Below are 115,343 nucleotides of genomic sequence, written 5' to 3' on the forward strand. Positions count from 1 at the left end.
TTATGGAATTTTTCACAAGTTGAATTTATTTTTTCAAAAATGAATTTTTGTGTTAAAAAAGGATTTAACAAACAAAATATTGTAAAGAATCAAGAAATAATTTTAAAAAAAGCGTATAACCCATTAATAGACGCTAATAATGTGGTGAAAAATGATGTAATAATGGATAATAGCGGGAACTCACTAATAATTACCGGACCAAATACCGGAGGGAAAACGGTAATCTTAAAAACGGTAGGTTTATGTATTTACTTATCACATTTAGGTTTTTATATTCCGGCTTTAGAAGAATCAACTGTTGGTTTTTTTGAACATTTATTTGTTGATATTGGAGATGAGCAATCTATAGAAAATAATTTATCAACATTTTCTTCGCATATGACTAATATTATTAGCATACTGGAAAACACAAACAGTAAAACAGTGGTGCTTCTTGATGAATTATGTTCAGGAACAGATCCCAGTGAGGGTGCCGTTTTATCCATTGCATTACTAGATAAATTTAAAACATTAAGAGCAACCTTGTTATGTACGACACACTATCCGGAAATAAAAAATTATTGTTTTGAGTCAGAATATTATAAAAATTCATCTATGGAATTTGATTTTGAAAAACTAAAACCGACATATAGATTTATTATCGGATTACCGGGGAAATCAAACGCTATTAATATTTCTGCTAAGCTGGGTTTAGATACGAAAGTGATAGAGAAAGCGACAACTTTATTGGAAGAAAATACAAAAGAAAATAATTTATTTATTGATAAACTTTCAGAAAGCATAAGAGAATATGATTATAAGTTAGAATATATTAATAAAACTGTCAAAGAAATAGATGAAATAAAGAATATACTTAGTGAAAATTTAGAGAAATATAATGAATATAAGGAAAGTTTATATAATGAATTAAGTATTGAATTAAACAAAGAAATTGATAAGAAAAAAGAAAAGATTCTTGAAATTTATAAACAGTTTAAAGATAATACTGATATAAGGCAACATGAAGTAAATGATGTATTGCATAATATGGACGATTCTAAAAACAATATTAAACTTCAAAAACAATTGGTAGATAAACCGCAGTTTAATAATAGTGAAATTCAGGTAGGAGATGACGTGCTTGTTCTTGGTTATAATCAACGTGCCACTGTTCTTGGAATAAATGGTAATATTTTACAAATTAAAATGGGATCAATGAAACTTAATATTAAGAGAAAAGAAGTCAGAAAAATTGATAGTGAACCGGAGGAAGTAAGACGATATGTCAGTACAAGTAATGTTAGTTCGAAAAAAGTCGGTATAGAGATTAATGTTATTGGGAAAAATACCGAAGAGGCTATACGTGAAATTGAAGATTATATGGATAAAGTTATACTTCAAGGATATGATACTTTTACGATTATCCATGGATTAGGTTCCGGTATTCTTAGAAAAAATATAGCAGAATATTTAAAAAATAATCGATATGTAGAAAGTTTTAGAAGCGGCGGACAAAACGAGGGCGGTTTGGGTGCAACTATCGTAGACATGAAATAAATACAATATTGAAGAAAATAGTGAGATATACAGTAAATCGTATATTTTACTATTTTCTTTAATAAACCATTGACATTGATAATGATTATTGATATTATATATTTAATTAGATTGCAGTATTAGGAAAGGAGGATGTTATGACAAAATTAAATCCATTAACGCTTGTTATTTTAAATTTAATATTTCCGGTTATTATATTTCTAGGAAAGGGTTTACTTTACGAAGGAATCTGTTTAGGACTTGCAGTATTTGTTTTACTTATTTATCGCCGCTATAAACAAGCTTTAAAATTTTTAATTGCTTATATTATATTTTCTGTGTTAGCATATCTTATTGCTATTAGTAATATGGCATTACTTGCTAATTTGTTCGGAACGCTGGTTTATATTTTCCTGCGAATGATTCCGGTAGCAATGATTTCTTATATTTTAGTTAGTGCCGTTAAAAGTAATGAATTATTATCATCGTTTGAACAAATTCGTCTTCCTAAAAAATTAATGTTGAGTGTTACCGTTACGCTTAGATTTTTTCCAACATATAAAACAGAAATAAAGATGATAAGGGAGTCATTGAAAATGAGAAATATTATTCTTACACCTAAAGAACCTCTCAAATATTTAGAATATTGGATAGTTCCGGTTCTCATGAGAATGAATTTAATTGCAGAGGAAATGACGGCAACGGCGATGACTAAAGGGGTCGAGTCACCGTATAAAAGAACATCATTTTATAATGTTAAAATGAGGACATTTGACTATATATTTTTAGTTATTATTCTTTTAATATTTATATTTTTATTAGGAGGAGCGAACAGTGTTAGAATTTAATGATGTTTCATTCACTTATAAGAACTCTAAGGAAAAAGTATTGAAGAATGTAAGTTTTTTTGTAGAACAGGGTGAATGTGTTTTATTAACCGGAGTATCCGGAAGTGGGAAATCGACTGTGGTTCATCTAATAAATGGGCTTATTCCAACTTTATATGAAGGCGAAGTAACCGGTGAAATATTATTTAATAAAGAAAATATAAGTGAAAAAAAATCTTTTGATATAGCAAAAGAAATTGGTTATGTCAGCCAAGATCCTAGAGGACATTTTTTTACAACAAATACAACAAGTGAGTTGGTGTTTGCTATGGAAAATTATGGGATGACTTTGGAAAAAATGCACGAAAGATACGAAGAAATAAAAGAATTATTAGAATTGGATAGTATACTTGATAAAAATATTTTTTATATTTCAAGTGGAGAACGCCAAAAAATTGCGATAGGTTGTAGCCTGTGTTTAGAACCTAAAATGATAATTTTGGACGAACCGTCTTCTAATCTGGATTTCTATACAACTAAGAAACTGACATCTTTAATACAAAAGTTAAAGATAGCAGGATATACGATAATTATAGCTGAACATAGAGTTCATTACTTAAAAGATTTAGTAGATAAAGTTTTACTGGTGAATGAAGGAAAAGTATCTGAAAAAAAAATTTACGATTTAGTAAACAATAAGGAGATACCACTCCGAAGCCTTGATGTGTTTAATTTAGGAATTTATAATAAAAAAGAAGTTACTTCATCTGAGTTGATAGCTAAGATGAAAGATATAAATTATAAAAATATTTTAAATAATATAAACTTGGAAATATTTAAAGGAGATATTATAGGTTTAATCGGAAAAAACGGGGTAGGAAAAACAACATTGCTAAGATTGTTCACGAAGATAATAACTTCAGACAGTGGAGAAATAATAAAAGATTCTAATCCGTTTCTAGTTATGCAGGATATGGATTATCAGTTTTTTACAGAATCTGTTGAAAGTGAGATAAAGTTTGGTAATGACGGAGCTGAAATACAAAGAATTGATACATTATTAAATAGTTTATCTCTTGATAAATTAAAAGAAAAAATTCCATTTGAACTTTCAGGAGGGCAAAAACAAAGATTACTTATTGCAATAGCTGCGTTGTCTAATGTTGATCTTTTAATGTTTGATGAGCCGACTAGCGGTTTGGATTTTGTAAATATGAATAAGGTAAGCGAAATATTAAAAGGAATATCTAAGAACAGTTCTTTAATAATTGCCACTCACGATGTCGAATTCTTGTATAGAACTTGTAATAGAGTAGTATATATTGAAGAGGGGAAAATAAATAAAGATTTTTATTTAACGGAAGAAAATAAAGAAATTGTAAAAGATATATTTTTAAATATGAAAGGATAGGTGAAAATAAAAATGAAATTAAAAACAAAAGATTATATATTTTTGGGAATGACTACAGTTTTATCAATAGTTGTATATGTAATTGCAATGATGATATCTAGTATGTTTGGAGCGTTTGGACATAGTGTATCACCGGGAGTGTGGGGGCTTTTAGCCGGAACAATTTTTGTTTATCTTTGTTATAATTATAACAAATTCGGAATATTTACGGTATTTATTATTATACACATGATTATCTTCTCTTTAATGGGGGGAGCTTATATTCCTTGGCTTATTTCGTCAATATCAGCGGCATTTTTAGCAGATGTTATTTTAAAAGTAATGGGACATGCTAATGTAATTGCCCAATGTTTGGCACTTAGTCTTATAAATATAGGATTTGCTTGTGGTGCATGGATTCCTATTATATTTTTTGCCGATTCATATAAAAGTGATTGGGTAAAACGAGGGCAAACTGCTGAAGCTATGGATGCAAGTATAAAATACGGTTCAGGACACTGGATGATTATAGGAGCAGTTGTTATTATAGCTTTAAGTAGTTTGGGTGTACTAATAGGACGAAAAATTTTGAAAAAATATCAAAAAAATCAAAAATAATACTTGACAATTATTTTTTTAGGGTGTAAAATGATTATCAAATAAAACAAAGCCTTGGAAAAGAATAGTAATTTAGTAAGAAATTTTTAGCGAGTTAACGTTGGTGAAAGGTTAGCAATTACTCTGAATGAACGTACTTTTTTGGTGATTATGAAAATAATTGGTTACTCTGCCTTAAAGAGTTCGAGTGGGTATATTAAATACCAAAAAAAGTGGCAACGCGGAATTTGATTCGTCTTTTTACAATTTACATAAATTGTAAAAAGACTTTTTTATTTAGCTTGCACATAAGTTTATATAATACCATGGATTATATAAACGGGTGATTAATATATCAAAAAGAGTGGCACCGCGTAAATTCGTCTCTTTGTGATTAGATAAAACTAATTGCAAAGAGATTTTTTAATTACTAATTACAACTTTTTCAAAAAATATTTAAGGAGATAAGATGATGAAAAAATTATTATTATTTATAACAGCACTAATGACAATAATCACGTTAACAGCGTGTTCAAAAAGTAATTCAAAAACAAAAGTAACAGAAATAAAAGACAAAGGGAAAATAGTTCTCGGTGTATCACCGGATTATCCGCCTTATGAATTTTTAACAACAGAAAATGGTCAGAAAAAGGTTGTAGGTGCGGACATCTATTTAGCTCAAGAAGTTGCTAAAAAATTAGGAGTTGAAGTAGAAATTCAAGAGATGGCTTTTGATTCGTTAATTGCAGCTCTTAATGCAAATAAAGTGGATATGGTTATTTCGGGTGTTAATCCAACAGATGAAAGAAAAAAAGCGGTTGACTTTTCCGATATTTATTATACAAGTAAAGGAATATTTGTTGTAAATAAAGATAGTGAAGAAATAAAATCTAGTGATGATTTAAAAAATAAAAAAGTTGGAGTTCAAAAAGGGTCAACTTATGAAACTTATGTTAAAGAACAATTAAAACTTGATGATAAAAATATTCAAGCATTAACAGATGTTCCAAGCTTACTACAAGATTTAAAAAATAAAAAAATTGATGTGGTTTTAATACCGGACGATGTAGCAAAAATTGCGATGAATAAATATAGTGATATTAAAATCAGTACATTTGCAGCGGAAAACGATCCGGAAGCAACCGGTATGGCAATAGCTTTTAAAAAAGGAAATGATAACAGTAATAAAGAATTATTAGAACAGGTAAATGCAGTTATAAAAGAAATACAGGCTAAAAAACTATTTGAGCAGGAGCTTGATAAATATGCGAAAATAGCTGCTAAAAGCGAATAGAAAGAGGTAAAAAGATAAATGTTTGATTTTCTCCCAAATTACTACACAACATATTTAGAGGCAACGGTAACAACATTAAAAGTTTCACTTATTGCATTATTAATAGGGTTAATACTAGGAGTTTTAGTTTGCTTAGCTAAAATAAGTACAATAAAGATATTAAATATTTTGGCCGGCATTTATGTAGAGGTTATTAGAAATACGCCGATACTGGTGCAAATTATGATTATTTATTTTGCACTACCGGAAGTTGGGGTGTCATTTACACCGTTTATGTCAGCAATTATTGCCCTATCAATTAATTCGGGAGCGTATGTTAGTGAAATATTCCGTTCAGGGATAGTTGCTATTGATAAAGGACAAATGGAAGCCGGACGTTCTCTGGGGTTAAGTTACTTTCAAACGATGAAACTTATCATTTTGCCGCAAGCATTTAAAAATAGTTTGCCGGCACTTGGGAATGAATTTATTTCTCTTGTTAAAGAATCGTCAATAGTATATTTTGTTGGTGTAGCTGATATAATGTTTACGGCTAACACTGTAAAAAATGCAACTTACCAAACGTTTGGACCGTATTTAGTGGCTGCGGCAATATATTTTATAATTACTTCAGTGCTATCACTATTGGTAAAACGTTTGGAAAAAAAATTAGCAAAGTAGGTGAATAAATTGTTGTTGGAAATAAGAAACTTACATAAAAAATTTGGTAAAGAAGAAGTTTTAAAAGGTGTAAATATTAATGTGGAAAAAGGGGAGAAAATTGTAATATTAGGTTCAAGCGGTAGTGGGAAAAGTACGGCACTTCGTTGTATAAATTTATTAGAGAAACCTTCAGCAGGGGAAATAAAGTTTAACGGTAAAGATATTACAAAACAAAATATTAATGAATATAGAAAAAAAGTGGGAATGGTATTTCAAAATTTTAATTTATTTCCCAATATGAACGTATTAGAAAATATAATACTTGCTCCAAAAACTTTTGGTATAGATAAAAAAGAAAACCTTGAAAAAAAGGCATTGGAATTATTAAACAGGGTAGGTTTAAAAGATAAAAAATCCGCTTATCCAAACAGTTTGTCAGGTGGGCAAAAGCAACGTGTGGCAATAGCACGTGCTTTGGCAAATTCTCCGGAAGTTTTGTTGTTTGACGAACCGACAAGTGCATTAGATCCGGAGATGGTTAAAGAAGTTCTTGATGTTATTAAAGAATTATCTGAAGATGGATTAACAATGGTAATTGTTACTCATGAAATGAATTTTGCAAAAGAGGTAGCCGATAAAATAATTTTCATGGATAATGGGATAGCTCTTGAAGAAGGAACACCATCAGAAATTTTTGATAATCCTAAACAAGACAGAACAAAAGAATTTTTCTCAAAAATATTATAAAATTAAATAGTGTGCAAAGTAGCTGATTTATTGTTAAAAATATTTTAATAATAAATCAGCTTAATTTTATGTATAAATATATTTTAGAAGTTCTTATATAAGTTATATATATGGCTTTTTGTTGCTGATAAAAAATATTTTATCCCTATATGTTATTATTAAATTATGATATAATAAGATAGTCAAATTAATATAGGAGGTTTATATGTTTCAGGCATTATATAGAAAGTACAGACCGCAAAACTTTGATGACATAGTAGGTCAAAATCACATTGTTTCTGTTTTGAAAAATGCAATAGAAAAAAACCAAATTAGTCATGCCTATTTATTTTATGGACCACGTGGAACCGGCAAAACATCCATTGCTAAAATTTTTGCCAACGTTGTTAATAAAAATGATATTTATCAAAAAGAAAATGTTGATATAATTGAAATAGATGCAGCAAGTAATAACGGTGTCGATGAGATTCGTGATATAAAAGAAGCTATAAAATTTTTACCGTCAGAAGGGAAATATAAAATATATATTGTAGACGAGGTTCATATGTTAACAACGGCAGCATTTAATGCTTTGTTAAAAACACTGGAAGAGCCACCCGCACACGTTATATTTATTTTAGCAACAACAGAAATTCATAAGATACCTGCAACAATCCTTTCACGTTGTCAACGTTTCGAGTTTAAAAATTTAACAACAAATCAGTTAAAAGATAGATTAATTCATATTGCTAATCAAGAAAATCTTGATATTGAAGATGAAGCGATAACTAAAATTTCTAACTTAGCTAAAGGTGGTTTGCGAGATGCAATTAGTATTTTAGATCAAGTGTCTAACTATGCTGATAAAATAACATTAAAAAATATATTAGATGTAACCTCGTCACTTAGTGAGGAAACTATTCTCGAATTTTATAAATTACTTCTTAGTGGTGATGTAACTAAATCTTTATTGATGTATAATGATTTTTTAAATCAAGCTAAAGATACCAAATTAATATTAAATGATTTAATAAATATTACGAGAGATGTTATTGTATATAAAAATTTAAAAAATACTGATTACACAGGATATGATGTTAATATAATATCAAAAGAAATTGAAACAGTTCCGTTTGATTATTTTTATAGAATAATTCAAATATTGTCAGAAACTGAACAATTTATTAGATTTTCGACAGAACATGTTAGTTATATGCAAATTTGTATTGTAAAAATTTGTTCAAAAGAAATTTTTTCAACTGATAGTAATTTTAATCCATCTCAAAATGTTTCAACAATTGAGATAACAAATTTAGAAAATAGAGTTAAACAGTTGGAAGACAAACTACTAAATATAACTTTTAATAAAACTGAAAATAACGTGTTAGTAGAAGATAAGGAAATTTTACAAGATAATACTACTTTACAAGACGCCTCGCCAAAAGAAGTAATAATAAAAGATAAGATAAAGATTAAGAAATTATTAGCTGATTCTAATGATAATTTTACCAGTTATGCAGCTAATGTATTTAATAAAATTATGGATGAAAATTTAAGTACAAATAATTTTCAAGTTGTGGAAATGCGAAAAATATTCAAATCAAGCACGCTTATTGCATCTTCTAAAACAGGTGGATTACTTGTGTTTAATGAAGTTGATAGTATGATTAGACTGACCCAAAGTACAAAATATAAAAAATATTTAGAAGAGTTATTTAAACATTACATTGGAGTGGAATATACAATATATGCTCTTCAAGCGAATCAATATCAAAGTTTAAAAAATGAGGATAATATTATAGAACAAAAGTCAGTAGAAGTAAAATTAGAAAATATAGAAAAAACTTCAAAAATAGAGGAATTGTTTTCAGATATTATTATAGAAAAATAAACGTTATAGAAAATAAAATTAAATATTTTTAAAAAACTGAAAAATATTGACAAGTTAGCTGATTTTAAATAAAATTATATTATATTAATATTAGGAGGAAATAATATGCGTGGAATGGGAAATATGCAACAGATGATGCGTAAAATGCAAAAAATGCAAAAAGATATGTTAGCAGCCCAAGAGGGATTAAAGGAGCAAACTGTAGAAGGGACAGTATCAGGTGGAATGATAACAGTCACAGCTAACGGTGACGGTAAAATTTTGGATATAAAAATAAGAGAAGAGGTAGTAGATCCGGAAGATATTGAAATGTTGCAAGATTTAGTGTTAACAGCGGTAAATGATGCATTGGAAAAATCTACACAATTAAAAGAAGAAACGCTAGGCAAATTTACTAACGGCTTAAATATTCCGGGTTTATAGTCTAATGCAATATCCAAAACCAATATTAGACTTAATAGATAGTTATGCAATGCTACCGGGAATTGGTAGAAAAACAGCTGTAAGGCTTGCTTTTCACACATTAAAAATGCATGATGATGATATAGAGAATTTTTCAAAATCTCTTGTAAATCTTAAAAAAAATTTAACAAACTGTGAAATTTGTCATAGGCTTAGTGAAACAAAAGTGTGTGATATTTGTTGTGATAAATCAAGAGATGAATCAATAATTTGTGTAGTAGCTACAGATAACGATTTGGTGGCTATGGAAAATATGCAACAATACAAGGGATTATATCATGTTTTAGATGGTCTTATATCTCCTATGGATGGAATAGGGCCTATGGATATTAATATTAAATCGTTGTTTGAAAGAGCAAAAAATCCGGCGGTAAAAGAAATAATTTTAGCGACAAACTCATCACCTGAAGGGGAAGGGACAGCTAGTTTTATTTCACGTTATTTAAAAAATACAGGTATAAAAGTTACAAGACTAGCTCAAGGAATTTCCTTTGGAAGCGATATTGAGTATGTTGATGAAGTTACTTTATCGAGAGCAATTTCAGGAAGAATAGAATTATAATTTAGGAGGATATTGTATGTCACAACAATCAATCAACGCAATAAAAGTATTAGGGGTTGATGCAATTAATAAAGCTAAATCGGGGCATCCCGGCATTGTAATGGGTGCTGCACCGATGGCGTATTCATTATTTTCTAAACATTTGAAAGTAAATCCCGCTGTGCCGGGATGGATCAACAGAGATAGATTTGTTTTATCGGCAGGACACGGATCAATGTTGTTATACGCATTATTACATCTTTCAGGTTTTGAAGATGTAAGTATAAAAGAGATAAAAAATTTCCGTCAGTGGAATTCAAAAACTCCGGGGCATCCGGAATTTGGTCATACTAAAGGAGTTGACGCTACAACCGGTCCGCTAGGGCAAGGGATTTCTACTGCTGTTGGTATGGCGCTGGCTGAGCGTTACTTGGCAGCTAAATACAATAAAGAGGGTTTTGACATTTTTGACCATTATACTTATGTAATTTGTGGTGATGGTGATATTATGGAAGGTGTCGCATCAGAAGCATCAAGTTTTGCTGCAGTACAAAAATTAAATAAATTAGTGGTTCTTTATGATTCAAATGATATTTGTTTAGATGGAGAAACTAAAGACGCATTTTCTGAAAATGTTCGTGCCAGATATGAATCTTATGGTTGGAATACGCTATTGGTAGAAAATGGTGAAGATATTGTGGCGATAAGTAACGCCATTGAAAAGGCAAAACAATCAGATAAACCGACTTTGATTGAGGTAAAAACCGTAATCGGTGCCGGAGCTCCTAATAAACAAGGAACAAACGGTGTCCACGGTGCACCGTTAGGTGAAGAAGAAACAACATTATTTAGAAAAAAAATTGATTGGAACTATGCTCCTTTTGAAATTCCGGAAGAAGTATATGAAGATTTTAAAGTTAATGTTGCAAATCGTGGAAAAACTGCGAATAACGAATGGGAAAAATTATATAATGAATACAAGGAAAAATTCCCGGAATTAGCAGCCGAATTAGAAGAGGTATTATCAAGAAAAGATATTAAACATCTTTCTAAAGAAAGTTTTAGTTTTAAAAATGTAGGCGAAGCTCAAGCTACTCGTAATTCATCACAAGATGCAATTAATAGTATAGCTGCTGTGCTTCCGACATTTTTCGGAGGATCAGCCGATCTTTCTCACTCTAATATGACATTTATTAAAGAGGAAAAATTGCAAGATAATACTAATAGAACAGCACGTAATATTCAATTTGGTGTACGCGAATTTGCAATGGCTACAGTTCTTAATGGTTTAACATTACATGGCGGAGTGCGTGTTTTTGGCGGTACATTCTTTGTATTTTCAGATTATTTAAAAGCAGCATTACGTTTATCTGCTCTTCAAAATTTACCTGTTACATATGTATTTACTCATGATAGTATAGCAGTTGGCGAAGATGGTCCGACACATGAGCCTATTGAACATCTGTCATCATTAAGAACGATTCCGAATTCTTATGTGTTTAGACCTGCAGATGCTGTTGAAACACAAGCAGCATGGTATTTATCGCAAAAAGCAAATACAAAACCGACATCATTAGTATTAACACGTCAAGGTTTGCCGGTGTTAGAAAATACCTCATTTGAAAAAGTAGAAAAAGGTGCTTATGTTGTTTATGAAACTTCGAATAACTTTGATACTATTATAATCGCAACTGGTTCAGAAGTAGCGCTTGCAATTGAAGTAGCGAAAACACTGGAAAAAGATGGAGTAAAATTACGTGTTATAAGTATGCCGTCAATGGAATTATTTGAAGAACAATCAAAAGAATATAAAGAAAGTTTATTACCATTTAATGTAAGAAGACGAATATCTTTAGAGATGGGTAGTACAGCTTTGTGGTATAAATATGTAGGATTGGATGGGCTTGCTATCGGAATTGATAAATTTGGTGCTTCTGCTCCGGCAAATAAAGTAATTGAAGAATATGGCTTTACAGTGGAAAAAGTGGTAGATAGAATAAAAAATGAGTTATAGAGAAATACAACAAGGAGATATAATAAAAGTAAAGGTTACAGCAGTGAAACCTTATGGCGCTTTTTTTGAAACCAAAAACGGTCAAGCCGGATTAATTCATATCTCAGAAATTACCAACTGTTTTATTTTTGATATTGGAAGTTATTTAAAAGTTGGAGAAGTTTTAGATGTAAAAGTTTTATCAATAAAAGATAATAAGATAAATGCTACTCTAAATTTTAAACAAAAAACTCAGAACAACAATAAAAAAGAAATTAATAGTTTAGATACACTTAATTTTGTTTATGGTTTCAGCACTCTTAAACAAAATATGAAACTTTGGAAAAAAAAGGCTATTATGGAAATTAGAAATTCAAAATAAATGTATATTTGTAAATGATGTGAAACAAAAAAAGTAAAAAATAAATACCAGATATAATAGAATTACATAGAAGCTAGCTTCTATGTAAACCGTATGAAGCCCCCGACGTAAAATACATTATTTTATTAGATTTGCCAGCTTTAATTCCTTAGAGAACATTTCAGATTTCTAAAACTTATTTGTCAAGGATTTGAAAAAGGCGTAGCCCTTGTCCTTGACAAATAAGTTGTGAAATCTATTATCTAACAAGGAATTAAAGCCGGCATATTTTTATAGACTCTTTCCGTAGCTCTTTTCTTTTTTCAACAGGAGAAAGCCAATTTAAAGTCTGCATAGGAAGACGGTTAGAGCGATATAGATACTTTTTCATCTGAGATACAAGATCATCATACGAAAAGAAAGATAAATGCCTGTAAAAACGTTCATTATCATTTCTATGACTACGTTCAACCTTACCGTTATGTCTAGGAGTTCTAGGTCTAATAAGTTGATGTTTAATGCCAAGATTATTACACAATACATCAAAAGGGTGTATTCGTTTAGTATCTTTAAAATGCGTAAATTCAAAACCATTATCAGTTTGAATTATCTTAGGTTTATACCCAAAATAATCAATAGCCATTTTAACAAATTGAACAGTAGAGTATGATGATTGTTCTTTAAAAGGGAAAATAAATCTTTCCCTAGTAGCTTCATCAATGATAGTATATTGATAAAATTTATCAGGAATTTCTCCTACATAACAACGTTTAGGAACATATTTCACATCAAGTTGCCATTTTTTACCAATTTCAGTAGGTGTATTATAGGGTTTAGGTTTATAAGGAATTACTTTTTTCTTAGTATCTTTATAAAAACCTAATTTTCTAAGCACTCTAAATAAAGAACAAGGATGTCTTTTATAACCTTTGTTGAATTTAAGTTTAGCATATAATTCAATCATAGAAATATTAGGATTACGTTTAATAAGATTTTTAATCCAAGACAATTCTTCAACTGTATGGGCGTTAGGGTGAATGGAATGAGGTCTATGAGACTTATCTATAAGAGACTCTTTAGTACCGTCATATTTTTTATTCCAACGCAAAAGAGAGGCTTTTGATATTTTATAGCGCCTACAAACAAAACGAATAGAGTTACCGTTTCTATAAGTTTTAACTGCAGCTATTCTTGTTTGTAAAGTATGAGGTATATATCGTTGTGTTTTTTCTATATTTTCTGTTATAATAGTTTTCATAAGAGTAAATTCCTTTTTTTGATTTGTAGGTAACTTCATTATACAGGATTTACTCTTCTTTTTTTATTATATGTCTCACATCTATTGTAACACTACAATGGAAATTAGAAATTCAAAATAAACCTATTGACAAATATTTGATAACTGTTTATAATGATAGTTAAATACAATGATGAAGTGTAGGAATTAAAAGTAATTCACATTATCCTAAGAGAAAACCTGTCGGTGAAAAAGGTTTATAATGTACTTTTATGCTACCTATTTAACAGCTTCATGGCATTAAAGCCGTTATAAAAACTATGAGGAGTTTTATACTCGAAGTAGGGTGGTAACACGATTATAGTCGTCCCTTGTGTAATTTTACACAAGGGACATTTTTTAGTTGTTATTTTACAATATCGAAAGGAGAACAGCAATGAAACAACTGACATCATCACAAACAAGAAGAATGTTTTTAGATTTTTTCGTAGAAAAAAATCATAAAATAGAACCGAGTGCTTCACTCGTACCGATAGATGACCCGTCTTTATTATGGATTAACTCAGGTGTAGCGACATTGAAAAAATATTTTGATGGACGAGAAATTCCGGAAAATCCAAAAATAGTAAATTCACAAAAATCTATTAGAACTAACGATATTGAAAATGTTGGTAAAACAGCACGACATCATACATTTTTTGAAATGTTGGGAAATTTTTCAATTGGTGATTATTTTAAAAAAGAAGCCATTGAATGGGCGTGGGAGTTTTTAACAGCTGAAAAATGGTTAGCACTCGAAAAAAAAAAATTATCTGTAACTATTCATCCGGAAGATATGGAAGCATATGATATTTGGAAAAACGATATCGGTTTACCGGAAGAACGAATTATTCGTATTGAAGGAAATTTCTGGGATATCGGAGAAGGTCCGTCCGGACCGAATACAGAGATTTTTTATGATCGAGGAGAAGATATTGATACAACATCACCAAAAGAAGAGATGTATCCCGGTGGAGAAAATGAACGTTATCTTGAAGTTTGGAATGTAGTATTTAGCCAATACAATCACAATGCCGATGGTACGTATACAGAATTGCCGGCAAAAAATATTGATACCGGTATGGGATTGGAACGTATAGTTTCAGTATTGCAAGATGTACCAACTAACTTTGATACGGATTTATTTATGCCAATTATGCGTGAGATAGAAAAACTATCAGGTATTAAATATGGTGCATCCGTTGAACAAGATGTTGCATTTAAGGTGATTGCCGATCATATTAGAACAGTGGTGTTTGCAATAGCTGATGGTGCGTTGCCGTCGAATGAAGGACGTGGTTATATATTAAGACGACTGCTACGTCGTGCGGTTCGTTATGCAAAAGTTTTAGAATTGAATACCTCATTTATGTATAAGTTAACTGACGTTGTTGCAGATATTATGGTCGATTATTATCCAAATGTTAAAGAATCAGCTGATTTTGTAAAAGATGTGATATTAAAAGAAGAAGATCGTTTCCATGAAACATTAAATGAAGGAGAAGCAATCTTAGAAACAATTGTAGAAGAAGTAAAAAATACGACGAAAATTATTTCAGGAAAAGATGCGTTTAAATTGTATGATACATTTGGATTTCCTATTGAATTAACACAAGAATATGCAGAAGAGTACGGCTTAACTGTAGATTTAGATGGTTTCAATGAAGAAATGGAAAAACAGAAAGAACGCGCTCGTTCATCTCGTCAAGATGATTCTTCAATGCAGGTTCAAACTGATCTATACAATAAAATTATTGGAGATAGTGAATTTATCGGTTATACACAATTAGTGGAGAAAAATGCATCGTTATTGGCAATAGTTGATAAAGAAGAAAATGTATTAAATTCTTATCAGGGTTCTGAAGTTGTGAAAGTGGTATTTGATAAAACGCCATTTTATGCGGAAAGTGGTGGACAAGTTGCCGATCATGGTATCATTTTTTCACAAAATGTCAAAGCAAATGTACTTGATGTGAAAAAATTACCGGATAAACGTCATATTCACTTTATAAAAATTATTGAGGGCGAATTAGTTGTCGGTGATAAATATACATTGGAAGTTGATAGAGAATACAGATTAAATATTGAAAAAAATCATACGGGAACACACTTATTAAATGAAGCATTAAGACAAAAAGTAGGTTCTCATATTAAACAAGCAGGTTCATTGGTAACAGATGAAAAATTACGTTTTGATATTACTCACTTTGCTCCATTAACAAAAGAAGAAATTGAGATGGTGGAAGAAGAAGTAAACAAGCAAATTTGGAATTCACTTGAAATTAAAACGGAAGAAATGCCAATTGCAGAAGCAAGAAAACTTGGTGCACAAGCATTATTTGGAGAAAAATATGGTGATGTGGTAAGAGTAGTATCAATAGGTGATTATTCTATCGAGTTATGTGGTGGTACGCATAATGCAAATAGTGCGGAAATAGGAATTTTCAAAATTATTTCTGAATCGGGAGTAGCAGCCGGGGTACGACGTATTGAAGCGTTAACCGGAAAAGCAGCTTATAAATATCAAAAAGAACAAGAAAATACATTACATGATATAGAAAAACTTGTTAAAGGTAATGCAAGTAATGTTGTGGAAAAAGTTTCACACTTACAAACAGAGATTAAAAAATTATCCAAAGAAAAAGAAAGTTTGCAACAAAAGATTGCTAATGCAGAGTTAAGTAATTTAGTAAACAATGTGAAAGTTGTAAATAATATAAATGTTTTAACTGCTGTAGTAGAATCGGATAATATGAATCATTTGAAACAGTTAGTTGATAATGCTAAGACAAAATTAGAAAATTACATAATTGCATTTGCTTCCGTTAATGATGATAAGGTAAATTTTGTAGTTGCTGTGGATAATAACTTAACTAAAAGTTATAATGCAGGAAAACTGGTAAATATATTAGCGACAATGTGCGATGGTCGTGGTGGAGGTAGACCTAACATGGCACAAGCAGGAGCAAAAAACAAAGATAATATTAACAATGCATTTGAAGAATTGCTTAAAAATATTTAAAAGAGCAATATAGATAAAAGGTAGCTATTGCTATCTTTTTTCTTTGAAAATATGATATAATAAAACTTATTATAAGAATTATTTTGTCTTTAAGTAAACAAACTATTATATGATTAGGAGGATAATTCCATGGAAAATAAAAAATTGGGAACTGTAGAAATTAATCCACATGCTCTAACGGTAATTGCTAATATAGCAACTACTGAAGTAGAAGGAGTGTCAAAATTACTAGGTAAAAAAATATATTCAAAAGGTGTAGATTTGGAATTTTCCGGTGATGAATTAATTATAGATGTCTATTGTAATTTAAAATCTGGTTTTTCAGTAACGAAAGTTGCCAGAAAAATTCAAGAAAATGTAAAAAACTCAATCTTCAATATGACTGAAATCAATACAAAAAGTGTTAATGTAAATATTTTAGGAATAGATTTTTAGTAGGAGAAAAAATGAAAAGTAGACATGAATTAAGAGAAGCTGTTTTTAAAATTTTATTTCAAATAGAAAAAACAGACTTAAATTTTAAAGAGTTATTAGAATTGGAAAATGAAGAAATCTCAGGGAGTAAATATGTAAATGAAACTTTAGCTCAAATATTAATGAATATAGATGAAATAGATGAAGTTATAAGTTTAAATTTAAAAGATTGGAAATTAGAACGATTATCAAAAATGGATAGACAAATACTTCGCATAGCTGCCTATGAGATTTTATATAGTGAAATTCCATACAAAGTTTCTATAAATGAAGCGGTTGAGTTATCTAAAAAATATAGCGAAAAAGATGAAAGTTATAAGTTTATAAATGGTGTTTTAAAAGGTGTAGTGGAAAATAGTGCGAAATAAGGGGTGTTCAAATGAAAGAAAGAACTTATTTAACAGTCACAGCCTTAAATAAATATATAGAGAGAAAATTTCTCCTAGATCCATATTTGGAAGAAATCTATATAAAAGGAGAAATCTCTAATTTTAAAATACATAACAACAATAATATATATTTTTCAATAAAAGATGAAAACACCAGAATAAATGCTGTCTGGTTTGGTGCAAAAAATTTTGAGTTTAAAGGTGGAGATACGGTTCTTATTAAATCAAAAATAAATTACTATTTCCCAAGAGGAGAGCATAATTTATTAGTTATTGATATGAAAAAAGATCGTATAGGAGAGCTTTATCAAAAATTTTTAGAGTTAAAAGAAAAATTAGATAAAGAGGGTCTTTTCTCTTCGTTATATAAAAAACAGATACCGAAACTAAGTGCAAATATAGGAGTTGTCACTGCAGAAACAGGTGCAGCTATTCAAGATATAAAAAGAACGATAATGCGACGCTTCCCATTGGCTAATATTAATTTATATTCAACGCTTGTTCAAGGTGAAAATTCCGTTCAGGATATAGTTAAAAATATAAAATTGGCAGATAATGGAGATAATGATGTAATTATTTTAGCACGTGGTGGCGGTTCAATAGAAGATTTGTGGAGTTTTAATACTGAAGAGGTAGTTAGGGCTATTTTTAATTGTAATACACCAATAGTAACCGGAGTAGGGCATGAAACCGATACTACATTAGCAGATTTTGTTTCTGATATGAGAGCTTCAACTCCGACAGCAGCGGCGGAGATAGTTACTCCAAATATTGAAGATATAAAAAATAAACTTAAGTTTAATTTAGATAAACTAAATAACAGAATAAAATTTATCTTGGAAAGCAGTAAGGCATGTATAGTAAAAAATAAAGAGAATCCATATATAAAAAATTATCTTAATATATATTTAGAATATAAAAGAAATTTAGAGGCAACAGAAAAAAATTTACAGCGTATTCTTAATGCCGGTATAAAAGAAAAAAAAATAGATTTTTTTTATAAAAAAGAAGAATTTTTAGATATAGATATTTTGGAAAAATACAAAGAAAATTTTGCAAAAACTATTGAACACTTGGAAGCAAATTCGCCTATTAATATTATGAAAAAAGGTTATTCAATCACATTTTTAGAAGATAAAAAAGTAACTTCTGTTAAAGAAATAAAACCGAAAGATAACGCAACAGTGCAGTTGTTGGATGGAGTTTTTACCTGTGAAGTAAAAGAAGTATTAAAAGAAGGAGTTAAGTAAATGAAAAAAGAAAATTTTGAATCTAATTTAGCTCAATTAGAAAAAATAGTAGTTAATTTAGAAAGTGGAAATTTGTCATTGGAAGATTCACTGGAACAATATAAAGCAGGTATTGAAATTATAAAAAATTGTAATCAAATTATAGAAAATGCTGAAAAAGAAGTTGAAAAAATAGTTAAGGATTTTAAAAATAATGAATAACTTTGAATTATTTATCCAAGTACATAAACCTAAATTAAATGATTTTTCCAGAGAATATATAAAGGCTTTGGATATCCCACTTCCTTTAAAGGAATCTATTATTTATTCTTTAATAAATGAGGGTAAAAAAATTCGCCCATTGTCATTTTTATATTTATTAGATTATTATAGAGTGGATTATAATAGGTACTTTGACGTAGCACTAGCTATAGAATTGGTACATACTTATTCATTGGTTCATGATGATTTACCGGAGATGGATAATGATGATTATCGTTGGGGGAAACTTACAAATCATAAAGTTCATGGAGTAGATGTTGCTGTTTTAACCGGAGATGCTATGTTGACATTAGCTTTTGAAGTTCTTTCAGAATGTGAAGTAGATAGTAAATTAAAAATAAGGTTGATAAAACAATTAGCAAATTATTCAGGAGCTATGGGTATGATTGCCGGTCAAATTTATGATGTTAAACAAAAAAGTTTTAATGTTGATGCAAATTATCTTCGTAATATGCACAGTTTAAAAACAGGAAAATTAATAGAATTACCGCTAGATTTTGCAACATTAATAGCGGATAAAAAAAGTGATTATGAATTAATAAAAGATTTTGGTAAAGAATTAGGAATTGCATATCAAATTAAAGATGATATATTAGATTATTACGGAGATTTCAAAAAAATTGGTAAACTTCCAAGCGATGAAAATATGATTACTTATCTTAGTTTTTATGGAATAACAGAGTGTGAGCAGCTCTTGTTAAAACATACCCAAAATGCAAAAAATATTGCAAAAAAATTAGAAAATAATAATTTGGAGCAATTTGCAGATTATCTTTTAAGAAGGGAAAAATAAGATTCAAAATATAGGAAGGGATAATATGTCAGAACAAAAAAATTTAAAAATAAGATTATCAGTAGATTCATTCTATGATAATATTTCAAAGAATAAACAAAAGACAAAAATCAATCCAAAGGATTTAAGTAAATCTTTAGGTTATGATGAAAAAATAATAAACGAGTTCCCGGATGAAATAAATATGGGACTTTCTTGTGGAAATCCTATTCAGCATTTGAAGTTAAAAGAAGGTCAAAGTTTGATAGATTTAGGTTGCGGAGCCGGAATGGATATTTTTATTTCCAGAATGAAATATCCTAAAGCAGGAACATTATATGGTTTAGACAGATTGGATTCTATGTTGGAAAAAGCAAAAAGTGTTCGTGATAAAAAAGGATTAAAAGATATAGAATTTATAAAAGGTGAATTGATTAGTATTCCGTTAAAAGATAAGGTGGTAGATAGGGTAATAAGCAACTGTGTAATAAATTTAGAACCTGATAAGCAAAAAGTTTATAATGAAATATATCGTATCTTAAATGATGAAGGAATGTTTGTTATTTCGGATATATTATTAAAAAAAGATTTACCGATAGAATGGAAAAATTCACAAAAAATGCACTGTACTTGAGTTGCGGGTGCTCTTCTGGAAGAAGAGATGGTAAAAATAATACAAAAAGCCGGATTTAAAAAATTTCAAATCATAAACTCTGATGTTACTGATGAATATGCTGAAAAATGGGGATATGGCAAAGAAATGAAAGATTATATTCAAAGCGGATTGCTTATTGGTAGAAAGTAATAGAACAAAAAAAATACGAAAGTTTAGGGATAAACTTTCGTATTTTTTATACGATAAGTTGTAAAATAAAGTGAAATATCTTGATAAAGTAATTTAATTGATTGATCTTAAATTTGTAATTTCTTATGTATTAAGAAAATAAAATTGGCAATAAACATAGGAGAAAGCTATATACGAGAGAACATTAAAAATTTTAATGTTTTTAATTGTTTAAGTTAATGTATTTTAAAATGTATCTACTTTAAAAAGAGAAAAATTAATGTTAGAATATAAGAAAGTACATATTAAGGGGCAGATAAAAATGAAAGTTATGATAGCGATGAATGAATTCAAAGGTTGCTTAACATCGAAAGAACTTTCTTTAATAATAGAAAAAACAATTAAGAATGTTAATAAAAAAATAGATATAGTAAAAGAAGTTATTGCTGACGGTGGTGACGGATTTTTAGATATTTTTGAAAATTTTGATAAAAAAACTTTTACTACAGTTAATGCAATCGGAGAAAAAACTGAAGTTAAATACTTAGTAAATCATAATACTAAAGAAGCTGTTATAGAAGTTGCAGAGATAGTTGGTATTAGAAATTTAAGTAAAGAAGAATGTAATCCGTATAAAACAACTACTTATGGTTTAGGAATTTTGATAAATACTTTGTTATACGAAGGGATAAAAACCTTTACTATAGGTCTTGGCGGCAGTGCAACAAATGATTGCGGTATAGGAATGTTGTCCGCACTTGGCATTAAATTTTATGATGAAAATAATAATCTTTGCGTGAGAGGAATTTCAGAATTAAAAAATATCGTAAAAATAGATGATACTATGGTAAGTAAGTACTTAAAATATGCTAAGTTTAATTTAATATGTGATGTAGAAAATCCTTTGTATGGAAAAAATGGGGCAACATATATTTTTGGTGGGCAAAAAGGTTTGGATGAAAGAGATTTTTCTATTGTTGATGATTATGTTAAAAATTTTTCTAAAGTAGTTTACGATAAATATAAAAAAGATTTTTCAATAATTAAAGGCAGTGGAGCTGCCGGTGGATTGGCATATGCTTTTTTGAATTTTACCAATTCAAAAATGTTTAAAGGTTCTGAATATATGATTAATTATTTGGATATAGAAAATAAAATCAGGGATATTGACGTTTTAATAACGGGCGAAGGCTGTTTGGATAAACAAAGTTTTATGGGAAAAGCACCGATAGAATTAGCAAAAATTGCGAAAAAAAATAATAAAAAGGTGATATTTTTAGCAGGTAGCATTACAGATGATGAGTTGGAACAACTTTCAGAAAATAATAAAGAATTAATTGATGCAAGTTTTACTATTCAACGAGGTGTTATTTCAATACGAGAAGCGTTAGATAAAAAAATAGCAACTAAAAATATTGAAAAGACAATTGAACAAATTTTTTGCATATTGGAGTTGTTTAGTAGTGAAGTGTAGAAGTAATATTTTAATGGGAATATTTTGTATAGTTATGGCAGGCTTCGGATTTGCATTGATGGCATTGTTTGTTAAATTATCAGGAGATCTACCATCAATGCAAAAAGCTTTTTTTAGAAACTTAATAGCTGCATTTATAACAATATTTCCATTAATGAAGCATAGGAGAAAATTAAGATTACCTTCCAATAAAATTGAATGGTCAACTTTAATTATAAGGGCTATTTTTGGAACTATCGGTTTAATTTTTAATTTTTATGCTATTAGTCATATAAATTTGGCAGATGCATCAATTATACAAAAACTTTCACCATTCATTATTTTAATATTATCATATTTTGTTTTTAAAGAGAGAATGACAAAATTTCAAGTAGGTGCCATTGTTATTGCATTTATAGGGATATTATTTGTTATTAAGCCTAATATAAACGGTTTAATAAGCAAAGGAGCCGCTGCAGCATTGATGTCGGCATTAGGAACAGGAGTAGCATATACATGTGTTAGATATTTAGGTTTAAAAAAAATCTCAGGAGAATTTATTATTTTATTTTTTTCAGTTACATCTACTTTAATGCTGCTGCCTTATTTAATTTTTGATTATCATGAAATGTCAATATATCAAATTAGTATGTTACTTTTTGCGGGTATTAGTGCTTCTATCGGACAATTTGGAGTTACATTTGCATATAGATTTGCGCCGGCAAAAAATATTGCGGTTTTTGATTATTCTCAAGTTTTATTCGCAGGGATATTAGGTATTATTTTTTTAGGTGAATTTCCTGATTTTTACAGTTTAATAGGGTATTGTATAGTAATTTTGATAGGAATAGTTTTGATTTTAAAAACAAATTAATTGAGAAAGGGTACTAAATGAAAAAATTTATAAAAGTGCTAATTGGAATAATTTTAGTTTGTGGGATGTTATTTTTATATTATTCCAAAAATTCATTATCGGAATTATTTTTTGGTAATAGTCAAAAAACGACTTCAGTGAATAAAAAAACTATTAAAATAAGAGATGGAATACGTGGAGTTGTACAGCCTAACCCTTTTATAGTAACTGAAGGAGAAATTAACCGAAATTTATTGGAAAATAGTAATAACAATTTAGTAGGGCAACTAATTTATACTAGAAAAAATGAATTACCAGAAGCACAACAAAAGTTACTGGCAAATAATAAAGATACTACACAGTATATATTAGGCTATTTAACCGGAGAGCGTGTACCGTTTGAATATGGGGAAACAGCAGAATTAGAAAGAAAATATCCTTATTATATACAGTGGGACAGAAGATGGGCATATGATGAGCTAGGAGATATAGATGTTGCAATTGGCGGATGTGGACCGACGAGTGTTGCAATGGCAATTGGCGGATTATTAAATGACAAAACTATTACCCCAAGAAAGATTGCGGAAATAGAAAATAAAAATGGTTATTTTACATCACATGGAACTAGTTGGAATTTTTTTGATTTTATTGCAAAAGAATATGGGCTAAAATCTAATCAAGTATATTTAAGTAAAGAAAATATAGATAAAGTATTAAAACAAGGAAATCCAATAATTATGTCGGTAAAACCTGGGAAATTTACAACTGTCGGTCATATTATTCTAGTTGTTGCAAAAGATAAAGATGGAAATTATATAATTAATGATCCGAATAGTTATACAAGAACATTAAAAACATGGAGTTATAATGAGTTAAAAACAGAAATAGTAGCAATGTGGAAATTTTCAAAATAGTTGTAAAGTAAAAATATAAGAACTTGACATCAAATCAAAAAACCTTATATATCAGTTTATAAAGATAATATCTATATCAACAAAAAAAGTTTACACTTTTTTTGAAAAAGTCTTGACTTTCTTTTTTTATAATGATAGAATAGTTACTAGCTTAGAAACCTTAGCAAAAAGATTCAACTTTTTCATTAAAACACTTCATAAACACACACATTAAATTAATAAAAAGTTGAAACATAAGGAGTACAAACATGGCAGTAAAAATCCGTTTAAAAAGATTAGGTGCTAAGAAATCACCTTTTTACCGTATCGTTGTTGCTGATTCAAGATCTCCACGTGATGGTCGTTCTATTGAAACTATCGGTACTTATAATGCTGTAAAAGATCCGGCAGAAGTTAAAATTGACGAAGAATTAGCGTTAAAATGGTTAGGTAATGGTGCACAACCTTCTGATACAGTAAGAAGTTTGTTATCAAAAGAAGGAATTATGAAAAAATTTCATGAATCAAAATTAAATAAATAATTTTTGGAGCGTCTTAAGACGTTCTTTTTTTATTATTTAAACATTATTATTGAAATTAGCGTGCATTTTTGATACAATTATAACAAGTTTTCAGAAAATTAGAGAGAGAAGTTTGCTATATATGGTTATATAACAAAGTTATTATAGGAGGTTATTATGGAATATTTAATAGAAATATTTCCTAGTTTATTGAATGGTGCATTGATTACAATAGAAGTATTTCTCTTAGTTCTTATTTTATCAATTCCACTAGGAATTATTATTTCTTTTATAATGCAGTTTAATATAAAGATAGTAAATTTTATTATCAGCATTTATATTTGGATTATGAGAGGAACACCATTATTATTACAATTAATTTTTATTTATTATGTTTTACCAAATGTAGGTATTCGTTTTGAAAGGTTACCGGCTGCTATTATTGCATTTACACTAAATTATGCGGCTTATTTTGCGGAAATTTTTCGTGGTGGTATAAATTCTGTACCAAAGGGACAATATGAGGCGGCTAAGGTGTTAAAATTTACTAATTTACAAACGATTCGTTTTATAATTTTGCCTCAGGTAATAAAAATTGTTTTGCCTAGTGTTTTTAATGAGATTATGAGTTTAGTAAAAGATACATCTTTAGTTTATGCTTTAGGAATAAGTGATTTAATATTAGCGAGCAGAACAGCTGCTAACAGAGATGCCAGTTTAACACCGATGTTTGTAGCCGGTGCTATCTACTTAATTTTGATTGGAATAGTAACATTGGTTTCAAAACGTGTGGAAAATAAATATAATTATGATAGGAGTTAAATTATGTTAGAATTAAAAAATATATGTAAAACGTATAACAATAGACAAATTATTTCTAATTTGAATTTAACAGTAGAAGATGGAAAAATTTTAGCTATTGTTGGTCCATCCGTAGGGGGAAAGACTACACTTTTAAGAATGTTGGCAGGGCTAGAAACTATTGATTCGGGTGAAATTATCTATAATGGTGAAAATTTACCACTTAATGAATTAGAAAAGAGAAATTTATTGGGATTTGTTTTTCAAGATTTTCAATTATTTTCACATTTAACGGTAATAGATAACTTAACTTTATCTCCTATAAAAACGTTGAATGTGTCAAAAGAAACAGCAAAGAAAAAAGCTAAAGAGTTGTTAGAAAAATTGGGTCTTAGTAAACAAGTAGATTCATATCCACATTCATTGTCAGGTGGTCAAAAACAACGTGTGGCTTTGGCACGTGCAATGATGATTGATCCTAAAATAATTGGTTATGATGAACCGACGAGTGCCTTAGATCCTGAATTACGCTTGGAAGTAGAAAAACTGATTTTAAAAAATAGAGAATTAGGAATTACTCAAATAGTAGTAACCCATGATTTGAAATTTGCCGAAAATATTGCTGATAGTATTTTGAAAATAGAAGCTAAGTAAGGTGATGAAAATATGAAAAAAATAAAAATTATACTTTATATAATCACTACTTTTATATTGTTAACAGGTTGTGCCAGTGGTGGGGCGAATAAACCTAAAAATGATAACTGGAAAGAATTTGAAAATTCTAAAAAAATAGTAATTGGTTTTGATAATACTTTTGTACCGATGGGATTTCAAGATAAAAGCGGTGCAAATATCGGTTTTGATATTGATTTGGCAAATGCTGTTTTTGCTGAATATGGAATTAGTGTAGAGTGGCAAGCTATTAATTGGGATTTAAAAGAAACAGAATTAAAAAATGGTAATATTGATTTAATATGGAATGGATATTCAAGAACAAAAGAAAGAGAACAAAACGTTTTATTTACAGATGATTATATGATTAATGAACAGGTAATTGTTACAAAGAAAACTTCCGGAATAACAAAGGTAAGTGAATTAAAAGAAAAAGTTCTTGGAGCACAGAATGGTTCTTCCGGTTACGATATTTTTAATGCAGAGCCAAAAGTTCTAAAAGATTTTGTAAAAGGTAATGATGCGACACAATACGAGAGTTTTAACGAAGCAATAATAGATTTGGAGAATGAACGTATAGAAGCATTATTAATTGATAGAGTATATGCAAATTATTATTTAAAACAACAAAATAAATTATCAGAATATAATATATTTAGTGCAGGCTTTGAGAGTGAATCATTTTCTGTCGGAGCAAGGAAAGCGGATAAAACACTTGTTGGAAAAATAAATTCAGCTTTTAAAAAATTATATCAAGAAAAAAATTTCAAGATATTTCGAAAAAATGGTTTGGTGAAGATGTGGCAACAAAAAATATTAAAAATAGATAATCGGTAGATTTTTAAAATCTACCGATTTTTTCTATATAGAGATAAAAATTGTTAAAAGAAACAAAAGAACGTTAAATTATGGATATATAAAAGAATTTCTCATTAACTATAATATTAAGAAATACAATAGCAGTTATGACGGTTTTGTAAGTATTAAAAATTAATAAAATCGTTGTGGATAAGTAGAACTTTTAATGGTAGAAAAAAAGATTTAAGAATGATATAATGATACAATATTAGAAGATATTTAGGAAATAAATTAAATTTTATGGAGATGAATTATGAGAAGTGGACATATAGTATATAAAGTAAATAATTTACAGGCTGCTGTTAAGGAATGGGAAAATAAAGGATTTGAAGTTGAATATGGCAGAAAAGAAAATCCTATTAATGCTTTGATATATTTTAGCGAGGGGGCTTATATTGAATTATTGCAAAATACGGGAATTCCTAAAATTGTAAAACTGTTAAGTAAATTATTCGGCGTAAGTAAAAAAATGGAAAGATTTCATTATTGGGATACCTGTGATGAGGGATTATGCGGTTTTTGCCTAGAGAAAGATTTTGGCAGTTTAGACGAAGAAGTTGAGTTTTTAAAAAAGAAAGGTATAAAGGGAATATTATTTAATAACCTTAAAAGAGTTGATACAAAAGGTAGAAATTTACAATATAGATGTTTCTTTCCGGAAGGAGTAAATTTTCCATTTTTAATGAGTTATTTCAGTGTAGACCCGAAACCTATAAATTTTATCCATCCCAACGGTATAAAGAAAATAAAGAAAATTATTTTTAAGATTGATGAAGATAATGCCAATATATTAAGACAATTGATTGATGATGATGTACTTGAAATTATAGATGATAATAATGAAAAAGGCATAGTTTCTATTGAATACGACTATTAGATTGGAGAATTATAAAGCTTAGAAAACTAATTAATCTATTTATATTATAGTTAATGAAAAACCTACTCAAAAGTAACTGAGTAGGTTTAAATGGTATTGAGTTTCTTTGATAAAGAGATTATCTGTTGTAGTACTCAACAATAAGTTGTTCGTTAATTTCCGGATGTAGTTCACTTCTTTCCGGTAATCTTACTAATGATCCTTCTAATTTATCAGCATCAAAAGTTAAGTATTCAGGAATAAAGTTGGTGATTTCTACAGCTTCTTTAACGATTTCCAAGTTTCTTGATTTTTCTCTTATTGAAACCACTTGTCCCGGTTTAAGTGCATAAGAAGCGATGTCAACTTTTTTACCATCAACAAGCACATGACCATGGTTAACCAATTGTCTAGCTTGACGATTAGTTCTGGCTAAACCTAAGCTGTAAACTACTGAATCTAAACGAGTCGCAAGTAATGCCATAAAGTTTTCACCGTGAAGACCTTGCATTTTTCCTGCTTTATCAAATAATTTACGGAATTGTTTTTCGTTCATACCGTGTAGGTAACGAAGTTTTTGTTTTTCTTGTAATTGTAATCCGTATTCAGATAGTTTTTTTCTCAAAATTGGACCATGTTGTCCCGGTGCGTAAGGACGTTTAGATAACTCCTTACCTGTGCCGCTTAGAGAGATACCTAAACGACGAGATTTTTTCCAAGTTGAACCTGTAAAACGAGCCATGAATATGCTCCTCCTTTAATCTTTTTGTTTTTTGTGTATAAAACAAAAAGCATGACTAATCATTGTTGTATATGTTATAAAATTGGAACTTCACCTAGTAGCATAGGTTACGAGTAGCCACGTGAGAACGTATAACATAGGGGCAATAATAATTAATCTACTACTATTATTTTACACCGCTTATTAGTTTATCATTAAAATAATTATTAGTCAACTGTTTTATCGGAAGAATAGAAGATATAAAAACATATTTTACTTAATAAATACTTAAAATCTCTTTATAATTATTGCTTTAAAGCGAAATGAGTGCTATAATTGTATGATGTATTATAGTATATAAAATTTATTTTGGAAGGAATATATGAATGGCTATTTTAAATAAAATATTTGATGCTAATAAAAAAGAAGTTAAAAATTTAGCAAAGTTAGCTGATAAAGTATTAGCTAAAGACGAAGAATATTCAAACTTAACTGATGAACAATTAAAAAATAAAACACAAGAATTTAAAGATTACATTCAAGAAGAAAAAGATAACGGAAAACCAATAGCTGATATTTTAGATAAAATATTAGTAGATGCTTTTGCAACTGCACGCGAAGGAGCGCTTCGTGCTTTAGGTATGAAACCTTATAAGGTGCAAATTATGGGGGGAATCGCTCTTCATCGTGGGGATATTGCAGAGATGAAAACCGGAGAAGGTAAAACTTTAACGGCTACAATGCCGGTGTATCTTAATGCTTTAGCAGGAGATGGAGTTCATGTTGTAACGGTCAATGAATACTTATCTCAACGTGATGCTGAAGAAATGGGAGTTCTATACAATTATTTAGGGTTAAGTGTAGGTCTTAATCTTAACTCAATGAATTCAGAAGAAAAAAGAGAAGCGTATAATGCTGATATTACTTATTCAACAAATAATGAATTAGGTTTTGATTATTTGAGAGATAATATGGTTAAATCTGTTGAAGCACGTGTTCAACGTCCATTAAACTATGCTGTAATTGATGAGGTTGACTCAGTATTAATTGATGAAGCTAGAACACCACTTATTATTTCCGGTGAAGGACAAGAATCTACATCGTTATATCATGTAGCTAATGCGTTTGTTAAAACTTTAAAACGTGCTGAAGAAGAAGACGGCAGTGACGGTGATTATACATTAGATGTAAAAACAAAAGCTATTCAGCTTTCAGAAAACGGTATAGATAAAGCAGAAAATCATTTTGGTCTAAAAAATCTTTATGATTTAAAAAATGTAGATTTAACACATCATATAAATCAGGCATTAAAAGCAAATTATACAATGGCACTTGATGTTGATTACGTTGTTGCAGAAGATGGAGAAATCTTAATAGTTGACCAATTTACAGGTCGTACAATGCCGGGACGTCGTTTTTCAGAAGGACTCCATCAAGCGATTGAAGCAAAAGAAAATGTTCCAATTCAACGTGAAAGTAAAACAATGGCGACAATTACATTCCAAAATTTCTTTAGAATGTATAGAAAACTTAGCGGTATGACAGGGACAGCAAAAACTGAAGAAGAAGAATTTAGAAATATTTACAATATGTACGTCACTACTATTCCTACCAATATGCCTGTAATAAGAGAAGATGCACCCGATTTTATTTATTCAAATATGAATGCTAAGTTTAATGCGGTAGCTAAAGAAGTAAAAGAACGTTATGATGCGGGGCAACCTATTCTTTTGGGTACAGTTTCTATTGAAACCAGTGAACTTGTTTCAAAACTTCTATACAAATATGGTGTACCTCACAAAGTTTTAAATGCTAAACAAAATGAAAGTGAAGCCGAAATAATTAAACAGGCAGGGCAAAAGGGTTCTGTTACTATAGCTACCAACATGGCAGGTCGTGGTACTGATATTAAACTAGGAGAAGGAGTTCGTGAATTAGGCGGTTTGGCTGTGATTGGTACAGAACGCCATGAGTCACGTCGTATTGATAATCAGTTACGAGGACGTTCAGGACGTCAAGGTGATCCGGGATATAGTCGCTTTTATTTATCACTAGAGGATGAACTTATGGTTCGATTCGGAGCAGATAGACTTAAACGAATTATGGGTGCTGCCGATGATACTCCATTAGAAAGTAGAATGGTAAGTAAATCGGTAGAAAGTGCTCAAAAACGTGTAGAAGGAAACAACTATGATGCACGTAAGCAAGTACTTCAGTATGATGATGTTTTGCGAAAACAACGTGAGATTATGTACGGTGAACGCAATGAGGTATTGGAAAATGAAGTTGTAACTGACATTATAGATAGAATGGTCGGCGAAGCTGTTGATAAAACTATTCAATATGCCGGAGAAATGATGGAAGCACAAAGCGAAAAAGAAGAAACAGAAGAAATTGTTAAATCAATAAACGAGAAGTTTTTAGGAGCAAATCCTATTTTAGATGTAGAATATGCCGAAGTTATGTCAGATGAAGAAATTAAAGAACTTGCGCTTCGTAAAATCAACAAAGAATTGGAGAAAAAACGTGAGCTTCTAGGTGAAGATACAATGAATTCATTTGAAAAATATATTCTTCTTAACTCTATAGATGACAGATGGACAGATCATATTGACCAAATGGATCAATTAAGAAAAGGCATTTTCTTGCGTTCATATGGACAAATTGATCCACTTCGTGAGTATAAAAACGAAGGGCATGAGATGTTTGAATATATGATTGATGAAATTGAAAGTGAAGTAGTATCAAATCTTCTTCGTATAAAAGTTGAACGTCACGAAGAAATAGAGATAAAAAAAGAACCTACTAACTTAGTAACAAATGATAGTAAGGAACATATCGCACGTGGACCTGTCAGAAGCCAAAAACGTGAAGAGAAAAAAGCTCGAATAGACGAAAGAAAGAAAAAAATAAAAGAGCTAAAAGCACAAAAAGAAAAAACATATAAAAAGAAATAATTAGTATAAATTAAGAAGCTATTTTTTGTGTTTTATAATATTACAATTCAAACGTAAAAAACTTTCTATATTTAATACAAACTTTTTCTTTTAATTATAAAGGTTTTAATTTATAACTCAAAAGTAAAATTTGAAAAAATTAAAAAAACAAGGTAAAATAGAGAGTACAGTAATTATATGCAGTAAGGAGTTTAGAAATGACTAATATTTTAATTTTCGGACATAAAAATCCAGATACAGATTCGATTTGTTCAGCGGTAGTCTACAATAACATAAAAAGAATTCAAGGAATGGATACTGAAGCGGTTCGTTTAGGTGAATTAAATGATGAAACAAAATACGCATTAGAATATTTTAATGTAAGAACACCGCGTTTAATATCTGAGGTATCAGAAGGGCAAAATGTAATTTTAGTTGATCATAATGAGTTTCAACAGTCAGCGAACGGAATAGAAAAAGCTGTTATTCGTGAAGTAATTGATCATCACCGTATTGCAAATTTTGAAACATCAGGGCCGTTATATTATAGAGCGGAGCCGTTAGGTTGTACCGGGACTATTCTAAAAAAAATATATGAAGAGCAAAGTGTTCATATAGATAAGCAAATGGCAGGTTTGATGTTATCAGCAATTATATCAGATTCATTACTTTTTAAATCTCCAACATGTACACTGCGTGACAGAATTGCAGCAGAAGAATTGGCAAGTATTGCTGAAGTAAATTTAGAAGAGTACGGATTAGCCATGCTGAAAGCCGGTGCATCAACAAAAGATAAAGAGGCACAAACTTTAATTTCATCAGATGCAAAGGAATTTATTTTAGGGGAAGATAAGTTGGTGATTGCTCAAATAAATACCGTTGACGCAAAAGAAGTTGTGGAACGTCAAATTGAATTAACGGAAACAATTAATAAAGAAATATCAAAAAGAGGATTGTCAGCTTTTGTTTTCGTTATTACCAATATTTTAACATCAAACTCTGAGGTTCTTGTTCTTGGTGATAAAAAAGATAAAGTGGCAAATGCCTTTGAAAAAGTGTTAACTAATGACCTGATGACATTAGAAGGTGTAGTTTCTCGTAAAAAACAGGTAGTACCGCAAATTACAGAAGAATTTACGAAATAATTTATAATAATATAGAGTAGGAGTAGGACTGATTGTAAAGTGGATAATGTTTTCTTGATAATCATCTCCGACTCCTGCTTATATTTTAAAGTTTAATTTTAATAATAAGAGGAAAATGAATGAAAGAAAGAAAATCATTTGTATGGAATTTTGTAAAAAGTATTGTCATAAACTTTTTAATAGTGCTTGCTTTTTCAGGGCTTTTTGGTAATAGTTTACGAATAGAAAAACCGATTTATGGATTTGTTGGGGCAGTATTAATTACTTTGTTGTATATGTTCATCCGCCCGCTATTATTTATGTTAAGTATTATACCGATTATTATGACATTTGGTATTTTTATTGTTTTTATTAACGCATTTTTAATAACGTTGGTTTCGTATTTATTGGCACCACGTTTTGAAATTAGTTCATTTGCTTCAGCATTATTTTTAGCTGTATTTATATCGTTATTTAATATGTTTTTAAATAGTAATGATAGAAAAATAATTATTAAAAAATTTTAATATAGGAGATAATTTTATGAAAGAATTAACAACTAAGGATTTAGTAGATAAGCTGAATTTAGAAATTATTAGCGGTGATAAAGGACTGGATCGTAAAATTATTTCTGATGAATTATCACGTCCAGCACTGCAATTAGCAGGATATTTTTCTTATTATTCTCCACAGCGTATTCAAATATTAGGGACGAGTGAATTATCATTTTTTAAATTAGTTGCAGATATAGAAAAAAAATCACGAATGCGAATGCTTTGTACACGTATTACACCTTGCATTATTGTAACCCGCGGTTTAAATGTTCCGAAAGAATTAATAGAAGCCTCTAATAAATATGATACACCGGTACTTCGTAGTAAAAATGATACTACAAAAGTTATGGGGAGCATTTCTAATTATCTTCAAAAGGAATTTGCCCCTACTATATCTATTCACGGTGTTTTTATTGAAGTATATGGTATCGGGGTGCTTATTACAGGGGAGAGTGGTATTGGTAAGAGTGAAATTGCCCTTGAACTTATTAAACGTGGGCATAGATTAATAGCAGATGATAGGGTTGATATCAAAGAATTGGAAAAAGATTATTTAATCGGTAATTGTGAATCTACCCTTATAAAACATTTGTTGGAAATTCGTGGGTTAGGAATTATAAATGTTATGACTTTATTTGGAACAGGGGCAGTAAGAAGTGATAAAAGATTGCAGCTTAATATCCACTTGGAAACATGGAATGAAGCTAAGCAATATGATCGTATAGGTTTAAGTGATGAATATAAAGAAATTTTAAATTCCAAAATTGAGAAAAAAACTATTCCGGTACGACCGGGTAGAAACGTGGCGATTATTATAGAATCGGCAGCGATGAATTACAGATTGAATAAAATGGGAATAAATACTGCTGAGGAATTTACTAATCGCCTTGAAGAAGAAATAAGAAAAAAAAATATAAGAAATAGTAAGGGGGAATAATATGACCGTAAATTATATTAATCCAATAGCATTTCATTTATTTTCAAAACCGGTATATTGGTATGGAATAATAATAGCAACTACGGTGCTGATAGCGTATTTAATGGCAGAAAAAGAAGCAACCAAACGAGGTTTGCCTAATGAAATAATGTTGGATTTATTATTAAGGATGTTGCCGGTAGCATTTATTTTTGCGAGATTATATTACGTCGTTTTTAGATGGGATAATTACTCTAAAAATCCCGGTGAAATAATTGCCATTTGGGATGGCGGTATTGCTATTTATGGTGGTTTAATAGGTGGATTTTTAGTGCTATATTTTTTTGCAAAAAAAAGAAATATAAAGATTATAAAATTGTTGGATATAATAGCTCCAAGTTTGTTGATCGGACAAGCGTTGGGAAGATGGGGGAATTTCTTTAACCATGAGGCGTTTGGTGGAATAGTTACAAGAAAATATCTTCAGGATAGACTAATACCGAATTTTATTATAGAAAATATGTATATAGACGGTGCATATCGACAACCGACATTTTTATACGAAAGTTTATGGTGTGTTGTGGCGTTAATAATTTTATTGGTGGTGAGAAATAAATTATCACAGAGTGAAGTTTTTGTGGGATATTTAATTTTATATGGAACAGAGAGATTTATTGTAGAGGGTATGAGAACAGATTCGCTATATTTAGGGATGTTTAGAATATCTCAAGTTCTTTCGCTGGTATTTGTTATAGGAAGTTTGATATACTTAGTATTACTCAATACAAAGTATAAAGATAAGAAAATTTTGTATATAAATTCTTAAAGAAGGTGTAAAGTATGACAGAAAAAACCTATGATGTAATAATAGTAGGAGCAGGACCTGCGGGGATGACAGCTTCTATTTATGCAGGGAGAGCAAACTTATCCGTATTAATGTTGGAAAGAAAATATCCCGGTGGACAGATGTTATCTACTGAAGAAATAGAAAATTATACCGGTTTTGAGCAAATAACCGGCCCGGAATTATCGGAAAAAATGTTTGAACATTCTAAAAAATTTGGAACAGAATTTGCTTTTGGAAATATTACAGAAATTAAAGAAAAAGATGGGTTAAAATATTTAACGACAGATGAAAAAACTTATATTTCAAAAACCGTAATTATTGCTACCGGTTCAGAACATAAAACATTGGGAATTCCGGGAGAAGAACTTTTTTCAGGAAAAGGAGTTAGCTACTGTGCTGTTTGTGACGGGGCATTTTTCAAAAATAAGAATGTTGTAGTAATCGGTGGCGGCGATTCTGCGATCGAAGAGGCGTTATATTTATCAAACTTGGTTGGCAAAGTAACTATAATTCATCGAAGAGATAAATTACGTGCTCAGAAAATTTTACAAGATAGAGCTTTTGCAAGAAAGAATATTGAATTCGTTTGGGATAGTATTCCTTTGGAAATAAAAGGAGAACGTAAAGTATCGTCAATAGAATTAAAAAATGTGAAAACAGGAGAGAAAACTTCCTTAGAAGCAGATGGTATCTTTATCTATGTTGGAATGTTACCGCAAACCGCAGATTTTTTACAGCTGGGAATTACTAATGAAGTTGGATATATTCCGACAAAGGAAAATCTTGAAACAAGGGTTGCTGGGATATTTGCGGCAGGTGACGTTAGGGTAAAAGATATTCGTCAAGTAGTAACCGCTACGGCAGATGGTGCTATAGCAGCACAAAGTGCATATAGTTACATAGAAAATTTATAATAAAAGAAAATTAACCGTAAGATTAATTACGGTTAATTTTTTAACAAAATTTTATTTTTTCAAAAATTATTTCGGTAGCTTCTGAAAAGGCAGCTACCTCATTTTGAGTAAATCTATTGAATAGTGTTGAATCAATATCCAACAAAGCAACTACTTTGTTATTTTTTAAAATAGGTATAACAAGTTCACTGTTAGATGCACTATCACATGCTATATGACCGGGAAAATTATGAACATTTTCAATATATACGGTATTTTTTGTAGTAAAACAATGACCGCACACACCTTTATTAAAAGGAATTCTGGTACAGGCAACTTTTCCTTGAAAAGGACCGAGAACTAAGTTGTTTTGAACAGAATCAACTAAATAAAAACCAACCCAATTTGTGTCAGGGAGATATTCCTTGTAAAAAGCAGAAAGATTAGAAAGGTTGGTAATCAGATTACTTTCATTTGCTATTAATGCACTTGCTTGTTCGATAAATAAATTTTTGTTATTAACAATATTCATAAATAAAACCTCCACAAAATTTACTTTATTATCGCATAAGTCGATTAAAAAATAAAGAGAAATATATAGAATAACAATATTTCAAAAAATATAATTATTTGACAATGATATAGTTTTATTATATTATTTTAAGTATAAATTTTAAAAACGGTGATTAAGACGGTATATGGTGTATTTCTAACAGGGAGCAACTTTTTAACTGAAAGGGTTGTATTAATATAGTGTATATTTTCAGCTTATGAGTAATTGTATAAGTAATAGTTATGAGTACAATCGGCTAGTGTCCGTTATGCACTTTAAATATAAGGAAGCTTATTGTAGCTTCGAATTTGGGTGGTACCACGATATATTCGTCCCTAGGGTGAGAAAACTCTAAGGGATTTTTTATTTTAGATAAGTTATATCTATAATGTAATTTTAGGAGGAGATAATATGTCTTTATTAGAAAATATAAAAAGAGAATACATTGAATTAGTAAAAGAAGTTTCTGATGAAAAATCTTTATATGAACTTAAAGTCAAATTTTTAGGTAAAAAAGGGCAGTTAACCGAGGTTATGAAGAGAGCGAAAGACTTAGCCCCTGAAGAACGCCCGTCTTTTGGAAAAAGTGTTAATGAGGTAAAAAATTACATTAATCAGAGTATTGAAGAAACACGTAAGGAAATTGAAGAGCGAGCGTTGGAATTAAAGTTGGCGAGTGAAGAAATTGATGTGACATTACCAAGTAAAAAAATAGAACTTGGTGGTGTAAATCCTTTAAATAAAATTATTGAAGAAATAGAAGAAATTTTTATTTCAATGGGATATGCTATTGCAGAGGGGCCGGAAGTAGAAACGGATAAATTTAATTTTGAGATGTTAAATCTGCCGAAAGATCATCCGGCACGTGATATGCAAGATTCGTTTTATATCACCGATGAACTTCTGATGCGTACACAAACATCACCGGTACAAGCACGTGAAATGCTTAAGGCGAATGGTAAAGGACCTGTGAAAATTATTTGTCCCGGTAAAGTATTTAGACGTGATAATGATGATGCAACACATTCTCATCAATTTACACAAATTGAAGGATTAGTAGTTGATAAAAATATTACATTTAGTGATTTAAAAGGAACATTGGAACATTTTATTCAGGCAATTTTTGGAAAAAATAAAAAAATACGTTTACGTCCAAGTTTTTTCCCATTTACAGAGCCATCGGTTGAAGTTGATGTATCGTGGGGAAATGAAGATGATGAAGAAAATATTAAATGGTTAGAAATTCTTGGAGCAGGTATGGTTCATCCTAATGTGCTTAAGATGGCAGGTTTCGATCCGGAATTGTATACCGGTTTTGCATTTGGTATGGGACCGGAGCGAGTAGCAATGTTGAAATATGGAATTAGTGATATTAGAAATTTCTATACAAATGATGTTAGATTTTTGAAACAATTTAATAGTGATAGAAATGATTAATGGAGGTAGATGATGTTAGTAAGTTATAATTGGTTAAAACAATATATAGATATTAAAGATAGTGCGCAAGATCTGGCAGAAAAGATTACACGAGGTGGAATTGAGGTAGAAGGTGTAGAATACTTAGCAGAAAATATTTCTAATGTTGTTGTAGGTTATGTAAAATCAAAAGAAAAACATCCGGATGCTGAAAAATTAAATGTTTGCACAGTTGATGTTGGAGAAAAAGAAGATTTACAAATTGTCTGTGGTGCGCCGAATGTGAAAGCAGGACAATATGTGATAGTAGCTAAAATCGGTGCAAAATTACCGGGTATTAAAATTAAAAAAGCAAAATTACGTGGTGTGGAATCTCAGGGAATGATTTGCTCACTAAAAGAACTTGGTTTAAACCAAAGTGTTGTACCGAAAAAGTATCAAGATGGTATTTATATTTTTGAAACAGAACAAAAACTAGGAAGTGATGTAGTAGAAGTTTTGGGATTAAATGATTATATTTTGGATCTCTCTATTACACCAAATAGAGCAGATGCATTGAGTATGCGCGGTTTGACTTATGAACTCGGTGCTTTATATAATCAAACGGTTAAATTTAATGATAAAAAATACGAAGAAAATACTACTGATACCAACTTAAAAGTGTCAATCCAAAGTGAAAATTGTATAAATTATTTAGCACAGATTGTAAATAATATTACAGTAGTTGATTCGCCATTATGGTTACAAACATGTTTAATGAATTCGGGTATTAGACCAATTAATAATATTGTGGATATAACAAATTATGTTCTGTTAGAATTTGGACAACCAATGCACGCTTTTGATAAGAAATTAACCGGAGACAATATTGTAGTACGTGATGCTGAGGTAGGAGAAATTTTAAAAACTTTAGATAATGTTGAAAGAAAATTACAAAAGGATGATCTAGTTATAACTGACGGTATAAAACCCATCGCATTAGGAGGAGTAATGGGTGGGAAAAATACTGAAGTAAACGGCAATACAACAAGTATTATTTTAGAATCAGCTTATTTTAATCCTATTACCGTTCGCAAAACTTCTGCATACCATGGTTTAAGAAGTGATTCTTCTGCACGTTTCGAAAAGGGCATTGATATTAATATACAAAAAGTCGCATTACAAAGAGCAACCGAGTTAATTTTAGAGCTATGTCCGGAAGCTACAATAGAAACAATTGTGGGAGAAGCAAAAACACTTAGCGATAAAGAAATAATAATTACCGAAAATTATATTAATGATTATTTAGGAATAGAGTTATCTAAAGAAAAAATTATTAATATTTTACAAAGTTTGAGCTTCAATGTGGAAAAAATAGAAGATTATCTATTGGTAAAAATTCCGACAAGAAGACCGGATATTACAATTAAGCAAGATTTAGTAGAAGAAATAATCAGAATATACGGTTATGATAATTTAGCGTCTACATTACCTAAATTTTCTAAAACAACACGAGGAGGTTTAACTTATAGTCAACGAGCGGTAAGAGATTTAAGAAAAATTTTTGTAACATTAGGATTTAATGTTACAATTAACTATTCGTTAGTATCCGAAAAGGAAAGCACAGAATTTACGTTAGAAGATCACCATAAGGTAAAATTACTTATGCCTATGACGGAAACACATTCAACATTACGTCAAAGTCTTGTACCGGGATTATTAAATGCAACAGCATATAATGTAGCTCGTAAGCAGAAAAATCTGAAAATTTTGGAAATAGGGAAAGTTTTCTTTGGTAGCGGTGACGATAATATTCAGCCAACTGAAAAGTTATATCTATCAGCAGCGTTAACAGGAGTAGAACACTCTACAAAATGGTTAAAAGAAGAAAAGGAAATAGATTTTTACAGTGCCAAAGGATATTTAGAAACTATTTTTGAAAGATTAGGATTAGTAGAAAAAATTTCTTACAAATCAGTTAAATTGAAAAATATGCATCCCGGAAGAACGGCGGAAATGTATCTTGGAGAAAAGAGATTAGGTTTTATCGGAGAAATTCATCCTGCGTATGCCGGAGATAAAGGTTTAAATAAAACTTATGTTTTTGAAATAAATTTAGAAGAAATTATTTCAGAGAAAAAAGTTAAACCACTTTATGAAGAAGTAACTAAATATCCGGAAATCACTCGTGATGTAGCAATGCTTGTAGATAACAAAGATGAATATGCAAATATATATTCGGTAATTGAAAATGTAAATAGCAAACTTATTACTAATATAGAATTATTTGACTTATATGAGGGATTAGAGCTTCTTACGGGGAAAAAATCTATAGCACTTACGTTAACTTATAGTGATAAAGAAAAAACTTTAACTGATGAAGAAGTGACAGAAGCTCATGAAAAAGTATTAGATGCTTTAAGTAACTATGGAGCAATCATAAGATAGGAGAATGCTTATGGTATTGAAAATTTTATTGTTATGTATATCGGCTTATCTTATCGGTGCGATTCCCTTTGCACTAATAGTGGGAAAAGTATTTTACAATGTTGATATTAGGACTATGGGTAGTGGTAATCTCGGGACGACAAATACTTTTAGGTGTCTTGGAAAAAAAGCAGGAATTATTGTTTTTGTAATGGATGTTGTAAAAGGAATAATCGCAATTTTTATCCCTACACTCGTTATAGGCAGAGTAGAATATTTATCGATATTCGGAGCACTTGCAATGATAGGACATGTATTTCCTATTTTCGCAAATTTTCGTGGAGGCAAAGCGGTGGCAACAGGATCGGGAGTATTTATATTTTTGTATCCATTTTTAAGTATGGTTATGATTGTAATATTTTTCGCTACAATATTTTTAACCGGTTATGTATCATTGGGCAGTATTTTAATATGTTTAATGTCAATAATTTATTTATCTATTTTTGAAGTCGGAATAGATAAGTATATAATGATAACAATGTGTATTTTTGTTATCTATATGCACAAAAAAAATATAAAAAGACTTTTGAACGGAACGGAGAGTAAATCAAAATTAAAAATAGGTGGAAAAAATGACAGAAATAATTAGTGGAACAAGTTTAGCAAAACGATTAAGAGAAGAAATAAAACAAGAAGTAGGGATTTTAAGAGAAAAAAATATTGAACCAACTCTAGCGGTAGTTATAGTAGGAAATAATAAAGCTTCTCTTAGCTATGTCAATTTTAAACATAAGGCATGTTTAGAAAATAATATAAAGTCTATAAAAGTAGAACTTGATGAAAATATTACAACAGAAGAGTTACTTAATGAAATAAATAAATTGAATAATGATAATACAATAAATGGTATTTTAGTTCAGTTACCATTGCCACAAAGTATTGATGAAGAAAAAATTTTAAATGCTATAAATCCGGAAAAAGACGTCGATGGATTTCATCCGATAAATGTAGGAAAATTAGTGGCCGGGTCTGCTGAGTTAATTCCCTGCACACCGCTCGGAATTATGGAGATGATTAAGTCAACCGGTGAAATAATAGAGGGGAAATTAGCACTGGTAATTGGAAGAAGTAACATTGTCGGGAAACCTGTTTCTACTTTATTACTACAGGAAAATGCAACCGTGATTACAGCACATTCAAAGACAAAAAAATTAGAAACTTTAATAGAGAATGCTGATATAATAGTTTGTTGTGTAGGGAAAGCACATTTTTTATCAGGAAACGAAAAAGTAAAAGAGAATTGTATTATTATTGATGTAGGAAATAATTATATTAATGGAAAATTAGTTGGTGATGTTAATTTAGAAAAATTTATAGGTAAGGTGGCTTATATTTCGCCGGTACCGGGAGGAGTAGGGCCGTTAACAATAACAATGTTAATGAGAAATACACTGATAGCAACACATAAAATGAATAAATAAGGATAAAATGGATTGATTTAAAAACTAATAGTTCCAACAAAATTATTTATTGGTAGCTGGATGTAGGTGTATATTGATTTAGGTTTATTTTAAAGAAATTTATTCAAATTTATTGAATTGGGAGCAACTTTACAAAATCGAGATTTAACGAAATCATGATTTTTGAATTGCTCTCTTTTTATTTGTAGTGTTAAAAATAAAAAACCACTTATTCCAAATTAGAACAAAGTAGTTTTTAAACGTTTAATTATTTAGCTAAGTTTGATTTGTATCTGGCAGCTGTATTTTTATGAATTAGGTTAGTTTTAGCAGCTTTATCAATTTTTTTATAAGCAAGGTTTACTAACTCTGCAGTGTTAGCAGCACCTTCAGCTTTAGCAGCTTTAGCTTTTTTAATAGCTGTACGCATTTCTGATTTTTTAGCAGTATTGCTAGCATTTGTTTTAGCGTCTTTTCTCACACTTAGAACTGATGATTTAATGTTTGGCATACGATTCACCTCCTGCAATGAATTTTTTATTACTAAGAAATATTAATTAATATTCTTAATTACAATGAATTAAGTGTTGCTAAAAGCAACTACCTAATTTTAACATAACAAAGAGTTAAATGCAATATATTTTTAAGTTTTTTATGAGTAGGTTAGAAAAATTTGTTGTTTTTTATATTTTGTATTGACTAATGAGATAGATAATGTTACCATATAAAACATTGGTAATTATTTTGTTATCATAGAAATTTTATAATAAAGATGTTTGAGAGATCCATCTATAAAAAAAACTGTGGTAAACACTGATTTCTCATTTCAGTGTTTTATTTTTTTCTCTTGAGCAGGATAAGGAGTTTTTATATGAGAGATAATAAGGTTAGAATATTAACGATACAAGCATTAATAACAGCGATTTATGTTGTACTTACAGTAGTTGTTGCACCTTTTTCTTATGGTGCTATACAGTTTAGAATTAGTGAATCGTTATCTCAGCTAGTAGTGTTCAGTAAAAAATATTGGTTTCCAATTACATTAGGTGTAGCCGTAGCAAATATTTTCAGTCCGCTCGGTATTGTTGATGTATTTTTCGGTACCCTTGGTACAGGATTAGCACTATTAATAAGTGTCTTTGTATTCAAATTTATAAAAAGCAGATATGTAAGACATATTATGAATATCATTTTATATTTGATAATTTGCATGCCGATTATCGCTTATGAAATTACTATTTTTAGTGGTAATAATTCAACACGAGTACCATTTGAATTTGGGGTATTTTCCTCAATCTATGTTTCATTATTATTATCTCAGGTAGTTGTGATGATTATCGGTATTGTAATAACAGAAGCATTAAATAAAGTAATAGATCTAAAGAAAGTTTTTGAATAATAAATTTAACGGTCAAGTAATTTTATACCACTTTTTAAATTTGTTTAATTTATTTAAGAAAAAAGTGATAACTTGACTGTTTTTTATTCAATAAAAAATTTTTTTTTTGTTATTGACACTAACGTTACGTTATAATGTAAACTATATATATCAGCTGGTAAAAAACAAACACTAGGAGGTGGATATGTACACAATAGGAGAAATGTCAAAAATTTCCGGTGTTAGTGTTAGAACACTGCATTATTATGATGAAATAGGTTTGCTGTCACCAATTAAAGAAAAGAATGGTTATCGCAAGTACAGTGAGAAAGAATTAGATAAGTTACAACAGATTATGTTTTACAAGTGTTTAAAGTTTTCTTTGCATGATATAATGAATATTTTAAATGGTAACGTTGATCACATGGAAATTTTAATCAGACAACGAGAACTAATAAAAAAGGAAAAGTATCGTTTTGATCAGTTGCTTAAAACGATTGATAAAACAATAGAACATATAAAAGGAGAAAAGATGATGACTGTAGAGGAAAAATTTGTAGGTTTTAGACATGAAGATTTAGAGAAGTATGAAGAACGTGCAATGGAAAAGTATGGTAAAGAAGTGATAAAAGAAGCAAAAAGACGAAGAGGCGGCGTTGAAAATATAGCTAATGAAGAGTTTAATAATGTGTTTAAAACATTAGCTAAATATAAAGCAGATGGTTTAAGTGTTGATGATAAAAAAGTACAAGAAGAGATTGATAAACTATATAATCATATAAATAAATATGGATTTGATTGTACATTAGAAGTATTTTCTCTTATAGGAAAAGGCTATGCGCAAAATCCGGAATTTAGAAATAATATTAATAAATTTGGAGCGGGCGTAGCAGAATTTACGAGTGAAGCAATAGAATATTATTATGAAAAAACTAATTAATTGATTGATAGATTGTAATTTTCGATGATAGGTAACTGATAAATTCAAAAATTTTTAATAAATCTATTGACAAAATTTAAAATATATACTACACTAATAAGGTCAGTTTAAATGTACCGTAGACAGTAGGGGGAGCAATCCTTAATTAGCCTACCGAGGACAAAAATTCGAAAAGAAACTTATGTGCCTTTTTGTATGTTCTCGCATACAAAAAGGTATTTTATTGGTACTGGGATTGATAAATCTACTTAGGAGGAAGTTCAATGTCAAAAGCTATTGAGAAAAAACAAGAGTTAGTTAACCAAATTGCTGAAGAAATTAAAGCTAGTTCATCAGTTGTTATTGCTGACTACCGTGGTTTAAATGTTGCAGAAGTAACAGAACTGCGTAATAATATGCGTAACGAAGGTTTAACTTTTAAAGTTTATAAAAACTCACTAGTTCGTCGTGCTATGAAAGAAGCCGGCGTTGAGGGGTTAGATGAAGTTCTAACAGGACCGAACGCATTTGCTTTTTCAACAGACGATGTCGTAGCGCCTGCCAGAGTTTTAAATGATTTCGCTAAAGAACATGAAAACTTGGAACTTAAAGCCGGTGTTATAGAAGGAAAAGTTGCAGATTATTCAGAAATTAAAGCTATTGCCGCATTACCAAGCCGCGATGGGTTACTTTCTATGTTGCTATCTGTATTGACAGCGCCAATGCGCAATACTGCTTTAGTTGTTAAAGCTGTAGCAGACCAAAAAGCTGAACAAGAAGCTTAATAAAAAATTAAAACATAATTAAAATCGGAGGAAATTTATAATGACTAAAGAACAAATTTTAGATGCTATTAAAGAAATGTCAGTTTTAGAATTAAACGACCTAGTAAAAGCAATTGAAGAAGAATTCGGGGTAACTGCTGCTGCACCTGTAGCTGTAGCTGGAGCTGCTGTAGCCGGAGCTGCTGAAGAAAAAACTGAGTTTGATGTAGTATTAACATCAGCTGGTGATTCAAAAATAAAAGTAATTAAAATTGTTCGTGAAATCACAGGCGACGGATTAAAAGAAGCTAAAGAAAAAGTTGATGGTGCACCGTCAGTTGTTAAAGAAGGAGCTTCTAAAGAAGAAGCTGAAGAAATTAAAGCTAAATTAGAAGAAGTTGGAGCTTCTGTAGAAGTTAAATAATTTCTAAATTATTAAGTAGATAAAAAATAGATAGATGTAAATAAACAATAATATTCTATTTGAGAATATTTGATACGATGATAATAACAAAAATAGTATATCTCAAGTGTTTTACTTTGAGGTATGCTATTTTCTTGATTGAAGGAGTATTTATAATGGAGCATTATTATACTAACAATCCGACAACAAATAGTTGCGAGAAAATTATATATTCTGAAATTAATAATACTAAATTAAAATTTTATACAGATAATGGGGTATTTTCAAAAGATAATATAGATTTTGGAACTCGGAGTTTGCTGGAGAGTTTTTTCAGCAAAAAATTAGACGTAAAAGTAGCTGATATCGGTTGTGGTTACGGTGTTATATCTATTTATCTGGCGAAAAAAAATCCAACTTACACATTTACTATGGTAGATGTAAATAATAGAAGTCTTGAATTAGCTAAAAAAAACATTGAATTAAATAAAGTGATAAACAAAATAGAAGTAATAGAAAGTAGTTCTTTCGATAATGTAAAAGATATCTTTGATATAGTTATTACTAATCCTCCTATAAGAGCCGGAAAGCAAATTGTTCATAAAATTATGGAAGATAGTTATAATCATTTAGTAATAGCCGGAGAATTGTGGGTTGTAATACAAAAAAAACAAGGGATGGCAAGTTGTAAAAAATTACTTGAAGAATTATTTTCTAATGTAGAGATTATTAGTAAAAATAAAGGATATTACATTTTAAAAGCAGTAAAATAATTGACAATTTACTATGATTATGATAAAATGGTGAATTGCAAGTAATTCTATTTTAGCATAATAGAGTTATATAAAATTATATAAGAAGAAAGAGAAAATGTATAATATTTTCTTTTTAGTTTATAAGAGAAATACTAAGAGGTGACACAGTTGCAAAAAGTTAAATTTGGTAAGCACAGACAAAGACGTAGCTATGCGAGAATTTCAGAAGTAATCGATTTACCAGACTTAATAGAAATTCAAACGTTATCTTATGAGAAATTTTTAGAAACCGGTTTAAAAGAAGTTTTTAGAGATGTTTCTCCAATTGAAGGTAATAATGAAAAATTAAGTTTAGAATTTATTGATTATAAACTTGGAACTCCTAAGTATAATGTTGATGAATCAAAAGAACGTGATGCTACATATTCAGCACCACTACGTGTAAGAGTTCGTTTGATTAATAAAGAACGTGATGAAATTAAAGAACAAGAAGTGTTTATGGGTGAACTACCGCTAATGACGGAGACAGGAACATTCATAATAAACGGTGCAGAACGTGTTATCGTTTCACAATTAGTTCGATCACCTTCTGTGTATTTTACGGAAGATGATAAATTAAAGGTAAAAAATATTCCTAATGCATATAAAACAACTGTGATTCCTAACAGAGGAGCTTGGTTGGAATTTGAGAAAGATATTAAAGGTTTGGCATATGCCAGAATAGATAGAACAAGAAAAATTCCGCTAACAACACTTATCAGAGCCTTGGGATTTAATTCGGATGAGGAAATCATCAGATTATTCGGTGAAGATGCTGAGCTTCTTAATACATTGGAAAAAGATGAGAATCAGGATGTCGGGACAGCTTTAAAAGTAATCTATGATAAACTTCGTCCCGGAGAACCCGCGAATGTTGAAACAGCTAAATCTACATTGTATGGACGTTTTTTTGATCCGCGTCGTTATGATTTGGCAAAGGTAGGAAGATATAAACTTAATAATAAACTTCATGTCGCTGAAAGATTAGAAAATCAAATTTTAGTAGAGCCGATTGTTGATACTGAAACAGGTGAAATTTTAGTAGAAAAAGGTATTAAATTGACTCGTGAAATTTTAGATAATATTCATGAGGAATTAGAAACTACAGCTAATATAAGAGAATTTGATATGAATGAATCGCTTGACGGAAGTGACAGTTTAAAATTACAGTTATTTAAAATTGTGAATCAGGTTAAAGTTGGAAATGATTACAATGTTGATGAGTTGACAGCAGATCAAGTATTACATGTTATAGGTAATGCTTCACCGGATAAAGATATTTTAACATTAACTATTGCCGATATTATAGCAAGTATTAATTACTACTTATTATTAATCAGAAATAGAAGAAATGATGATTCGTTTGAGTATGAATTAATAGGTAGGGTTGATGATATTGATCATCTTGGTAATCGTCGACTTCGTTGTATAGGTGAATTACTTCAAAATCAAATTCGTGTCGGTATTTCTCGTATGGAGCGTGTCGTTAGAGAAAGAATGAGTATTCAAGATACTAATGAAATTACACCGCAACAGTTGATAAATGTTAGACCGGTTACTGCGATTATTAAAGAGTTTTTTGGAAGTTCTCAATTATCACAATTTATGGATCAAACCAATCCGTTAAGTGAGCTTACTCACAAACGTAGATTGTCTGCGCTTGGACCTGGTGGTTTAACGAGAGAACGTGCCGGAATGGAAGTTCGTGACGTCCATTATTCTCACTATGGGCGTATGTGCCCGATTGAAACGCCGGAAGGACCAAACATTGGCTTAATTAACTCACTATCTTCATTCGCAAGAATTAATGAGTATGGTTTTATTATGACTCCATATAGAAAAGTAGAAGTTGATAATGAAGGGCGACCTTATGTTACTGAAAATGTTCAATATTTAACAGCAGATCAGGAAGATAAATATGTGGTTGCACAATCTAACTCGAATGTAGATGAAAATGGATATTTCTTAGATGATGAAGTTGTTTGTCGTTTTAGAGGAGATAATACGATTAAACCTAGACAAATGATGAACTTCATGGATGTATCACCTAAACAGGTAGTATCAGCAGCTACAGCTTGTATTCCATTTTTAGAAAACGACGACTCTAACCGTGCGCTTATGGGTGCAAACATGCAACGTCAAGCGGTACCTTTGATGGTAACTGAAGCACCGTTTGTTGGAACCGGTATGGAGCATTTAGCAGCACGTGATTCAGGAGCAGCAGTTATAGCTAAATATCGTGGTATTGTTGAATATGTGGATGGTGCTAAAATAAAGGTACGACGACTTGAAATTCTTGACGGAAATGAAATTAAAGGTGAGTTAGATACATATATTGTACATAAATTTGTACGTTCTAATCATAGTACATCATATAATCAAAAACCTATTGTTAAAGTAGGAGACAGAGTTGAACCGAAAGATATTCTTGCTGACGGACCATCTATGGATAAAGGAGAATTAGCATTAGGTAAAAACTTAGTGGTAGCATTTGTTAACTGGGACGGGTACAATTATGAAGATGCTGTTATTATGAGCGAACGTCTTGTTAAAGATGATGTTTATACTTCTATTCATTTAGAAGAATATGAAACAGAAGCAAGAGATACAAAACTTGGACCGGAAGAAATCACACGTGAGATACCTAATGTAGGAGAAAATGCTCTTAAAAACTTGGATTCACGCGGTATTATCCGTATAGGTGCGGAAGTAAAAGATGGGGACATTCTTGTCGGTAAAGTAACACCTAAAGGGTTAACAGAACAAACACCGGAAGAAAAACTGTTATACGCAATTTTCGGTGCAAAATCTAAAGAAGTACGTGATACTTCATTGCGTGTGCCACATGGTGCTGACGGAGTAGTAGCGGATGTTAAAATTTTCAAACGTGAAGATGGTGCGGAGTTAGCCAATGGCGTTAACGAATTGGTTAGAGTATTTATTGTTCAAAAACGTAAAATTCGTGTTGGTGATAAAATGGCTGGTCGTCATGGAAATAAAGGGGTTATCTCAAATATTTTACCTGAAGAAGATATGCCTTATTTACCGGATGGGACGCCCGTTGATGTTATGTTAAATCCACTTGGAGTACCGTCACGTATGAACATTGGACAAGTATTAGAACTTCATTTAGGTATGGCGGCTAAACAACTCGGTATCCACGTAGCGACACCGGTGTTTGACGGTGCTAGTGATGATGATGTTTGGTCAACTGTGGCAGAGGCCGGTATGGCAAAAGATGCTAAGACGGTTCTTTATGACGGGCGTACCGGTGAACCGTTTGATAGTCGTGTTTCAGTTGGAGTTATGTATATGATTAAACTTGCTCACATGGTTGATGATAAACTTCATGCACGTTCAATTGGTCCATATTCATTGGTAACGCAACAACCTCTTGGAGGTAAAGCACAATTTGGTGGACAAAGATTTGGTGAGATGGAGGTATGGGCATTAGAAGCATATGGTGCAGCTTATACACTTCAAGAAATCTTGACTTACAAATCAGATGATACGAACGGTCGTATTAAAACTTATGAAGTTATTGTTAAAGGTGAGAATATTCCGCGTCCCGGAGTACCGGAATCGTTCCGTGTTCTTATGAAAGAACTTCAAGCCTTAGGTATGGACTTTAGAGTAATGGATAATGATGATAATGAAGTGGATATGGGTGATATAGACCTAGGCGATACTATAGATTTTCATACAGGTTTAGGACACTTACATGAAAAAAAAGAAGATGAAGTTAAGAATGAAGAAACTGATGAAGATGTAGATATTGATACTGAAGACGAAGAAAATGAGGAAGTTGATGAAAATAGCGGTTATCAATCACTAGCTGACTTATTGCTGTCAAATAATGATGAATATGATGATGTAGAAGATATAGAAGATGAAGAAATCGAAGAAGATTTTGATAATGAAAAATAAAAATTTTACAATGAATCACAAAATACTATTCAAGGCTATTATACAAAATAATAAAGGAGGTATGCTCCTTGATAGACGTAAATAATTTTGCATATATGAAAATTAGTTTAGCCTCTCCTGAAAAAATAAGAAGTTGGTCTTATGGAGAAGTTAAAAAACCGGAAACGATAAATTATAGAACTTTAAAACCGGAAAATGATGGGTTGTTCTGTGAAAGAATTTTCGGACCAACAAAAGATTGGGAATGTGCTTGCGGTAAGTACAAAAGGGTAAGATATAAAAATATAAAATGTGATAAATGTGGTGTTGACGTTACTTTATCAAAAGTACGTAGAGAAAGAATGGGGCATTTGGATTTAGCAGCTCCGGTCAGCCATATTTGGTATTTCAAGGGAATACCAAGCCGTATGGGTCTGCTATTGGATCTTAGTCCCAGACAATTAGAAGAAGTAATCTATTTTGCTTCATATATTGTAATTGATCCGGGTGAAACGGACTTTATGAAAAAACAAATTGTTTCAGAGCGTGAAGTTCGTGAGGCACGTAGTACATTCGGCGCTAACTCATTTGTAGCTAAAATGGGAGCGGAAGCTATCCGTGATTTATTGGCAGAGTTAGATATTGAAAAAGAATTAAGAGATTTAAAAAATGAACTTAAAGAATTAAGTGAGAGTAATTATAAATCAGGACAAAAAATTGTTAAAATTATTAAACGTGTAGAAGTGTTTGAAGCGTTTAAAAATTCCGGAAATAAACCGGAGTGGATGATTATGACCGTTTTACCTGTTATACCTCCTGAATTACGTCCAATGGTTCAGTTGGACGGTGGACGTTTTGCAACGAGTGATTTAAATGATTTGTATCGACGTGTTATTAATCGTAATAACCGTTTGAAAAAACTTATAGAATTAAAAGCACCCGGCTTAATCGTTCAAAACGAAAAACGTATGTTACAAGAAGCAGTAGATGCTTTGATAGATAATGGTCGTCGTGGTCGTCCGGTTACCGGCCCCGGCAACAGAACTTTAAAATCGTTATCTAATATGCTTAAAGGTAAACATGGACGCTTCCGTCAAAACTTACTAGGTAAACGTGTTGATTACTCTGGTCGTTCAGTTATCGTAGTTGGACCGAATTTGAAAATGTATCAATGTGGATTACCGAAAGAAATGGCGCTTGAATTGTTTAAACCGTTTGTAATGAGAGAATTAGTAAAACGTGAATTGGCGAATAATATTAAAAACGCAAAAAATCAAATTGAAAGAATGGAAGATCACGTTTGGGATATATTGGAAGATATTATTCGTGAACACCCGGTATTACTTAACCGTGCACCGACATTGCACAGATTAGGTATTCAAGCTTTTGAACCGATTTTAGTGGAAGGTCGTGCGATAAGATTGCATCCACTTGTAACTACAGCGTTTAATGCTGACTTTGACGGTGACCAAATGGCTGTTCACGTGCCGCTATCAAAAGAAGCACAGGCTGAAGCACGTATGTTAATGCTGGCTGCACAAAATATTCTTAACCCAAAAGATGGAAAACCTGTTGTTACACCGTCTCAAGACATGGTTCTCGGTAACTATTATTTAACATTAGAAAGACCGGGAGCAATCGGTGAAGGTATGATTTTTAAAGATGCTGACGAAGCAAGAATGGCATATCAAAACGGGTATATTCATTTACATACTCGTGTTGGTATTGCAGCAAAATCATTCAATAATCCGACATTTACAGAAGAACAAAATAAAAAATTATTAATTACAACAATTGGTAAAGTTATTTTTAATGATATACTTCCGGCCGGCTTTCCATTTTTAAATGAACCAACTAAAGATAACTTGGAGGTAGCAACACCGAAAAAATACTTTGTTGCAACAAGTGAATTATCAGAAGGCGGGCTTAAAGCCTATATTAAAGAAAAAGAAACCGCAATACCATTTAAAAAAGGTTTCTTGTCAAAAATTATTTCAGAAATTTTTAATAGATTCCATATTACCGAAACATCTATGATGTTGGATAGAATGAAAGACTTAGGATTTAAGTATTCTTCAAGAGCTGGTATTACCGTTGGGGTAAGTGATGTGTTTGTCTTACCAAATAAATATGATATTCTTGCAGAATCACAAGAAAATGTTGATAAAATCACTAATCTATTTAGACGTGGTTTATTAACGGAAGAAGAACGTTATCAAAATGTTATTGCACAATGGGCAAAAGCTAAGGATGTTATCCAAGATCAACTTATGGACTCTCTTCCTGCGACTAACCCAATTTATATGATGAGTGATTCGGGAGCACGTGGTAATGCGTCAAACTTTACTCAACTTGCCGGTATGCGTGGACTTATGGCATCTCCATCAGGTAGAATCATGGAAATGCCGGTACGTTCATCATTTAAAGAAGGACTTACAGTATTGGAATACTTTATTTCTTCTCATGGGGCACGTAAAGGACTTGCAGATACGGCATTAAAAACTGCTGATTCAGGGTATTTGACACGTCGTCTTGTTGATGTTGCCCAAGATGTTATTGTTCGTGAAAATGATTGTGGAACATCTCGAGGTTTAAGAGTGGCAGCACTTAGAAATGGAACTGATGAAATTGAGAGTTTGCAAGAACGCTTAGAGGGAAGATACAGTAAAGAAACTGTTGTTCATCCGGAAACCGGTAAAGTCATCGTTGAAGATGGTGAATTAATCACGTTAGATACAGCGAAAGAAATAGAAAAAGCCGGTATCGAAAGTGTTGTAATTCGTTCGGCGTTTACATGTAATAGTCGTCATGGAGTTTGTGAGAAATGCTATGGTAAAAACTTAGCAACTGGAGAAAAAGTTGAAGTAGGAGAAGCAGTAGGTACAATAGCTGCTCAGTCTATTGGAGAACCGGGAACACAGCTTACGATGCGTACATTCCATACCGGAGGGGTAGCAGGTGCAGATATTACTCAAGGTTTACCTCGTATTCAAGAATTATTCGAAGCACGTAATCCAAAAGGGAAAGCTTTAATTTCAGAGGTAGATGGAACTGTAACAAAAGTAGAAGTGGATAATAATCATATTCGTAGAATATTTGTATTAAGTGAAATTGGAGAGGAAAGAGAGTATCAAGATTACGGTACAAGTCGTATGTTAGTTAAGGAAAACGATGAGGTTAAACGTGGTCAAGCATTAACTGAAGGGTCTATTGAACCCAAAGAATTACTTTCTATTGCAGGATTGGAAGCTGTACAAAGTTACTTATTGACAGAGGTACAAAAAGTTTACCGTATGCAAGGGGTTGAAATTAGTGATAAACACGTTGAAGTAATGGTAAGACAAATGTTGAGGAAAGTGCGTGTTATCAATGCAGGAGATACCGACTTGTTACCGGGTTCATTAGTAGATATTCATAGGTTTACTGATGAGAATAAAAAAATTCTTAAACATCGTGGAAATATGGCAACAGCGAAACCTGTTATTCTTGGTATAACAAAAGCATCTTTAGAAACGGAAAGTTTCTTATCAGCAGCGTCATTCCAAGAAACAACAAGGGTTCTTACAGATGCGGCGGTTAAAGGTAAAACCGACATGTTGATGGGACTTAAAGAAAATGTTATTATTGGTAAATTGATACCTGCCGGTACCGGTATGCCTAGATATAACAACATTGATGTTCAATATGAAGAAGATTTAGAGCAAGAAATGGAACAAGAATTAAGTAAACCCATTGAACAAGAATTACACGATGAATTAGAAACTATTTAATTAAAAATGTGATAGAAATATAGAATATAAAAAAGTTTTGATATTTCTATTGACAAACATTAAATAAATATGTACAATAGATAATGTTGAATACAAAAGTAGAAGCACCCGTTTCTCACCTGCCAATGTTGATTGTTCAGGTTTATGTAGATGAAATGTAGAATTTTATGCTGGGTGTTTTGCACCCAGCTTTTTATTTGCTTTTAGTATTTAATGAATTTTATAAATAGGAGGTGCTGGTCATTAGTAAAGATACTGCACAAGTAAATGAAGGTATTAAAGCGAAAGAGTTTCTTTTAATTAGTCAAAACGGAGAACAATTAGGAGTAAAATCTAAAGCAGAGGCATTGCAAATAGCAGAAAGAATGAATTTAGATGTCGTTTTAGTTGCACCTAATGCAAAAACACCGGTTGCTAAAATTATGAATTATGGTAAATTCAAATTTGAGCAACAGAAAAAAGAAAAAGAAGCACGTAAGAAACAGAAAATCGTTACAACAAAAGAGATACGTTTATCTCCTACGATAGAAAAACACGATTTTGAAACTAAATTAAAAAATGCTAAAAAATTCTTAGCAAAAGAAGATAAAGTAAAAGTTTCTATTCGCTTTAAAGGGAGAGCAATCACCCATAAAGAAATTGGACAGAAAGTTTTAGAAAACTTTTCTAACGAAGCTAGCGATATAGCAACTGTCGAACAAAAACCTAAAATGGAAGGTCGCAGTATGTTTTTAGTTCTAGCACCAAAAAAAGAGAAATAAAGGTTTAATATAGGAGGAATTTGATAATGCCAAAAATGAAATCTCACCGTGGTTTAGCAAAACGTGTGAAAAAAACAGCTAACGGTAAGTTAAAACGTAGCCGTGCTTATACATCTCACTGGTTTTCAAGAAAAACTACTAAACAAAAACGTCACTTACGTAAAGCATCATTAGTATCTCGTGGTGATTACAAACGTATTAGAACTTTATTAGTTAAGTAATATAGAATTTATAATGTAAATACTTATTTATAAGTTATACTAAAGGAGGAATTAGATATGCCACGTGTAAAAGGTGGAACAGTGACTCGTCGTCGTCGTAAAAAAGTTTTGAAATTAGCTAAAGGTTATTTTGGATCAAAACATACATTATTCAAAGTAGCAAAACAACAAGTAATGAAATCTGGAATGTATGCGTTTAGAGATCGTCGTCAAACTAAACGTAATTTCAGAAGATTATGGATCGTTCGTATCAATGCTGCTGCTAGATTAAACGGACTATCATACAGTCGTTTAATGAACGGTCTAAAAGTTGCAGGTATTGATATTAATAGAAAAATGTTATCAGAAATAGCTATTCATGATGCTCAAGCTTTTTCAAGCATTTGTGAACAAGCAAAAGCAGCATTAGCTAAATAATAAAGATAAAAAGAAACTAGCAATTAGGTTAGTTTCTTTTTATCTTTATTTAATAAATAATTTTTCGAGGAGTTTTAAGGCTCTGATATTTCTTTACGGCAATCTCATGATAAATTTCTTCGCCACGTTTTTCATAAAGTAGAGTAGCCCAAGTGTACCATAATAAATCGCAAAAACGCAAGAAAATATCTAGTTTATTAAAATCACATTGTTTATCTGTGAAATATGCTTTGAGGAAAGTGATTGTTTCCTGATAATCCAGTTCATTTTCTGATATGAAACTGGCAATATCAAAGTAATAATCATTTTGCCCGGCATATTCATAATCTATTAAAAACAGATTATTTTCAGTAAATAAAAAATTCCCTTCAACTAAATCATTATGACATAATCTGTCAGGTTTATAAACCTTTTTTATTTCATCAACCAAATAAATAAAATTATCAATATCCAATTCATCAATAAGATTGAAATAAGAGTAAAAAGTATCAACTATATTGAAAGAATTTTCTGCCTGAAATTTTTTCGAATGAAACTTCTTAAGCAACTTTGCTATTTCGATGATGTTGGATAAATTTTTTTGCGAGATAAATGTTTTAGAATTTTTTTGGTATGGTGTAATAAGGTTGTTATTATTATAATGAATTACATTAAGAAAATACGGTTCATTTTTTAATAATTTAATGGCTTCTTTTTCGTTTTCTTTATTAACAAGTTTAGTATCATCTTTTTGTGTTCTGTAAAAATAACTATTTTGCTCAGTATGAACGATGTAATTTTTGTTAGTAATACCATAGCTTGTTTCTATCATGGTAATTATTTTTTCTTCGAGAATTTTTTCCAGTTTTTCTTTTTTATACATATATATCACTCACTCTTAATTTTAAATCACCCATATTATATAATATTAGCTTGTTTATGTAAAATGAAAAAGTTTTCAACAAAAAAATTGGAATTATAAATTAGTATATTAAAATCCTATTTTTTAGATGGAATTAGTAAAAAAATATTATCATAAACATTTTAAATTTTATGTTAATTTACCTAAAAGAATATATCAAAAAAATGGTTGATATAATTGAAAAATAGATAGAAAAAATGAAGTTAATATAACATGTTTCCTTGAAAAAAAAATTGTTTTTTGATATAATTAAAGAGTATAAAATATATTTATATACAAAATATTTTTTTTAAATTTTACAGGAGGTGTAAAGTGAAAAAAGTAGTAATTGATAATGAGTATATTACTTTATCTCAATTTTTAAAAATGGAAGACTTTATTAATTCCGGAGGACAGGCAAAGTTTTTTCTTTCGGAAGAAGATGTATTTTTAAACAATGAATTAGAACAGCGTAGAGGGAAAAAACTATATTCAGGTGACATAGTAAAGATAAAAAATAAAGAATTTTTAATTAGTAATGAAAATTAGAGAATTAAAATTACTTTATTTTAGAAATTATGAAGCACTTGGATTGGAGTTACATCCCTCTCTTAATGTTTTAGTCGGTGATAATGCTAATGGTAAAACAAATTTAATAGAGGCTATTTTTTGTTTAGCACTGGGGAAAAGTTATCGTACTAAAAGTGATAGTGAATGTATTAAATTTGGAGAAAGTGCAACAGCGATGTCTTGTGTACTGAACAAAAGAAATAGAAATATAAATATTATGCTTGGAATAAGCAATAAGGGAAAAAATGCAAAGATAGCAGGAATAAAAAGAACAAAACTCACAGACTTTGTGGGTGAACTTAATGTCGTTTTATTTTCTCCGGAGGATTTACAAATTGTAAAAGGTTCTCCGGTGCTAAGAAGAGAATTTATTAATAGAGAATTTTATCAATTCTCAAGAGTATATCATAGATATAATCTTATGTATCAGCATTTGTTAAGACAGCGTAATGCTTATTTAAAAGATATGAGAAAAAATCCGAAAGATGAGTTAGCATTAACGTATCTTGAAACTTTAACATCTCAATTGGTAAAAATTGCTATGTATATCACAAAAGAGCGTGTTAATTTTGTAAGAGATATAGCAAAACTTGCAAAGGATAATATGAATAATATTTCGAATGGTACGGAGAAATTAGAAATAAGGTATAAAAGTTCTATTTTAGAACAACTTAGCATTGAAAATATTGATGATAAAAGATTTACTGAAGAAAATATTGTTGAAAATATGATGAAAAAATCATTTGATGATATTATGCGTGGAAGTACAAAGGTAGGTCCGCATCATGATGATTTAATTTTCTATATTAATAATTTAGATGCAAAGGTCTATGCTTCACAAGGGCAACAACGTAGTATTGTTTTATCGCTAAAACTTTCAGAAATAGATTATCTGAAACAGAAAACAGAAACTTATCCGGTACTTCTGTTAGATGATGTTTTAAGTGAACTTGATAAAACACGTCAGCAAAAGTTGTTGGATGCAATTAATGAAAATGTTCAAACTTTTATAACAACACCTTCAATAACTGAGATAAAAGAGGAATTATTAAAAAAATCTAAGGTATTTTATATAAAACAGGGTAATGTTAGTGAAACAAGTTATTAAAAAAATATTTTGTAATTATTCAAAGATGAATGATAATATTTTATAGTAAAGAAAGTTATATTTAGTTAAAATGATAAATGTAATAAGATGAAAGGAATAATCATGGTAGAGAAAAAAGAAATGCAAGAATATAATGCTGACCAGATTCAAGTTCTTGAGGGGCTTGAAGCTGTTAGGGTAAGACCCGGTATGTATATTGGTTCAACATCAAGTAAAGGGTTACACCATCTTGTTTGGGAGATAGTAGATAACTCTATTGATGAAGCGTTAGCAGGGTATTGTGATACGATTACTGTTGCGATTGAAAAAGATAATTGGATAAGAGTAGAGGACAACGGACGTGGTATTCCGATTGATATTCAGGAACAAACGGGAAAACCTGCATTAGAAGTAATTTTAACAGTATTACATGCCGGTGGTAAATTTGGCGGTGGCGGTTATAAAGTATCCGGAGGACTTCATGGAGTTGGGGCTAGTGTAGTTAACGCTCTATCTACCGACTTGGAGGCGTACGTTCATCGTGATGGTCATATTTATTTGATGAAGTTTCAACGTGGGGAAGTTGTACAAGATATTACGGTTGTCGGTGTAACTGATAAAACAGGGACAACAGTTCGTTTTAAAGCTGATCCAGAAATTTTCCAAGAAACAACGGAGTATGAATATGATATTTTACGTATGCGTATTCGTGAACTTGCATTCTTAAATAAGGGAATTACGATTATTCTTAAAGATGAAAGAGAAGGGCAAGAAAAAGAAGAATCGTTTTGTTATGAAGGCGGATTATTGGAATATGTTGAAATGCTTAACGAGAACAAAGATGCTCTGCATGAGGCAATTTATGTTCAAGGAGAAATGGATGGCAAAGAGGTTGAAATTTCAATGCAATATAATACAGGTTACGCCAGCAATGTTTTAAGTTATGCAAATAACATTAATACCCATGAAGGCGGGACCCATGAAAGTGGGTTTAAAACAGCCTTAACACGAATTATTAATTCTTATGGAAAGAAAAATAAACTGATTAAAGAAAAAGAATCATTAACAGGTGATGATGTTAGGGAAGGTCTTGTTGCTATTATTTCCATAAAACATCCTAATCCACAGTTTGAAGGACAGACAAAAACAAAACTTGGAAATTCAGAAATGAGTACCATAACTAATAAATTATTTTCAGAAGAGTTAGATAGATTTTTACTGGAAAATCCTAAAACTGCAAAAATTATTGTCGAAAAAGGATTACAAGCATCACGTGCAAGAATTGCCGCTAAAAAAGCTCGTGAATCAACACGTCGTAAAAATGCTTTAGAATTTACAAATTTACCGGGGAAATTAGCTGATTGTTCCAGCAAAGATGCAACCGAATGTGAATTATTCCTAGTCGAAGGAGATTCTGCAGGAGGAAGTGCAAAACTTGGACGTAACAGCACTTTTCAAGCTATTTTACCATTAAAAGGTAAGATTTTAAATGTGGAAAAAGTAAGAATAGATAAAGTATTATCTAGTGATGAAATTCGTTCTTTAATTACGGCTGTAGGAATGGGAATTGGAGAAACATTAAATATTGACAAATTACGTTATCATAAAATTGTAATTATGACTGATGCTGATGTTGACGGAAGTCATATTCGTACGTTGTTATTAACATTCTTCTTTAGATACATGAAAGAATTAATTGATGCAGGATATGTTTATATTGCAAGACCGCCATTATATGGTTTAAAAGTTGGGAAAAAAGAATATTATTCACATACAGAGGAGGAATTAAAAGAGCATATTGAAGAATATGCTAAAGATAAAAAATATGCCGTTCAACGATATAAAGGTCTTGGAGAAATGAATGCTGAAGAATTATGGGCTACAACAATGGATCCGGAACATCGTTTAATGTATAAAGTAAGTATTGATGATGCACAACGTGCAGATGCGGCGTTTGAGGTCTTAATGGGTGAAAAAGTTGAACCTAGACGTAAGTTTATTGAAGAGAATGCGTTGAATGTTATTAATTTAGATGTTTAATACGAAAGGATAGAACATGGAAGATAATAAAAATAATATTACCTTGAGAAACATAACAACAGAAATTGAAAATTCTTTCTTGGATTACTCAATGAGTGTTATTGTCTCACGTGCATTGCCGGATGTACGTGATGGTTTAAAACCTGTACATAGAAGAATATTATATGCCTTTAATGAATTAGGACTAACATATGATAAACCTTATAGAAAAAGTGCAGCGGTAGTAGGGGAAGTAATGGCAAAATATCACCCTCACGGTGATTCTGCAACATATGGAACAATCGTTCGTTTAGCACAAGATTTTAATAGTCGTTATCCGCTGGTTGACGGGCAAGGAAACTTTGGTTCTATTGACGGAGATGGTGCTGCTGCAATGCGTTATACAGAAGCACGTATGAGTAAAATCGCATCCGAAATGTTACGTGATATAAATAAAAATACTGTTGATATGCAAGATAACTATGACGGTACCAAAAAAGAACCAAAAGTATTGCCGGCCAAAATACCTAACTTATTAGTAAATGGAAGTAGCGGTATCGCAGTAGGTATGGCTACAAATATTCCACCGCATAATTTAGGAGAAGTTATTGACGGTATTGTGGCACTGTCCGATAATCCTGATATAACAATAGCGGAACTAATGACAAAAATAAAAGGACCGGACTTTCCAACCGGAGCATATTTACTGGGGCGTAGCGGCATAGTTAAAGCATATAATACCGGACGTGGTTCAATTATTATGCGTGGTAAAACTGCAATTGAGCAGATGAAAAATGGGAAAGAACGTATTGTTATTACAGAAATACCTTATCAGGTAAATAAAGCAAAATTGGTAGAAAAAATAGCGGAATTAGCCCGTGATAAAAAAATAGAAGGTGTAACAGATTTACGTGATGAAAGTAGTTTGAAAGGAATTCGTATTGTTATTGAATTACGCCGAGATGTTAACAGTAATGTAATTTTAAATAATCTTTATAAATTGACGCCTCTACAAAGTTCATTTGGTGTGAATATGATTGCTCTTGTAAACGGTGTACCTAAGTTATTAAATTTAAAAGAGGCACTATATTATTATTTAGAACATCAAAAAGAAGTTGTAGTAAGAAGAACGAAATTTGATCTCAAAAAAGCACAAGATCGTGCTCATATTTTAGAAGGATTAAGGATTGCCCTTGATAATATCGACAGAATAATTAGTTTAATTCGCGGTTCTAAGACAACAGAAGAGGCCAAAACAGGATTAATAAAACAATTTGATTTATCTGATATTCAAGCACAAGCTATATTAGATATGCGACTACAACGTTTAACAGGGTTAGAACGTGAAAAAATTGAAGATGAGTATAGTAAATTAATGAATTTAATAAAAGATTTACAAGATATCTTGAATAAAGAAGATCGTGTTCGTGAAATTGTTAAAACAGAGTTACTCGAAATAAAAGAAAAATATGGAGATTCACGTCGTAGTGTTATAATTGAAGGACAAGTTGATACGATAGATAATGAAGATTTAATAGAAAAAGAACAAATAATTATTACATTATCACACAATCAATATATCAAACGTTTAGCAGCTAGTACATATAAATCTCAAGGACGTGGTGGACGTGGTGTTAATGGAATGACAACAAATGATGAAGATAATATCGCATATATGTTAAGTTGTTCAACTCATGATCATATATTATTCTTTACAGATAAAGGTAAGGTATACACACTTAAAGGATATGAAGTTAATCAAATGAGTAGACAATCAAAAGGAATACCGATAATAAATCTTCTTGAAATTGAAAAAGAAGAAAAAGTTAATTCTATTATTGCCATTTCCGACTTACAAGAAGAAGGAACAAATCTAATTTTCTCTACTAAGTTTGGTATTATTAAAAAATCTAAACTCGGTGATTACGCAAGTATTCTTAAAAAAGGGAAAATAGCACTTAAACTTGATGACGGTGATTCTCTAATAGATGTTCAACGAATTACTGATGAACAAGATATTATGATTGTAACAGCTAATGGGCAAGCAATTCGTATTAATGCAGAAAAAGTACGTACCATGGGACGGGTGAGTCGTGGTGTGAAAGGTATTACACTCGGTTTAGATGATTATGTTATTGGCATGGAAGTAGTAGATGAAACGAAAAAAATCTTGACTGTAACCGAAAATGGTATTGGTAAAATATCTAAATCAACGGAATTTAATGTAATTAACCGTGGAGGAAAAGGTGTCAAAGTAGCAAAAGTTACGAAGAAAACAGGTAAAATCGTTGCGGTAAAATCAATTGCAGGTAACGAAGATCTAATGGTAATGACAAACCAAGGTGTTATTATTCGAATTGATATTTCAACAATTAGTACACTAGGGCGTACAGCAACAGGGGTTAAAGTAATCAATTTAGTTGATGATCAAAAAGTGGCGACAGTTACATTAGCAGAAAAAGAAGAAAATTATGAAGAAGAATAATCTGATGTAAAATTGATTATATTACATGACTACCGATCATAAAAAGCAGTTAGAAAGTTTATACGAAGGATTTAGTTTTGTCATAACAGGACTAAATCCTTTTCATTAATGGCTTTAGCCAGTTGAGGAGGCGAAGTCTCCGAAACAATAAACCACCCGCTATGCGGGTGCGAGAAAAGAGTTAAACAATTGAAAAATCATCCTTTCTTGATAAAATAAGAGTAGTTCAAGCACTAAAATAAAGAAAGGATGATTTTAATTATGGCAAATAAACATAATAGTTTATCGCATACAAAGTGGATATGTAAATACCATATTGTATTTACCCCTAAGTATAGACGAAAAATAGAATTTAATCAATACAAACGAGATATAGTAGATATAATAAAAAGGTTATGTAAGTATAAAGGAGTGGAAATAATAGAAGGACATATAATGCCAGATCATATACATTTGCTGTTATCAATACCACTAAAATATAGTGTATCAAGTTTTATGGGATATTTGAAAGGAAAAAGTTCACTGATGATATTTGATATGCATGCAAACCTGAAGTATAAGTATGGGAATAGAAAGTTTTGGGCAGAAGGATACTATGTAAGTACTGTAGGTTTGAATGAAGGTACAATAAGAAAATACATCAAAGATCAAGAAGCGCATGATATTGCAATAGATAAACTGACAACAAAAGAATATACAAATCCATTTGGAAATAAGAAAAAATAGATAAACCCGTTTGACGGGTAGCGGGCGTAAAAATACAATAGGGCTTGAACAAATGTGAAAGCCAGCGTCTTGAGGTGCGTGTTAGTAACAAAGGGTTATACCCGAAGAGAAAACCACCCCTTTTCAGGGGTGGTCATTATTTTAGTATAACTTTTTGTTGTTAAAATATAAAATAATTAGTTATTTTTTCTAAAATCAGAACATTTTGACAAAAATGGTCATAAAAGTTTGCAAATTAAGAAAAAAACTGGGAAATATCAAAAAATAAATTGTTTTCTTCTTTAAAAAGCTATATAATGGATATATGCTATTAAATTTCATATAAAAATACTAAGGAGTATTACATGCAAAGTACGAGATTAGAGAGTAGTATTAACGAAAATATTGTTCAAGAAGAGATTCAGCTATTGACTGAAATGTTGTTGGAAGCCACTAGAAAAATGACATCAGAAGAAACTTTTAAAAAAATTATGACATTAAAAAAATTGGCGGATAACAAAAAATATGATGAATTAAATACTGTTGTAAAAGATTTAACAAAAGAGGAAATGTATACAGTAGCAAAATTTTTCTCAGTATTGCCGCTTCTTATAAATATAGCGGAAGATGTAGATTTGGCATTTGAAGTAAATTACAAAAATAATGCCGGTGAAAATTATATAGGAAAACTTAAAACGGCAATAGAAAAAATAACGGATAATACTATATTAGAGAATATAAATGTTGTTCCCGTTTTAACTGCTCATCCTACACAGGTTCAAAGAAAGTCTATGTTGGATTTAACCGAAGAGATACATTCACTGCTTAGAAAACACCGTGATATTAAGCAAGGGCTCATAAATGAAACGAAATGGAGAAATAGTCTTCAAAAACATATAGAGATTATTTTACAAAGTGATACTATTCGTGAAAAAAAATTAAAAGTATCAAATGAAATAACTAATGTTCTTGAATATTATAATCGTTCTTTTATTCAAGCAATTTCTACCCTAATGACAGAATATAAAAATTTACTTAAAGAAAATAATATTTCTTTAATGAATGAAACACCAATTACTATGGGAATGTGGATAGGAGGAGACCGTGACGGAAATCCTTATGTAACTGCAGAAACATTAAAACTTTCAGCTATGAAACAATGTGAAGTAATATTAGATTATTATGTTGTAAAATTAGAAAATCTGTATAGAACATTTTCTATCTCTTCTCAATTTATTAACGTAAGTGATGAATTGAGAAGTCTTTCAGAAAAATCAACAGATGTTTCTGAATATAGGGAAAAAGAACTTTATAGAAAATCTATTTTTTACATTAAAGAAAAACTATTAAATACAAAAAATTATTTATTAAACGATATAAAATCAGAAAATATTTATTTAACAACCTGTGAATTTGAAAAAGATTTAGAAGTCATAAAAAATTCTCTTTTGGAAAATAATGGGGAAGTATTTATAACCGGAGAATTTGAAGAATTATTAAATATCGTAAAAATTTTCGGCTTTTATTTGGCAAGTATTGATATGAGGCAAGATTCCAGTGTTCACGAAGTTTGTGTAGATGAACTATTAAGAAATGCCAATATAGTGAAAAATTACAGCGATTTACCGGAAAAAGATAAATGTAAAGTGTTATTAAAGCAATTAGTTGAAGATCCCAGACCGCTCAGTATCGGGGATAATTCAAAACAATCAGAACAGTTAAATAAAGAACTTGAAATTTTTAGAACTGCAAGAATTTTAAAAGACAAGTTAGGCGATAATATTATTAAGCAAAGTATTATTTCACATACAACAAGTATTTCGGATTTGTTAGAACTTGCTATCATGTTAAAAGAAGTTGGATTAGTAGGAAAAGATTTTGCAAGGCTTCAACTTGTCCCATTATTTGAAACTATTGAGGATTTAGAAAATTCATATGAAGTAATGGATAATTATTTGAAATTGGATATAGTTAAAGAATGGATTAAAGATAACAAATATTATCAAGAAATAATGTTAGGTTATTCTGATAGTAATAAAGACGGAGGTTATTTATCTTCGGGTTGGTCTTTATATAAGGCTCAACAAAAACTGGCTTTATTAGGCGATAAACATGGAATAAAAATAACATTTTTCCACGGACGTGGAGGAACTGTCGGTCGTGGTGGTGGTCCCAGTTATGATGCGATAGTATCACAACCGCTAGGTAGTCTACAAGATAGAATTCGATTAACAGAACAAGGTGAAGTAATAGGAGCAAAATACGGCAATAAAGATGCCGCTTACTATAATTTGGAAACATTATTCTCGGCAGTAATAGAAAGAATGAATTCTGATAAAGTAGAATTAGATGAGAGTTTATATAGAAAAATTACAAATGTAATGGATGAAATTGTTACAGATAGTTATAAAACATATAGAAAATTAGTTTTTGAAAATAAAGAATTTTATAATTATTTCTTTGAGGCTACTCCAATAAAAGAAATTTCCAGTTTAAATATCGGCTCACGACCGGTATCACGTAAAAAAATTACGGATATAGGTGGACTTCGTGCTATACCTTGGGTATTTTCATGGTCGCAAAGTAGAATAATGTTACCCGGTTGGTATGGAGTAGGAACAGCATTCTCTAATTTTATAAAAAAAGATAGTAAAAATCTCTCTTTTCTTCAAGAACTGTACGAACAATGGCCATTTTTCAAAGCATTATTGTCAAATGTTGATATGGTGATGTCAAAAGCAGATATGGGGATTGCAAAAGAATATGCAAATCTTTGTAGTGATGAAAAAACAAAAAAAGTGTATAGTGAAATTTTAAAAGAATGGAATTTAACAAAAGAGGTTGTTTTAAAAATTTCTAAACATAGTAATTTTTTAGAAGATAATTTCTATTTAACACAAAGTTTAGAGCATAGATTACCATATTTTAATACATTAAATTATGTACAAATAGAACTTATAAGACGTGCAAGACAAGGAGAAATTCCTGATTCTCAAATAAATACAATTCATATAACAATAAACGGAATAGCAACAGGTTTAAGAAATTCCGGATAATATGAAACCGAAGTAATAGAAAATGTTACTTCGGTTTTTTTGATATTAATGTTGAAAAATCCAAATCATCATATTTTGATTTTATATTTTTAGATAGAGTATCAAAATTATTATTTGGAAATAACGGATCAAAATCATCGTCGATAGAATTTTTTTTATGCTGTGAAGTAAATTTATTACCGGAAATATCCTCTTCTTGATCAGTTAAATTTTCTGTATAAATTTTTTTATAACTATTTTGATGATTTATTTCAATATCATTTGGAGAGCTTACACCTTTAAAGTTGTAAAATAACGGACCATATTCTTCCAGTAATTCTTCGTTTGATAAGTTAATAAATGGATTTTCTATTTTCTCTACCGTTTTGGAGTAAATTTCTTCTACTATTTTTTCATTAGTTTCTATGGTGGCTACATTATTTTGCCAAGATAAAATAATATTAAAAAGTATTTCGAGTTGTTTTTCACTTAGATACGGTAGATAATTTCTAATTTTTTGTGCTGTATCCATAGTTTTACCTTACGATTTTTGAGCTGTTGTTTTTAAATATTCAATATAATCAGCACCCCAATTTTCCAATTCATCAAGAACTTTTTGAAAATTTTTTCCTATTGATGTTAAACTATATTCAACTTTTGGGGGAACTTGAGCGTAAACTTCACGATGAATAAGACCGTCATGTTCCAGTTGTTTAAGTTGTTTAGTTAAGGTAGCTTGAGTAATTTCTCCAAGTTCACGTTGTAATTCATTAAATCTTTTTTCTTTATTACTAAGAATATGAAGTATCAAAATAGTCCATTTTCCCGCAAGGATCTTTTGTGTAGTAAAAAATGGGCAAATTCCAAATAAAGTTTCGTTTTTCATATTTTACCTCCTGAATTTTATTAAAATTTATATTGATATTATGAAATTCTATCAAAAAAGATACTAAGTATAATAAAAAAACGTACTTGATATTTTTTTTATACAACTATATAATCATATATATAAATTATAAAACAAAAATGCTCTTGAAGCAAGATAAAATTTAAAAATAAAAAGGAGATTTTAATATGACACAAGAAAAATTATATCAAACAAGAAGAAGTAATTACGCATTAGGAAAAAACCTTCCAATTTCAGAAGAGAAAGTGTTAGAAATTATAAAAAATGCAATAAAATATTCACCAAGTGCTTTTAATTCGCAAACTGCACATGCAGTAGTGTTGTTAGGTGATAACCACGATAAATTATGGAATATAACATTTAATGAATTATCTAAAATATTACCTAATGAAGATGCTAAAAAAACAACTAAAGATAAATTAGATACTTTTTCTGCAGCATACGGAACAATTTTATTCTTTGAAGATCATGATGTAGTAAAAGGATTGCAAGAACAATTTCCAACATATGCTGACAATTTTCCATTATGGTCTGAACAATCAACAGGTATTGCATCATTTGCTGTATGGAATGCATTGGCAGAAGCTGGAGTAGGTGCAAATATCCAACATTATAATCCATTAATTGATGATGCTGTAGCTAAAGAATGGGATATTCCGACCAATATGGTATTACGTGCACAAATGCCGTTTGGTGAAATTACAGCTCCGGCAGCACCTATTGAGAGAACTGATAGAACACGTATAATAAAATAATTTGTTAAAAAATTATAAACTTTCTTTTTAATTAATTGTAATAAAAAGAAAGTTTATTTTATTTATTTATAATTATGAGTAAAATGAATAGAATTTTAAAAAAGAAAAAGGTTAGTTTTAATTTTTTATATTTTAAATTTAAGAAAATATAAAACTATATTTTTTATGAATAATAAATTTATAAGCACAAAAATTGAAACGCATACATTGTTATGTTATTATAATAAAAAAATTAAAAAGGAGATTTTCTGATGGAAAAATTAAAAAAAGAAAATTTTAAAATGTATATTGATGGGGAATGGGTGGACTCATCAGATAAATTAGTTGTGAAATCTTATAACCCGGCTAATTCAGAGTATTTAGCGAACTTCCCAGATGCGACTGAAGAAGATGTAAATAGTGCAGTAGCGGCTGCAAGAAGAGCCTTCAAAACTTGGAGAAAAACAACAGTTAGCGAACGTGCTGCCTTATTAAATAAAATTGCAGATATAATTGATGAAAATACGGAACTGTTAGCAATAACAGAATCACTTGATAATGGTAAACCGATAAGAGAAACTTTAAGTGTTGACGTTCCGCTAAGTGCAAAACATTTTAGATATTTTGCGGGATGTATTTTAGCTGATGAAGGACAAGCAACGGTATTAGATGAAAAATTTTTAAGCCTAATTTTAAGAGAGCCTATAGGTGTTGTTGGGCAAATTATACCTTGGAATTTTCCGTTTTTAATGGCAGCATGGAAACTTGCACCGGCTTTGGCAGCAGGGAATACTATCGTTATTAAACCGTCAAGTTTAACTTCACTTAGCTTGTTGACATTTGTAGAACTAATTCAAGATATATTGCCTAAAGGAGTGTTAAACGTAGTTACAGGGCGTGGAAGTAAATCAGGTGAGTTTCTAAAAAATCATAATGGTTTAGATAAACTCGCATTTACCGGATCAACAGAAGTTGGAAGAAAAATTGCCTTAGCTGCTGCAGAAAAATTGATACCTGCAACATTAGAATTGGGTGGAAAATCAGCAAATATTATTTTAGATGATGCAGATATGGAAAAAGCATTAGACGGTGTTCAATTAGGTATCTTATTTAACCAAGGACAAGTATGCTGTGCCGGTTCAAGAATATTTGTTCAAGAGGGTATTTATGATGAGTTTGTAGCGAAAGTAAAAGAAAGATTTACTAAACTTATAATAGGGGATCCGTTAAACCCTGAAACACAAATGGGAAGCCAAATTGATGAAAAACAAGCCGAGAAAATTATTAACTATATTGAAATTGCTAAAAAAGAAGGTGGAGAAATTCTTGTAGGCGGAGAAAGATATACGGAAAATGGTTGTGACAAGGGAGCATTTGTTAAACCTACATTAATTACTAATATAAATAATGGATGCCGTATCGCTCAAGAAGAGGTATTTGGTCCGGTTTCGGTAATTATTAAATTCAAATCTGATGAGGAAGTTATTAACCAAGCAAATGACAGTGAATATGGACTGGCTGGAGCAGTATTTTCTAAAAATATTAATAGAGCATTAAATATTGCTCGCAGTGTTGAAACCGGAAGAATGTGGGTTAATACTTATAATCAAATTCCGGAACACGCACCATTCGGCGGATATAAGAAATCAGGTATTGGACGTGAAACTCATAAAGTTATTCTTGAACACTATTCACAAATGAAAAATATCTTAATTGATTTAACTGATGATATATCAGGATTTTATAATTAAGACTTCGTAAAGAAATAAAGGTGTAGAGCAAAAATCTACACCTTTATTTTTTAAGAAAATAATTTATTATTGCAATTTTGATAAAATAACAAATTGCTGTTTTTTTATATTATTTTAAAATAGTTATAATATTAATTTTTCAGAGTTTCTATCAAGGTATTTGGAATAAATCGTTTCACGTAAAAATACATATTATGATAGAAATTCTGAAATTTTTATAAATTAAAATAGATAAAATAAAAGAAAGAACGATACATGAATATTTGTAGATTGCACTAAAATTACTAGAAAATATAGGGGATATATGGTATAATGTAGTGTATCTTTTTGAGCTTTGTGATACAATTATGATGATAGATAAAAGAATTATAAAGTTCAAGATTGTGAGGTGTAATTAATGAAACACGATACTAAAAAAATACATTGTTCATTTTGTGGTAAAAGCACTGATGAAGTGTTTAAAATGATTGCAGGTAACGATGTATTTATTTGTGATGAGTGTGTAGATTTATGTTCTGATATGATTGAAGAAGAATTAGAGTATAGAAATAATTTAACAAAAAAAGAATTTAAATTATTAAAACCACATGAAATAATGAATAAACTAAATGATTATGTAATAAGTCAAGATAAAGCAAAAAAATCAGTTGCTGTTGCTGTTTACAATCATTACAAGAGAATAAATACAAAAAAAGATGATAACGATATTGAGTTGCAAAAAAGTAATATTGCTTTAATTGGGAGTACAGGTTCAGGGAAAACTTTAATAGCACAAACCTTGGCTAAAATGTTAGATGTTCCTTTTGCTATTTCCGATGCAACAACTTTAACAGAGGCCGGGTATGTAGGAGAGGACGTTGAAAATATTTTACTTCGTCTTATTCAAAATGCCAATTATGATATAGAGAGAGCTGAAAGAGGAATTATCTATATTGATGAAATTGATAAAATTGCTAAGAAAGGTGAAAATGTTTCAATAACACGTGATGTATCCGGTGAAGGTGTTCAACAAGCATTGTTAAAAATCTTGGAAGGAACGGTTGCAAGTGTGCCGCCACAAGGAGGAAGAAAGCACCCCGGAGAAGAAATGATAAAAATAAATACAAAAGATATTTTATTTATTATCGGTGGAGCATTTTCAGGAATTGAAGAAATAATAAAACGTCGTTTAGGAGAAAAAATTATTGGTTTTACTAAGAGTGATGAGCTTAATGACGAAGAAGATATTATTTCAAAAGTAAAACATGAAGATTTGGTAAAATTTGGAATTATACCGGAATTTATAGGTAGAATACCTGTCATTTGTTATTTAGAAGAACTCGATGAGAAAGATTTAATAAGGGTATTAAAAGAACCTAAAAATTCGGTATTAAAGCAATATGAATACTTATTTGAATTAGATAATGTTAAGTTAATATTTGAAAATTCAGCATTGGAAGAAATTGCCAAAGAATCAATTAAAAGAAAAACAGGAGCAAGAGGATTACGTTCTATAATTGAAGAAATATTACTTGACGTAATGTATGATATACCTAGTAAAAAAAATATTACAGAGTGTATTGTAACTAAAGAGAATGTAATTAACAAAACAAAACCAATATTAAAATAATTGATTGAGAGAGGAGTTAGTTTTGGGTAAATATTATTTATTAGAGCATAAAGATTTATTTTTCCCGTCTAATACTTACACAATAGATATAGAGGATAAAAGATTTTTAAAAACTATAAAAGGATTGAAAAAAGATAAATTTTCCGTTTTTATTGCTAATAATCGAAAATTTATCGATACTTATGATGAGGAATTTTCAGAAGAGGATATGTATGATGCACAAGGTTTTAATATTTTCTTTGGTACATACGGTCAATTAACTGTTGATAAGAAAAATAAAATTTACCAATATTCATGTTACGGTGTTGCAGAAGTGAAAAGTGGTGTATATAAGGATAATATGGTAGAATACTTAGATATAACCACAAAAGAAACTGAACATGGTGATATTAATGAAAATGTGGCGTTGATAAAATTAAAAACCGAACTTAGTTCATACTTAGCTAATGAAAATTTTGAGATAGATCTTTATGAAACGGATGATTTGGAGAAATTTATTAATAAGAATATTAAGTATTTTCCAATTGATAAATTTTTTAAAAAACGTGTGTTATATTCATTAAGTTTAGATAAGAAAGTTGCTGCTATTATAAAAGGATTTGATATGCTTGATTCCGGTGTGGATTTAAAACGTAAAATTGATAAAAAAGTTAGAGAAAATATTGATAATCAACAAAAAGAATATTTTTTACGTGAGCAGATGAAAGTAGTTCAAGATGAACTTAAACAAATTGTTCCGGAAGATGACGATTTAGAAAAATTGAAAAAGCAAATTTTAGATATAAAATTAGCTAAAGAAGATGAAGATGTTCTTATGAAAGAGTTGGACAGATTAGAAAAAACTCCGGTAATGAGTCCGGAACATTCTATTATTAGAACATATTTAGAAACTGTAGTTGCACTTCCTTGGAATAATGTTACTAAAGATGAGATTGATATAAAAAATGCAGAAAAAATCTTAAATGAAGATCACTACGGTTTGGAAAAGATAAAAGAGCGTATTTTGGAATTTTTAGCAGTTAAAAAATTACGTGAGGATATGAAATCACCAATTCTCTGCTTAGCCGGTCCTCCGGGAGTAGGGAAAAGTTCTTTGGCAAAATCAATAGCGACTTCTATGAACAGAAGTTTTATTCGTATATCTTTAGGGGGTATAAGAGATGAAGCAGAGATAAGAGGGCATAGAAGAACCTATTTAGGAGCCTTACCGGGAAAATTAATTCAATCTTTAAAAAAAGTAAAAACTAAAAATCCGGTTATTTTATTGGATGAAATAGATAAAATGGCTTCAGATATAAAGGGAGATCCGGCAGCAGCAATGTTGGAAGTAATTGATCCTGAACAAAATAATGAATTTGTGGATCACTATTTGGATATTCCTTTTGATTTATCACAAGTATTATTTATTGCAACCGCTAATAATTTAGGGATGATTCCGGCACCGCTCCGTGATAGAATGGAGATTATAGAATTAGAATCTTATACGGTAAAAGAAAAAGAGAATATTGCAATTAAATATTTAATACCAAAACAAATAAAAGAGAATGGTTTAGAAATTAACAATGTTACATTTTCAAAAGCAGCGGTGAATAAGATAATTAACAGTTATACTTATGAAGCCGGAGTTAGAAGTTTAGACAGAGTAATTGCTTCGGTATGTAGAAAAGTCGCATTACGTGTATTAAAAGGTGAAGAAAAAATAAAAGTTGGCGTCAATAACTTAGAAAGTTTTGTTGGCCCTGAAAAATATAATATGAAAGATAAGAATAGTGAACCACAAATCGGATTAGTTAATGGTTTAGCCTATACTAGTGTAGGAGGGGATACTTTAGAAATAGAAACAAGTATTTCTAAAGGAAGCGGGAAAATTGTTCTTACCGGTAAGCTGGGTGATGTAATGAAAGAATCGGCACAAATGGCTATTTCATATTTAAGATCTAATGCGGAGGAGTTAGGACTTTCTGACATTAACTTCTCTGAAATAGATATTCATCTTCATGTTCCGGAAGGTGCAGTACCTAAAGATGGTCCTTCAGCGGGAATAACAATAACGACTTCTGTATATTCAGCACTTACAAAAAAAACGGTTGATAACAATATTGCTATGACAGGAGAAATGACCCTTCATGGAAAAATTCTTCCAATTGGCGGGGTAAAAGAAAAAGTTTTAAGTTCAGAAAAAATGAATATTAATACTATTATTATTCCAACTAAAAATAAAAAAGACTTAATTGATATTCCAAGAGAAGTTTTGAACAGATTGACTATTTATACCGTAGATAATATTCATCAAGTATTTGGTGTGGTGTTTGGAGAATAATATGAAAAAGTTAAATATTCATAATGTTGATTTAATGATAAGTGCCGTATCTAAAAAACAATATCCGAAACACAATAAACCGGAAGTTGCTATGTGTGGTAGGTCAAATGTGGGTAAATCGACATTTATTAATACAATATTAGAAAGAAAAAACTATGCCAGAGTATCATCAAAACCGGGGAAAACAAGAACGCTTAACTTTTTTGATATAGATAATAAAGTAGTATTAGTTGATGTTCCGGGGTATGGATATACTAAACTTTCCAAAGGTGAACAAGAAAAGTTATACGATATGATAGTAGAGTATCTTGTTAATAGTGAAAATTTAGGTTTTGTACTACATTTAGTAGATAGTAGACATAAGCCATCACAAGATGATATAGAAATGAATGAATTTTTGAATTATTATAAAATTCCATTTGTTTTAGTGCTAACTAAAGTTGATAAAATATCAAAAAATGAACTTGCAAAAAATATGGCAAAAATAAAAAAAGAATTAGATTTAACAAATAATATTTCAGTGATTGGGTTTTCTTCAGTTACAAAATTAGGTAAGGAAAAAGTAGTGGAAGAAATATCAAAAATTTTAGTATAAATAATATAAAATCGATTTTCTTATTAGAGATTTATCTATAATGGTTGTATAATAAATATTAAGGTATAAAAATATCCTTTACATCTCATTATAGAATCCCTTTAATGAGCAAGTCGATTTTTTAAGAAAAACTGTTGATAAGCGTTTAAAAAAGTTTCCTTAAAATTAAAAATTTGATAATTAAAGTAAAAAATATTATAATTAATGGGGTATTGATTTAATTATTTTATAACAAAAAAGTATATGGAGGAAATTTTAGATGTCAGTTCTAGATATTAAAGATTTAGAAGTATCGATTAATAAAAAACAAATTTTAAAAGGGTTAGATTTAAAAATTAAATCAGGAGAAATTCATGCTGTAATGGGTCCTAATGGTGCCGGAAAATCTACACTTGCGTCTGCCATAATGGGGCATCCTAAATATGAGGTAGACGGAGGAAGTATTTTACTTGACGGTGAGGAAGTATTGGATATGGTGGTAGATGAACGTGCGCGTGCAGGTTTATTTTTAGCTATGCAATATCCATCAGAAATACCGGGTGTTCCAACATCCGAGTTTATAAAATCTGCGATTAATGCTCAGCGCGAAGATAATATTCCGTTGATGAAGTATATAAAAAAATTAGATAAAACAATGAAATTTTTGGATATGGATTTAAAAATGTCTCAGCGTTATGTAAATGACGGTTTTTCAGGTGGTGAAAAAAAACGTAATGAGATATTACAGTTAATGATGATAGAACCCAAATTTGCTATTTTAGATGAGATTGATTCAGGTCTGGATATTGACGCATTAAAAGTTGTTTCTAAAGGCGTTAATAAAATGCGTGGTGAAAATTTTGGATGTTTAATTATCACTCATTATCAACGTTTATTAGATTACATTGTTCCTGATTTTGTCCATGTACTAATGAATGGGAAAATTGTAAAAACCGGTGGGTCTGAACTGGCATTACGTTTAGAAAAAGAAGGATATGATTGGTTAAAAGAAGAGGTTTAATATGGAAAACAATAAGTTAAAATTAAGTATTAAAACTTTAAAAAGCGTTTTTTCTGATACAAATGAACCGACATGGTTTTTAAATATTAGAAAACTGGCTATGTATAAAAGTTATACTTTGCCTTTTCCTAAATTAGAGTCTATGAATTTAGAAAGTTGGCAATTATTTAATATTGATTTTTCGAATTTAAGGCTTCCTGATGAAAAAATTGATATTAATGAAATAAAAGATAAGTATAATATTAAAGATTCCGATATTGTTATAATTCAAAAAAACAATACAATACTATATATTAATGTTCCTGAACAGTATAAAGAAAAATTGGTTATTAAAAATATTTTTGAAGCTATGAATAATGACCACATTAAAGATAGTTTTTTATCTGTTGTTGATTATGCAGAAAGTAAGGTTACAGCGGTTCACTATAGTTTATTAAATGCCGGTTTATTTGTAGAAACTAAGGATAATGTTGTTATTAATGAACCTATTCAGTATATTGTAATAACTGATAAAAAACAAAGTTTATTTAATCATGTAACTATAAAAGCGGGTAAAAATTCGTCAATTAATTTTGTAGAAAACTATATAAACAATTTGAAAAATGATGATACACCGTTTAGTATTGTAGTAGAAGTTGTAGCAGAAGAGAATGCCAAAGTAAACTATAGTTCTATAACCAATTTACCGAAAGGAAAACGAGGGACTATTTTGCGTCGTGGATTAACAAACGATAATTCACTTATTAACTGGAATGTAGCAGCTATGGATGAGGCTGACGTTTATCATGACAATACTACTAATATTCTTGGAGACGGTTCGGAGGCTAACTTAAAAATAGTAACTCTTGGGGTAAAAGAACAAAAAACATATTTTAATAGTGAAGTGGTAAATCAAGGGTTAAACTCTAAAGGAGATATACTTCAACATGGGGTTATGTTAGATAGATCGCATATTGTTTTTAATGGAGTGGGATTTATTGTAAAAGGTGCTACCGGTTCAAATGCTTATCAAAGTTCACGAATGTTAACATTATCAAGTGAAGCAAAAGGTAATGCTAATCCAATGTTGTTAATTGATGAAAATGATGTTATGGCAGGGCATGGTGCTTCTCTTGGAAGAATTGATGAGGAACAACTTTACTATTTGCAAAGTAGAGGATTATCAAAAAAAGAATCAAGTAGATTATTAGTTCATGGTTTTTTGTCACCGGTTATATCAGAACTAACAGTTAATTTTATCAAAGAAATGGCAACTGTACTTATCGATGAAAAAATAAATAATAATGAGAGTGAATAGTATAATATGGAAAAATTCAGCAGTGTTAGGGAAGATTTCCCTATTTTAAAGCGAAAAATTGGAGATAATAAGTTAGTATTTTTTGATAATGGTGCAACTACTCAAAAACCTATTCAGGTAATAGATGCTATAACAAATTATTATAAAAATTATAACTCAAATATTCATCGTTCGGTTTATACTTTAGGTGATGAATCAGAGAAAATTTATATGGAGTCAAAAGAACTCGTAAAAAATTTTATTAATGCTGAAAGTTATGAGGAAATAATCTATACAAGTGGGACTACTGAGGGCTTAAACTTTGTTGCAAGAATGGTAGAACAAGAGTTAAACAGTGGTGATGAGATAATTCTTAGCTATATGGAACATCATGCTAATATTGTACCGTGGCAACAACTTGCTAAACGAAAAAATCTTGTATTAAAGTATCTTGAACTAGATGAAAAAGGTAGAATAAGCATAAATCAACTGCAAGATTACATTACTGCTAAAACTAAGGTTGTTTCCCTTTGTCACGCTTCTAATGTATTAGGTAATATTAATCCTGTTTATAAAATAGGGGAATTGTTAAAAGATAAAGATATTTATTTTATAGTAGATGCGGCACAATCGGCACCACACTTAACACTTGATGTTCAGAAAATGAACTGTGATTTTTTGACGTTTAGTGCTCATAAAATGTGCGGTCCTACCGGAATAGGGGTGCTTTATGGGAAAAAAGCATTATTAGAAAAATTTGATCCTGTTGAATTTGGTGGCGGTATGATTGGTATTGTTGAAGAACGTTCTGCGACATGGGCAGTTTTACCGGATAAGTTTGAAGCGGGAACGCCGTTATTAGCACAAGCTGCCGGTCTTGGTGCTACGATAAAATATTTAACTAATCTTAATTTAGAAAATATAGAAAAATATACTAAGGAATTGACTAAGTACCTTTATGATGAACTTTCTAAAATTGAAGATATAGATATATATGGTACTGATAATATTAATGAGAAAGTATCATTGATTTCATTCAATTTAAGGGGTGTCCATCCACATGATTTAACGAGTTTCTTGGACGAAAAAGGTATATGTATTCGTGCAGGACATCAATGTACCCAGTTGTTATTACAAAAATTAGGTGTTTACTCTGTTGCCAGAGTTAGTTTGTATTTTTATAATACAAAAGAGGAAGTTGATTTCTTTATTAAAACATTAAAAGAAACGAAGGAATTTTTTGATAATGAGTTTTAGTGATTTAAAAGATTTATATAAACAAGTGATCTTGGATCACAGTAAGCACCCACGTAATTATGGAGTGATAGAGGATAGTTACAAATTGGAAATGCTCAATCCTTCGTGTGGTGACAAGATTACCGTCAGTATGTGTATTGAAAATAATATTATAACTGATATTAAATTTATTGGGACAGGTTGTTCTATTTCTCTTGCTTCTGCTTCCATGTTAACAGAAGAATTAAAAGGTCTTAGTGTAGAAAAGGCTAATGAAAAAATAAAAGATTTTTTAAATATGATTATGGGTATGGAGTATAATGCCGATAATCTTGAAGACAGTATTTCTTTAGAAAATATTTCAAAATTACCGGCACGTGTTAAATGTGCTACATTGGCATGGAAGATTACAGAAAAAATATTAGAAGAAAATAGAGATAGTTAAAGTGTAGAAAAAGGAGTGAGTGCATTGAGTAAAAACGAAGAAATGTTTACCGATTATCAGTATGGATTTTCTGATGTTGATGTTTCAATATTTAAAACTGAAAAAGGTTTAACGAAAGAAATAGTTGAAACTATTTCAAAAAGAAAAAAAGAACCGGACTGGATGTTGGACTTTAGGTTGCATGCTTTGAAAGAATTTTATAGAATGCCAATGCCTACATGGGGTGGAGATTTATCCGAAATTGATTTTGAAGATTTAACCTATTATGTAAAACCATCTGAAAAAACAGAACGTTCTTGGGATGAAGTACCGACAGAAATCAAAAATACATTCGAAAAACTTGGTATTCCGGAAGCGGAGCAAAAATATCTTGCCGGTGTATCGGCACAATATGAATCAGAAGTTGTTTATCATAATATGCACAAAAAATTTGAAGAGTTGGGAATTATTTTTGAAGATACCGATACGGCACTAAAAAATCACGAAGAAATATTCAAACAATATTTTTCAAAAGCCGTGGATTATAACGATAATAAATTTGCAGCTTTAAATTCAGCAGTTTGGTCAGGCGGTTCATTTATTTATTGTCCTAAAAATGTTTCTATAGATGCACCATTACAGGCATATTTTAGAATTAATAGTGAAAAGATGGGACAGTTCGAACGTACATTAATCATTATTGAGGAAAATTCTTCTGTACATTATGTAGAAGGTTGTACAGCACCAACTTATTCTGCAAGTTCATTGCATGCAGCGGTTGTAGAGATATTTATTAAACCTAATGCACGTTTTAGATATACAACTATTCAAAACTGGTCAACAAATGTATATAATTTGGTAACAAAACGTGCTATCGTTGAACAAAACGGAACAATGGAATGGGTTGATGGAAATCTCGGCTCTAAGCTAACTATGAAATATCCGGCATGTGTTCTAGTTGGAGAAGGTGCCAGCGGTAGTACATTGTCGATTGCTATGGCGAGTGAGGGACAGGTGCTTGATGCGGGTTCTAAGATGATACATTTAGCACCAAGGACATCTTCTACGGTAGTATCTAAATCAATGTCACGTCGTGGCGGTAAAGTAAACTATCGTGGTTGGATACACTTTGGTAAAGATTCTGAAGGCTCACGTTCTAATATTGAATGTGATACGTTGATTTTAGATGAGTATTCAACATCTGATACTATTCCGTATAATATTATTCAAAATTCTAATGTATCATTAGAACATGAAGCCAAAGTATCAAAAGTTTCAGAGGAACAACTATTTTATTTAATGAGTCGAGGGCTAGATGAAGCACAAGCAACAGAGATGATTGTTATGGGATTTATCGAACCATTTACAAAAGAATTACCTATGGAATATGCAGTTGAATTAAATAGATTAATTTCATTTGAAATGGAAGGCTCAATCGGTTAATAATATGGTTATATAATAAATTTCAAAGAATTAAGATGTAAGACAAATAAGTTAATTAAGCTCTATGTTAAATAGTGGAGATAGAGAAAATTAGCCTCTGCAAAATGAGGCTCTGTGTCAAATACGGGCATGAGAAAAAAATAAAGATAAAATGCTAAGTAACATTGTGTTGCTTGGCATTTTTCAAATCACTCTTAAAAGAAATATTATTTTTATACTCAGAAACAAATAATCTGAAAACAACTAAAATGCGTAATCTAAAATTATTAGTTTCACATCTATTGTAACACTGCAATAGTCAAAATATTTGATTGTAATAATCATTTTGTTTTTTAAGATATTGTGATATTATAATATTAAACAATGATTTTAGGAGAAATATAGTTATGAATAAAAATAATAAAGAACAATATAATAATGTAAATAATTATTCTGAATACAATCAGGATAATTATCAAAATCAAAATTTTAATGATGAAAATTATCAATATGATCAATTTGGGAATTATAATACTGACTATCAGCATAATAAATTTAATAATGAACAATTCCAAGAAAATTATACAGATATACATCAAAATAACTATAATAACTTTAATGAAGAATATTACAAAGAAAAGCCTAAAAAGAAGAAAGGATTAATCACTTTTATTAGTGTAGTGATAATTTTAGTTTTAGGAGTTGGTGGTGTTTTCGGTTATAATTATTTTGTAAAAAATAAAACCATTACTGTTAATATGTCACAATATGATATTGAATTTGTTCCTTTTGGGACTGATGGAGACGGGAAACCGGAAGTGGATATAAAAAATATACCAACAGTAAATACAGATAGCGAAGATGTGAAAAAATTCTTACAAGAACCAACGATAACTTATAATAAAAATGATAATTTAAAAAATGGAGATAAAGTAGAAGTAATAATATCATTAAGTAAAACTTCTGCACAGGCAAAACATTTGGTACTTAAAGGGGAGTATAAAAGAACGTTTACTGTAAGAGGATTGAATGAAAAAACTAAAGAAAAAACAGTAATCGTAGGAGATAATCCATCATTAAGCGGAAAAATAAAAGAAGATCCTTTAATTGATACGAAAAAATTGTCAAAAGAACAAGTAGCCAAATGGGTAAAAGCATGTTATATAGAAAATAATACAGAATTAACAAATGATGATTTTATTGTTGATGTTTCGCTTGGAGAAGATAATTTAGTGTATGCTGTTTTAAGTAAAAATCCTAAATCATCTAAATTTAACTCACCTAAAGTGTTGGATCATCGATATAGAATAAATGCACATGGGGAACTGGAAATAAGCTCACGCTTGAAAGATGAGTGGACGATTATAAGTCGTGTATTCAAATATATAGAATAGCGTAAAAATTTAACGGTAAAATAAATAAAGGTGGGAAGCCTATCATAAAATATAATTATCTTCTTACTTATCCGTATCGTTATTTTGTAAAATTTTTTAAATAGCACTTGTAATTGTAAGCGATTAGTGAGATAATATTTAATATAATGTAAAACAACAATTAAGAGGAGATAGGCACTTATGACAAAGATATTAGCTATAAATTCGGGGAGTTCATCTCTTAAATTTCAATTATTTGAAATGCCTGAAGAAAAAGTTATTACCAAAGGATTAGTAGAAAGAATAGGAATTGAAAATAGTATCTTTACTATTGAGTTTAACGGAGAGAAAGATAAACAAATATTGGATATTCCTAATCATGATACAGCTATAGAAATGTTGCTGGAAAAATTAATATCGAAAGGGATAGTAAAAGATGTAAAAGAGATTGAAGGTGTAGGACACCGTGTTGTACATGGTGGAGAATTCTATGATTCATCTGTACTAGTAACTGATGAAGAACTGGCTAAAGTTGATTCAATTGAAGATTTAGCACCTTTACACAATCCGGCAAATATTAAAGGTGTACGCTCATTCCAAAAAGAATTACCGGGAGTTCCAAATGTATTAACATTTGATACAGCGTTCCACCAAAGTATGCCAAAATCTACTTACATGTATGCAGTACCTAGAGAGTTTTATGAAAAATATGGCGTTCGTAAATATGGGGCTCATGGAACAAGCCATAGATATATTGGACAAAAAGTTGCTGAAATTTTAGGTAAAGATCCTAAAGAATTAAAAACTATTTCTTGTCATATAGGAAACGGGGCATCAATCTGTGCTATTAAAAATGGTAAATCATTTGATACTTCTATGGGATTCACACCGCTTTCAGGCTTGGTTATGGGAACTAGAACAGGAGATATAGATCCGGCGACAATACCTTATATTGCACAAAAAACCGGTCTTTCATTAGAGGAAATCGTTCATATTTTCAATTTTGAATCAGGACTTAAAGGTGTTTCAGCTATCTCATCTGATTTACGTGACGTAGAGGTTGCAAGAGATACTGATCCGCACGCAGCAGAAGCTATTGATGTATATATTACAAGAATTAAAGAATATATTGGGGCATATGCAGCAGCGATGAATGGTGTCGATGCTATCGTCTTTACCGCAGGTGTTGGAGAAAACGCAGCTTGGGTACGTGAAGAAGTTCTTGAGGGCGTATCATTCTTAGGGGTTGAGGTTGATAAAGAGAAAAACGGCGTACGTGGTAAAGTCGCAGAGATTTCTACACCGAATTCTAAAGTAAAAGCATTTGTTATTCCAACAGATGAAGAAGTAATGATTGCTAGAGACACTTATAACTTATCTAAATAAATAGCAAGGATTTTAGTAGGCTGGGGCTTCCACTCCGGCCTTTTAATTTTATAAATGTGAAAAGCAGGTGAATTGTGTTAGAATATAATAATGAATTATTTAAAGAAAAATTTAATACAGCTATTGAAATTCTTAAAACATTTGAAAACAACAACTTTAAAGCATATTTTGTAGGTGGTTGTGTTAGAGATTATATATTAAAAAAAGAATTTTCGGATATAGATATAACAACTAATGCATTGCCGGAAGAAATAAAAACTATTTTCAATAGAACTATTGATACAGGAATCAAGCATGGGACTGTAACAATTTTCCATAAAGGTAATTATTATGAAGTTACAACTTTTAGAACGGAATTAGACTATACTAATCATCGTTCTCCGGATAAAGTAGAATTTGTTGGCAGTTTAGAAAAGGATTTAGAACGCCGTGATTTTACGATTAATGCAATGGCACTGGATTCAAGAGGACGACTTTATGATTTTCATAATGGGCTTAGCGATTTGAATTATAAAATCATTAAAACTGTAAATTCCCCAAATGAACGCTTTAATGAAGATGCACTTAGAATGTTGCGGGCATTCCGGTTTTCTTCCAAATTAGAATTTAAAATAGAGGATGAAACTTATAATGCTATTGTGAAAAATAGAGAATTAATTAAATTTGTTTCTATAGAAAGAGTAGTAGTTGAATTTAAAAAATTATTACATGAAAAAGGTAATAAAAATGCTTTAGAACAACTTATTAATAGCAAAATAGGCTGTTATATTCCTTTTATTAAATTTGTAAAAGAGTATACTGATTTTGCTAATTTTACTTTTTCTCAAGCATTATATTGGTTAATGTATTTTAATAATATAGAGTTATTGGAGTTAAAAAAATTAAAACTTTCCAATAATGAAATAAATAAAATTAAAAAATATAAAAAAATAAAATTGGAATTTGACAAAAAAACTCCTATTGAAGTAATAATTTATGATTTTGGAAAAGAAGATGTTAAATTCATAGTGGACATATTTAAGATTATGTCAATTGAGAAATTAAATGATATTTCTCTACCTATTTTAAACTTTTCTGAAATAGAAATAACATCAAAGGAAATAATAAAAATAATAAATAAAAAACCCGGATCATGGATAAAAGAAGTTAATAGGTTAATTGAAGTAAATATTTTATTAAATAATCTACAAAATAGTAATAAAGAGATAATAGATTTTTTATTAAAATTAAAGGATAAAATATAGATAGATAAAATTTAATTTTGTAATGAAAGAGAGGTGAGTAATTTGAAAAATAATAATTTTTGTATTGTGGATATAGAATTAACGGAAGAAAAAGAAATAATTCAATTAGCTGCAGTAAAACTGGATAGTAATTTTTTTGAAGTTGATAGTATGAACTATTATATAAAACCTGAAACAGGGTTATCCAATTTTGTTGTAGAATTTACAGGAATTACTGATAAACAACTTAGTAATAAACCGAAATTCTCTGATATTTCAAATAAAATATATAATTTTATAAAAGATTCTATTTTAATTTGTCATGGTTTAGATTCCGATTATGGAATTTTATATAAGCATTTTATTAAAAACGGAATATATTATAAACCACCTAAAATGTTTGATACTGTTAAATTGTCACAATTATTCTTCCCAATGGAAAGTAGTTATAGATTATCCGATTTAGCTAATTCATTAAATCTTTATAATGGAAATAATTATCACAATGCAAAGACGGATGTTATAGTCACATCTAATTTATTAAAAAAAATAACAAAAAAAATATCTTCTCTTGAACAAGAAAATTATAATAAAATATTAAAAATATTAACAGCTGTTAAATCCGATATTATTTGGTTTATGAAATTTAGTAGAACAAAAAGAAAATTTGTGAAAAATAATATAGGGTATATTTTTTATGCCGGAGTAAAATTTAAAAAAATATATTATTCAAATAAAAATAAAAATGTATCAGGAAAAATATTTTTTTCTGCAATTCCTGAAGAAGAATATGCTAAAATGTTTAAAATAAGAAACTATGAAATATTAAAAAATAAAAGTTCTTATGTTCCGCTTAATATATTTTCGCTCTTACCCAAGAAAAAAGATAATAATTTAGTCAATCTTAGAATAAAGTTAATTGTTTGGATATTGGAAACAAGTACGGGCGATTTTTCGGAATTAAATCTTTTAAATTCTGAAAAAGTATTTTTAGATGAAATTATGGATTACTTATCAAATAGCCATAAGTCTTATTATTTTGATATAAGAAATAAAAAAGCACAGATGAGCAAAAATATTATTACAAATTATTCTAATATTTCAAATATTATTAAAAATATATATTTTAAAAATTATAAGTTAATATTTGAAAATGCCAATGTACTGGGAAGAGAATTAAATTCTAAAAATATAAATTTCTATTTTTATAAAAATGTTATAACAGAGTTAAATATTGCTATATCGCAAAATCCCAGCAATAAAAATTTAAAAAATATTCGTGATAATCTGGATAGTTTGGTTAAATTTTTAAATGAAATGTATATTTCCGAAAGTTTGTTTTTATATAACGATAGTATTTATTTTATTAAGCAGGATATAGGGATACTTAAAGATGAGGTAAGTAATAGTAAGTTGAAAATTCCTATAACCAAAAGTTTTATTTTAAATTTGGATAAGGCAATAATAAATGAAAAAAATAGTTTTAAATTTGATAATTTTACCCAAGAGAACAGCTTGTACTTAAAGATTGTTAATGACAAAAATATAAAATATATAGTTAATTCTATTCATACAAAAAAATATTATTATTTAAATGTAAAAAACAGATTGAATATTAGTTACGTTTCCGATAAAAATGAGATATTGTTTAATAAAATACAAGGCAGAATTTTATATATTTTTGAAAGTAATAAATACCGTGACTTATATTTTAGTGAACGTGATAAAAAATCTTATATAAAATATATTAATTTTTCGTCAACAGATAATTTTAGAGACTTATATATTGATCTAAATAAAAATAATCGTTTAATGTATGTTTGCTATGCTACTAAAGATATTTTAGAATATAATTGTTATTTAAAAAATATCTTTGATTCTATAGTTGTTTTAAAAAATTTAGAATATTAAGTATTATATAAATATAGAAGCATTTTGATTTGATATTATTCCGTTATTATTTAAAAAAATATTATTTTATGTTATAATTTTATTAGTTTTTATAATTAAAGATTGAAATATTTAAAAGTAATTTTTTAAGGAGGAGTTTAGTTTGAACATCAATAATTTAAAGGAAAAACTAGGTCAAAAAGTAACGATTGGTGCTTGGATTTCCAACAAAAGAAGTAGTGGAAAGATAGCATTTTTACAATTACGCTATGGTGCCGGATTTATTCAAGCTGTTGCATTAAAAGAGAGTTTAGGAGAAGAACGTTATCAACAATTACGTCATTTGCCTCAAGAATCTTCATTGAAAGTAACAGGATTAATTAAAGAAAATAATAGAGAGTTATCCGGTATTGAGTTGGAAATTGAAGATTTTACAATTATTTCGGAAGCAATTGATTATCCAATTACGCCAAAAGAACATGGAGTAGAGTTTTTAGCAGATAATCGTCATATTTGGATACGTTCTAAAAAACAACATGCTATTTTAATCGTTCGTAATCAAATTATCAAATCAACTTATGATTTCTTTGAAAAAGAAGGATTTTTAAAAACTGATCCTCCAATTTTAACTTCATCTGCTCCTGAGGGAACTACCGAATTATTTAATACAAAGTATTTTGACGAAGAAGCCTATCTTTCTCAGTCCGGTCAATTATATTTAGAAGCTACTGCTATGGCATTCGGTAAAGTATTTTCATTTGGGCCGACGTTCAGAGCGGAAAAATCTAAAACACGTCGTCATTTAATTGAATTTTGGATGATTGAAGCAGAAATGGCATTTTGTAATCATAATGAAAGTTTAACATTACAAGAGGCTTACGTTAATCATTTAATTGCTGATGTTATTGAAAAATGCCCTGAACAACTAAAAATTCTTGGGCGTGATTTAGAAACTTTAAACAATGCTCGTGGTGAATTTCCTCGTATTAAATATAAAGATGCTATTAAGTTGTTAAAAGATAATGGTTTTGATGATATTGAATACGGTGACGATTTCGGTTCTCCACACGAAACATTTATAGCAAACAGTTATAATAAACCTGTATTTATTACTAATTGGCCAATAGACATTAAACCTTTCTATATGATAGAAGATCCTGCTGGCCCGGGGACAGTATTATGTGCTGATCTTATTGCACCTGAGGGCTATGGAGAAATCATTGGTGGTTCGCAACGTATTGATGATTATGATAAATTGCTGGAAAATATCAAAAAGCATGATTTAAACTTGGATGCTTACGGTTGGTATTTGGATCTTAGAAAATATGGTTCTGTTGAACATTCAGGTTTTGGTCTTGGATTGGAAAGAACTGTGGCATGGATTACAGGAAATGGTCATGTTCGTGAAACTATCCCATTCCCACGTCTATTAAATAGACTTACACCTTAATTATGCTAAATGTTAACACTAATGGACTATTAGTTGATGCTGAATTTTTAATGAATTACAAAAATTATAATTTATCTGGAGAGGAAGCAATTTTTCTTCTTCAGATAAATTACTTAACAGAGCAAGGGGAGAAAATATTTTCTGTAAATTCATTTTCAGTAGCACTAAATATGCCTGAAAAAGATATATTTTCTATGTTGGACAGTTTACTTAGAAAAAGAGTTATTAAATTAGCAAAAAATAATAGAATTAGTTTTATTATTTTTAATACTGAAGATAATTTTTATACTCTAAAAGAATTACTAAAATTAGTTGAGAGTATGGTTTCAAGAATGTTGACTTCGAGAGAAATTGATATTATTTCATCTTGGATTGACAGAAAATTTTTAAAAAGTGAAATAGATGAAGCCCTAAACATTTCAAAAAATATTAATTATGTAAATGGAATTTTAAATAATAAAATTAACAATGATATGATAAATTCGGAAGAAAGCGAGAATATTTTGGGATATGACTGGCTTAACAAATAAAAAATTGAATGAAAAAGCTAAAAAAGTAAGTAAATATCTTGATAGAGTTTTTCCAAATGTTGAATGTGAGCTTAATTTTTCTAATAATCTTGAATTAATTATTGCTGTATTATTATCGGCACAGTGTAAAGATGAGTACGTTAACCGTGCTACTGTTGGTTTATTTGAAAAATATAAAACTATTGATGATTATGCTGATTCCAAAGTTAATGATATAGAAAAATTAATTAAAAGTCTAGGATTATATAAGGCAAAATCAAAAAACATCGTGGGTATGGCAAATATGTTAAGGGATGTTTATGATTACAAAATACCACAAACACGTGAAGAGCTTATAAAGTTACCCGGTGTTGGTAGAAAAACAGCAAATGTTGTCCTTTCTGTTGGATTTGGGATACCGGCTATTGCTGTTGATACGCACGTAGAACGTGTTACAAAATTGATGGGGCTTGTTGATATGAATGCTACACCGCTGGAAGTAGAAAAGAAATTAATGGAGATATTTCCTATGAAAGATTGGGGGAAAATTCATCATCAGCTTATACATTTAGGTAGATATAAATTACCTGCACGTGGTGAAAAAGACACAGATCCCGAGTTGGAAAGATTATTAATTGAATAATTTGTAAGGAGAGTTCGATATGGTATATATTATTATTTTTTCAATAATTTTTATTTTTTTAGATCAGCTTAGTAAATATTTTATTCTTAATGATATGAATTTAGGAGATAGTAAAGAAATCATAACTAACTTTTTTAATATTACTTCTCATAGAAATCGTGGAGCAGCTTGGGGAATACTTCAAGACAGCAGGTACTTTTTTATAGTAACAACACTTATATTTTTAATTATTCTTTTTTATTATATTTATAAACAAAGAGAAAAAATTACTAAATTTGATATTCTTACTTTTTCGCTGATTGTAGGTGGTGCAATTGGTAATTTTATTGATAGAATAATACGTCATGAAGTTGTTGACTTTTTAGATTTTGAATTATTCGGATATAATTTTCCAATTTTTAACCTTGCCGATACATTTATTTGTGTAGGGGTATTGTTTTTACTTGTAAAAATATATAAAGAAGAAAATTAATAAAATATGATAAAACAGTAAGGTAATAAAATTTTATTATCTTACTGCTTTTTGATAACATAAAATATTTTGTGTAGATAAAATATTTAAAAGAAAATAAATTTATTATTATTCTTTTACTTGTAAAGTATTTGAATTAAAAGTATAACATTGTTATAATTGATATTATAGTTTTTATTTATGGAGGTAATATGAGAATTTCGTTTAAAAGAGGTAATATTAAATATTTATTAATTAGCGGTTTAATTTATTTTATGGCTGTATTTGTAATACCGAGTATTTTACCGACATCAATAAATGTTTACACAAGATTAAATATTGTTCTGGCTTTATCAATAGCTGCAACTATAATTTTAGGAATGTATAGCCGAAAAATAACGAACGACATAGAACATGATGGAAAAAGGTATAATTTTTTAATACTTTTTACAATAGGACTTATAGGGTTTATGGCAATGATGTTTTTACAGGGAGCTGTTAATTATATCTTGCAATATTTAGCGAAATTTTTTGAATTCCAGACTACAAGCAAAAATACCAGTCATGTAGTAGAAATTATAAAACGTATGCCAATTTTCGTGTTATATGTAACTGTATTAGGACCTATTATGGAAGAATTATTTTTTAGAAAAGCTGTTTTTGGATATTTTTATGATATTTTTCTTGGAAGTAAATCATGGATAAGATTTACTATACCTGCAGTAATAACAGGAGTAGTGTTCGCTTTACCGCACGACGGGTTTTCTCCGCTTATGTTAATTTATATCGTTATGTCAATAGTATTTAGTTATTTATATACTTTAACAAAAAGTATTATTACTCCAATGGTTGCTCATATATTTATGAATATTTTAGTTGTTGTTGTTCAAATATTTTTAGGTGCATAGAGGAGAGAAATATGTCATCAAAAACATGGTTATCCACAAATTATTTTTTACAATTTGCAGTAAATGGTGTATTTTTACCGTTTTGGATACTTTATTTAACGAGTGTAAAAAATATAACAGTTTTAGAGGCAAGTTCAATATTTTCAATGTTATATTTTGCCAGATTTCTTAGTGGTATTTTTGTAAGTCCCTATTTAGTAAAAAAATATAGTTTAGGTTTAACGTTGAAAATATCGGTTGCTGTGGGACTTGTACTTGCAATAAGTTATGGTTTTACAAATGAAAAAAGTATTTTAACTATAATAACATTTTTATTTGGAATGATTTATTTCACAGTATCACCATTGGTGGAAAGTCTTGCGTCACTATTTTTAAAAGAGGAAAATATTGATTATGGTAAGGTTAGAACATATGGTTCTGTCAGTTTCACCTTGGTTGGAATATTAATTGGTGGTGTTATTGGTTATGTTGGTAACAATGCGCTATACTATATTTTAGTATTTTTGGTATTGATATATTTGATTTTTATGTTTTTGCCACAACCAAAATTAGTAAGTAATCTTAAAGTAGAAAAGGAAGAAAAAAGAGAACAATTATATTCATGGGTAATAAAAGATAAAAATGCCTTATTTTTAATTATATCAATTTTTTTATATCAACTAGCTCATACAGCTTATAATAATTATAATGCTATTTATTTAGAAAGTATGAATATATCTGCGAAATGGTTATCAGGAATAATCTTGAATATTTCTGTGATAGCTGAAATATTATTTTTTATTTTTTCAAAAAATATAATTAGTAAAGTAAAACCAACACATCTTTTTATTTTATCCGGAGTTGGTGGTGTAATACGTTGGGCAGTGTTGGGAACTTTTCATAATATTTATGTTTTTATTTCAATGCAATGTTTTCATGCAATAACATTTGCAATGTCACATATTGCTTTTATTTTGATTTTAAATAAAGGATTTAGCACAAAAAAAATTATTGATATGCAGAATTTATATATGGCTATAGGTTTTCAACTAAGCATGGCTGTAGGACTTTACCTTATGGGAGGATTATGGGATATTAGTACAACATATGTTTTTTATGCTTCGGCCGGAATAGCATTAGTTGGAACAATATTTGCAATGAAAATAAAAGAGAAGTAAAAAATAATTTTATCATATTATAAAATTTTAATACATAAATTAAGTTAGTAAAACCGAAAGACTATAGAAAGTCTTCCGGTTTTATATCATTCATACCGATCATCGGGTCTATTATATTAATATTTTTAAAAGTTAGTATAGTATCCTCATTAAATTTATTATTAAATTCATTATCAGACGAATTATATCTAAAGAACCATTCTAAAGCTGTTTGTCGACTAATGGTATTCGTCGGTTCTATAGATTTATAAAATACATTAGGATTTCCACAAAGAATTAATTTCTTTTTGGCACGGGTTACAGCAGTATATGTTAAATTTTTATTTAACATAAAATTATAAGAATCTATAAAAGGTACTATTACATTATCAAATTCAGAACCTTGTGCCTTATGAATAGAAGAAGCATAAGCTAATGTTATTTGATTAAGTTCTTGTTTTTCATAGGTAACAAAATTTTCATCATAGTTGATTATAATTTTGAATTTTCCGTCTTCTTTTACTATATCATAGATATATCCAATATCACCGTTAAAAATATTATCTTCCGGGCGATTAACAAGTTGCATAACTCTATCATCAATCTTGTAGATTAATTCTCCATATTCAATATAAACTTCATTTATATTAAATATATTTTGGATAGTTTTATTAATTTCATTTATACCTACCATTCCTTTGTAAATAGGGGCAAGAATTTGTATTTTTTCTTTTCCGGATGTTTTTAATAAGTTACTATAAGTTGTAACTATTACATCAAGAATCTCGTTTTTATTAGCCATTAGGAATTCTTTATCATCGAAATTTTCAAGTACATCAAATGGGATATTATTTTTTATAGAATGGGATATATTTATAATACTAGAATTTTCACTTTGTCTGAAAATTCTATTCAATTTAACTGTTGATATTGTATTAGAGTTTATTAAATCGTTAAGAACATTACCGGGAGCGATTGAAGGAAGTTGATCATTATCTCCAACTAAAATAATTTTTGCATCAAAGTTGATTATTTTAAGAAGATTATACATTAAAAAAACGTCAATCATACTGGCTTCATCAATAATAACAAGTTCAGATTTAATACTTTTATCGCTAATAAATTCTTCCATATTTTCATTTTCATTAGTCCAACCGATTGCTTTATGTATCGTTGAAGCGTAGAAACCGGTGCTTTCTGCCATTCGTTTAGCAGCCTTTCCGGTAGGTGCACAAAGGGTCAGAATATTTTTATGTTCGTTTAATAGATCGCTAAGATCATAGTTTTTAATTTTTTGAAAAATTTTTATCACTGCAAGAATAATAGTTGTTTTTCCGGTACCGGGGCCTCCCGTTAAAATAGAAACATTGTTTAGGATAGAATTTTTTATTGCGGCAATTTGTACAATATCATATTTAATGTCTAATTCTTCTTCCACTTCTTCAATATATGTTTCCAATAATTTATCATCTAAATTAATAGTGTTTTCTCGTTCTAAACGTTTTTCAATATCACTATAAATAGAATACTCTGAATAATATATTTCAGGTAAAAATATTTTATCATCAAGTTCAATAAGTTTTCCCAAATCAAGGGCATAGTTTAGAGAGTTTACAATATCTTCCTTAGCTAAAACTTCTTCACGTGATGCATAAAGTGTATTAAAAGTGTTATAAAGCAAACTATTTTTCTTAATGTAAGTATTTCCGGTAGAAAAACAAAATGTGTTTATTGTATAAATAAAACCATATAAAATACGCTCTTTATCATTAGCGGCTATCCCATTAATTTCGGCAATTTTATCAACAGTTTTAAAATTTATTCCTTTAATATCTCGAATAAGAGAATATGGTGTTTCGGTTATAGTTTTTATTGTATTATGTTTATAAAAATTATAGATTTTTAAAATTAAATTATTACTAAGATTATATTCATTAAGTTTTAAAATAACATCTTGTGTTTGTTTATTAGTGATAATAGTAGAATAGATAATATCTTTTCGTTGTTTAGTGATACCCTTAATGTTATATAAAGAATCTTTATCATTATAAATTTTGTCAAGTGCTTCAATACCGAGAGTATCAACAATATGTTCAGCAGTTTTTCTCCCGATACCTTGAAAAATAGAGCTTGATAAATAAGAAATTATAGCTTCTTTATCTTTTTCAATAATGGGCTCGGCAACTATAGCGCTAAGTTGTTTACCATATTTTCGGTGTTCAATAATTTCTCCTTTAAACATATAAAGCACTTCATTTTCAAATTTAACATCGGGGAAAGTCCCAACAACACTGAAATAATCCCCATTAATAAAATCGTAATTATCATTTAAAAATATAGAAAGAATGTAATAATTGTTTTCTTTGTTATGGAAAATTATTTTATTTAAAAATCCTTCAACAGTTTTCATTATCTAACTCCTAATAAACTAAGTAATAACACTATAATAATACATAATAGACAAAAAGTCTATAAATAGCTAATAATGATAGTTGTAATTTTAATAGATATATTAAATTAAAGTATAAAAGGTAAAATATTAAAAGTAGTATGCAAAAAATGACATATAAAATTTTAAATTATATTAATAATATTGTAAGTATAGTTTAATGCTAAAACTAGTGGCGTATAAAAATATAATTTGTTATAATAACAATGTAAAGAATAATAGGAGGGAGAATATATGGACATAAGACAGCTTAATTATTTTGTTACTGTAGCAGATAAAAAAAATTATTCATTGGCAGCTAAAGAACTTTATGTGACACAGCCTACATTATCGCTTGCTATACAAAAATTAGAAAAAGAATTTGAAACAGTGTTATTTAAACAAAGCAACAGACAGCTAATACTTACTGAAAGTGGGAGAGTACTTTATGAAAGCGGAAAAGAGCTATTAAAAAACTATAATAAAGTTGTAGAGAAAATGAATGATTTTCATAATAGTAATCAAACGGTATTAAAAGTAGGGCTTACTGTACTTTTTGCTATACAGTATATGGACGAAATTTCAAATTTTATTGCTACACAACCTAAGGTTGAGTTACGTTTAATACAACACGGTTCTAAAAAATTACAGCATATGGTTGTGAATGATGAATTGGATATCGGACTATTGTCATTTCCTCAATATGAGAATTCCATTATTATGGAAAAAATAGAAAAGAAAAAAGGTTCATACAAGGCGGCGGTTGTACTTCCAAAAAATCACCATCTTTCTGAGAGAAGTTCATTATCTATAGCGGATTTTAAAAATCAAAAACTAAGTTCTTTATCTAAAAGTTATGTATTAGGTAATGAAATATATATTAAGTGTCGTGAATATGGTTTTGATCCTAATATAGTTTTTACTGATGATAATTGGACAGTGCTTGTAAAAAGTGTTCTTACGTTTAACAGTATGGTATTATTGCCGGCAGAATTTGAGGAAATTGGGAAATTTTCCGATGTTAAGTGGATACCTTTGGAAGAGGATATAGAATATTTTATTGGTGTTGCACATAGAAAAGATAAAGAAATTTCTGAAATGGCAGAGTTGTTTATTGAATCTATATTGAAGTAGAAAATAAAAGAGAAATAATTTTTAATGTATAGATATTATTTACATAAAATAAATTACGTAAACATATATAATTTTTTTATTACTTAAAACTGACTTATAAAAATATTGTTATCTTTTTTAATACGTGTTACAATAGTAATTGTAAATAAGATTATTTAATATAGAAAAGAGGGGTAGTATGCCGATAGGAGTGTTAATCAACACAGCGGCAATTTTTCTTGGCGGTATAGTTGGGGTATTATTCGGAAATAAATTTTCTGAACATTTTAAAGAACAACTTAATCTAATTTTTGGGTTATGCTCAATTGGAATGGGAATTTCAGCAATAGGACTTATGAAATATATGCCGGCAGTAATTTTTGCAATAATTCTCGGTACAATTTTGGGAATTATATTTCATCTTGGTGAATGGATATATCGAGGTTGTGCGCAATTACAAAAGGCAATGGTTAAAATTATACCTACACGTAAAAATACAATATCGGAAATAGAATCATTAACGGTGTTAATTACGGCGATTGTGCTTTTTTGTGCTAGTGGTACAGGTATATATGGTAGTCTTGATGAAGGAATGACGGGGGATGCCAGTTTACTGATTGCTAAATCTGTCCTAGATTTCTTTACAGCTGCAATTTTTGCTTGTAACCTTGGTTATATCGTATCACTTGTTGCGGTACCGCAATTAATCATTTTTTCATGTTTATATTTTTCAGCTGGATTTATTGTACCGTTAACAACACCGGATATGGTTGCTGATTTTAAAGCATGTGGTGGTTTTTTGATGATTGCGACAGGTTTTAGAATAATTAAAGTTAAAATGTTTCCGGTTGCTGATATGATACCGTCAATGGTTATTGTTATGCCGCTAAGTTGGTTGTGGGTTAATGTGATTTTACACTTAATATGATTATGTATACATTGAAAAAATGGACTTTTAAATCAGTTCATTTTTATTTTTGCTTTAAAAAATATTCATTACGTTCTTTTGATTTAATAAAAATTTGTTCATAATTTTCTAACATTTCGGCAGTATAAATTCCTTCTTTTATAATAATGTTTAAAGAAGCTAAAACTTTATTAATACGTTTAAAAATATCTTCTACTGTTAAAGGAATTCCAAGTAAATTTTCTAAAGTATCCATACACTCAGGCTTAATAATGGGGTAGTTGTAGTTAATTTTTTGATTAGAAATTCCGATGTCATAAAATTCTTTCATAATTCCAGCACGTCGGTTTTGATTGCCAAACAGGCTTATGTAAATAGAGATAATGACGGAATTTTTTATTTTTCGTTGGGCAATACCTGCAAATTTTTTTCCGTTAATACTCAGATCAAAATCTCCCGGGCAATATGAGTTTTTAATTTCATATGCTTTTATTGATTTACTTCCTTCGGGAAATATAGCTTTAATGAAATCAGTCATAAGAAAATAACCTTCATTAATTGAAAAATTTTCTTTGGGTTTTGTCATAATAATAGAAAAATTTAAAATACCGGTATCAGCGATAATTCCAAGACCACCGATATTTCTAACAGCAGGAATCATATTATTTCTATAAAACGTAAAAAGCGATTTATAAAAGAATGGAATTCTTGTATCAGGAATACCGATTATAGCTGAATTGGTTAATGTATATATGTGTAATATACATTCATTATCGGACAGTTCGGTTCTTAAAAACATCTCATCGGTTGCAATTGGAATAAGTGGGTTTACAATATTTATTGTTTTAAAAATATTAAATTTTTTATTTGTTAACAGTTTAAGCATAATGACTCCAAAAATGAAATTATTGTGTTACTTACTTATTATATCAAAAATAAAAAATCAAGCCAATATAATTATTAGCCTGATTAAGATAAATAATTTATTTTTCTTTAAAAATTTGAGCTGTTTCTTCACCATTTAAAACACGTAGTGCACCGTTAGCGAGTGCTGACATTTCTTTTTCACCGGGGACGGTAAAAAACGGTGCAATAAATTTCACACGCTCATGTACTTCTTCTGCAATAAAACTAGAATGAGCAATTCCTCCTGTGAGTACAGTTGCATCTACATTACCTTTTAAAACAGTCGCTAATTCTCCAATAGCTTTAGCAATTTGATAAGCCATAGCTTTTAGAACCAATAACGCTTTTTCATCACCATTATTCATCAATTCATGTATTTTTCGTGCATCATTTGTGCCGAAATACGAAACAAGACCACCTTTTTTTCGAGTTAGTTCGGTAACGGTTTGTTTATCGTACATGTAACACAGTTTGATATATTGTTTCAAAGGAATACCGCCCGTACGTTCACTTGAGAACATTACTTCATCATCTGAAATAACATCTATCATACGTCCTTTTTTATGTGCACTTGCGCTGGCACCACCGCCAACATGAACAACGATTATATTGCTTTCTTCATATGGTTTGTTAAGAGTTTTAGCTATCGTTCTGGCAACTGCACGCATATTCAATGCGTGGCCGGTGCTACTTCGTTCTATTAAAGAAGAACCGGAAATACGTGCAATATTGTCCATTTGATCGACAGTAACGGGATCATAAATAAATGATTTTGCAGATATAGAACCGAATTCCTTAGCAACTCTGTTTGCAAGAGCAGCACCAAGATTAGATGCATGTTCTAAGACCGGTCTGTTTTTTAAACAATCAATTAATTCATCGTTTACTTCTATAGCACCGGCTTCAACAGGTGGTAATAGTCCTCCGCGCCCAACGACAGCATCAAAGCTAATGTTCGTTAAATGTGTATTAATAATGTTTTTAATATCTTTAAAACGTAAATCAAGTTGTTCAAAAACTGTTTTAAATACTTTTAAATCATCAATATTATAAGTAAGTTCGGTTCCGAATACTTGTTGTTCATCTTCAAAATAAGCAACTTTAGTCGAAGTTGCACCGGGATTAATAACAAATATTTTTTTCATATTTATTTACCTCCACTGACTAGTAATGCGAGTGCTAATGAATATTTTTTTTCTATTTCAGTAGCAGAACGTGATGTTAAAACAATAGGAACGGTTGCTCCAAGCACAAGACCTGCCATTTGAGCGTTTGCCATTAGAATAAGTGATTTAGATACAGCATTTCCTGAAACAATATCCGGTACCAGCAACACATCCGCATCACCTTGAATAACACCGGTATAGCCTTTTTCTTCAGCAATAGGTTTATCAAGTGATATATCTAGTGATAGAGGGCCCTCGACTATAATGTTTGTGTTACTTTTATATTGTTCGGCTATTTCAGCAGCTTCGACGGATGATTGCAGTTTAGGGTTAACTTTTTCAGCAGCTGATAATAAACTGATTTTTGTTTTTTTATATCCTAATTTTGTAAAAATATCAGTTACATCGGTAATAATTTGTTTTTTTTGTTCTATAGTCGGAAAAAGGAGCATACCACCATCGGTGATACCAAGCAGTTTATTGTAATTTGGAATATCCAAAAGTGCTAGATGGAAAAGTACATCATTATTTCGAATACCTGTTTTACTGTTAACAACTTCACGAAGTAATGTTGCGGTATTAAGTTGACCTTTCATTAAAAAATCAGATTTTTTATTTTTGATTAATTCAACACCTTTCTTGGCAGCCAGCGTATCATCAGCCTCATCAATAATTTCATATGGAATATTTTCAGTATCAATAGAGGAAAGTATATTGATAATAGTTTCCTTAGAGTCGATTAAAATAGGAGTTAAATATCCTGCACGTGCAAACTCAAAAACACTCTGTAATGCGTGCTTTTGACCGGCTTTAACGACAACGATTTTTTTTGGAGTTGCTACATTTTTTTTTAATAATTCATCAATTTCTTTAAAATTTTTTATCATACATAAATCTCCTTGTAAAAAATGCACCTAATAAAACAGAATTTATTGTTGTTATTAGGTGCAATATATTATAAATTAATTTTATAGTCTTCTTCTTTAATAATAGGGATAATTTTTGTAAATAACTTAACAAAGAAATATCCTGTGATAATTGGTACTCCTGCAAAAATCAGAAAGGCTTTAATTATCTCAAAAATTCCTCCATTAGTAGTGCTTAGGTGTGCTAGTGGCCCTACAAATCCACTAAAACCGAAACCTGCACTCATTGCAGTACCTTTAATATTAAAAAATGTTGCTAGAACACCGGTGCATGCGGCACTGCATATAGCAGGGAGCATAATTTTTGGTTTAGCAAGAACATTTGCCATTGAAATTTTCGGCGAACCGATAAAATGTGCTAAGCTAATACCTTTACTATTAACATACCATCCTGCAATTGCAAGGGTAAAACCACAAGCACAAATACCAAGGTTAGCAGCACCGGAAGCAATACCGTCAATATTAATAGCAAGTGCAACACCAACAGAAGTAATCGGTGTTACTATTAAACAAGCGAAGATAATAGCAATTAGAATTGTTAGTAAAATCGGTTGAAGTGTTAATAAATGTTTAATACCGTCTCCGAGAATTCTAGTCAATTCTGAAAAGAAAGGCAGTGTATATCTACCAATACCGCCGACGCCAACTAATGTCAATGGCGGTAGTATTAATACCGCATAATTCTTAGTTTTATCACCGATTAATAGTATAAAAGCGGTAGCTAATGCTGCTGTAAAAATCATAGTAACAATGTCACCGGCACCTTTTAACATAAGTCCCGTTTTATCAGGTGTTAAAACAATAGAACCGCTTGCGTAAAGTGTAGCTAATCCGATGGAAATAGATTGTATAGGTGTAAACTTAAACATCATCCCTATAATAACACCGGATGCAAGCCCGATAACGGCATTAGATATTGTTGTTGACATTGATAAAAACGATAAACTTGGATATGCTTTGACTAAGGGTTTTAATAATTCACCTAGTAATGCGCCGGGTATTAAGCAAATAACAGTACCTAAAGCAATACCATTAAGTACATTCATAATAAATGTTTTAAACGTTACTTTTTCTTCCATTATAGTAACCTCCTTATAAATATTTAGTAGTAAAAATACTTGTTAAATATTATAAAACAAATTAGTATTTTTGTATAAAATTTGTAATAAATATACCATGAAGTTTACATAAACTTATTTATATTAATTATGCAATAAAGAGAAGGGGGGATAATCCCCCTCAATCTCCGGAGTTATCCATGGATGGCTTTTTTCAATATCATATCTGCTGCTTCAACAACTACTTCATTTAATGACGGATGACCATGTATAGTTAAGGAAATATCATCAACGGTTAATCCTTGTTCTATTGCTATAGATAATTCTGCAATTAAATCACTGGCACCGGGACCAACAATAGCCGCACCTAATAGCTTGTTGGTATCTTTTAGTGCAATTATGCGGACGAATCCCTGATTTTGTCCAATGGATAATGCACGACCGTTGTGACCGAATGGATATTGACCGACAACAACATCATAACCATGTTCTTTAGCTTGTTCTTTAGTATATCCGACAAGTGCTATTTCCGGCGTAGTGAAACATACAGTAGGAATACTGAAATAATCTACAACAGCGGTGCTGTCCCCAACTAGTGCTTCAGCAGCTATTTTTGCTTCATACATAGCTTTATGTGCAAGTGTAGGACCGGGAACAATGTCACCGATAGCGAAAATATGTTTTACAGTGGTACGGCGTTGCTCATCGACACGTATTAAACCTTTACTATCTAATTCTATACCTGCATATTCCAAACCTAATTCTTCAAAGTTGGGTTTTCTTCCGACAGAAACGAGGACATAATCTGCTGAAATGGAGTATTTCTCATTACCTATTGAATAATTAACGAGGGCAGATGTATCACTACTTTCTGCATTTTCAGCATGAGCGTTGGTAATAATTTCCACACCTTTTGATTTGAGATTATTTATAACAACATTGGCAATATCATCTTCAAAGACGCGTAATATCTTATCTGTTCCTTCAAGTATCGTTACTTTTGTGCCAAGTGTAGCATATGCTCCTGCCAGTTCAATTCCGATATATCCTCCACCTATAACAACAAGTGAACTCGGAATTTCGGTTAAATTTAATACTTCTGTTGAACTGAGAATACGATCTTTAAACTTAAATCCTTTTATTTCAATAGGTTCAGTTCCTGTTGCAATAATAGCATTTTTGAAATGATAGGTATTATTGTGGAATTCATCTAAAATAACACTGACGGTATTATCATTAACAAAATTAACTTCACCGTAGACTACTTCTACACCATTTTTCTTTAATAAATTCTTAACACCATTATGTAACAAACCTATTACTTCTTCATTTTTCCATTGTTGTGTAAGTGAAAAATCAATAGTAACATTATCAGCTTTAATACCTCTTGAAGTGTTTTTAGTATTCTCGTATTGGTGGCCGACTGAAATTAATGCTTTAGAGGGGATACATCCACAGTGTAAGCATGTACCGCCAACTTTATTTTTTTCAAAGAGAGTAACTTTTTTCCCAAGTTGTGCAAGACGAATAGCAGCCACATATCCACCGGGGCCTCCACCTATAACGATTGTTTCTAATTCTTGAATAAAATTTCCAACTACCATACTTATCCCTCCACCAATAATAATTCAGGATTAGCTAAGTATTCTTTAATTGTATTTAATGCACGTTGTGCTGTACCGCCATCTATTATACGATGATCAAATGAGAATGATAGTTTTAACATAGGAACAAGTTTTGGTTGTTTGTTTTCATCGGGAATAAATGTTTCTTCAAAACGTCCAAAACCTAAAATTGCCACTTCCGGTTGATTAATAATTGGAGTTGCCCATACTCCGCTGGTAGCGATTGATCCAACATTAGTTATAGTCATTGATCCATCAGTTTGAACGTCACGGCCCAATTTACCTGCATGTGCTAATTCTGTGTTTTTTTCCAGTTCACGAGCTATAGTAAATAAACTCTTATGGTTGGTATCTTTAATATTTGGAACAAATAATCCATGTTGAGTATCCGTAGCTACACCAACATTAATATAGTTCTTATAAATAATTTCCTGTTTTTCATTATCAATAGAAACATTCAATTCCGGGAATTTTGTCAATGTAGCGGCAACAGCTTTAATAAAATATGCCGTATATGTTAATTTTATTTCTCTATCTTGAGCGAGTGGTTTTATTGAATTTCTATGCTCTACCAATCGTTCAACATTAACTTGATCCAACACTGTTACATGAGGAGAAATTGTCTTACTTGAAACCATTGCTTTGGCAATTACTTTACGAATACCGGACATCGGAACACGTGTGATGCGTTCTTTATGCGTAGGAATAGTAGAAATTTGTGGCTGTATATCTTCTTGAGCAGCAGGTTTTATATCTTCAATAACGGCTTCCGGACTAATATCTACTATTGAATGTTTATCTATTGTTACTTGGTTAGTGCCGCTTAAATAATTATCAATATCTTTAATTGTAACTAGCCCACGTCTACCGGTTGGGGATACTAAGCGTATATCTACACCTTTTTCGCGTGCATATTTTCTAACACGAGGAATGGCTAACAAACGGATATCAATATCATTATTATTTTCTTTTTTAGATGATACCGGAGTAGGAATATTTATTTTTTCTTCTGTATTACTTTGTTTTTCTTTTGGGGAATCATTAGGTACATGTTCAGTTTCTATATCAACGATAACCGAACCTACCTTAGCAATATCTCCTTCTTTTGCATATATTGTTTTAATAGTACCGGTGACAGGTGATGGTAAACCGATAACAGCTTTATCACTTTGTATTTCTACTAAAATATCGTCTTCTTTGACCGTTTCACCTTCTTTGAATCCCCATAATATAATTTCACTTTCATGTAATCCTTCACCGCTATCCGGTAAAATAAATGAATAAATCATAATTTTCCCTCCTTTCAACTAAAAATCGTATATTTCCTTAGCTTTTGCTATAATATCTTCCGGAGTAGGTAGCCAGTAATCTTCTGCTAAACCGAACGCAAATGTTGTATCCGGTGATGTAACACGACCAACAGGAGCATCTAAATACATAAATGCACGTTCAGCAATTTCAGATAACAGTTGACCTGCAACCCCTGCCTGACGTTGTGATTCTTGAACAACTATGACACGACCGGTTTTTTTCACGGAGGTGATAACAGTTTCCATATCAATAGGAGATACTGTACGTAAATCAACAACTTCTACTGAAATACCTTGTTTTTCCAATTCTTCAGCTGCTTGCAAGCTGTAATGAACCATTAATCCATAAGTGATAATAGACACATCAGTACCTTTTCTTACAACACTTGCTTTGTCTAATGGAACACGATAAGCTTCTTCCGGAACGTCGCCTTTAATTGAACGATACATTTTCAGATGTTCTAAAAAAACAACAGGGTCGTTACTTTCGATGGCAGAAATCAGCAAGCCTTTTGCATCATAGGGGTTGCTTGGCACAACAACACGTAATCCGGGGATTTGTGCTAATAAACCGTCTAAGCTATCAGAGTGTAATTCCGGAGTATGTACAGGACCTCCAAAAGTGGAACGGATAGTTACCGGCATATTACGAGTATTTCCTGAACGATATCTAAAACGTGATAATTGAGAGTAAACTGCATCAAATCCTTCTAAAATAAAACTTAAAAACTGAATTTCAGGAATGGGTCTAAATCCTTCTGCGGCAAGCCCTATAGATAATCCTAAAATTCCTGACTCTGCAAGTGGGGTATCAAGAACACGTTTATCACCATATTTTGCTTGCAAACCGTCTGTGATACGGAACACGCCACCATTTTTACCTACATCTTCTCCAAAGATAATAGTTTTATCATCGGTTGCTAATTTATAATCTAATGCTTCTGTTACAGCTTGTGCAATAGTTTTTTCAGTCATGTTATCCCGCCTCCCTTTGTTTATAAATTTCAATTTGTTCTTTAATATTTTGAGTCGGTACTTCGAACATATACTCTAAGAATGTTGATATTTTTTGTTTTTCCGCTTTGTTAATGTTAACCATAGCTTCTTTAATTTGACGTTTTACATCTTCAACAGTTTCTTCTTCCATCGTTTCGTTCCATAATCCTTTTTTCGCAAGATATTTTCTTAATCTTATAAGCGGATCTTTTTTTTGCCATTCGGCTACTTCTTCATCACTACGATAACGAGTAGGATCATCTGACATGGTATGTGGTCCTAAACGGTACGTATATGCTTCTATTAATACCGGCCCATTCTCAATGGCATATTCACGTGCTTTTAATACAGCAGAATACATTGTCAGCGGATCCATTCCGTCTACTTTAATACAAGCGATACCGGCAGCAACACCTTTTTGTGCAAAGGTAAGTGCTTTTGTTTGTTTTGATGTTGGAGTTGAAATACCGTAACCGTTATTTTGTAGAATAGTTATTAATGGCGCATTATAAACACCTGCAAAATTTAAACCTTCGTAGAAATCTCCTTGCGATGAACCGCCATCACCACAAAATGCTAATACAACATTTTTTTCACCTTTTAAACGTTTACCGAATGCTACCCCGGTCGCATGTGGCATTTGACCACCTACGATAACTTGTGGAGAAAATGCAGTAATGCTTTCTGGATATTGATTTGATCTAATATGACCTTTATACCATAAAAATGCTTGTTCAAGAGTTAGTCCACGTAATAATAACGGAGGAATATCACGGTAGGTAGGTACTAAAAAATCATTATCCTGTAACGCAAATGTCGTAGCAAGCTGACTTGCTTCTTGACCACCGGCAGGCGGATAATTACCTAATGCACCTTGTCGATTAAGAATAATGACGCGTTCGTCATATGTTCTTCCGAAAATCAATACTTTCATCAATTCAACAAGCTTTTCATCACTTACATCAGGAAATAAATCGGGATTAACAATTTCTCCATCTTCATTTAAAACCTGATACATTGGAAACAGTTTCGCTGCTTGTGTGATTGAATCTTCAAAAGCAAAAGTTCCTTTGTTTACAATTTTCATAATGCTCACTCCTTTGTTATATTTGAAAACGATTCCTTATATCTTTATTATATTTTATTTATATAAAAATTTCTAATTGCATTTTTTAATATAAGTATTAATAAAATTAATAGTTCTTATAATTAAAAATATATTATATATTAGGTCTAAGAAGTGTTATATATAAATAGACAGTTAAATATTTTTAAAAAATTTAATATTTATATGTATTAAATTTTCTTAACTTAATAGATAAAATTTATACTTTATGGATATATTTTTTAACATGTTTAATTTCCTTGTTTAACATATGTATCTTTTGTGCCTAAAATTTATACTTTTTCCATTAGTTGTTTTAAGTAATATAATTATAAAAAATGTTATTGAGGTATATGAAATTTATTTTTTAAATAATTATAAAACGATAAAAATTTTAGTTTCTAGTATTTTTAATTTCTTCCTAAATATTAGTATTCTTTTGTATTATTGTTTTTCTGAAAAGAAAACGGTTTATTTGTTATAATATAGTTGAATAGTTTATGAAGGAATTGACAAATGATGAAAATTTAAGAATAATCGCTAAACAAATAGGTAGAAATTTTGTAATGCAAGTTTTTATTAGTGAATTAAGAAAAGATGAGAGAGCAAAGGTCTATAAATGGCAAGAGTTGGTTGATAAAGTAAACTCTATAAATACAAATAATATAGGTGTTAATATTTCTGGGCTGAGTGTTTTCAGTGAGGTTGTTCCGGAAAGTGAAATAAGTATTAAAGGGGCAGCATCAGCAGTTTATGATTTTGCAGCCTCACGTACTGAAAGGTTCTACTTACATTCTAAGGAACATAATTCTCATGAAGAATTAGGGATTGGACATGAAAAATTATCAGAAAGACTTTATTGGTCGTTTGCAGCAGTTCAAGATCCAAAAGGTCTTGATGCAGGGGTAACACAAAATAAAGAAATTTATATTATAGAGTATAGATTTTTTTAAAAAATGCATTTTACCTAAATACTTGAGATTTTTTAAGTTTAAATTTATAATAAAATAATTAAAGATGGAGTGTGAAAAAATGTACGCATACATAAAAGGAAATATAGCGGAAATAAATCCTACTAATATAATAATTGAAAATAATGGTATTGGTTATGAAATTATTGTAGCCAATCCTTATGAATATAAACTTAATAGTGAAATGACAGTTTACATTAATCAGCAGGTAAGGGAAGATTCAAATACATTGTACGGTTTTTTAAGTAAAGAACAAAAAAAAGTATTTTTGTTATTACTAAAAGTAAAAGGTGTTGGTCCGAAAAGTGCTTTAGCTATTCTTGCCGGTGCGACAAGTGATGAAATTATTTCAGCAATAGAAAAACAAGATGTCGTTTACTTAATGAAATTTCCGGGAGTTGGCAAAAAATCAGCACAACAAATTATTTTGGATCTACAAGGGAAAATAGATTTTAATGTAGCAAATTCAAAAATATCAACAACAGATATTTATTTAAAAGATGCGTTACTAGCGTTGGAAGCATTAGGATACAGTAAACGAGAATTAACAAAAATTGAAAAAAAACTCTCTACATTTGGATACGACGGTGTTGACGAATATGTAAAACAAGGATTAAAATTATTAATGAGTGTTTAGGAGAATAATATGGAAGAAAGAATAGTTTCTGCCGGACAAAATAGCGGAGAAGAAAGAGAAGAACAGTCTTTGCGTCCAAAATTTTTAAGCCAGTACATAGGACAAAATCAAATAAAAGATAATTTAAAAATATTTATTGAAGCGGCAAAATTACGTGATGAAGTATTGGATCATTGTTTGTTGTACGGTCCTCCCGGGCTTGGGAAAACAACGTTAGCAACGATTATTGCTAATGAAATGGGCGTAAATATAAAATATACCTCCGGACCGGCAATAGAAAAATCCGGAGATCTTGCAGCAATTCTTACCAGTTTAGAACCCGGTGATGTATTATTTATTGACGAAATACATCGTATTAGCCGTTCAATAGAAGAAATACTTTATTCTGCAATGGAAGATTTTTATTTAGATATTGTAATTGGAAAAGGAGATGAATCACGCAGTATTCGTATTGATTTGCCGCCATTTACTTTGGTTGGAGCTACAACACGTGCAGGAGCGTTAACTGCTCCGTTAAGAGATCGTTTTGGAGTACATTGTCGTTTAGAATTTTACAATATTGATGACTTACAACACATAATAAACAGAACCGCAGCTATTTTCGATTGCCAAATTGATGAGCAAAGCGGTTATGAGATTGCTATGCGATCACGAGGAACACCACGTATAGCAAATAGACTTCTTAAGCGAGTTAGAGATTTTGCTCAGGTAAAAAATGATGGAACTATAACACAAGACTTAGCAATAAATTCACTTGATTTACTTCAAGTTGATGCAAAAGGGCTTGATAGTGTTGATTATAAAATCCTTGAGTGTTTAGTAAAACGTTACGACGGGAGGGCGGTTGGATTAGAAACAATAGCCGTGACGATAGGAGAAGAAAGCATTACAATAGAAGATGTTTATGAACCGTATCTGGTAAAAGAAGGATTTATAGAAAGAACTCCACGAGGACGTCGTGCAACAATTAAAGCGTATAAACATTTGAATATAGAATATAAACAGTAGTTTTATATTATTAAATTTCCGTTATAATAGACATTTTTAAAAATGTCCGTTAAAATGGAAATTTTTTATAGTATATGATATAATAATTTTAAAAGAGGTGGTTAAATTGTATATAGCAATAATAGGAGATATTATAGCATCAAAGAAAATAATAGATAGGGATACTGCTCAAAAAAAATTATATACTTTATTAGATAAAATTAATATTAAATATAAAGAACAATTATATTCTCCATTTACAATAACGGCAGGTGATGAATTTCAAGCCTTATTTATACCTAATACTTATATATTTCAGATAATAGATGAGATTTCATTGGCTTTTATGCCGTATGAAATACGATTCGGTATCGGTGTAGGAACAATGTTAACCAAAATTGACAGAACCATAAGTATAGGTTCAGATGGACCGGCTTATTGGCGAGCACGTAAAGCAATTAATTTTATACATTCTAATAATGATTATGGAATGAACAGAATAGCTGTTTCCATAGAGAACAAAGCTACGGAAGAAGTAATTAACACTATACTTTCTGCTTGTGCTTTTATTCAATCAAAGTGGATAAAAACACAGCGAATAATCTTAAAACAACTAATTATTGAAAATAATTACAGTGAATATTTTTCAAATAAAAATTTAGCTAAATCATTGGAACTAACACCAAGTGCATTTAATAAAAGATTGAAAGCAAGTGGTATAAAAATTTATCTACGTAATAAAAATATTGCAATGAATATGTTACTTAATGAAACGAGGGAGGAATAGTAAACATGAATATTTTTTTCTTAGGTATATCAAATATGTTATTATATAACCCTATAGTATTAATTACATTATTAGTACATATATTATCGGATTTTCAGTTTCAAAGTGAAAAAATATCATCGCTAAAAACAACTAAATTAACATATTTACTTAAGCATCTAATAATTGTAGGATTACCACTTATACTATTGGTTATTATTTTCCCGATAAATATAACGTATTTTTTACTGGTATGGCTTAGTCATATAATAATAGATAGCATGAAATATAGTTTAAACACATACATTAGTAAAAATAAATTGGAACGCATAGCATTTGTAATTGATCAAATATTTCATATATGTTGCATTGTGTGTTTATATTATTTAGTTGGTTTTAATGATGAAAAATTAAATTCAGTTGGCAATATTTTACGTCTTATACTGTTTTTTGCTATATTAGGAAAACCTATTAATATTGTTTTTAAAATACTATTCTCTAAATATCAAGTTGTAGAAAATAATTCAGGTACTATTGCGGGGGCGGGAGCAATAATCGGCGTCTTAGAACGATATATTATCGGAATATGTGTATTATTAGGTCAATATGCATCAATTGGATTAATATTTGCAGCAAAATCAGTGGCACGTTATAATAAAATATCGGAAAACCAATCATTTGCTGAATATTATTTAATCGGTTCGCTATTTAGTATAATTTGCGTCTTGGTTACTCATATCGTTTTATTTATGCTATAATATTAATTGCTTGAACAAGATTGTAATAAATTTACGAATTTATAGAAAGGTTTTACATGATAGATAGTAAACAATTTATAAACACACGGCATAAAAATCAAAAAATAAATTATGATAATATACTAAAAAAACTTATTGAAGAATGGAAAAAAATTAATTTTAGACCTAAGATACTTATTCATTCATGTTGTGCTCCATGTAGTACATATGTGCTTGAATATTTATCCGAATTTAGTGATATAACTATTTTCTTTTCTAATTCAAATATTCATCCTAAAGAAGAGTATGTTAAACGAATGTTGGTTCAAAAAGATTTTGTAGAAAAATTTAATAAACGTAATAAAACTAAAATAACATTTCTAGCTGATGAATATGCACCGAGTAAATTTATAAAAGCTGTTAAAGGACATGAAGAGGATAGAGAAGGTGGAGAAAGATGTCATATTTGTTATGAAATGCGTCTTGATACTTCAGCATTAAAAGCATTAGAATTAGGTTATGATTATTTCGCATCGGCACTAACTATCAGTCCAAAGAAAAATGCACAGGTAATTAATGAAACGGGTTATATTCTTCAAGAAAAAGTTTCTATTTATTATTTACCATCAGATTTTAAAAAAAATAATGGATATAAACGCTCTGTAGAAATGTGTAATGACTACAATATATATCGTCAATGCTACTGTGGATGTGTTTTTGCAGCAACAGATCAAGGTATTAACTTGAGAGAAATTAATCAGAATGCAAAAGAATTTAACAGAAATCATGAAGATTACGAACGTTTTAAGTCATTAATTAAAGTGGGAGGTAAGTTAATATAAAGATTTAATAGATGTGGTTTAGTTAAAAACTAAAAATTCTAATAGAATTTACTGATTACCAGATGGAGGAAGTTGTTCATTAGATTTGGGAAAAGTTTTTAATAAGTATTATATAATTAATATATAATTTATTTAATAAAATTATATAAATATTTCATTTTCATTCTATTTTCATAAAATATTACATACGTATAAAATAATCTAATGAAACTGTTATCTTTACTGGATATTAAAAGAAAAATTGCAATTGTAACTTTATATAAAATACTTGTAAATATTGTTTTCATGTGGTATTATGTGTCTGTAAATATTTTTTTAAATCAAAGGAGAATATAACTATGGTACAAAAAGAATTTAAAGTAATTGATGAAACAGGAATTCATGCCAGACCGGCCACTTTATTAGTCCAAGCCGCTTCTAAATTCCAATCTAATATTGAGTTGGAGTACAATGGACGTAAAGTAAACTTAAAATCAATCATGGGTGTTATGAGCCTTGGTGTCGGTAAAGATGCCGATATAGTAATTTATGCTGATGGATCTGATGAGACAGAAGCATTAGCTGTAATAGAAGAAACAATGAAGAAAGAAGGATTAGCATAAGATGTTACAACTAAAAGGTATAGCAGCTTCTCAAGGTATATCTTTTGCTAAAGCGTATATATTAGTAGAACCTAATTTAACAGTAAAAGAAATTAAAATTCAAGATGTAGATGCTGAAATTAAACGTTTTGAAAATGCAATTGAAGTATCAAAAAAAGAATTAACGATTATTAAGGAAAAAGCATTAGAAAATCTTGGTGCGGACAAAGCTGCTATCTTTGAGGCTCACCTGTTAATTTTAGAAGATCCTGAGTTTATGGGAACTGTTAAAACTGATATTGAGTCAAAAGTAATTAATGCGGAATATGCATTAAAAGAAACAAGCGATATGTTTGTTTCCATGTTTGAGGCTATGGATAATGAATATATGAAAGAACGTGCTGCGGATATTCGTGATGTTTCCAAACGTATTTTGGCGCATCTGTTAGGAGAAGATTTGCCTAATCCAAGCCTTATTGATGAAGAAGTGATTATTATTGCAGAAGACTTGACGCCGTCGGATACTGCACAATTAAATAAACAGTTTGTAAAAGGTTTTGCAACTAATATCGGCGGGCGTACTTCGCACTCCGCTATTATGGCACGTTCATTAGAGATACCGGCTGTTGTAGGTACTAGTACGATTACTGAAGAAGTAAAAAATGGCGATATTTTAATTCTTGACGGATTGGATGGTATGGTACTGGTGAATCCGGATGACGTTACCATGGCTGAATATAAAGAAAAACATGCTAAATTTGAAGCTAAAAAAGCGGAGTGGGCTAAGTTGGTGACCGAAAAATCTGTTACAAAAGATGGTCATGAAGTTATTTTAGCTGCCAATATCGGTACTCCAGCCGACTTAGATGGTGTAAATAATAACGGAGGAGAGGCTGTCGGTTTATATCGTACAGAGTTTTTATATATGGGACGTGATCAACTGCCAACAGAAGAAGAGCAGTTTGAAGCGTACAAATCCGTTTTAGAAGGAATGGGAGATAGATCGGTTGTTGTGCGTACTCTTGACATAGGTGGAGATAAAGAACTGCCTTACTTGGATCTTCCTAAAGAAATGAATCCATTCCTAGGTTTTAGAGCGATTAGATTGTGCTTAGAAGAAAAGGATTTATTTAGAACTCAATTAAGAGCGTTATTACGTGCATCTGTTTATGGAAAATTATGTGTAATGTTTCCTATGATTGCAACTATTCAGGAATTTCGTTCGGCTAAAGCATTATTCTTAGAAGAAAAAGAAAAATTAGTTGCAGAAGGTGTTGCAGTAAGTAATAACATTGAATTAGGTATCATGGTTGAAATTCCATCAACAGCTGTTATTGCAGATGTTTTTGCAAAAGAAGTGGACTTCTTTTCAATCGGAACCAACGATCTTGTGCAATATACAATGGCGGCAGATCGTATGAGCGAAAAAGTATCTTATTTATATCAACCCTACAATCCTGCTATTTTACGCCTTGTAAAAAATGTTATTGAAGCATCTCACAAGGAAGGTAAATGGACCGGTATGTGTGGAGAAATGGCAGGCGATAGTTTGGCAATTCCGCTGCTTTTAGGTATCGAATTAGATGAATTTTCAATGTCGGCAACATCAATACTTCAGGCAAGAAGTCAAATTAAAAACTTATCATTAGATAAAATGAAAGAATTAGTTAATAAAGCAATTAATTGCTCAACAACAGAAGAAGTATTAGTTCTAGTTGAAGAATATACTAAATAGCAAGATTAAGAAACTCATAGTTTATGTTTAAACTGTGAGTTTTAAATTTATATACTTTAATTATTAATAAATATAATAAATAAATTTTTTTATTTTTTCTCATAAATATCAAAGTTTATGATATAATTAATTTAAAATAATAAGGAGATTTATAAGGATATGTTTATAGTGGAAGTTTGTGCAAATAGTGTTCGTGATTGTTTAATATCTCAGACGGAGGGAGCAGGAAGAATTGAACTCGTTGGTGCAACAAATATAGGAGGATTAACTCCGACAACAACAACGCTTGATATGGCACTTGAGCGGGGAGTTACCATTCCTATAATATGTATGGTAAGACCCCGTGGGGGAGGATTTTGTTATACAGAATTAGAGAAAGAACAAATGTTTAGAGAAGCGAGAGAATTATTAAAACACGGTGCCAGCGGTATTGCGTTTGGATTTTTAACAGAAGATAGAAGGATAGATTGGCAAGCAACTGAAAAAATGATAGAGCTATGTGATTCGTTTGGAGCGGAGAGCGTTTTTCATCGTGCATATGATGTTGCAAAAAATCCGGAACACAATATTCAAAGACTGGTAGGGTTAGGTTGTACCAGAATTTTAACCAGCGGATTAGGAGAAACAGTGGAGCAAGGAGCTAGTATGCTACGTTATCTTCAAGAAAAATATGGTCGTCATATAGAAATTTTAGCGGGTGCCGGTGTTAATTCAAATAACATAAAGAGTATAGTAGAACAAACGGGTGTAACACAAATTCACGGAACATTTAAAACTTGGGGGATAGATCCTACAACAACCGGAGAAAAAGTTTCCTATATTTATAGTAATGAAGGTCATTATGAAGAAACAAGTCCGGAAGTATTAAATAGGGTAGTAGAACTTTTACAAGAACAATAAAGGGTCTTTAGGGAGAATATTATGAAAGTAGATAAAGATGAAATAATTGTTTTTTTAAAACAAAATAGTAAAACAATGCTTTGGGCTCTAACAATCAGTATTATTTTAGTTTGTGGAGCGGTTTACTTTTTGGGAGGTAGCAAAACTGAAGATTATAGTGATACAAACTTTGCAAAAGAAGCTAAGGAAATATCACAAGAAAAAACTTCAGAAGTTTCAAAAAAGATTTTTGTTGATGTAAAAGGTGCTGTTAAAAAACCGGGAGTGTACGAAACAACAAATGAAAAAAGAATAAAAGATATTATTGATGAAGCCGGCGGATTATTAGAGGGTGCAGATACTTCAAATATTAATCTTAGTCAAAAACTAAAAGATCAAATGGTTATTAATATACTCAAAAAAGGTGAAAAATCGAAAAATAAGGATAATTCAACAGATAATTTTCAAAATGAAAATAAAGAAATAATTAATATCAATACAGCCGATAAAGATCAACTCATGAAAATTTCCGGAGTAGGAAAAACAAAAGCGGAAGCGATAATTTCTTATCGTGAAAAAAATGGAGAATTTAAAAATAAAGAAGAAATAACAAAAGTAAAAGGTATAGGGAAAGCAACCTACGAAAAAATAAAAGAAAATATAGAGGTATAAAAGTTATGGAAAGAATTAGTTGGGATGAATATTTTATGGCACAAAGCCATCTCTTATCACTTCGTTCTACTTGTAGTAGATTAGCGGTTGGTGCAACAATAGTAAAAGATAAAAGAATAGTATCCGGCGGATATAATGGATCTATAAAAGGGGATGAACATTGTATTGATGTTGGTTGTAAAGTAGTAGAAGGTCATTGTGTGAGAACCATTCATGCGGAAATTAATGCGATCCTTCAATGTTCTAAATTTGGCGTTGGAACAGAAGGCGCAACTATTTATGTGACACATTTTCCATGTTTAAACTGTACAAAATCAATTATTCAAGCTGGTATTAAAGAAATTTGTTATGCAAATGATTATAGAAATAATGAATATGCAAAAGAATTATTAGAAAAATCAGGTGTTATAGTTCGTAAGGTGGATTATGACGTTCAAGCGGTAGTAGAAAGGTTATTAAATAAAGAATAATGTTTTATTTACAATTAGTTTTACTAGCGTTAATAGGTATATTATTAAACTATAATATACAAATCGCTTTAATGCTAACGGCTATTTTTCTGATAATACTTATGAAAAATAAAAATTTAAACGCTAGGAAAACTATCTGTTGTTTGATAGTCTTCTTAGTGTTCTTTGTGCGTGGTGTGCATATTCAAAAAACAAATATTACTCATCTTAATAATTCAAATTCTCAAGAAATTATGCTAAATGTAGATGATATGGTAGCTATTAATGGTAATTATTTAAAGGGAATTGCTACTATAGATAATGAAAAAGTATTGTTTAATTATACTTTGAAAACCAAAACGGAGAAAGATTTTTTTAAAGAAAATTTTACTATCGGAAGAATCTATGCAATAGGAAGTATAGAAGATTTGAAAGATCGAAATAATTTTTATTCATTTGATTATAAAAATTATAATAAAAATAAAGGAATTTTCAAACAAATAACTCTAAAAAATATAGAAAAAATTGAAGATAGTGAAAATATTTTATCAAAATTAAAAGAAATTAGAATAAAACTTATTAAAAAAATAGATAAAGATATTACTTTTGACAAAAGCGGATACTTCCAAGCACTAATATTTGGAGATAAGAGTTACATGCAAAAAGATGATGTTATAAGTTATAAAAATTTGGGGACGAGTCACCTTCTTGCAATATCAGGACTTCATCTTGGGGTATTAGTAGGATTAATTTATTACGTGCTGGGTAAGATGAGGGTAAGTGTTGAAATTATAGAAAAAATAATTTTTCTTGTTTTACCGTTTTATATTTTTATTAGTGGGCTAAGCCCTTCAATTTTAAGAGCCGGTGGAACGATTTTAATTTTTATTTTATTGAGAAAAAATGATAAAAGTAAAGTTGAGTCTTTATGTATAACATGTATAATTTTATTAGCACTAAAACCTCTTTATGTATTTGATATAGGGTTTGAACTTTCATTTTTTATTGCTTTTAGTCTTTTGATGTCCGGAGATTATATAAAAAGTTCTAAAAATCCGCTACAAAAAGCTTTTAAAATCAGCTTAATTTCAAGTATGGCAAGTTTTCCAATATTAGCAGCTAATTTTTATACGTTTTCTTATATTTCGCTAATAAGTAATATTATTTTAGTCCCAATATTTAGTTTAATAATTTTTCCAATAGTATTGATAAGTTACACTGTTTCTTTAATAAATTTATCTCTTTTTAAAATGTTGTTTAAACCTATATTAAACATTATATTCAATGTTTATGATAAAATTCAAGAATTATTTGGTATTTTTAAACCCATAGTAATAGGCAAACAAAAAATTATAACATTAATAACTTTATTTTTATTAGTATTATTTATTTTAGCTAATCTAAATAAACGTAACAATAAGTTAGTTATCATTAATTTAATAATTTTGACTTTTATAATAGGCAGCCTTAATTTTTTTAATTATGAATACAAATTTGAAAAATTAATTATCGCAGGAAAAGAAGTTTATTATTTAAGAGAAAAAAATAAAACTTTGTTAATAAATACTTCAAATAATATTAAAAATTTTTATACAGATTTTAGAAAAAAAGATAGTGAATATGATATAATGGACGAGTATCATTTACTGTTAAATCATGAATCAAAGAGAAATTTTGATTATTTATTAATAACGAGTTCTAATACCAATATTAGCGGTTATGCAAATGAAATAGCAGGTCATAATTTAGTGAAAAATATTATAATTTTAGATAATCAGGACGAAAAAACAAAAGAATTGGTAAAACTGGCTAAATTTAAAAATATAAAAATCGAAAAATTAGAAAAATATAGAGGAATAAAACTAGGTGAAGTGGATATTTATTATGAAGCAGATAAAATAATAATAAATAAAAACAGTAATAAGTTTGAGATTAAACTAGAGGATAAATAATGAAAAATATATATGTAATCTATGGAGAAAATAAAGAAGCTGTAAATGACTATGAAAAAAAAATAGCGAAAAATTATTTAAAAATATTAGATGAATTTAATTATATAAAAATAAATATGAATGAAAATACGATTGAGTCATTAATTTATGAATGTAGGAGTAGCGGTTTGTTTGGTAATGAAAAAGTTGTTATTGCCGAAAATTGTAATTTTTTATTATCAAGACCTAAAAAAATAAAAATAGAACATAATATTGATGTTTTAGAAAAATATTTAGAGAATATCAATGATGATGTTGTTTTAATATTAAAATCTTCTGAAAAAATTGATAATAGGAAAAAAATTGTAAAAATCTTGAAGACACAAGGGGAGTTAAAGGAATTTTCTAATTTTAATGAGAGAGAGCTTGTAGATTTTATTGTTAAAGAAGTTAAAAATTATAACATAAAAATTACTAAGGAAAATGCACAATTTTTAGTAAATTATACTAGATTTGATTTTTCAAATATTAAGCGTGAACTTGAAAAGTTGATACTATACTGTGAATCTAAAGGTAGTATAAAAAAAGAAGATATAGAGTTACTGTCTACCAGAAGTTTGGAATATGATGTTTTTGCTTTGACTAATGAGCTTTTTAATAAAAATTATGATAAATTAAGAGAAGTATATTCGGCTTTAGTATTAAATAAGGAAGATTCCACATTTTTACTTTTGTTAATAGCCGGTCAGTTGAGAATTTATTATAAAGTAAAAACACTTTTAAATGAACAATATTCTCAAAAAGAAATAGCGAAAAATTTAGGTCTTCATCCTTATAGAGTTCAATTGGCGGTACAAGGTGTGGTCCATTATGATATTGAGAAAATAATGAAAACATTAGTTCTTGCGGCAGAATATGATAAAATGTTGAAAACATCTTATATAGATAAGTATTTAATTTTAGATTTATTTATTAATAAACTAATAGAAGAATTTAAAATAAGCACTAATTAAGTAAATTTTACTAATATTTTCAGCTTTTAGGTTAGTTTAAATGACA

104 protein-coding genes, 1 pseudogene and 3 other annotated features (1 of these 108 cut by a window edge) are annotated in these 115,343 nt (G+C 30.0%); of the genes and pseudogenes, 89 read left to right on the top strand and 16 right to left on the bottom strand.

Annotated features, from left to right (window positions below):
• From BQ7358_RS06395 to BQ7358_RS06450, 12 genes are all read left to right on the top strand, one after another.
• On the top strand, positions 1-1,536 hold the 3' portion of the coding sequence (locus BQ7358_RS06395; protein WP_062173730.1) for an endonuclease MutS2. Its footprint begins 804 nt before the window's first position; 1,536 of the gene's 2,340 nt are visible here — the last part of the coding sequence; its start codon lies off the left edge, out of view; the stop codon is at positions 1,534-1,536.
• 137 nt (positions 1,537-1,673) lie between these two features.
• Positions 1,674-2,363, top strand: a complete 690-nt coding sequence (locus tag BQ7358_RS06400) for an energy-coupling factor transporter transmembrane component T (RefSeq protein WP_062173728.1) — start codon at positions 1,674-1,676, stop codon at positions 2,361-2,363.
• Complete coding sequence (locus tag BQ7358_RS06405; protein WP_062173726.1) at positions 2,350-3,753, top strand: ABC transporter ATP-binding protein; 1,404 nt, start codon at positions 2,350-2,352, stop codon at positions 3,751-3,753. The genes BQ7358_RS06400 and BQ7358_RS06405 overlap by 14 nt, the downstream gene beginning before the upstream one ends.
• A gap of 12 nt (positions 3,754-3,765) precedes the next feature.
• Positions 3,766-4,350, top strand: a complete 585-nt coding sequence (locus BQ7358_RS06410) for an MptD family putative ECF transporter S component (RefSeq protein ID WP_062173723.1) — start codon at positions 3,766-3,768, stop codon at positions 4,348-4,350.
• A 46-nt stretch (positions 4,351-4,396) separates the two neighbouring features.
• Positions 4,397-4,593 (top strand) — a binding site (T-box leader).
• A 208-nt stretch (positions 4,594-4,801) separates the two neighbouring features.
• Positions 4,802-5,623, top strand: coding sequence for a transporter substrate-binding domain-containing protein (locus tag BQ7358_RS06415; protein WP_072520380.1), 822 nt, complete (start codon positions 4,802-4,804; stop codon positions 5,621-5,623).
• Positions 5,624-5,641: 18 nt separating this feature from the next.
• Positions 5,642-6,283 carry an amino acid ABC transporter permease gene (locus tag BQ7358_RS06420; RefSeq protein WP_062173718.1) on the top strand — a complete coding sequence of 214 codons (642 nt, stop codon included), beginning with the start codon at positions 5,642-5,644 and terminating at the stop codon, positions 6,281-6,283.
• Positions 6,284-6,295: 12 nt separating this feature from the next.
• Complete coding sequence (locus BQ7358_RS06425) at positions 6,296-7,012, top strand: amino acid ABC transporter ATP-binding protein (protein ID WP_174222374.1); 717 nt, start codon at positions 6,296-6,298, stop codon at positions 7,010-7,012.
• 205 nt (positions 7,013-7,217) lie between these two features.
• On the top strand, positions 7,218-8,882 hold the full coding sequence (gene dnaX / locus BQ7358_RS06430; protein WP_062173714.1) for a DNA polymerase III subunit gamma/tau: 1,665 nt from the start codon (positions 7,218-7,220) through the stop codon (positions 8,880-8,882).
• A 105-nt stretch (positions 8,883-8,987) separates the two neighbouring features.
• Entirely contained in the window at positions 8,988-9,305 is a 318-nt protein-coding gene (locus tag BQ7358_RS06435) for a YbaB/EbfC family nucleoid-associated protein (RefSeq protein ID WP_062173712.1), read from the top strand.
• Between the two features lie 4 nt (positions 9,306-9,309).
• Positions 9,310-9,906, top strand: coding sequence for a recombination mediator RecR (recR, locus tag BQ7358_RS06440; RefSeq protein ID WP_062173710.1), 597 nt, complete (start codon positions 9,310-9,312; stop codon positions 9,904-9,906).
• 16 nt (positions 9,907-9,922) lie between these two features.
• A complete protein-coding gene (gene tkt, locus BQ7358_RS06445) occupies positions 9,923-11,899 on the top strand; it encodes a transketolase (protein WP_062173708.1) in 1,977 nt (658 codons plus the stop codon).
• Complete coding sequence (locus tag BQ7358_RS06450; protein ID WP_062173706.1) at positions 11,889-12,260, top strand: S1 RNA-binding domain-containing protein; 372 nt, start codon at positions 11,889-11,891, stop codon at positions 12,258-12,260. Before tkt ends, BQ7358_RS06450 begins: the two co-directional genes overlap by 11 nt.
• 253 nt (positions 12,261-12,513) lie before the next feature.
• Here the strand turns inward: BQ7358_RS06450 and BQ7358_RS06455 are convergent, their stop codons facing one another.
• Positions 12,514-13,497 carry a DDE-type integrase/transposase/recombinase gene (locus BQ7358_RS06455; protein WP_062174673.1) on the bottom strand — a complete coding sequence of 328 codons (984 nt, stop codon included), beginning with the start codon at positions 13,495-13,497 and terminating at the stop codon, positions 12,514-12,516.
• Between the two features lie 415 nt (positions 13,498-13,912).
• Between BQ7358_RS06455 and alaS the strand changes: the two genes are divergently transcribed.
• The 16 genes and pseudogenes from alaS to BQ7358_RS06535 all read left to right on the top strand — a co-directional run bounded on the left by alaS (position 13,913) and on the right by BQ7358_RS06535 (position 27,395).
• The gene (alaS, locus tag BQ7358_RS06460) at positions 13,913-16,537 is read left to right on the top strand and encodes an alanine--tRNA ligase (RefSeq protein ID WP_072520381.1); all 2,625 of its coding nucleotides are present in this window, start codon (positions 13,913-13,915) and stop codon (positions 16,535-16,537) included.
• A gap of 129 nt (positions 16,538-16,666) precedes the next feature.
• Entirely contained in the window at positions 16,667-16,972 is a 306-nt protein-coding gene (locus BQ7358_RS06465) for an Asp23/Gls24 family envelope stress response protein (RefSeq protein ID WP_062173702.1), read from the top strand.
• Positions 16,973-16,983: 11 nt separating this feature from the next.
• Positions 16,984-17,379 (top strand): transcription antitermination factor NusB, encoded by a 396-nt coding sequence (gene nusB, locus BQ7358_RS06470; RefSeq protein ID WP_062173701.1) that lies wholly within the window; start codon positions 16,984-16,986, stop codon positions 17,377-17,379.
• Positions 17,380-17,390: 11 nt separating this feature from the next.
• Positions 17,391-18,650 carry an exodeoxyribonuclease VII large subunit gene (gene xseA, locus BQ7358_RS06475; RefSeq protein ID WP_072520382.1) on the top strand — a complete coding sequence of 420 codons (1,260 nt, stop codon included), beginning with the start codon at positions 17,391-17,393 and terminating at the stop codon, positions 18,648-18,650.
• Positions 18,651-18,851: an exodeoxyribonuclease VII small subunit gene (gene xseB / locus BQ7358_RS06480; protein WP_062173697.1), complete on the top strand. Its 201-nt coding sequence runs from the start codon at positions 18,651-18,653 to the stop codon at positions 18,849-18,851.
• The gene (locus BQ7358_RS06485) at positions 18,844-19,704 is read left to right on the top strand and encodes a polyprenyl synthetase family protein (RefSeq protein ID WP_072520383.1); all 861 of its coding nucleotides are present in this window, start codon (positions 18,844-18,846) and stop codon (positions 19,702-19,704) included. The genes xseB and BQ7358_RS06485 overlap by 8 nt, the downstream gene beginning before the upstream one ends.
• Positions 19,705-19,729: 25 nt before the next feature.
• Complete coding sequence (locus tag BQ7358_RS06490) at positions 19,730-20,317, top strand: methyltransferase domain-containing protein (RefSeq protein ID WP_062173692.1); 588 nt, start codon at positions 19,730-19,732, stop codon at positions 20,315-20,317.
• A 27-nt stretch (positions 20,318-20,344) separates the two neighbouring features.
• A complete protein-coding gene (locus BQ7358_RS06495) occupies positions 20,345-20,488 on the top strand; it encodes a hypothetical protein (RefSeq protein WP_062173690.1) in 144 nt (47 codons plus the stop codon).
• 259 nt (positions 20,489-20,747) lie between these two features.
• Positions 20,748-21,941 (top strand): glycerate kinase, encoded by a 1,194-nt coding sequence (locus BQ7358_RS06500; RefSeq protein ID WP_234971571.1) that lies wholly within the window; start codon positions 20,748-20,750, stop codon positions 21,939-21,941.
• Positions 21,931-22,794 (top strand): DMT family transporter, encoded by an 864-nt coding sequence (locus BQ7358_RS06505; RefSeq protein WP_231723752.1) that lies wholly within the window; start codon positions 21,931-21,933, stop codon positions 22,792-22,794. The genes BQ7358_RS06500 and BQ7358_RS06505 overlap by 11 nt, the downstream gene beginning before the upstream one ends.
• Positions 22,795-22,811: 17 nt before the next feature.
• The gene (locus tag BQ7358_RS06510; RefSeq protein ID WP_072520384.1) at positions 22,812-23,687 is read left to right on the top strand and encodes a C39 family peptidase; all 876 of its coding nucleotides are present in this window, start codon (positions 22,812-22,814) and stop codon (positions 23,685-23,687) included.
• A 248-nt stretch (positions 23,688-23,935) separates the two neighbouring features.
• Positions 23,936-24,208 carry a 30S ribosomal protein S16 gene (gene rpsP, locus BQ7358_RS06515; RefSeq protein ID WP_021752330.1) on the top strand — a complete coding sequence of 91 codons (273 nt, stop codon included), beginning with the start codon at positions 23,936-23,938 and terminating at the stop codon, positions 24,206-24,208.
• 156 nt (positions 24,209-24,364) lie between these two features.
• Positions 24,365-25,009 carry an amino acid ABC transporter permease gene (locus BQ7358_RS06520; protein WP_072520385.1) on the top strand — a complete coding sequence of 215 codons (645 nt, stop codon included), beginning with the start codon at positions 24,365-24,367 and terminating at the stop codon, positions 25,007-25,009.
• Between the two features lie 3 nt (positions 25,010-25,012).
• Positions 25,013-25,642: an amino acid ABC transporter ATP-binding protein gene (locus tag BQ7358_RS06525; protein WP_072520386.1), complete on the top strand. Its 630-nt coding sequence runs from the start codon at positions 25,013-25,015 to the stop codon at positions 25,640-25,642.
• 12 nt (positions 25,643-25,654) lie between these two features.
• Positions 25,655-26,490: pseudogene (locus BQ7358_RS06530) on the top strand (amino acid ABC transporter substrate-binding protein).
• Positions 26,491-26,771: 281 nt separating this feature from the next.
• Complete coding sequence (locus BQ7358_RS06535) at positions 26,772-27,395, top strand: VOC family protein (RefSeq protein WP_082729127.1); 624 nt, start codon at positions 26,772-26,774, stop codon at positions 27,393-27,395.
• Positions 27,396-27,513: 118 nt separating this feature from the next.
• Here BQ7358_RS06535 and rpsD read toward each other — a convergent pair whose 3' ends face one another.
• Positions 27,514-28,116, bottom strand: coding sequence for a 30S ribosomal protein S4 (gene rpsD, locus BQ7358_RS06540; protein WP_062173680.1), 603 nt, complete (start codon positions 28,114-28,116; stop codon positions 27,514-27,516).
• Positions 28,117-28,481: 365 nt separating this feature from the next.
• Between rpsD and secA the strand changes: the two genes are divergently transcribed.
• The 6 genes from secA (at position 28,482) to trxB (ending at position 35,386) form a co-directional block, all read left to right on the top strand.
• Positions 28,482-31,052, top strand: a complete 2,571-nt coding sequence (secA, locus tag BQ7358_RS06545; protein ID WP_072520387.1) for a preprotein translocase subunit SecA — start codon at positions 28,482-28,484, stop codon at positions 31,050-31,052.
• Positions 31,053-31,249: 197 nt separating this feature from the next.
• A complete protein-coding gene (locus BQ7358_RS06550) occupies positions 31,250-32,176 on the top strand; it encodes a manganese-dependent inorganic pyrophosphatase (RefSeq protein ID WP_062173675.1) in 927 nt (308 codons plus the stop codon).
• A 119-nt stretch (positions 32,177-32,295) separates the two neighbouring features.
• Positions 32,296-32,682, top strand: coding sequence for a phage holin family protein (locus BQ7358_RS06555; protein WP_062173673.1), 387 nt, complete (start codon positions 32,296-32,298; stop codon positions 32,680-32,682).
• A 16-nt stretch (positions 32,683-32,698) separates the two neighbouring features.
• Positions 32,699-33,646 (top strand): HPr(Ser) kinase/phosphatase, encoded by a 948-nt coding sequence (gene hprK, locus BQ7358_RS06560; RefSeq protein WP_021752320.1) that lies wholly within the window; start codon positions 32,699-32,701, stop codon positions 33,644-33,646.
• 1 nt (position 33,647) lies between these two features.
• Complete coding sequence (gene lgt / locus BQ7358_RS06565) at positions 33,648-34,451, top strand: prolipoprotein diacylglyceryl transferase (protein ID WP_062173670.1); 804 nt, start codon at positions 33,648-33,650, stop codon at positions 34,449-34,451.
• Between the two features lie 14 nt (positions 34,452-34,465).
• Complete coding sequence (gene trxB / locus BQ7358_RS06570) at positions 34,466-35,386, top strand: thioredoxin-disulfide reductase (protein WP_062173668.1); 921 nt, start codon at positions 34,466-34,468, stop codon at positions 35,384-35,386.
• Positions 35,387-35,426: 40 nt separating this feature from the next.
• Here trxB and BQ7358_RS06575 read toward each other — a convergent pair whose 3' ends face one another.
• Complete coding sequence (locus tag BQ7358_RS06575) at positions 35,427-35,897, bottom strand: GAF domain-containing protein (RefSeq protein WP_062173666.1); 471 nt, start codon at positions 35,895-35,897, stop codon at positions 35,427-35,429.
• Positions 35,898-36,329: 432 nt separating this feature from the next.
• Here BQ7358_RS06575 and pheS point away from each other — a divergent pair, with 432 nt between their 5' ends.
• From pheS to BQ7358_RS06595, 4 genes are read left to right on the top strand one after another with little or no spacing between them, the layout of a single operon-like run.
• Entirely contained in the window at positions 36,330-37,355 is a 1,026-nt protein-coding gene (gene pheS / locus BQ7358_RS06580) for a phenylalanine--tRNA ligase subunit alpha (protein ID WP_072520388.1), read from the top strand.
• A 12-nt stretch (positions 37,356-37,367) separates the two neighbouring features.
• Positions 37,368-39,761, top strand: coding sequence for a phenylalanine--tRNA ligase subunit beta (gene pheT, locus BQ7358_RS06585; RefSeq protein WP_072520389.1), 2,394 nt, complete (start codon positions 37,368-37,370; stop codon positions 39,759-39,761).
• Between the two features lie 10 nt (positions 39,762-39,771).
• The gene (plsY, locus tag BQ7358_RS06590) at positions 39,772-40,389 is read left to right on the top strand and encodes a glycerol-3-phosphate 1-O-acyltransferase PlsY (RefSeq protein ID WP_062173659.1); all 618 of its coding nucleotides are present in this window, start codon (positions 39,772-39,774) and stop codon (positions 40,387-40,389) included.
• Positions 40,373-41,221, top strand: coding sequence for a bifunctional 5,10-methylenetetrahydrofolate dehydrogenase/5,10-methenyltetrahydrofolate cyclohydrolase (locus tag BQ7358_RS06595; RefSeq protein ID WP_062173656.1), 849 nt, complete (start codon positions 40,373-40,375; stop codon positions 41,219-41,221). The genes plsY and BQ7358_RS06595 overlap by 17 nt, the downstream gene beginning before the upstream one ends.
• Positions 41,222-41,468: 247 nt before the next feature.
• Here BQ7358_RS06595 and rpsT read toward each other — a convergent pair whose 3' ends face one another.
• Positions 41,469-41,711 carry a 30S ribosomal protein S20 gene (gene rpsT / locus BQ7358_RS06600; RefSeq protein ID WP_062173654.1) on the bottom strand — a complete coding sequence of 81 codons (243 nt, stop codon included), beginning with the start codon at positions 41,709-41,711 and terminating at the stop codon, positions 41,469-41,471.
• Positions 41,712-42,071: 360 nt separating this feature from the next.
• On the opposite strand from rpsT, the gene BQ7358_RS06605 reads away from it, so the two are divergent.
• The 10 genes from BQ7358_RS06605 (at position 42,072) to rplT (ending at position 54,533) form a co-directional block, all read left to right on the top strand.
• Complete coding sequence (locus BQ7358_RS06605; RefSeq protein ID WP_062173652.1) at positions 42,072-42,599, top strand: QueT transporter family protein; 528 nt, start codon at positions 42,072-42,074, stop codon at positions 42,597-42,599.
• A gap of 184 nt (positions 42,600-42,783) precedes the next feature.
• Positions 42,784-43,518 carry a MerR family transcriptional regulator gene (locus BQ7358_RS06610; RefSeq protein ID WP_062173650.1) on the top strand — a complete coding sequence of 245 codons (735 nt, stop codon included), beginning with the start codon at positions 42,784-42,786 and terminating at the stop codon, positions 43,516-43,518.
• A gap of 98 nt (positions 43,519-43,616) precedes the next feature.
• Positions 43,617-43,749, top strand: a sequence feature (ribosomal protein L10 leader region).
• A gap of 32 nt (positions 43,750-43,781) precedes the next feature.
• Positions 43,782-44,282, top strand: a complete 501-nt coding sequence (rplJ, locus tag BQ7358_RS06615; RefSeq protein WP_062173648.1) for a 50S ribosomal protein L10 — start codon at positions 43,782-43,784, stop codon at positions 44,280-44,282.
• A gap of 40 nt (positions 44,283-44,322) precedes the next feature.
• A complete protein-coding gene (gene rplL / locus BQ7358_RS06620) occupies positions 44,323-44,685 on the top strand; it encodes a 50S ribosomal protein L7/L12 (RefSeq protein ID WP_072520390.1) in 363 nt (120 codons plus the stop codon).
• 155 nt (positions 44,686-44,840) lie between these two features.
• Complete coding sequence (locus BQ7358_RS06625; protein WP_062173646.1) at positions 44,841-45,437, top strand: class I SAM-dependent methyltransferase; 597 nt, start codon at positions 44,841-44,843, stop codon at positions 45,435-45,437.
• A 150-nt stretch (positions 45,438-45,587) separates the two neighbouring features.
• On the top strand, positions 45,588-49,385 hold the full coding sequence (gene rpoB, locus BQ7358_RS06630; protein ID WP_072520391.1) for a DNA-directed RNA polymerase subunit beta: 3,798 nt from the start codon (positions 45,588-45,590) through the stop codon (positions 49,383-49,385).
• A gap of 68 nt (positions 49,386-49,453) precedes the next feature.
• Complete coding sequence (rpoC, locus tag BQ7358_RS06635; RefSeq protein WP_062173643.1) at positions 49,454-53,134, top strand: DNA-directed RNA polymerase subunit beta'; 3,681 nt, start codon at positions 49,454-49,456, stop codon at positions 53,132-53,134.
• Between the two features lie 90 nt (positions 53,135-53,224).
• Positions 53,225-53,337, top strand: a sequence feature (ribosomal protein L20 leader region).
• 30 nt (positions 53,338-53,367) lie between these two features.
• Positions 53,368-53,895, top strand: coding sequence for a translation initiation factor IF-3 (gene infC, locus BQ7358_RS06640; RefSeq protein ID WP_021752744.1), 528 nt, complete (start codon positions 53,368-53,370; stop codon positions 53,893-53,895).
• A gap of 26 nt (positions 53,896-53,921) precedes the next feature.
• Positions 53,922-54,116: a 50S ribosomal protein L35 gene (gene rpmI, locus BQ7358_RS06645; RefSeq protein ID WP_004631723.1), complete on the top strand. Its 195-nt coding sequence runs from the start codon at positions 53,922-53,924 to the stop codon at positions 54,114-54,116.
• Positions 54,117-54,173: 57 nt separating this feature from the next.
• Positions 54,174-54,533, top strand: a complete 360-nt coding sequence (gene rplT, locus BQ7358_RS06650) for a 50S ribosomal protein L20 (protein WP_062173641.1) — start codon at positions 54,174-54,176, stop codon at positions 54,531-54,533.
• 49 nt (positions 54,534-54,582) lie between these two features.
• On the opposite strand, the gene BQ7358_RS06655 is transcribed toward rplT, so the two are convergent.
• On the bottom strand, positions 54,583-55,395 hold the full coding sequence (locus BQ7358_RS06655; RefSeq protein ID WP_062173639.1) for a phosphotransferase: 813 nt from the start codon (positions 55,393-55,395) through the stop codon (positions 54,583-54,585).
• 351 nt (positions 55,396-55,746) lie between these two features.
• On the opposite strand from BQ7358_RS06655, the gene yaaA reads away from it, so the two are divergent.
• From yaaA to ppc, 6 genes are all read left to right on the top strand, one after another.
• Positions 55,747-55,962: a S4 domain-containing protein YaaA gene (gene yaaA / locus BQ7358_RS06660; RefSeq protein ID WP_062173637.1), complete on the top strand. Its 216-nt coding sequence runs from the start codon at positions 55,747-55,749 to the stop codon at positions 55,960-55,962.
• On the top strand, positions 55,952-57,091 hold the full coding sequence (gene recF, locus BQ7358_RS06665; protein WP_062173635.1) for a DNA replication/repair protein RecF: 1,140 nt from the start codon (positions 55,952-55,954) through the stop codon (positions 57,089-57,091). Before yaaA ends, recF begins: the two co-directional genes overlap by 11 nt.
• Before the next feature lie 102 nt (positions 57,092-57,193).
• A complete protein-coding gene (gene gyrB / locus BQ7358_RS06670) occupies positions 57,194-59,110 on the top strand; it encodes a DNA topoisomerase (ATP-hydrolyzing) subunit B (RefSeq protein WP_062173633.1) in 1,917 nt (638 codons plus the stop codon).
• Between the two features lie 16 nt (positions 59,111-59,126).
• Positions 59,127-61,574: a DNA gyrase subunit A gene (gyrA, locus tag BQ7358_RS06675; RefSeq protein WP_062173631.1), complete on the top strand. Its 2,448-nt coding sequence runs from the start codon at positions 59,127-59,129 to the stop codon at positions 61,572-61,574.
• 261 nt (positions 61,575-61,835) lie between these two features.
• A complete protein-coding gene (gene tnpA, locus BQ7358_RS06680) occupies positions 61,836-62,300 on the top strand; it encodes an IS200/IS605 family transposase (RefSeq protein WP_062171958.1) in 465 nt (154 codons plus the stop codon).
• Positions 62,301-62,644: 344 nt separating this feature from the next.
• Complete coding sequence (ppc, locus tag BQ7358_RS06685) at positions 62,645-65,335, top strand: phosphoenolpyruvate carboxylase (protein ID WP_062173581.1); 2,691 nt, start codon at positions 62,645-62,647, stop codon at positions 65,333-65,335.
• 25 nt (positions 65,336-65,360) lie between these two features.
• Here ppc and BQ7358_RS06690 read toward each other — a convergent pair whose 3' ends face one another.
• Positions 65,361-65,846, bottom strand: coding sequence for a hypothetical protein (locus BQ7358_RS06690; protein WP_062173580.1), 486 nt, complete (start codon positions 65,844-65,846; stop codon positions 65,361-65,363).
• Between the two features lie 9 nt (positions 65,847-65,855).
• Positions 65,856-66,200, bottom strand: a complete 345-nt coding sequence (locus BQ7358_RS06695) for a winged helix-turn-helix transcriptional regulator (protein WP_062173579.1) — start codon at positions 66,198-66,200, stop codon at positions 65,856-65,858.
• Between the two features lie 188 nt (positions 66,201-66,388).
• On the opposite strand from BQ7358_RS06695, the gene BQ7358_RS06700 reads away from it, so the two are divergent.
• The 20 genes from BQ7358_RS06700 (at position 66,389) to BQ7358_RS06795 (ending at position 89,578) form a co-directional block, all read left to right on the top strand.
• A complete protein-coding gene (locus BQ7358_RS06700; protein WP_062173578.1) occupies positions 66,389-66,976 on the top strand; it encodes a nitroreductase family protein in 588 nt (195 codons plus the stop codon).
• 251 nt (positions 66,977-67,227) lie between these two features.
• Positions 67,228-68,706 carry an aldehyde dehydrogenase family protein gene (locus tag BQ7358_RS06705; RefSeq protein WP_062173576.1) on the top strand — a complete coding sequence of 493 codons (1,479 nt, stop codon included), beginning with the start codon at positions 67,228-67,230 and terminating at the stop codon, positions 68,704-68,706.
• Positions 68,707-69,103: 397 nt separating this feature from the next.
• A complete protein-coding gene (gene clpX, locus BQ7358_RS06710) occupies positions 69,104-70,315 on the top strand; it encodes an ATP-dependent Clp protease ATP-binding subunit ClpX (protein ID WP_062173574.1) in 1,212 nt (403 codons plus the stop codon).
• A gap of 22 nt (positions 70,316-70,337) precedes the next feature.
• Positions 70,338-72,635 (top strand): endopeptidase La, encoded by a 2,298-nt coding sequence (lon, locus tag BQ7358_RS06715; protein ID WP_062173573.1) that lies wholly within the window; start codon positions 70,338-70,340, stop codon positions 72,633-72,635.
• 1 nt (position 72,636) lies between these two features.
• Positions 72,637-73,230 (top strand): ribosome biogenesis GTP-binding protein YihA/YsxC, encoded by a 594-nt coding sequence (gene yihA, locus BQ7358_RS06720; RefSeq protein WP_062173570.1) that lies wholly within the window; start codon positions 72,637-72,639, stop codon positions 73,228-73,230.
• Between the two features lie 259 nt (positions 73,231-73,489).
• Positions 73,490-74,230, top strand: coding sequence for a Fe-S cluster assembly ATPase SufC (gene sufC / locus BQ7358_RS06725; RefSeq protein ID WP_072520392.1), 741 nt, complete (start codon positions 73,490-73,492; stop codon positions 74,228-74,230).
• Position 74,231: 1 nt separating this feature from the next.
• Complete coding sequence (gene sufD, locus BQ7358_RS06730) at positions 74,232-75,527, top strand: Fe-S cluster assembly protein SufD (protein ID WP_062173566.1); 1,296 nt, start codon at positions 74,232-74,234, stop codon at positions 75,525-75,527.
• A gap of 6 nt (positions 75,528-75,533) precedes the next feature.
• A complete protein-coding gene (locus tag BQ7358_RS06735; protein ID WP_062173564.1) occupies positions 75,534-76,763 on the top strand; it encodes an aminotransferase class V-fold PLP-dependent enzyme in 1,230 nt (409 codons plus the stop codon).
• On the top strand, positions 76,753-77,187 hold the full coding sequence (gene sufU, locus BQ7358_RS06740; RefSeq protein ID WP_062173562.1) for a Fe-S cluster assembly sulfur transfer protein SufU: 435 nt from the start codon (positions 76,753-76,755) through the stop codon (positions 77,185-77,187). Before BQ7358_RS06735 ends, sufU begins: the two co-directional genes overlap by 11 nt.
• Positions 77,188-77,229: 42 nt before the next feature.
• Positions 77,230-78,609, top strand: coding sequence for a Fe-S cluster assembly protein SufB (gene sufB / locus BQ7358_RS06745; protein WP_062174739.1), 1,380 nt, complete (start codon positions 77,230-77,232; stop codon positions 78,607-78,609).
• A gap of 386 nt (positions 78,610-78,995) precedes the next feature.
• Positions 78,996-79,982 carry a hypothetical protein gene (locus BQ7358_RS06750; RefSeq protein WP_062173559.1) on the top strand — a complete coding sequence of 329 codons (987 nt, stop codon included), beginning with the start codon at positions 78,996-78,998 and terminating at the stop codon, positions 79,980-79,982.
• A 180-nt stretch (positions 79,983-80,162) separates the two neighbouring features.
• Positions 80,163-81,347, top strand: a complete 1,185-nt coding sequence (locus BQ7358_RS06755; protein ID WP_062173557.1) for an acetate/propionate family kinase — start codon at positions 80,163-80,165, stop codon at positions 81,345-81,347.
• 74 nt (positions 81,348-81,421) lie between these two features.
• A complete protein-coding gene (locus BQ7358_RS06760) occupies positions 81,422-82,591 on the top strand; it encodes a CCA tRNA nucleotidyltransferase (RefSeq protein ID WP_062173555.1) in 1,170 nt (389 codons plus the stop codon).
• A gap of 33 nt (positions 82,592-82,624) precedes the next feature.
• Positions 82,625-84,481 (top strand): exonuclease domain-containing protein, encoded by a 1,857-nt coding sequence (locus tag BQ7358_RS06765; protein ID WP_371523934.1) that lies wholly within the window; start codon positions 82,625-82,627, stop codon positions 84,479-84,481.
• 142 nt (positions 84,482-84,623) lie between these two features.
• A complete protein-coding gene (gene asnS / locus BQ7358_RS06770) occupies positions 84,624-85,910 on the top strand; it encodes an asparagine--tRNA ligase (protein ID WP_072520393.1) in 1,287 nt (428 codons plus the stop codon).
• A gap of 2 nt (positions 85,911-85,912) precedes the next feature.
• Positions 85,913-86,440 (top strand): DnaD domain protein, encoded by a 528-nt coding sequence (locus BQ7358_RS06775; protein WP_072520394.1) that lies wholly within the window; start codon positions 85,913-85,915, stop codon positions 86,438-86,440.
• Positions 86,421-87,062 carry an endonuclease III gene (nth, locus tag BQ7358_RS06780; protein ID WP_072520395.1) on the top strand — a complete coding sequence of 214 codons (642 nt, stop codon included), beginning with the start codon at positions 86,421-86,423 and terminating at the stop codon, positions 87,060-87,062. Before BQ7358_RS06775 ends, nth begins: the two co-directional genes overlap by 20 nt.
• 19 nt (positions 87,063-87,081) lie before the next feature.
• Positions 87,082-87,534, top strand: a complete 453-nt coding sequence (lspA, locus tag BQ7358_RS06785; protein WP_062173544.1) for a signal peptidase II — start codon at positions 87,082-87,084, stop codon at positions 87,532-87,534.
• Between the two features lie 191 nt (positions 87,535-87,725).
• On the top strand, positions 87,726-88,421 hold the full coding sequence (locus BQ7358_RS06790; protein WP_062173542.1) for a CPBP family intramembrane glutamic endopeptidase: 696 nt from the start codon (positions 87,726-87,728) through the stop codon (positions 88,419-88,421).
• Between the two features lie 11 nt (positions 88,422-88,432).
• Positions 88,433-89,578 carry an MFS transporter gene (locus BQ7358_RS06795; RefSeq protein ID WP_062173540.1) on the top strand — a complete coding sequence of 382 codons (1,146 nt, stop codon included), beginning with the start codon at positions 88,433-88,435 and terminating at the stop codon, positions 89,576-89,578.
• 61 nt (positions 89,579-89,639) lie between these two features.
• On the opposite strand, the gene recD2 is transcribed toward BQ7358_RS06795, so the two are convergent.
• Positions 89,640-91,967 (bottom strand): SF1B family DNA helicase RecD2, encoded by a 2,328-nt coding sequence (recD2, locus tag BQ7358_RS06800; RefSeq protein WP_062173539.1) that lies wholly within the window; start codon positions 91,965-91,967, stop codon positions 89,640-89,642.
• A 273-nt stretch (positions 91,968-92,240) separates the two neighbouring features.
• Between recD2 and BQ7358_RS06805 the strand changes: the two genes are divergently transcribed.
• Both BQ7358_RS06805 and BQ7358_RS06810 read left to right on the top strand, forming a co-directional pair.
• Positions 92,241-93,119: a LysR family transcriptional regulator gene (locus BQ7358_RS06805; protein ID WP_062173537.1), complete on the top strand. Its 879-nt coding sequence runs from the start codon at positions 92,241-92,243 to the stop codon at positions 93,117-93,119.
• A gap of 178 nt (positions 93,120-93,297) precedes the next feature.
• Entirely contained in the window at positions 93,298-94,026 is a 729-nt protein-coding gene (locus tag BQ7358_RS06810; RefSeq protein ID WP_062173535.1) for a DUF554 domain-containing protein, read from the top strand.
• A gap of 43 nt (positions 94,027-94,069) precedes the next feature.
• On the opposite strand, the gene BQ7358_RS06815 is transcribed toward BQ7358_RS06810, so the two are convergent.
• From BQ7358_RS06815 to pdhA, 8 genes are all read right to left on the bottom strand, one after another.
• Positions 94,070-94,891 (bottom strand): lipoate--protein ligase family protein, encoded by an 822-nt coding sequence (locus BQ7358_RS06815; protein ID WP_062173533.1) that lies wholly within the window; start codon positions 94,889-94,891, stop codon positions 94,070-94,072.
• Positions 94,892-94,988: 97 nt separating this feature from the next.
• Complete coding sequence (gene buk, locus BQ7358_RS06820) at positions 94,989-96,056, bottom strand: butyrate kinase (protein ID WP_062173531.1); 1,068 nt, start codon at positions 96,054-96,056, stop codon at positions 94,989-94,991.
• Between the two features lie 2 nt (positions 96,057-96,058).
• The gene (locus BQ7358_RS06825; protein ID WP_062173529.1) at positions 96,059-96,964 is read right to left on the bottom strand and encodes a phosphate acyltransferase; all 906 of its coding nucleotides are present in this window, start codon (positions 96,962-96,964) and stop codon (positions 96,059-96,061) included.
• Positions 96,965-97,032: 68 nt separating this feature from the next.
• Entirely contained in the window at positions 97,033-98,082 is a 1,050-nt protein-coding gene (locus BQ7358_RS06830) for a PTS sugar transporter subunit IIC (RefSeq protein ID WP_062173527.1), read from the bottom strand.
• A 173-nt stretch (positions 98,083-98,255) separates the two neighbouring features.
• Positions 98,256-99,665, bottom strand: coding sequence for a dihydrolipoyl dehydrogenase (gene lpdA, locus BQ7358_RS06835; protein WP_072520396.1), 1,410 nt, complete (start codon positions 99,663-99,665; stop codon positions 98,256-98,258).
• 2 nt (positions 99,666-99,667) lie between these two features.
• Positions 99,668-100,975 (bottom strand): dihydrolipoamide acetyltransferase family protein, encoded by a 1,308-nt coding sequence (locus BQ7358_RS06840; RefSeq protein ID WP_062173523.1) that lies wholly within the window; start codon positions 100,973-100,975, stop codon positions 99,668-99,670.
• A gap of 18 nt (positions 100,976-100,993) precedes the next feature.
• On the bottom strand, positions 100,994-101,971 hold the full coding sequence (locus BQ7358_RS06845) for an alpha-ketoacid dehydrogenase subunit beta (RefSeq protein WP_062173521.1): 978 nt from the start codon (positions 101,969-101,971) through the stop codon (positions 100,994-100,996).
• A gap of 1 nt (position 101,972) precedes the next feature.
• Positions 101,973-103,079, bottom strand: a complete 1,107-nt coding sequence (pdhA, locus tag BQ7358_RS06850; protein ID WP_072520397.1) for a pyruvate dehydrogenase (acetyl-transferring) E1 component subunit alpha — start codon at positions 103,077-103,079, stop codon at positions 101,973-101,975.
• A gap of 518 nt (positions 103,080-103,597) precedes the next feature.
• On the opposite strand from pdhA, the gene BQ7358_RS06855 reads away from it, so the two are divergent.
• The 13 genes from BQ7358_RS06855 to holA all read left to right on the top strand — a co-directional run bounded on the left by BQ7358_RS06855 (position 103,598) and on the right by holA (position 115,297).
• On the top strand, positions 103,598-104,050 hold the full coding sequence (locus BQ7358_RS06855; protein WP_062173517.1) for a hypothetical protein: 453 nt from the start codon (positions 103,598-103,600) through the stop codon (positions 104,048-104,050).
• A gap of 79 nt (positions 104,051-104,129) precedes the next feature.
• A complete protein-coding gene (ruvA, locus tag BQ7358_RS06860) occupies positions 104,130-104,705 on the top strand; it encodes a Holliday junction branch migration protein RuvA (protein WP_062173515.1) in 576 nt (191 codons plus the stop codon).
• Between the two features lie 9 nt (positions 104,706-104,714).
• On the top strand, positions 104,715-105,713 hold the full coding sequence (ruvB, locus tag BQ7358_RS06865) for a Holliday junction branch migration DNA helicase RuvB (RefSeq protein ID WP_062173513.1): 999 nt from the start codon (positions 104,715-104,717) through the stop codon (positions 105,711-105,713).
• 106 nt (positions 105,714-105,819) lie between these two features.
• Positions 105,820-106,479, top strand: a complete 660-nt coding sequence (locus tag BQ7358_RS06870; RefSeq protein WP_062173511.1) for a SatD family protein — start codon at positions 105,820-105,822, stop codon at positions 106,477-106,479.
• Between the two features lie 5 nt (positions 106,480-106,484).
• A complete protein-coding gene (locus BQ7358_RS06875) occupies positions 106,485-107,216 on the top strand; it encodes a DUF3307 domain-containing protein (protein ID WP_062173509.1) in 732 nt (243 codons plus the stop codon).
• 56 nt (positions 107,217-107,272) lie between these two features.
• A complete protein-coding gene (locus BQ7358_RS06880) occupies positions 107,273-108,037 on the top strand; it encodes an epoxyqueuosine reductase QueH (protein ID WP_062173507.1) in 765 nt (254 codons plus the stop codon).
• A 338-nt stretch (positions 108,038-108,375) separates the two neighbouring features.
• The gene (locus BQ7358_RS06885; protein WP_072520398.1) at positions 108,376-108,639 is read left to right on the top strand and encodes a phosphocarrier protein HPr; all 264 of its coding nucleotides are present in this window, start codon (positions 108,376-108,378) and stop codon (positions 108,637-108,639) included.
• Position 108,640: 1 nt separating this feature from the next.
• A complete protein-coding gene (gene ptsP / locus BQ7358_RS06890; protein WP_072520399.1) occupies positions 108,641-110,353 on the top strand; it encodes a phosphoenolpyruvate--protein phosphotransferase in 1,713 nt (570 codons plus the stop codon).
• A gap of 159 nt (positions 110,354-110,512) precedes the next feature.
• Positions 110,513-111,253, top strand: a complete 741-nt coding sequence (locus BQ7358_RS06895) for a copper homeostasis protein CutC (RefSeq protein WP_062173502.1) — start codon at positions 110,513-110,515, stop codon at positions 111,251-111,253.
• 21 nt (positions 111,254-111,274) lie between these two features.
• Complete coding sequence (locus BQ7358_RS06900) at positions 111,275-111,904, top strand: helix-hairpin-helix domain-containing protein (RefSeq protein ID WP_062173500.1); 630 nt, start codon at positions 111,275-111,277, stop codon at positions 111,902-111,904.
• 5 nt (positions 111,905-111,909) lie between these two features.
• Positions 111,910-112,374, top strand: a complete 465-nt coding sequence (locus BQ7358_RS06905; RefSeq protein WP_062173497.1) for a ComE operon protein 2 — start codon at positions 111,910-111,912, stop codon at positions 112,372-112,374.
• A gap of 101 nt (positions 112,375-112,475) precedes the next feature.
• Entirely contained in the window at positions 112,476-114,305 is a 1,830-nt protein-coding gene (locus BQ7358_RS06910) for a ComEC/Rec2 family competence protein (protein ID WP_231723751.1), read from the top strand.
• Positions 114,305-115,297 carry a DNA polymerase III subunit delta gene (gene holA / locus BQ7358_RS06915; RefSeq protein ID WP_062173487.1) on the top strand — a complete coding sequence of 331 codons (993 nt, stop codon included), beginning with the start codon at positions 114,305-114,307 and terminating at the stop codon, positions 115,295-115,297. Before BQ7358_RS06910 ends, holA begins: the two co-directional genes overlap by 1 nt.
• Positions 115,298-115,343: the final 46 nt, after the last annotated feature.

This window comes from Gemella massiliensis (assembly GCF_900120125.1).
In the GTDB taxonomy this organism is placed as follows: Bacteria; Bacillota; Bacilli; order Staphylococcales; family Gemellaceae; genus Gemella; species Gemella massiliensis.

Excerpts from the sequence above, each read along its gene's own strand:
- BQ7358_RS06435 (WP_062173712.1), top strand. The coding sequence starts at position 8,988 with ATGCGTGGAATGGGAAATATGCAACAGATGATGCGTAAAATGCAAAAA.
- clpX (WP_062173574.1), top strand. The coding sequence starts at position 69,104 with ATGAAACACGATACTAAAAAAATACATTGTTCATTTTGTGGTAAAAGC.
- nusB (WP_062173701.1), top strand. The coding sequence starts at position 16,984 with ATGAAAAGTAGACATGAATTAAGAGAAGCTGTTTTTAAAATTTTATTT.
- BQ7358_RS06455 (WP_062174673.1), bottom strand. The coding sequence starts at position 13,497 with ATGAAAACTATTATAACAGAAAATATAGAAAAAACACAACGATATATA.
- BQ7358_RS06450 (WP_062173706.1), top strand. The coding sequence starts at position 11,889 with ATGAGTTATAGAGAAATACAACAAGGAGATATAATAAAAGTAAAGGTT.
- BQ7358_RS06575 (WP_062173666.1), bottom strand. The coding sequence starts at position 35,897 with ATGAATATTGTTAATAACAAAAATTTATTTATCGAACAAGCAAGTGCA.
- BQ7358_RS06415 (WP_072520380.1), top strand. The coding sequence starts at position 4,802 with ATGAAAAAATTATTATTATTTATAACAGCACTAATGACAATAATCACG.
- BQ7358_RS06555 (WP_062173673.1), top strand. The coding sequence starts at position 32,296 with ATGAAAGAAAGAAAATCATTTGTATGGAATTTTGTAAAAAGTATTGTC.
- trxB (WP_062173668.1), top strand. The coding sequence starts at position 34,466 with ATGACAGAAAAAACCTATGATGTAATAATAGTAGGAGCAGGACCTGCG.
- BQ7358_RS06605 (WP_062173652.1), top strand. The coding sequence starts at position 42,072 with ATGAGAGATAATAAGGTTAGAATATTAACGATACAAGCATTAATAACA.
- ppc (WP_062173581.1), top strand. The coding sequence starts at position 62,645 with ATGCAAAGTACGAGATTAGAGAGTAGTATTAACGAAAATATTGTTCAA.
- nth (WP_072520395.1), top strand. The coding sequence starts at position 86,421 with ATGACTGGCTTAACAAATAAAAAATTGAATGAAAAAGCTAAAAAAGTA.
- lspA (WP_062173544.1), top strand. The coding sequence starts at position 87,082 with ATGGTATATATTATTATTTTTTCAATAATTTTTATTTTTTTAGATCAG.
- BQ7358_RS06700 (WP_062173578.1), top strand. The coding sequence starts at position 66,389 with ATGACACAAGAAAAATTATATCAAACAAGAAGAAGTAATTACGCATTA.
- BQ7358_RS06525 (WP_072520386.1), top strand. The coding sequence starts at position 25,013 with ATGTTAGAATTAAAAAATATATGTAAAACGTATAACAATAGACAAATT.
- BQ7358_RS06885 (WP_072520398.1), top strand. The coding sequence starts at position 108,376 with ATGGTACAAAAAGAATTTAAAGTAATTGATGAAACAGGAATTCATGCC.
- gyrB (WP_062173633.1), top strand. The coding sequence starts at position 57,194 with ATGGTAGAGAAAAAAGAAATGCAAGAATATAATGCTGACCAGATTCAA.
- BQ7358_RS06520 (WP_072520385.1), top strand. The coding sequence starts at position 24,365 with ATGGAATATTTAATAGAAATATTTCCTAGTTTATTGAATGGTGCATTG.
- BQ7358_RS06815 (WP_062173533.1), bottom strand. The coding sequence starts at position 94,891 with ATGCTTAAACTGTTAACAAATAAAAAATTTAATATTTTTAAAACAATA.
- yihA (WP_062173570.1), top strand. The coding sequence starts at position 72,637 with ATGAAAAAGTTAAATATTCATAATGTTGATTTAATGATAAGTGCCGTA.
- BQ7358_RS06825 (WP_062173529.1), bottom strand. The coding sequence starts at position 96,964 with ATGATAAAAAATTTTAAAGAAATTGATGAATTATTAAAAAAAAATGTA.
- sufC (WP_072520392.1), top strand. The coding sequence starts at position 73,490 with ATGTCAGTTCTAGATATTAAAGATTTAGAAGTATCGATTAATAAAAAA.
- BQ7358_RS06485 (WP_072520383.1), top strand. The coding sequence starts at position 18,844 with ATGAATAACTTTGAATTATTTATCCAAGTACATAAACCTAAATTAAAT.
- BQ7358_RS06845 (WP_062173521.1), bottom strand. The coding sequence starts at position 101,971 with ATGACTGAAAAAACTATTGCACAAGCTGTAACAGAAGCATTAGATTAT.
- rpmI (WP_004631723.1), top strand. The coding sequence starts at position 53,922 with ATGCCAAAAATGAAATCTCACCGTGGTTTAGCAAAACGTGTGAAAAAA.
- BQ7358_RS06420 (WP_062173718.1), top strand. The coding sequence starts at position 5,642 with ATGTTTGATTTTCTCCCAAATTACTACACAACATATTTAGAGGCAACG.
- BQ7358_RS06495 (WP_062173690.1), top strand. The coding sequence starts at position 20,345 with ATGGTAAAAATAATACAAAAAGCCGGATTTAAAAAATTTCAAATCATA.
- rpsT (WP_062173654.1), bottom strand. The coding sequence starts at position 41,711 with ATGCCAAACATTAAATCATCAGTTCTAAGTGTGAGAAAAGACGCTAAA.
- ruvA (WP_062173515.1), top strand. The coding sequence starts at position 104,130 with ATGTACGCATACATAAAAGGAAATATAGCGGAAATAAATCCTACTAAT.
- hprK (WP_021752320.1), top strand. The coding sequence starts at position 32,699 with ATGAAAGAATTAACAACTAAGGATTTAGTAGATAAGCTGAATTTAGAA.
- rplJ (WP_062173648.1), top strand. The coding sequence starts at position 43,782 with ATGTCAAAAGCTATTGAGAAAAAACAAGAGTTAGTTAACCAAATTGCT.
- BQ7358_RS06400 (WP_062173728.1), top strand. The coding sequence starts at position 1,674 with ATGACAAAATTAAATCCATTAACGCTTGTTATTTTAAATTTAATATTT.
- pheT (WP_072520389.1), top strand. The coding sequence starts at position 37,368 with ATGTTAGTAAGTTATAATTGGTTAAAACAATATATAGATATTAAAGAT.
- sufB (WP_062174739.1), top strand. The coding sequence starts at position 77,230 with ATGTTTACCGATTATCAGTATGGATTTTCTGATGTTGATGTTTCAATA.
- BQ7358_RS06610 (WP_062173650.1), top strand. The coding sequence starts at position 42,784 with ATGTACACAATAGGAGAAATGTCAAAAATTTCCGGTGTTAGTGTTAGA.
- BQ7358_RS06655 (WP_062173639.1), bottom strand. The coding sequence starts at position 55,395 with ATGTATAAAAAAGAAAAACTGGAAAAAATTCTCGAAGAAAAAATAATT.
- holA (WP_062173487.1), top strand. The coding sequence starts at position 114,305 with ATGAAAAATATATATGTAATCTATGGAGAAAATAAAGAAGCTGTAAAT.
- rpsP (WP_021752330.1), top strand. The coding sequence starts at position 23,936 with ATGGCAGTAAAAATCCGTTTAAAAAGATTAGGTGCTAAGAAATCACCT.
- BQ7358_RS06490 (WP_062173692.1), top strand. The coding sequence starts at position 19,730 with ATGTCAGAACAAAAAAATTTAAAAATAAGATTATCAGTAGATTCATTC.
- rpsD (WP_062173680.1), bottom strand. The coding sequence starts at position 28,116 with ATGGCTCGTTTTACAGGTTCAACTTGGAAAAAATCTCGTCGTTTAGGT.
- BQ7358_RS06805 (WP_062173537.1), top strand. The coding sequence starts at position 92,241 with ATGGACATAAGACAGCTTAATTATTTTGTTACTGTAGCAGATAAAAAA.
- ptsP (WP_072520399.1), top strand. The coding sequence starts at position 108,641 with ATGTTACAACTAAAAGGTATAGCAGCTTCTCAAGGTATATCTTTTGCT.
- lpdA (WP_072520396.1), bottom strand. The coding sequence starts at position 99,665 with ATGGTAGTTGGAAATTTTATTCAAGAATTAGAAACAATCGTTATAGGT.
- BQ7358_RS06695 (WP_062173579.1), bottom strand. The coding sequence starts at position 66,200 with ATGAAAAACGAAACTTTATTTGGAATTTGCCCATTTTTTACTACACAA.
- BQ7358_RS06900 (WP_062173500.1), top strand. The coding sequence starts at position 111,275 with ATGAAAGTAGATAAAGATGAAATAATTGTTTTTTTAAAACAAAATAGT.
- pheS (WP_072520388.1), top strand. The coding sequence starts at position 36,330 with ATGTCTTTATTAGAAAATATAAAAAGAGAATACATTGAATTAGTAAAA.
- gyrA (WP_062173631.1), top strand. The coding sequence starts at position 59,127 with ATGGAAGATAATAAAAATAATATTACCTTGAGAAACATAACAACAGAA.
- secA (WP_072520387.1), top strand. The coding sequence starts at position 28,482 with ATGGCTATTTTAAATAAAATATTTGATGCTAATAAAAAAGAAGTTAAA.
- BQ7358_RS06830 (WP_062173527.1), bottom strand. The coding sequence starts at position 98,082 with ATGGAAGAAAAAGTAACGTTTAAAACATTTATTATGAATGTACTTAAT.
- BQ7358_RS06895 (WP_062173502.1), top strand. The coding sequence starts at position 110,513 with ATGTTTATAGTGGAAGTTTGTGCAAATAGTGTTCGTGATTGTTTAATA.
- BQ7358_RS06880 (WP_062173507.1), top strand. The coding sequence starts at position 107,273 with ATGATAGATAGTAAACAATTTATAAACACACGGCATAAAAATCAAAAA.
- tkt (WP_062173708.1), top strand. The coding sequence starts at position 9,923 with ATGTCACAACAATCAATCAACGCAATAAAAGTATTAGGGGTTGATGCA.
- recF (WP_062173635.1), top strand. The coding sequence starts at position 55,952 with ATGAAAATTAGAGAATTAAAATTACTTTATTTTAGAAATTATGAAGCA.
- pdhA (WP_072520397.1), bottom strand. The coding sequence starts at position 103,079 with ATGAAAATTGTAAACAAAGGAACTTTTGCTTTTGAAGATTCAATCACA.
- BQ7358_RS06735 (WP_062173564.1), top strand. The coding sequence starts at position 75,534 with ATGGAAAAATTCAGCAGTGTTAGGGAAGATTTCCCTATTTTAAAGCGA.
- BQ7358_RS06755 (WP_062173557.1), top strand. The coding sequence starts at position 80,163 with ATGACAAAGATATTAGCTATAAATTCGGGGAGTTCATCTCTTAAATTT.
- BQ7358_RS06855 (WP_062173517.1), top strand. The coding sequence starts at position 103,598 with ATGAAGGAATTGACAAATGATGAAAATTTAAGAATAATCGCTAAACAA.
- xseB (WP_062173697.1), top strand. The coding sequence starts at position 18,651 with ATGAAAAAAGAAAATTTTGAATCTAATTTAGCTCAATTAGAAAAAATA.
- sufD (WP_062173566.1), top strand. The coding sequence starts at position 74,232 with ATGGAAAACAATAAGTTAAAATTAAGTATTAAAACTTTAAAAAGCGTT.
- BQ7358_RS06510 (WP_072520384.1), top strand. The coding sequence starts at position 22,812 with ATGAAAAAATTTATAAAAGTGCTAATTGGAATAATTTTAGTTTGTGGG.
- BQ7358_RS06410 (WP_062173723.1), top strand. The coding sequence starts at position 3,766 with ATGAAATTAAAAACAAAAGATTATATATTTTTGGGAATGACTACAGTT.
- BQ7358_RS06465 (WP_062173702.1), top strand. The coding sequence starts at position 16,667 with ATGGAAAATAAAAAATTGGGAACTGTAGAAATTAATCCACATGCTCTA.
- BQ7358_RS06595 (WP_062173656.1), top strand. The coding sequence starts at position 40,373 with ATGACAGAAATAATTAGTGGAACAAGTTTAGCAAAACGATTAAGAGAA.
- recR (WP_062173710.1), top strand. The coding sequence starts at position 9,310 with ATGCAATATCCAAAACCAATATTAGACTTAATAGATAGTTATGCAATG.
- dnaX (WP_062173714.1), top strand. The coding sequence starts at position 7,218 with ATGTTTCAGGCATTATATAGAAAGTACAGACCGCAAAACTTTGATGAC.
- plsY (WP_062173659.1), top strand. The coding sequence starts at position 39,772 with ATGGTATTGAAAATTTTATTGTTATGTATATCGGCTTATCTTATCGGT.
- tnpA (WP_062171958.1), top strand. The coding sequence starts at position 61,836 with ATGGCAAATAAACATAATAGTTTATCGCATACAAAGTGGATATGTAAA.
- rplL (WP_072520390.1), top strand. The coding sequence starts at position 44,323 with ATGACTAAAGAACAAATTTTAGATGCTATTAAAGAAATGTCAGTTTTA.
- alaS (WP_072520381.1), top strand. The coding sequence starts at position 13,913 with ATGAAACAACTGACATCATCACAAACAAGAAGAATGTTTTTAGATTTT.
- BQ7358_RS06750 (WP_062173559.1), top strand. The coding sequence starts at position 78,996 with ATGAATAAAAATAATAAAGAACAATATAATAATGTAAATAATTATTCT.
- BQ7358_RS06810 (WP_062173535.1), top strand. The coding sequence starts at position 93,298 with ATGCCGATAGGAGTGTTAATCAACACAGCGGCAATTTTTCTTGGCGGT.
- rplT (WP_062173641.1), top strand. The coding sequence starts at position 54,174 with ATGCCACGTGTAAAAGGTGGAACAGTGACTCGTCGTCGTCGTAAAAAA.
- xseA (WP_072520382.1), top strand. The coding sequence starts at position 17,391 with ATGAAAGAAAGAACTTATTTAACAGTCACAGCCTTAAATAAATATATA.
- recD2 (WP_062173539.1), bottom strand. The coding sequence starts at position 91,967 with ATGAAAACTGTTGAAGGATTTTTAAATAAAATAATTTTCCATAACAAA.
- BQ7358_RS06690 (WP_062173580.1), bottom strand. The coding sequence starts at position 65,846 with ATGGATACAGCACAAAAAATTAGAAATTATCTACCGTATCTAAGTGAA.
- BQ7358_RS06790 (WP_062173542.1), top strand. The coding sequence starts at position 87,726 with ATGAGAATTTCGTTTAAAAGAGGTAATATTAAATATTTATTAATTAGC.
- BQ7358_RS06705 (WP_062173576.1), top strand. The coding sequence starts at position 67,228 with ATGGAAAAATTAAAAAAAGAAAATTTTAAAATGTATATTGATGGGGAA.
- BQ7358_RS06875 (WP_062173509.1), top strand. The coding sequence starts at position 106,485 with ATGAATATTTTTTTCTTAGGTATATCAAATATGTTATTATATAACCCT.
- BQ7358_RS06905 (WP_062173497.1), top strand. The coding sequence starts at position 111,910 with ATGGAAAGAATTAGTTGGGATGAATATTTTATGGCACAAAGCCATCTC.
- BQ7358_RS06795 (WP_062173540.1), top strand. The coding sequence starts at position 88,433 with ATGTCATCAAAAACATGGTTATCCACAAATTATTTTTTACAATTTGCA.
- BQ7358_RS06550 (WP_062173675.1), top strand. The coding sequence starts at position 31,250 with ATGACTAATATTTTAATTTTCGGACATAAAAATCCAGATACAGATTCG.
- ruvB (WP_062173513.1), top strand. The coding sequence starts at position 104,715 with ATGGAAGAAAGAATAGTTTCTGCCGGACAAAATAGCGGAGAAGAAAGA.
- lgt (WP_062173670.1), top strand. The coding sequence starts at position 33,648 with ATGACCGTAAATTATATTAATCCAATAGCATTTCATTTATTTTCAAAA.
- BQ7358_RS06775 (WP_072520394.1), top strand. The coding sequence starts at position 85,913 with ATGCTAAATGTTAACACTAATGGACTATTAGTTGATGCTGAATTTTTA.
- BQ7358_RS06840 (WP_062173523.1), bottom strand. The coding sequence starts at position 100,975 with ATGATTTATTCATTTATTTTACCGGATAGCGGTGAAGGATTACATGAA.
- BQ7358_RS06535 (WP_082729127.1), top strand. The coding sequence starts at position 26,772 with ATGAGAAGTGGACATATAGTATATAAAGTAAATAATTTACAGGCTGCT.
- buk (WP_062173531.1), bottom strand. The coding sequence starts at position 96,056 with ATGAAAAAAATATTTGTTATTAATCCCGGTGCAACTTCGACTAAAGTT.
- BQ7358_RS06625 (WP_062173646.1), top strand. The coding sequence starts at position 44,841 with ATGGAGCATTATTATACTAACAATCCGACAACAAATAGTTGCGAGAAA.
- BQ7358_RS06500 (WP_234971571.1), top strand. The coding sequence starts at position 20,748 with ATGTTAGAATATAAGAAAGTACATATTAAGGGGCAGATAAAAATGAAA.
- sufU (WP_062173562.1), top strand. The coding sequence starts at position 76,753 with ATGAGTTTTAGTGATTTAAAAGATTTATATAAACAAGTGATCTTGGAT.
- BQ7358_RS06910 (WP_231723751.1), top strand. The coding sequence starts at position 112,476 with ATGAAAAATAAAAATTTAAACGCTAGGAAAACTATCTGTTGTTTGATA.